Source organism: Labrys sp. HAY1-8F (genome assembly GCF_056754975.1).
This window is the reverse complement of record NZ_JBPGWZ010000002.1, coordinates 2831758-2944623: the sequence shown is the minus strand read 5'-3', so window position 1 is coordinate 2944623 and position 112866 is coordinate 2831758. Positions and strand designations below refer to the sequence as shown.

Annotated in this window: 106 protein-coding genes and 3 tRNA genes (1 of these 109 only partly in view); 63 read left to right on the top strand and 46 right to left on the bottom strand. The window is 63.3% G+C overall.

The window, feature by feature from the left end; genetic code table 11:
* The first annotated feature begins 116 nt into the window (after positions 1–116).
* The 3 genes from ACR9ZN_RS22695 (at position 117) to ACR9ZN_RS22685 (ending at position 1934) form a co-directional block, all read left to right on the top strand.
* Complete coding sequence (locus tag ACR9ZN_RS22695; RefSeq protein WP_434958691.1) at positions 117–929, top strand: HesA/MoeB/ThiF family protein; 813 nt, start codon at positions 117–119, stop codon at positions 927–929.
* 19 nt (positions 930–948) lie between these two features.
* Positions 949–1308: a dihydroneopterin aldolase gene (folB, locus tag ACR9ZN_RS22690; RefSeq protein ID WP_434958690.1), complete on the top strand. Its 360-nt coding sequence runs from the start codon at positions 949–951 to the stop codon at positions 1306–1308.
* 119 nt (positions 1309–1427) lie between these two features.
* On the top strand, positions 1428–1934 hold the full coding sequence (locus ACR9ZN_RS22685) for a TIGR00645 family protein (protein ID WP_441770906.1): 507 nt from the start codon (positions 1428–1430) through the stop codon (positions 1932–1934).
* Between the two features lie 20 nt (positions 1935–1954).
* On the opposite strand, the gene ACR9ZN_RS22680 is transcribed toward ACR9ZN_RS22685, so the two are convergent.
* Both ACR9ZN_RS22680 and mepA read right to left on the bottom strand, forming a co-directional pair.
* A complete protein-coding gene (locus tag ACR9ZN_RS22680; protein WP_481273233.1) occupies positions 1955–2761 on the bottom strand; it encodes an SDR family NAD(P)-dependent oxidoreductase in 807 nt (268 codons plus the stop codon).
* 127 nt (positions 2762–2888) lie between these two features.
* A complete protein-coding gene (gene mepA / locus ACR9ZN_RS22675; protein WP_454811280.1) occupies positions 2889–3833 on the bottom strand; it encodes a penicillin-insensitive murein endopeptidase in 945 nt (314 codons plus the stop codon).
* 238 nt (positions 3834–4071) lie between these two features.
* On the opposite strand from mepA, the gene ACR9ZN_RS22670 reads away from it, so the two are divergent.
* On the top strand, positions 4072–4521 hold the full coding sequence (locus ACR9ZN_RS22670) for a L,D-transpeptidase (RefSeq protein ID WP_454811278.1): 450 nt from the start codon (positions 4072–4074) through the stop codon (positions 4519–4521).
* Between the two features lie 244 nt (positions 4522–4765).
* On the top strand, positions 4766–5095 hold the full coding sequence (trxA, locus tag ACR9ZN_RS22665) for a thioredoxin (protein WP_434958685.1): 330 nt from the start codon (positions 4766–4768) through the stop codon (positions 5093–5095).
* A gap of 73 nt (positions 5096–5168) precedes the next feature.
* Here the strand turns inward: trxA and ACR9ZN_RS22660 are convergent, their stop codons facing one another.
* The gene (locus ACR9ZN_RS22660) at positions 5169–6005 is read right to left on the bottom strand and encodes a beta-keto acid cleavage family enzyme (protein WP_481273232.1); all 837 of its coding nucleotides are present in this window, start codon (positions 6003–6005) and stop codon (positions 5169–5171) included.
* A gap of 101 nt (positions 6006–6106) precedes the next feature.
* On the opposite strand from ACR9ZN_RS22660, the gene ACR9ZN_RS22655 reads away from it, so the two are divergent.
* The 3 genes from ACR9ZN_RS22655 (at position 6107) to ggt (ending at position 10372) form a co-directional block, all read left to right on the top strand.
* Entirely contained in the window at positions 6107–6973 is an 867-nt protein-coding gene (locus ACR9ZN_RS22655; RefSeq protein WP_441771184.1) for a MurR/RpiR family transcriptional regulator, read from the top strand.
* A 32-nt stretch (positions 6974–7005) separates the two neighbouring features.
* A complete protein-coding gene (locus ACR9ZN_RS22650) occupies positions 7006–8346 on the top strand; it encodes an aspartate aminotransferase family protein (protein ID WP_481273231.1) in 1341 nt (446 codons plus the stop codon).
* Positions 8347–8626: 280 nt separating this feature from the next.
* Positions 8627–10372: a gamma-glutamyltransferase gene (gene ggt / locus ACR9ZN_RS22645; protein WP_441770911.1), complete on the top strand. Its 1746-nt coding sequence runs from the start codon at positions 8627–8629 to the stop codon at positions 10370–10372.
* A gap of 144 nt (positions 10373–10516) precedes the next feature.
* On the opposite strand, the gene grpE is transcribed toward ggt, so the two are convergent.
* The 3 genes from grpE to ACR9ZN_RS22630 all read right to left on the bottom strand — a co-directional run bounded on the left by grpE (position 10517) and on the right by ACR9ZN_RS22630 (position 12717).
* Positions 10517–11167, bottom strand: coding sequence for a nucleotide exchange factor GrpE (grpE, locus tag ACR9ZN_RS22640; protein WP_454811272.1), 651 nt, complete (start codon positions 11165–11167; stop codon positions 10517–10519).
* 98 nt (positions 11168–11265) lie between these two features.
* A complete protein-coding gene (gene cmk, locus ACR9ZN_RS22635; RefSeq protein WP_454811270.1) occupies positions 11266–11889 on the bottom strand; it encodes a (d)CMP kinase in 624 nt (207 codons plus the stop codon).
* Positions 11890–11910: 21 nt separating this feature from the next.
* The gene (locus ACR9ZN_RS22630; RefSeq protein ID WP_454811268.1) at positions 11911–12717 is read right to left on the bottom strand and encodes a 3-phosphoshikimate 1-carboxyvinyltransferase; all 807 of its coding nucleotides are present in this window, start codon (positions 12715–12717) and stop codon (positions 11911–11913) included.
* A gap of 270 nt (positions 12718–12987) precedes the next feature.
* Here ACR9ZN_RS22630 and ACR9ZN_RS22625 point away from each other — a divergent pair, with 270 nt between their 5' ends.
* From ACR9ZN_RS22625 to ACR9ZN_RS22610, 4 genes are all read left to right on the top strand, one after another.
* Entirely contained in the window at positions 12988–13383 is a 396-nt protein-coding gene (locus ACR9ZN_RS22625; RefSeq protein WP_481273230.1) for a TIGR02300 family protein, read from the top strand.
* Positions 13384–13569: 186 nt separating this feature from the next.
* A tRNA-Ala gene (locus ACR9ZN_RS22620) sits at positions 13570–13645 on the top strand.
* A gap of 295 nt (positions 13646–13940) precedes the next feature.
* Complete coding sequence (locus ACR9ZN_RS22615; protein WP_434958677.1) at positions 13941–14234, top strand: hypothetical protein; 294 nt, start codon at positions 13941–13943, stop codon at positions 14232–14234.
* Positions 14235–14588: 354 nt separating this feature from the next.
* A complete protein-coding gene (locus ACR9ZN_RS22610) occupies positions 14589–14846 on the top strand; it encodes a GlsB/YeaQ/YmgE family stress response membrane protein (protein ID WP_481273229.1) in 258 nt (85 codons plus the stop codon).
* A gap of 176 nt (positions 14847–15022) precedes the next feature.
* Here ACR9ZN_RS22610 and ACR9ZN_RS22605 read toward each other — a convergent pair whose 3' ends face one another.
* The 4 genes from ACR9ZN_RS22605 to ACR9ZN_RS22590 form a co-directional block, all read right to left on the bottom strand.
* Entirely contained in the window at positions 15023–15970 is a 948-nt protein-coding gene (locus ACR9ZN_RS22605) for a tagatose kinase (RefSeq protein WP_454811265.1), read from the bottom strand.
* Between the two features lie 36 nt (positions 15971–16006).
* Positions 16007–17233, bottom strand: a complete 1227-nt coding sequence (locus tag ACR9ZN_RS22600) for an ROK family transcriptional regulator (RefSeq protein ID WP_481273228.1) — start codon at positions 17231–17233, stop codon at positions 16007–16009.
* A 302-nt stretch (positions 17234–17535) separates the two neighbouring features.
* On the bottom strand, positions 17536–18420 hold the full coding sequence (locus ACR9ZN_RS22595) for a sugar phosphate isomerase/epimerase family protein (protein WP_481273227.1): 885 nt from the start codon (positions 18418–18420) through the stop codon (positions 17536–17538).
* 139 nt (positions 18421–18559) lie between these two features.
* Positions 18560–19435: a LysR family transcriptional regulator gene (locus ACR9ZN_RS22590; RefSeq protein ID WP_481273226.1), complete on the bottom strand. Its 876-nt coding sequence runs from the start codon at positions 19433–19435 to the stop codon at positions 18560–18562.
* A gap of 176 nt (positions 19436–19611) precedes the next feature.
* Between ACR9ZN_RS22590 and metB the strand changes: the two genes are divergently transcribed.
* The 7 genes from metB (at position 19612) to ACR9ZN_RS22555 (ending at position 26614) form a co-directional block, all read left to right on the top strand.
* Positions 19612–20805 carry a cystathionine gamma-synthase gene (gene metB / locus ACR9ZN_RS22585; RefSeq protein WP_481273225.1) on the top strand — a complete coding sequence of 398 codons (1194 nt, stop codon included), beginning with the start codon at positions 19612–19614 and terminating at the stop codon, positions 20803–20805.
* A gap of 31 nt (positions 20806–20836) precedes the next feature.
* A complete protein-coding gene (locus tag ACR9ZN_RS22580; protein ID WP_454811255.1) occupies positions 20837–21535 on the top strand; it encodes a 5-formyltetrahydrofolate cyclo-ligase in 699 nt (232 codons plus the stop codon).
* A gap of 266 nt (positions 21536–21801) precedes the next feature.
* Positions 21802–22710, top strand: a complete 909-nt coding sequence (cysD, locus tag ACR9ZN_RS22575; RefSeq protein ID WP_434958669.1) for a sulfate adenylyltransferase subunit CysD — start codon at positions 21802–21804, stop codon at positions 22708–22710.
* Positions 22710–24629 (top strand): sulfate adenylyltransferase subunit CysN, encoded by a 1920-nt coding sequence (gene cysN / locus ACR9ZN_RS22570; protein WP_481273224.1) that lies wholly within the window; start codon positions 22710–22712, stop codon positions 24627–24629. The genes cysD and cysN overlap by 1 nt, the downstream gene beginning before the upstream one ends.
* 297 nt (positions 24630–24926) lie before the next feature.
* Positions 24927–25352: a DUF805 domain-containing protein gene (locus ACR9ZN_RS22565; RefSeq protein WP_481273223.1), complete on the top strand. Its 426-nt coding sequence runs from the start codon at positions 24927–24929 to the stop codon at positions 25350–25352.
* A gap of 136 nt (positions 25353–25488) precedes the next feature.
* Positions 25489–25929 carry a DUF805 domain-containing protein gene (locus ACR9ZN_RS22560; protein ID WP_481273222.1) on the top strand — a complete coding sequence of 147 codons (441 nt, stop codon included), beginning with the start codon at positions 25489–25491 and terminating at the stop codon, positions 25927–25929.
* A gap of 274 nt (positions 25930–26203) precedes the next feature.
* Positions 26204–26614 (top strand): DUF805 domain-containing protein, encoded by a 411-nt coding sequence (locus ACR9ZN_RS22555; RefSeq protein ID WP_434958665.1) that lies wholly within the window; start codon positions 26204–26206, stop codon positions 26612–26614.
* A gap of 76 nt (positions 26615–26690) precedes the next feature.
* On the opposite strand, the gene ubiB is transcribed toward ACR9ZN_RS22555, so the two are convergent.
* On the bottom strand, positions 26691–28226 hold the full coding sequence (ubiB, locus tag ACR9ZN_RS22550; protein ID WP_454811248.1) for a 2-polyprenylphenol 6-hydroxylase: 1536 nt from the start codon (positions 28224–28226) through the stop codon (positions 26691–26693).
* A 192-nt stretch (positions 28227–28418) separates the two neighbouring features.
* Between ubiB and ACR9ZN_RS22545 the strand changes: the two genes are divergently transcribed.
* The 8 genes from ACR9ZN_RS22545 to ACR9ZN_RS22510 all read left to right on the top strand — a co-directional run bounded on the left by ACR9ZN_RS22545 (position 28419) and on the right by ACR9ZN_RS22510 (position 35127).
* Positions 28419–29033: a ribonuclease D gene (locus ACR9ZN_RS22545; protein ID WP_454811246.1), complete on the top strand. Its 615-nt coding sequence runs from the start codon at positions 28419–28421 to the stop codon at positions 29031–29033.
* Positions 29034–29367: 334 nt separating this feature from the next.
* The gene (gene lptC, locus ACR9ZN_RS22540; protein WP_434958662.1) at positions 29368–30144 is read left to right on the top strand and encodes an LPS export ABC transporter periplasmic protein LptC; all 777 of its coding nucleotides are present in this window, start codon (positions 29368–29370) and stop codon (positions 30142–30144) included.
* Complete coding sequence (locus tag ACR9ZN_RS22535) at positions 30141–30884, top strand: LptA/OstA family protein (RefSeq protein WP_481273221.1); 744 nt, start codon at positions 30141–30143, stop codon at positions 30882–30884. The genes lptC and ACR9ZN_RS22535 overlap by 4 nt, the downstream gene beginning before the upstream one ends.
* Positions 30885–30899: 15 nt before the next feature.
* Positions 30900–31571, top strand: coding sequence for an LptA/OstA family protein (locus ACR9ZN_RS22530; RefSeq protein WP_454816605.1), 672 nt, complete (start codon positions 30900–30902; stop codon positions 31569–31571).
* Positions 31572–31853: 282 nt separating this feature from the next.
* Entirely contained in the window at positions 31854–32663 is an 810-nt protein-coding gene (gene lptB, locus ACR9ZN_RS22525; RefSeq protein ID WP_441770923.1) for an LPS export ABC transporter ATP-binding protein, read from the top strand.
* An 87-nt stretch (positions 32664–32750) separates the two neighbouring features.
* Entirely contained in the window at positions 32751–33824 is a 1074-nt protein-coding gene (locus ACR9ZN_RS22520) for a microcin C ABC transporter permease YejB (protein WP_434958658.1), read from the top strand.
* Position 33825: 1 nt separating this feature from the next.
* Positions 33826–34959, top strand: coding sequence for an ABC transporter permease (locus ACR9ZN_RS22515; protein WP_434958657.1), 1134 nt, complete (start codon positions 33826–33828; stop codon positions 34957–34959).
* A 91-nt stretch (positions 34960–35050) separates the two neighbouring features.
* Positions 35051–35127: transfer RNA gene (locus tag ACR9ZN_RS22510), tRNA-Arg, on the top strand.
* 106 nt (positions 35128–35233) lie between these two features.
* Here ACR9ZN_RS22510 and ACR9ZN_RS22505 read toward each other — a convergent pair.
* The 3 genes from ACR9ZN_RS22505 to ACR9ZN_RS22495 all read right to left on the bottom strand — a co-directional run bounded on the left by ACR9ZN_RS22505 (position 35234) and on the right by ACR9ZN_RS22495 (position 37213).
* Positions 35234–35989, bottom strand: a complete 756-nt coding sequence (locus ACR9ZN_RS22505; RefSeq protein WP_454811243.1) for an SDR family oxidoreductase — start codon at positions 35987–35989, stop codon at positions 35234–35236.
* Between the two features lie 347 nt (positions 35990–36336).
* Positions 36337–36699: a VOC family protein gene (locus tag ACR9ZN_RS22500; protein WP_481273220.1), complete on the bottom strand. Its 363-nt coding sequence runs from the start codon at positions 36697–36699 to the stop codon at positions 36337–36339.
* A gap of 19 nt (positions 36700–36718) precedes the next feature.
* Complete coding sequence (locus ACR9ZN_RS22495; protein WP_454811240.1) at positions 36719–37213, bottom strand: SRPBCC domain-containing protein; 495 nt, start codon at positions 37211–37213, stop codon at positions 36719–36721.
* Positions 37214–37262: 49 nt separating this feature from the next.
* On the opposite strand from ACR9ZN_RS22495, the gene ACR9ZN_RS22490 reads away from it, so the two are divergent.
* Positions 37263–37586 (top strand): ArsR/SmtB family transcription factor, encoded by a 324-nt coding sequence (locus tag ACR9ZN_RS22490; protein WP_441770927.1) that lies wholly within the window; start codon positions 37263–37265, stop codon positions 37584–37586.
* 77 nt (positions 37587–37663) lie between these two features.
* Here ACR9ZN_RS22490 and ACR9ZN_RS22485 read toward each other — a convergent pair whose 3' ends face one another.
* Positions 37664–39049, bottom strand: a complete 1386-nt coding sequence (locus ACR9ZN_RS22485; protein ID WP_481273219.1) for a sensor histidine kinase — start codon at positions 39047–39049, stop codon at positions 37664–37666.
* Complete coding sequence (locus ACR9ZN_RS22480) at positions 39046–39720, bottom strand: response regulator transcription factor (protein ID WP_481273218.1); 675 nt, start codon at positions 39718–39720, stop codon at positions 39046–39048. Before ACR9ZN_RS22480 ends, ACR9ZN_RS22485 begins: the two co-directional genes overlap by 4 nt.
* Positions 39721–40064: 344 nt before the next feature.
* Between ACR9ZN_RS22480 and ACR9ZN_RS22475 the strand changes: the two genes are divergently transcribed.
* The 3 genes from ACR9ZN_RS22475 to ACR9ZN_RS22465 all read left to right on the top strand — a co-directional run bounded on the left by ACR9ZN_RS22475 (position 40065) and on the right by ACR9ZN_RS22465 (position 42916).
* Positions 40065–40655 carry a class I SAM-dependent methyltransferase gene (locus ACR9ZN_RS22475; protein WP_454811234.1) on the top strand — a complete coding sequence of 197 codons (591 nt, stop codon included), beginning with the start codon at positions 40065–40067 and terminating at the stop codon, positions 40653–40655.
* Between the two features lie 7 nt (positions 40656–40662).
* Positions 40663–41340 carry a DedA family protein gene (locus ACR9ZN_RS22470; RefSeq protein WP_454811232.1) on the top strand — a complete coding sequence of 226 codons (678 nt, stop codon included), beginning with the start codon at positions 40663–40665 and terminating at the stop codon, positions 41338–41340.
* Between the two features lie 325 nt (positions 41341–41665).
* A complete protein-coding gene (locus tag ACR9ZN_RS22465) occupies positions 41666–42916 on the top strand; it encodes a patatin-like phospholipase family protein (RefSeq protein WP_481273217.1) in 1251 nt (416 codons plus the stop codon).
* Between the two features lie 6 nt (positions 42917–42922).
* Here the strand turns inward: ACR9ZN_RS22465 and ACR9ZN_RS22460 are convergent, their stop codons facing one another.
* On the bottom strand, positions 42923–44116 hold the full coding sequence (locus ACR9ZN_RS22460) for an MFS transporter (protein ID WP_481273216.1): 1194 nt from the start codon (positions 44114–44116) through the stop codon (positions 42923–42925).
* Positions 44116–44742 carry an NAD(P)H:quinone oxidoreductase gene (gene wrbA / locus ACR9ZN_RS22455; RefSeq protein WP_481273215.1) on the bottom strand — a complete coding sequence of 209 codons (627 nt, stop codon included), beginning with the start codon at positions 44740–44742 and terminating at the stop codon, positions 44116–44118. The genes ACR9ZN_RS22460 and wrbA overlap by 1 nt, the downstream gene beginning before the upstream one ends.
* A gap of 99 nt (positions 44743–44841) precedes the next feature.
* On the opposite strand from wrbA, the gene ACR9ZN_RS22450 reads away from it, so the two are divergent.
* Both ACR9ZN_RS22450 and ACR9ZN_RS22445 read left to right on the top strand, forming a co-directional pair.
* Positions 44842–45750, top strand: coding sequence for a LysR family transcriptional regulator (locus tag ACR9ZN_RS22450; protein WP_481273214.1), 909 nt, complete (start codon positions 44842–44844; stop codon positions 45748–45750).
* Positions 45751–45959: 209 nt separating this feature from the next.
* The gene (locus ACR9ZN_RS22445) at positions 45960–47222 is read left to right on the top strand and encodes a capsule biosynthesis protein (RefSeq protein ID WP_441770935.1); all 1263 of its coding nucleotides are present in this window, start codon (positions 45960–45962) and stop codon (positions 47220–47222) included.
* 278 nt (positions 47223–47500) lie between these two features.
* Here the strand turns inward: ACR9ZN_RS22445 and ACR9ZN_RS22440 are convergent, their stop codons facing one another.
* The 3 genes from ACR9ZN_RS22440 to ACR9ZN_RS22430 form a co-directional block, all read right to left on the bottom strand.
* Positions 47501–48190, bottom strand: a complete 690-nt coding sequence (locus ACR9ZN_RS22440) for an outer membrane protein (protein ID WP_454811223.1) — start codon at positions 48188–48190, stop codon at positions 47501–47503.
* Between the two features lie 260 nt (positions 48191–48450).
* On the bottom strand, positions 48451–49782 hold the full coding sequence (locus ACR9ZN_RS22435; protein ID WP_454811222.1) for a glycosyltransferase family 4 protein: 1332 nt from the start codon (positions 49780–49782) through the stop codon (positions 48451–48453).
* Positions 49766–51817 carry a capsular polysaccharide biosynthesis protein gene (locus ACR9ZN_RS22430; protein ID WP_481273213.1) on the bottom strand — a complete coding sequence of 684 codons (2052 nt, stop codon included), beginning with the start codon at positions 51815–51817 and terminating at the stop codon, positions 49766–49768. The genes ACR9ZN_RS22435 and ACR9ZN_RS22430 overlap by 17 nt, the downstream gene beginning before the upstream one ends.
* Positions 51818–52679: 862 nt before the next feature.
* Between ACR9ZN_RS22430 and ACR9ZN_RS22425 the strand changes: the two genes are divergently transcribed.
* The 7 genes from ACR9ZN_RS22425 to ACR9ZN_RS22395 all read left to right on the top strand — a co-directional run bounded on the left by ACR9ZN_RS22425 (position 52680) and on the right by ACR9ZN_RS22395 (position 61113).
* Positions 52680–53852, top strand: a complete 1173-nt coding sequence (locus tag ACR9ZN_RS22425) for a polysaccharide biosynthesis/export family protein (RefSeq protein ID WP_454811218.1) — start codon at positions 52680–52682, stop codon at positions 53850–53852.
* A 481-nt stretch (positions 53853–54333) separates the two neighbouring features.
* Positions 54334–55773, top strand: a complete 1440-nt coding sequence (locus ACR9ZN_RS22420; RefSeq protein WP_454816601.1) for a mannose-1-phosphate guanylyltransferase/mannose-6-phosphate isomerase — start codon at positions 54334–54336, stop codon at positions 55771–55773.
* A gap of 138 nt (positions 55774–55911) precedes the next feature.
* Positions 55912–57387, top strand: a complete 1476-nt coding sequence (locus ACR9ZN_RS22415) for a glycosyltransferase (RefSeq protein ID WP_481273212.1) — start codon at positions 55912–55914, stop codon at positions 57385–57387.
* A gap of 16 nt (positions 57388–57403) precedes the next feature.
* A complete protein-coding gene (locus ACR9ZN_RS22410) occupies positions 57404–57790 on the top strand; it encodes a hypothetical protein (protein WP_481273211.1) in 387 nt (128 codons plus the stop codon).
* Positions 57791–57854: 64 nt separating this feature from the next.
* The gene (locus ACR9ZN_RS22405; RefSeq protein WP_454811214.1) at positions 57855–58880 is read left to right on the top strand and encodes a class I SAM-dependent methyltransferase; all 1026 of its coding nucleotides are present in this window, start codon (positions 57855–57857) and stop codon (positions 58878–58880) included.
* Between the two features lie 263 nt (positions 58881–59143).
* Positions 59144–59962, top strand: a complete 819-nt coding sequence (locus ACR9ZN_RS22400) for an FkbM family methyltransferase (protein ID WP_481273210.1) — start codon at positions 59144–59146, stop codon at positions 59960–59962.
* An 83-nt stretch (positions 59963–60045) separates the two neighbouring features.
* Entirely contained in the window at positions 60046–61113 is a 1068-nt protein-coding gene (locus ACR9ZN_RS22395) for a hypothetical protein (protein WP_481273209.1), read from the top strand.
* Between the two features lie 22 nt (positions 61114–61135).
* On the opposite strand, the gene ACR9ZN_RS22390 is transcribed toward ACR9ZN_RS22395, so the two are convergent.
* From ACR9ZN_RS22390 to ACR9ZN_RS22355, 8 genes are all read right to left on the bottom strand, one after another.
* Positions 61136–61876, bottom strand: a complete 741-nt coding sequence (locus ACR9ZN_RS22390) for an ABC transporter ATP-binding protein (protein ID WP_454811208.1) — start codon at positions 61874–61876, stop codon at positions 61136–61138.
* Positions 61873–63108: a KpsE/RkpR family capsule polysaccharide export protein gene (locus ACR9ZN_RS22385; protein WP_481273208.1), complete on the bottom strand. Its 1236-nt coding sequence runs from the start codon at positions 63106–63108 to the stop codon at positions 61873–61875. Before ACR9ZN_RS22385 ends, ACR9ZN_RS22390 begins: the two co-directional genes overlap by 4 nt.
* Positions 63109–63160: 52 nt before the next feature.
* Entirely contained in the window at positions 63161–63889 is a 729-nt protein-coding gene (locus ACR9ZN_RS22380) for an ABC transporter permease (protein WP_454811206.1), read from the bottom strand.
* Positions 63890–63963: 74 nt separating this feature from the next.
* On the bottom strand, positions 63964–65124 hold the full coding sequence (locus tag ACR9ZN_RS22375) for a KpsE/RkpR family capsule polysaccharide export protein (RefSeq protein ID WP_481273207.1): 1161 nt from the start codon (positions 65122–65124) through the stop codon (positions 63964–63966).
* Between the two features lie 209 nt (positions 65125–65333).
* A complete protein-coding gene (locus tag ACR9ZN_RS22370) occupies positions 65334–66647 on the bottom strand; it encodes a glycosyltransferase family 4 protein (RefSeq protein WP_481273206.1) in 1314 nt (437 codons plus the stop codon).
* A gap of 722 nt (positions 66648–67369) precedes the next feature.
* A complete protein-coding gene (locus tag ACR9ZN_RS22365; RefSeq protein ID WP_481273205.1) occupies positions 67370–67978 on the bottom strand; it encodes an NAD(P)-dependent oxidoreductase in 609 nt (202 codons plus the stop codon).
* Between the two features lie 46 nt (positions 67979–68024).
* Entirely contained in the window at positions 68025–68921 is an 897-nt protein-coding gene (locus tag ACR9ZN_RS22360) for an MBL fold metallo-hydrolase (RefSeq protein ID WP_481273204.1), read from the bottom strand.
* A 26-nt stretch (positions 68922–68947) separates the two neighbouring features.
* On the bottom strand, positions 68948–69613 hold the full coding sequence (locus tag ACR9ZN_RS22355; protein ID WP_481273203.1) for a DsbA family protein: 666 nt from the start codon (positions 69611–69613) through the stop codon (positions 68948–68950).
* Positions 69614–69780: 167 nt separating this feature from the next.
* Between ACR9ZN_RS22355 and ACR9ZN_RS22350 the strand changes: the two genes are divergently transcribed.
* Positions 69781–70689, top strand: a complete 909-nt coding sequence (locus ACR9ZN_RS22350; RefSeq protein WP_454811196.1) for a LysR family transcriptional regulator — start codon at positions 69781–69783, stop codon at positions 70687–70689.
* Between the two features lie 249 nt (positions 70690–70938).
* Here the strand turns inward: ACR9ZN_RS22350 and ACR9ZN_RS22345 are convergent, their stop codons facing one another.
* The 3 genes from ACR9ZN_RS22345 to ACR9ZN_RS22335 form a co-directional block, all read right to left on the bottom strand.
* Entirely contained in the window at positions 70939–72345 is a 1407-nt protein-coding gene (locus ACR9ZN_RS22345) for a purine-cytosine permease family protein (RefSeq protein WP_454811194.1), read from the bottom strand.
* Between the two features lie 272 nt (positions 72346–72617).
* The gene (locus ACR9ZN_RS22340; protein WP_481273202.1) at positions 72618–73253 is read right to left on the bottom strand and encodes a class I SAM-dependent methyltransferase; all 636 of its coding nucleotides are present in this window, start codon (positions 73251–73253) and stop codon (positions 72618–72620) included.
* A 78-nt stretch (positions 73254–73331) separates the two neighbouring features.
* Complete coding sequence (locus ACR9ZN_RS22335; protein WP_481273201.1) at positions 73332–74036, bottom strand: helix-turn-helix transcriptional regulator; 705 nt, start codon at positions 74034–74036, stop codon at positions 73332–73334.
* A 99-nt stretch (positions 74037–74135) separates the two neighbouring features.
* On the opposite strand from ACR9ZN_RS22335, the gene ACR9ZN_RS22330 reads away from it, so the two are divergent.
* Positions 74136–74543, top strand: coding sequence for a VOC family protein (locus tag ACR9ZN_RS22330; RefSeq protein WP_441771186.1), 408 nt, complete (start codon positions 74136–74138; stop codon positions 74541–74543).
* Positions 74544–74912: 369 nt separating this feature from the next.
* Here ACR9ZN_RS22330 and ACR9ZN_RS22325 read toward each other — a convergent pair.
* A tRNA-Ser gene (locus tag ACR9ZN_RS22325) sits at positions 74913–75002 on the bottom strand.
* A 226-nt stretch (positions 75003–75228) separates the two neighbouring features.
* Here ACR9ZN_RS22325 and ACR9ZN_RS22320 point away from each other — a divergent pair.
* The 8 genes from ACR9ZN_RS22320 to ACR9ZN_RS22285 all read left to right on the top strand — a co-directional run bounded on the left by ACR9ZN_RS22320 (position 75229) and on the right by ACR9ZN_RS22285 (position 84785).
* Complete coding sequence (locus tag ACR9ZN_RS22320; RefSeq protein WP_434958625.1) at positions 75229–75549, top strand: PetM family of cytochrome b6f complex subunit 7; 321 nt, start codon at positions 75229–75231, stop codon at positions 75547–75549.
* A gap of 7 nt (positions 75550–75556) precedes the next feature.
* Entirely contained in the window at positions 75557–76153 is a 597-nt protein-coding gene (locus ACR9ZN_RS22315) for a hypothetical protein (protein WP_481273200.1), read from the top strand.
* 103 nt (positions 76154–76256) lie between these two features.
* Complete coding sequence (msrA, locus tag ACR9ZN_RS22310) at positions 76257–76910, top strand: peptide-methionine (S)-S-oxide reductase MsrA (protein ID WP_481273199.1); 654 nt, start codon at positions 76257–76259, stop codon at positions 76908–76910.
* Positions 76911–77155: 245 nt separating this feature from the next.
* Complete coding sequence (gene modA / locus ACR9ZN_RS22305) at positions 77156–77968, top strand: molybdate ABC transporter substrate-binding protein (protein ID WP_481273198.1); 813 nt, start codon at positions 77156–77158, stop codon at positions 77966–77968.
* A gap of 154 nt (positions 77969–78122) precedes the next feature.
* Positions 78123–78785, top strand: a complete 663-nt coding sequence (locus ACR9ZN_RS22300) for a TetR/AcrR family transcriptional regulator (protein WP_441770955.1) — start codon at positions 78123–78125, stop codon at positions 78783–78785.
* Positions 78782–80203 carry a DHA2 family efflux MFS transporter permease subunit gene (locus tag ACR9ZN_RS22295; RefSeq protein WP_454811187.1) on the top strand — a complete coding sequence of 474 codons (1422 nt, stop codon included), beginning with the start codon at positions 78782–78784 and terminating at the stop codon, positions 80201–80203. Before ACR9ZN_RS22300 ends, ACR9ZN_RS22295 begins: the two co-directional genes overlap by 4 nt.
* Before the next feature lie 185 nt (positions 80204–80388).
* Positions 80389–81603, top strand: a complete 1215-nt coding sequence (locus tag ACR9ZN_RS22290) for an efflux RND transporter periplasmic adaptor subunit (RefSeq protein ID WP_454811185.1) — start codon at positions 80389–80391, stop codon at positions 81601–81603.
* A gap of 2 nt (positions 81604–81605) precedes the next feature.
* A complete protein-coding gene (locus tag ACR9ZN_RS22285; RefSeq protein WP_481273197.1) occupies positions 81606–84785 on the top strand; it encodes an efflux RND transporter permease subunit in 3180 nt (1059 codons plus the stop codon).
* Between the two features lie 12 nt (positions 84786–84797).
* Here ACR9ZN_RS22285 and ACR9ZN_RS22280 read toward each other — a convergent pair whose 3' ends face one another.
* Positions 84798–85640, bottom strand: a complete 843-nt coding sequence (locus ACR9ZN_RS22280) for a class I SAM-dependent methyltransferase (protein WP_454811181.1) — start codon at positions 85638–85640, stop codon at positions 84798–84800.
* Between the two features lie 335 nt (positions 85641–85975).
* Here ACR9ZN_RS22280 and acs point away from each other — a divergent pair, with 335 nt between their 5' ends.
* From acs to ACR9ZN_RS22265, 3 genes are all read left to right on the top strand, one after another.
* Positions 85976–87922, top strand: coding sequence for an acetate--CoA ligase (acs, locus tag ACR9ZN_RS22275; RefSeq protein ID WP_434958616.1), 1947 nt, complete (start codon positions 85976–85978; stop codon positions 87920–87922).
* A gap of 2 nt (positions 87923–87924) precedes the next feature.
* The gene (locus ACR9ZN_RS22270) at positions 87925–88656 is read left to right on the top strand and encodes a DUF4241 domain-containing protein (RefSeq protein ID WP_481273196.1); all 732 of its coding nucleotides are present in this window, start codon (positions 87925–87927) and stop codon (positions 88654–88656) included.
* A gap of 126 nt (positions 88657–88782) precedes the next feature.
* Positions 88783–90579, top strand: coding sequence for a chloride channel protein (locus tag ACR9ZN_RS22265; RefSeq protein WP_434958613.1), 1797 nt, complete (start codon positions 88783–88785; stop codon positions 90577–90579).
* Positions 90580–90594: 15 nt separating this feature from the next.
* Here ACR9ZN_RS22265 and ACR9ZN_RS22260 read toward each other — a convergent pair whose 3' ends face one another.
* Complete coding sequence (locus ACR9ZN_RS22260; RefSeq protein ID WP_481273195.1) at positions 90595–91635, bottom strand: alpha/beta hydrolase family protein; 1041 nt, start codon at positions 91633–91635, stop codon at positions 90595–90597.
* Between the two features lie 191 nt (positions 91636–91826).
* Between ACR9ZN_RS22260 and ACR9ZN_RS22255 the strand changes: the two genes are divergently transcribed.
* The 4 genes from ACR9ZN_RS22255 (at position 91827) to kdgT (ending at position 95532) form a co-directional block, all read left to right on the top strand.
* Positions 91827–92588 carry a GntR family transcriptional regulator gene (locus tag ACR9ZN_RS22255; protein ID WP_454811175.1) on the top strand — a complete coding sequence of 254 codons (762 nt, stop codon included), beginning with the start codon at positions 91827–91829 and terminating at the stop codon, positions 92586–92588.
* A gap of 211 nt (positions 92589–92799) precedes the next feature.
* Positions 92800–93645 carry a 5-dehydro-4-deoxy-D-glucuronate isomerase gene (gene kduI, locus ACR9ZN_RS22250; protein WP_481273194.1) on the top strand — a complete coding sequence of 282 codons (846 nt, stop codon included), beginning with the start codon at positions 92800–92802 and terminating at the stop codon, positions 93643–93645.
* A gap of 11 nt (positions 93646–93656) precedes the next feature.
* Positions 93657–94427: a 2-dehydro-3-deoxy-D-gluconate 5-dehydrogenase KduD gene (gene kduD, locus ACR9ZN_RS22245; RefSeq protein ID WP_481273193.1), complete on the top strand. Its 771-nt coding sequence runs from the start codon at positions 93657–93659 to the stop codon at positions 94425–94427.
* A gap of 106 nt (positions 94428–94533) precedes the next feature.
* Positions 94534–95532, top strand: a complete 999-nt coding sequence (gene kdgT, locus ACR9ZN_RS22240; RefSeq protein WP_454811169.1) for a 2-keto-3-deoxygluconate transporter — start codon at positions 94534–94536, stop codon at positions 95530–95532.
* 17 nt (positions 95533–95549) lie between these two features.
* Here the strand turns inward: kdgT and ACR9ZN_RS22235 are convergent, their stop codons facing one another.
* The 6 genes from ACR9ZN_RS22235 to ACR9ZN_RS22210 all read right to left on the bottom strand — a co-directional run bounded on the left by ACR9ZN_RS22235 (position 95550) and on the right by ACR9ZN_RS22210 (position 104283).
* Positions 95550–97268, bottom strand: coding sequence for a VanW family protein (locus ACR9ZN_RS22235; RefSeq protein WP_481273192.1), 1719 nt, complete (start codon positions 97266–97268; stop codon positions 95550–95552).
* 453 nt (positions 97269–97721) lie between these two features.
* Positions 97722–99752, bottom strand: coding sequence for an aldo/keto reductase (locus ACR9ZN_RS22230; protein WP_481273191.1), 2031 nt, complete (start codon positions 99750–99752; stop codon positions 97722–97724).
* 53 nt (positions 99753–99805) lie between these two features.
* The gene (locus ACR9ZN_RS22225) at positions 99806–100894 is read right to left on the bottom strand and encodes an ABC transporter ATP-binding protein (protein ID WP_481273190.1); all 1089 of its coding nucleotides are present in this window, start codon (positions 100892–100894) and stop codon (positions 99806–99808) included.
* 217 nt (positions 100895–101111) lie between these two features.
* Positions 101112–101945: a carbohydrate ABC transporter permease gene (locus tag ACR9ZN_RS22220; RefSeq protein WP_454811162.1), complete on the bottom strand. Its 834-nt coding sequence runs from the start codon at positions 101943–101945 to the stop codon at positions 101112–101114.
* Entirely contained in the window at positions 101942–102802 is an 861-nt protein-coding gene (locus ACR9ZN_RS22215; protein ID WP_441770967.1) for a carbohydrate ABC transporter permease, read from the bottom strand. Before ACR9ZN_RS22215 ends, ACR9ZN_RS22220 begins: the two co-directional genes overlap by 4 nt.
* Positions 102803–102999: 197 nt before the next feature.
* Positions 103000–104283, bottom strand: coding sequence for an ABC transporter substrate-binding protein (locus tag ACR9ZN_RS22210; protein ID WP_481273189.1), 1284 nt, complete (start codon positions 104281–104283; stop codon positions 103000–103002).
* Positions 104284–104367: 84 nt separating this feature from the next.
* Here ACR9ZN_RS22210 and ACR9ZN_RS22205 point away from each other — a divergent pair, with 84 nt between their 5' ends.
* The 5 genes from ACR9ZN_RS22205 (at position 104368) to ACR9ZN_RS22185 (ending at position 108421) form a co-directional block, all read left to right on the top strand.
* Positions 104368–105309, top strand: a complete 942-nt coding sequence (locus tag ACR9ZN_RS22205) for a helix-turn-helix domain-containing protein (protein ID WP_454811158.1) — start codon at positions 104368–104370, stop codon at positions 105307–105309.
* Between the two features lie 173 nt (positions 105310–105482).
* Positions 105483–106769, top strand: coding sequence for a multidrug effflux MFS transporter (locus ACR9ZN_RS22200; RefSeq protein ID WP_481273188.1), 1287 nt, complete (start codon positions 105483–105485; stop codon positions 106767–106769).
* 53 nt (positions 106770–106822) lie between these two features.
* The gene (locus ACR9ZN_RS22195) at positions 106823–107779 is read left to right on the top strand and encodes a tyrosine recombinase XerC (protein WP_454811155.1); all 957 of its coding nucleotides are present in this window, start codon (positions 106823–106825) and stop codon (positions 107777–107779) included.
* 61 nt (positions 107780–107840) lie between these two features.
* A complete protein-coding gene (locus ACR9ZN_RS22190; RefSeq protein ID WP_434958598.1) occupies positions 107841–108107 on the top strand; it encodes a type II toxin-antitoxin system ParD family antitoxin in 267 nt (88 codons plus the stop codon).
* Between the two features lie 5 nt (positions 108108–108112).
* Positions 108113–108421: a type II toxin-antitoxin system RelE/ParE family toxin gene (locus ACR9ZN_RS22185; RefSeq protein WP_434958597.1), complete on the top strand. Its 309-nt coding sequence runs from the start codon at positions 108113–108115 to the stop codon at positions 108419–108421.
* A gap of 11 nt (positions 108422–108432) precedes the next feature.
* On the opposite strand, the gene ACR9ZN_RS22180 is transcribed toward ACR9ZN_RS22185, so the two are convergent.
* From ACR9ZN_RS22180 to ACR9ZN_RS22165, 4 genes are read right to left on the bottom strand one after another with little or no spacing between them, the layout of a single operon-like run.
* Positions 108433–108783, bottom strand: coding sequence for a RidA family protein (locus tag ACR9ZN_RS22180; RefSeq protein ID WP_434958596.1), 351 nt, complete (start codon positions 108781–108783; stop codon positions 108433–108435).
* 26 nt (positions 108784–108809) lie between these two features.
* Positions 108810–109805: an NAD(P)H-dependent glycerol-3-phosphate dehydrogenase gene (locus ACR9ZN_RS22175; protein ID WP_481273187.1), complete on the bottom strand. Its 996-nt coding sequence runs from the start codon at positions 109803–109805 to the stop codon at positions 108810–108812.
* On the bottom strand, positions 109802–110896 hold the full coding sequence (gene tsaD / locus ACR9ZN_RS22170) for a tRNA (adenosine(37)-N6)-threonylcarbamoyltransferase complex transferase subunit TsaD (RefSeq protein ID WP_434958594.1): 1095 nt from the start codon (positions 110894–110896) through the stop codon (positions 109802–109804). The genes ACR9ZN_RS22175 and tsaD overlap by 4 nt, the downstream gene beginning before the upstream one ends.
* A 36-nt stretch (positions 110897–110932) precedes the next feature.
* A complete protein-coding gene (locus tag ACR9ZN_RS22165) occupies positions 110933–111193 on the bottom strand; it encodes a hypothetical protein (RefSeq protein WP_481273186.1) in 261 nt (86 codons plus the stop codon).
* Positions 111194–111229: 36 nt separating this feature from the next.
* Here ACR9ZN_RS22165 and ACR9ZN_RS22160 point away from each other — a divergent pair, with 36 nt between their 5' ends.
* Positions 111230–112222 (top strand): 3'-5' exonuclease, encoded by a 993-nt coding sequence (locus tag ACR9ZN_RS22160; protein ID WP_481273185.1) that lies wholly within the window; start codon positions 111230–111232, stop codon positions 112220–112222.
* Positions 112223–112309: 87 nt separating this feature from the next.
* Here ACR9ZN_RS22160 and galE read toward each other — a convergent pair whose 3' ends face one another.
* Positions 112310–112866, bottom strand: partial view of a UDP-glucose 4-epimerase GalE gene (gene galE / locus ACR9ZN_RS22155; RefSeq protein ID WP_434958592.1) — the 3' portion only. It continues 424 nt past the right edge of the window; 557 of the gene's 981 nt are visible here — the last part of the coding sequence; its start codon lies off the right edge, out of view — the gene reads right to left on this strand; its stop codon occupies positions 112310–112312.

Sequence of the window (112866 nt, the reverse complement as noted above, 5' to 3'; positions counted from 1 at the left end):
GGCGAGCCTGGGAGCGTAGATCGGAGCGCGGACTTCTCAGCGACACGCCTGCATGTCGCTGAGAAGTCCGCGCTCCGATCATTGCGCCTTTTCGGGCAAGTATCTACATTCGCCCCATGGCATTTTCATCCGAAGAGCTGGAGCGTTACGCCCGGCATGTCGTCATGCACGAGGTCGGCGGCGCCGGGCAGCAGGCTTTGTCGCGGGCTCGCATCCTGGTCATCGGCGCGGGCGGGCTCGGCGCCCCGGTGCTGCTCTATCTCGCGGCGGCGGGCGTCGGCACGCTCGGCATCGTCGATGACGACATCGTGTCGCTCTCCAACCTGCAGCGCCAGATCATCCACGCCACGCCCGATATCGGCCGTCCCAAGGTCGAGACGGCCGGGGAGGCGATCGAAAGACTCAATCCGCATGTGACGGTGGTTCCGCATGCGATGCGCATCGATCCCACCAATGCGGCTGAACTGATCGCATCCTATGATCTGGTGATAGACGGCTCGGACAATTTCGACACCCGCTATGCCGTCTCCGATGCCTGCTTCCATGGCCGCAAGCCGCTGGTCATGGGGGCGCTCGGCGTGTTCGACGCGATGCTGACCACGCTGCGGCCCTTCGAGACCAATGCCGAAGGCGAGCCCAACCCGACCTGGCGCTGCCTCTTCCCGCAGAAACCGCCGCCGGGCACCATTCCAAGCTGTTCGGAGGCTGGCGTGCTCGGTGCGCTTGCCGGCGTGGCCGGCTCGATGATGGCGCTGGAAGCGATCCGCGAGATCGTCGGATTCGGCACCGGCCTCACTGGCCGCCTGATCCATCTCGATGCGCGCGACATGCGCTTCGGCGAGACCCTCTATGGCTGGGACCCCGACAACCCGCTGAATGGCGAAGCCGCGCAAGCAACGGGCGAAACGGCGATGGCGCTTCCCGGCTGAGTGTGGCATTGCTGCCTTCATGACCGAACCGCGATCCTATAGCCGCGTCTTTCTGCGCGCCCTCAATCTCGAAGCCCATATCGGCTATTACGAGCATGAGAAGGGCGTGACCCAGCCCCTGATCGTCGATGTCGAGCTGACTTTGGCTGAAGCACGTTTCGGCGACGACGATATCGAGGGCACGATCGACTATGACAAGATCGCTGCCATCGGGCGTGAACTCGCCGCCAGCCATGCCGATCTCCTCGAGACCTTCGCCGAGCGGCTGGCGCAGCGCTGCCTTGCCTTCGACCGCGCCGCCGCGGTGCGCGTGCATGTCGAAAAGCCTCGCGCCGTGCCGGGCGCCATGGCCGGGGTCGAGATCCTGCGCGTGAAGTGAGGCAGGAAGCGCCCGACACCCACTTCGGTGCCTGCATTACAATTTGGCAAGGCTGGGTTCCCTCGCCGGGCGCGTCCCTCTATTTTGCGCGCGATTGTTCAATCGGGTTGAGATTCCACATGGAAAAAATGATCGAGCGCTGCCTCGTCGCATCGCGCTGGGTGCTGGCGCCCTTCTATATCGGGCTGGTCATCGCCCTATTCGTCGTTCTGCTGAAATTCGGGCAGGAATTGCTCCACTATGTCGTTGGCGCCTATGGCTTCACGACCGAGGAGACGGTGATCGGCGTGCTGGAGCTGGTTGACCTAGCCCTGTTGGGCAGCCTGATCCTGATCGTGATCTTTTCGGGCTATGAGAATTTCGTCTCCAAGATCGACGGCACCGAACATCTGACCTGGCCGAACTGGATGACCAAGGTCGATTTCGCCGGCCTCAAGCTCAAGCTGCTGGCCTCGATCGTGCTGATCTCGGCGATCCAGTTGCTTAAAGGCTTTATGCAGATCGAGAAGCTGACCGACCGCGACCTCTATTGGCTGGTCGGCATCCATATGGTGTTCATGATATCGGGCGTGCTGCTGGCCTTCTCCGACCTGTTGCAGGCCAAGGCGGGCCATCCCGACGATTGAGGCCGCCGGTGTGGCGCCGCTCAACTGCTCATGCCGCCTTCGACCGGAATGCCGGCGCCGGTAATGAAGCTGGCGGCGTCGGAGGCGAGGAAGACGGCGACGTCGGCCACTTCGCGGATCTCGGCGAGCCGTCCCAGCGGCGTCTGGCCGACGACATGACCGACCGCCGCGCCGGTATCCGGAAACATCCCGGCTTCCACCACATCCTGCGTCAGTTTCCGGCCCATCTCGGTGGGAATCAGGCCGGGATGGATGCAGTTGACGCGCACGCCATAGCCGAGCTTGCCGGCTTCGGCAGCGCCGATGCGGGTGATGCGGTCGACGGCGGCCTTGCTGCCGGAATAGCCGGCTATGGTTGGGAATACGATGGTGGCTGCGACCGAGGCGATGTTGATGATCGCACCGCCCTTGCCGGCTGCTCCGCCCGGCCGCATCGCTCGGAAGGCGTGCTTCATGCCAAGCAGCGTGCCGACGACATTGACATCGAACATGTGCCGCAGGCTGTCGGGCTCGATCTCGGTTACCAAAGCGGTGACTTCCACGCCGGCGTTGTTCACCAGGATGTCATAGCCGCCGATCTGCTCGATCGTGGTCGCGACGGCGTTCTCCCACTGAGCCTCGTCGGTGACGTCGAGCGCTACGAAGCCGTAGGCGCCGCCATGGCGCGCCAGGCTGGAAGCGGCTTGCCGGCCGAGATCTTCGAGGATGTCGCCGATCATTACGTCGGCGCCGGCCTGGGCCAGGGCTTCGGCGATGCCTGCACCGATACCGCGCGCTCCGCCGGTTACCAGGGCCTTGCGGCCCGCCAGATCGAATCGATCGGCCATCCGACTCCCTCCCGATCATGCAAGGCAGCGGGATGGAGAATACCCGTCTCCCCGGCAAGCGGGAGAATGGCGTTTCGCTCGACCTCGGGCAAGGCCGGGAAACAGGCCGGTGGCGGTCAGGCCATTCCTACGGCGCTGCGATGACCTGGCTGCAGGCGGCGGGCAGATCGCTCAGGGTGAGCTGGCGCGGCGGGTGCGGCGGCTTGGGACGCGGTTTGGGATGCAGCACCGCATCCGAGAACCAGTAATCGAGTTCCTTGCCACAGCCTTCATCGCCTGTCGGCGGCTTTTGTGGCGTGCAGGTCGGGCTGCCGCGCGGGCAGGTGATGCGGACATGGAAATGATAGTCGTGCCCATACATCGGGCGCACCTTGCCGAGCCAGGAGCGATCTCCGGTGGCATCGCGGCACATCGCCTTCTTGATGGCTGCGTTGACGAAGATGCGCTCGACCGCCGGATCCTGGGCGGCGGCGCGCACGATGCCCATCTGGCCCGCCGTCCAGGAGCGCGAGACGTCGAGCCGGTCGGAACGCACCATCATCACGGCACTCTTGGTCTCGCGTTCGGCGACGCTCAGCCGGCGATCCGGCATCGGCGTCAGCCAGATGTCGGCGTCGAGTCCGATCTGATGCGAGGCATGGCCCGTCAGCATCGGGCCGCCGCGCGGCTGCGCCATGTCGCCGATCAGGATGCCGGGCCAGCCGGCCACGGTTGGGGCCTTGGCGGCGAGGTTCTTCACCACCCGGATCACGGCGGCATTGCCCCAGGCGCGATTGCGCGAAGGCCGCATGACCTGCCAGGTCGGACCATCAGCCGGCAATTCCACGCCGTTCGACAGGCAGCCCTTGGCATAGAAGCCGATCGAGCCGAGGCCGACATTGGCCGGCGTCGCGGCGCGGCCGAAGAGCTGCTTGGCGGGCGTGGCTGATGTCACCGCGCCGAGCGGCGGCAGCTTGTAGCCAGGCGGGGTGATGTCTTGCGACAGGGCCGGCGCATGGCTCGCCAGGGTCAGCAGCGCCGCCAGCGGCAGGGCGGCCTTGAACGGCGGGAAGATCCTGACGAAACGGCGCATGCATGCTCCCGCGAAGTGATTCGTGACGCCATCCTATCCTGTCTTTGCTGGAACGGCAGCATCGGGCGGCAATCCCTCGGGTTTCGCATCACGTCGGCCGGCGGGCGGAAACCGAAAATTAACCATGTTCGATTCATGCTTTGTTCGGTTTCGGGTGGATTTGCATCCTGTGCAAAAGCGCATGGCGAATGAAGGCCCGGGACGGCCAATGTCAGCGAACCGTATCGAGGAACCTGTCATGCCTGCCCTGCATCTGAGCGCGAGCTTCCGCTGGATCACCGTTGCCTTCACGCTTCTTGTCGCCGCGCTCTGCCCGCTCGCGCCGGCCTCCGCGGGCATCGTGGCCAAGGTCGACATTGCCAGGCAACGCATGACCGTGATCGTCGATGGCAATGTCGAAGCAATCTGGGCGGTGTCGACGGCAAGGCGCGGCTACTATACCCCGCGCGGGGTATACCGCCCCAAGCTGCTCAAGCGCATGCACTACTCGAAGAAATACGACAATTCCCCGATGCCCTATTCGGTGTTCTTCAAGGGCGGCTATGCCGTGCACGGCACCTATTCGGTCAAGCAGCTCGGCCGTGCTGCCTCCCATGGCTGCATCCGGCTAGCGCCGTCCCACGCCGCCGCGCTCTACCAACTCATCCGTCACCGAGGCATGTCGGATACGCGGGTGGTGATCGGATAAGCAGAATTTCACGGCGAGGCCCCATTCGTGGGCCTCACCAGGAAATTCTGCGAATGTTTGATAGTATGCAGGCTCCTCTATTTCACCAGTTTGGGCCGGTAATAGCTGCGAATCTGCATATCAGCCGTGCACATTCGCGCGAGAAGCCGTTCCGCTTCTTGACGCTGGGCCGGTGCATTCCTAGCTTGAGGGCAACGGATATTTGCATGGCGATTCCGCCATTCCCGCTGTGGAGATTCTCGAAATGGGTGCCAACACGATCAAGGTCACGGATGCCTCGTTCGCTAATGACGTGCTGAATTCGGCTGAGCCGGTTGTCGTCGATTTCTGGGCCGAGTGGTGCGGGCCCTGCCGCATGATCGCGCCCGCTCTCGACGAGATCGCCACCGAGATGGCCGGCAAGGTCAAGATCGCCAAGCTGAACGTCGACGAGAACCCCCAGATTGCTTCGCAGTTCCGGGTGATGTCGATTCCCATGCTGATCATATTCAAGGACGGCAAGCCCGTTGCCCAGAAGGTCGGCGCTGCTCCCAAGGGCGAACTGTCGCGCTGGGTTTCGGCCTCGGCCGCCTGAGGCCAGAATTATTTATTCGAGCGGACGTTCTAGCGTCTGTTTCGTGTTGAAGGCGGCCCCTCGGCCGCCTTTTTCATGTCGCCAGTGTCGCGGCACGCAGGGCGTCGGCATCACCGATCCTCAAGCCAGCGGCCTCGATCGCCTGGCGTGCCAGCACCACCAATTCGGCGTTGTCCCGGGCCAGCGTGCCATCGGGACGGTGGAGATTGTTCTCGAAGCCGACGCGGGCGTGCCCGCCCCGCCGCGCTGCCGCGGTGACGCAAGCCACTTCCTGCGGCCCGAAGGCGCAGAGGCTCCAGGGATCGAAACGGGGCATGCCCTCGGCGAGGAAGGGCAGGAGATCGTCGGGCTGTGAGGTCTGGTCCGCCGTATAGCGGCCGAGCACATAGAGTACGGGCAGTTTCTCGAAAGGAATGAGGCCCCGCCGTTGAAACTCGGCAAGGCGTCTGGCCTCGTCCGGCGTGTAGAGGATGATCTGCGGCATGGCGCCGATCAGCCTGAGAAACAGCAGCAATTCGGCAAAGGCGGCTTCCTCGGCGGTGTCAGGCACCAGTTCGCGCAGTGCGAGCGATACGGCCTCCGGCCGGGTGGCGCGGATGACGGCTCTCTGCTCGGCGGGCGAATAGAGGCCGAGCGCCTCGCTGGTGATCTGCACCACGAGATCCTTGCCTGTCACGGCGCCAATCGCGGTGATGACGGCGCGATAGGCCTCGGCATCGAGCAAATGGTCGCCATCGTTGCGCCGGACATGGACATGGATCATGGCCGCGCCGGCCTCGAGACAGGTCGTGGCTGTTTGCGCCAGGGCGGTAGGCGTCATCGGCAAGGCCGGATGGTCCGCCTTGGTACGCCGGCCGCCATTGGGGGCGACGGCAATGAAGCGCGGGGTACAATCCAGCGTAACCGACAAAATCCGTCTCCGAGCGAGGCTTCATTTGTATCAATACGATAGCATCTGATACGTTTGTTTCAATAATCCTTCCGACGGAGTGCATGGGCATGAACGGGCTTGTGGATCTCGACGGCTTGGCCGGCGAGATCGTCAGGGGCTTCGACGCAATGCCGGCGCAAATCAGGGCTGCCGCGCGCTATGTGCTGGAGAATCCGCGCGATGTCGCTCTGCTGTCGATGCGGGAACAGGCGCGACGTGCCGGCGTTCAGCCGGCGACCATGATGCGGCTTGCCCGCCAACTGGGCTTTGACGGTTACGAGGCCCTGCGGGAACTGCACGCCGATACGCTGCGGGAAGTGCCGACGGGCTTTGCAGGCAAGGCGGGCGACCATCTCGCCCGGCAGGGGCGCGTCGGTGACGAAGGACTGGCCACTGCCATGCTCGGCATGCTCAGCGCCCAGCTCGGCGGGCTTGTGGCAGGCAGGCCCCTTGCCGCATTCGCCGCTGCCGCGCAAACCCTTGCCTCGGCGCGCCGTATCCTTTGTCTCGGCCTGCGGGCGAGCCATCCCGTCGCCTGGCATCTGCATTATGCACTCACCCTGATCGGCAGGCCCAGCATGTTGCTCGATGGAATCGCCGGCATCGGGGCCGATGCTCTCGTCGATGCCGCCCCGGGTGACGTGATGGTGGCTGTCAGCCTGCAGCCCTATACGCGCCTCACCCTCGAACTCGCCGAGCATGCCGCTTCGCGTGGGCTGTCCGTCCTGGCCATCACCGACAGCGAAGTGGCGCCGCTCGCCAGGATCTCCCGCCATCACCTCATCATGCCGACCGCGAGCCCCTCCTTCCTCCATGCCGTGACGCCTGCCTTCGCTGCGGCCGAAGTGCTGGCCGCGCTGGTGGCCGGCCATGACGGCGAGGCGGCGCTCGCCGCCTTGCGCCGGACGGATGCGCATCTGGCCGCCCTCGGCACCCATCTGACCTGACGCCCAGCGCCGAAACTCCCGGGAGCCTCCCCATGAGCCATCTGCTCCACCGCGCCGCCAATGCCGTCATGCCGGTCGCCGTCGGGCAGGGCATCGAACTGATCGATGCCGCCGGCAAGCGCTATATCGATGCCTCTGGCGGGGCCGCCGTCTCCTGTCTCGGCCATGGCCACCCCGCCGTGCTGGAGGCCCTGCACCGCCAGCTCGACAGACTCGCCTATGCCCATACCTCCTTCTTCACCACCGAGATCGCCGAGAGGCTGGCGGACTGCCTGATCGCCCAGGCGCCCGTCGGGATCGAGCGGGTCTATCTCGTCAGTGGGGGCTCGGAGGCGATCGAAGTGGCCTTGAAGATGGCGCGGCAATATTTCGTCGAGAGGGGCCAGTCGGAGCGCCGGCATGTCATCGCCCGGCGCCAGAGTTTTCACGGCAACACCCTGGCGGCGCTCGCCGCCGGCGGCAATCAGTGGCGGCGCGCCCAGTTCCAGCCGCTGCTGCTCGAAACGCACCATATCGACCCCTGCTTCGCCTATCGCTTCCAGGCACCGGGCGAGAGCGAGGAGGATTATGCGGTCCGGAGCGCGCAGGCCCTCGAAGACAAGATCCTGGAGCTGGGGCCGGGCAAGGTCATGGCCTTCCTGGCGGAAACGGTGGTGGGTGCCACCGCTGGCGCCGTGCCGCCCGTCGCCGGTTATTTCACCCGCATCCGCGACATCTGCGACCGCCACGGCGTCCTCTTGATCCTGGACGAGGTCATGTGCGGCATGGGGCGCACGGGCACGCTACATGTCTGCGAGCAGGAAGGTGTGGTGCCCGATCTCATGACCATCGCCAAGGGCCTTGGTGGCGGCTACCAGCCGATCGGCGCCGTCCTGCTCAGCGCTGCCATCTTCGAGGCCTTCGCCGGAGGATCGGGTTTTTTCCAACACGGCCATACCTATGTGGGCCATCCCATGGCGGCGGCCGCCGCCTTGGCCGTGCAGGAAACAATCGTACGCGATAGTCTTCTCGCCAATGTCGAGGCCATGGGCGATCACCTGCAGGAACGGCTGGAACAGCGTTTTGCCAACCATGCCCATATCGGCGATGTTAGGGGTCGGGGCCTGTTCCGCGCCATCGAATTCGTCGCTGATCGCAGCAGCAAGCAGCCTCTCAATCCCGCCCTCAAGCTGCACGCCGCCGTCAAGGGCGAAGCGATGGCGCGAGGGCTGATGGTCTATCCGATGGGCGGTACCATCGACGGTGCGCAGGGGGACCATGTTCTGCTGGCGCCGCCCTTCATCATCGAACGCAAGGAGGTCGATGCCGCGGTCGAGCGCCTGGGGGACGCCGTCGATGCCGCCTTGGCCAGCATGCCGGCCGGAAGCACCTGAACCGCGCCCGATACTGCTGAATGCCAGGAAGATACGGTTCTATCGACGCAGGCCGAAATCCCGTTTAGCAATGAAGCCCTCGGAGCCGTGAGCTGCCGGCGGGTCGTTGAGACGGCTTTGGGGAGCGGCCGCGCCGAGAAGACCGGCATTCCCGGGTAAACCGGGACAGCCAGAGCCTGCTTCGCCCGACCTGGTTCGAATCAGGCCCTGAACTTCAAAGGAATGGGCGCGACATTCCGGCCTCGGGGGGCGGAAGCCGCGCCAGTCAGAGGAGGAGCCTATGCATCACGTCCGTCCGGCGATCGTCGCCGGCCTCGCCGTCTCGCTGACCTTTACGCCGCTTGCCGGAGCCTTTGCCGCTTCGCCGGCGCCAGTGGAGGCCGAGCACGGCATGGTCGTCACCACCCAGCGCCTGGCCACCCAGGCCGGCGTGGATGTCCTCAAGAAAGGTGGCAACGCCATCGATGCCGCTGTCGCGGTCGGCTACACGCTGGCGGTGGTCTGGCCTGAAGCCGGCAATATCGGTGGCGGGGGCTTCATGACCATCCGCACCAAGGACGGCAAGTCGACCTTCATCGATTTCCGTGAGCGGGCGCCGGCCGCGTCCACCAAGAACATGTATCTCGACGACAAGGGCAATCCGGTAAAGGGGGCCTCGACGGATGGCTATCTCGCCGTCGGCGTGCCCGGCTCGGTGGCCGGCTTCGAATATGCCCGCGAGAAATATGGCTCCCTGCCGCGCAAGGACCTGATGGCATCAGCCATCCGCTATGCCAAGGATGGCTATGTACTCGGCCAGGGCGACGTTGCCTCCGTCAAGGAGAATGCCGATTGGCTCAAGCGTGATTCAAACGCGGCCAAGATCTTCCTCCAGGCCGATGGCTCGCCCCATGCGGTTGGCGACACCTTCAAGCAACCCGATCTCGCCGCTTCGCTGGCGGCCATTTCCGAGAAGGGCCAAGATGCCTTCTACAAGGGCGCGATCGCCGATGCCATCGTCAAGGCTTCCGGTGCCAAGGGCGGCATCCTGAAGAAAGAGGATTTCGAGCAGTACAAGGTGCGCGAGCTCGAGCCCGTGAAGTGCAATTATCGCGGCTACGACATCATCTCCTCACCCCCGCCGAGTTCCGGCGGCGTGATCATCTGCGAGATCCTCAACGTGCTGGAGGGCTATCCGCTCTCCTATCTCGGCGCCGATTCGGCCAACACCGTACATCTGATGGTCGAGGCGATGCGCTATGCCTATGTCGACCGCAATTCCAGTCTCGGTGACCCCGATTTCGTCAAGAACCCCGTCCCGCATCTGCTGGACAAGAACTACGCCGCCGAGATCCGGGCCAAGATCAATCCCTACAAGGCTGGCGTCTCCAAGGATTTGATGCCCAAGGGCATGGGCGAGTCCAAGGAAACCACGCATTATTCGATCATCGACAATGACGGCAATGCCGTCGCCGTCACCTACACGCTGAACGGTTCCTATGGCGCCGGCGTGGTGGCAGAAGGCACCGGCATCCTGCTCAACAACGAGATGGACGATTTCACCGCCAAGCCCGGTGTGCCCAATCTCTACGGCCTGGTGCAGGGCGAGGCCAATGCCATCGAACCCAAGAAGACGCCGCTCTCCTCGATGAGCCCCACCGTCGTCACCAAGGACGGCAAGCCCTTCATGGTGATCGGCAGCCCCGGCGGCTCGCGCATCATCACCATCACATTGCAGGCCATCCTCAATGTGATCGACCATGGTCTCGACATCCAGGAAGCGGTCGACGCGCCGCGTATCCACCACCAATGGCTGCCCGACCAGATCTATACCGAGCCGCAGGCTCTCTCGCCCGACACTATCAAGCTGCTGGTCGAGATGGGCTACAAGGTGGACGAAGGCGATCCGGCATGGCCGGTCTGGGGCAAGGCAGCCGGCATCCTGGTCGGCGGCAAGGATCTCGCCACCATCAAGAAAGGTGATGGCGCCCGCTATAACGGCGCCATGGATAGCCGTGTCGAATCAGGGCTGGCGGCCGGATATTGAGGGCACGCCTGTACTTGAAAATACGCGACGTTTGTCATTGCCGGGCTTGACCCGGCAATCCCGGCTAGTTCTTCGGAGAGCCAAGCATCCGTATGCCCGGGTCAAGCCCGGGCATGACAAAGGTCGGCGTTTCCGTCGTTACGATCAGGCCTGCTTTTCGGCCTCGGCGGCCTGTTTCGGGCCGCCGCGGGCGACGCCGACCATGGCCGGGCGCAGCACGCGCGTGCCGATCGAATAGCCGACCTGCACCACCTGGGCCACGGTGCCGTTGGGCACGGAAGGATCGGGCACCTCGAACATGGCCTGGTGGAAATTGGGGTCGAAGCGCTCGCCCTTCGGGTCGAGCTTCTTGACGCCGTGCTTTTCCAGCGAGCGCAGCATTTCCTTTTCGGTGAGCTCGACGCCTTCCATCAAAGCCTTGACGGCCTCGTCGGTCTCGCGTGCCCCGGCGGGTACGCTGGCCAAAGCGCGCTCCATATTGTCAGCCACGCCAAGCATGTCGCCCGCGAACTTCGCGATGGCGTATTGGCGTGCATCGTTGAGCTCGCGCTCGCCGCGGCGGCGGACATTCTCGACCTCGGCCAAGGTGCGCAGCAGGCGATCCTTCAGCTCGGCATTTTCGGCCTGCAGCTTGGCAAGGACCTCGAATGCTTCGTCATTCACGGCGGTCTGGTCGGCGCCGGCCTGTTCGCCACCAACCTGGCCCGTGCTGTCCGCCGTCGGCGCCGCCGGGGCGGCCGACTCGGCCGCAGTGCGGGTCTCGGCTTTGGCTTCGGGTTTGGTCTTGTTGGTCATTTCACCTTTTCCAACTCATGTTCGGCCGGGATATCAGCGTCCTGGCCGATAAAATCAAGGGTTGATGCAGCGGACGGCCCCAAACCGCCCGTTTTGTTTCAGCGCCGGTGCCGCTCGACCAGCGCCAGAGCGGCGGCAAAGGCGCTCTCGACGTCGAGGGCGGTGGTGTCGAGCACATGGGCGTCGGGCGCCGGCTTCAGGGGGGCATCGGCACGTCCGGCGTCACGCGCGTCGCGCTTGCGGATATCGGCGAGGACGGCTTCGAAGGGGGGAGCATCGCCGCGTTTTTCCAGTTCGAGATGGCGGCGCTTCGCCCGGATCTCGGCATCGGCGGTCACGAAGATCTTCACCTCGGCGCCGGGGGCGACGACCGTGCCGATGTCGCGCCCATCGAGTACGGCGCCGCCGCGCTGATGGGCGAAGCGTCGCTGCAGGTCGAGCAGAGCCTTGCGTACTTTGGGATGGGCGGCGACCACGGAGGCCGCTTCGCCCATTTCGCGCCCGCGTAGCCGGCTCTCGTCGAAACTGGCGACGTCGAGCCCGTCCGCGATCTCGGCGGTGGCGTCTGCATCCTCGAGGTCGAGGCCCTCGTCGAGCGCCGCCCGCCCGACGGCGCGATAGAGCAGGCCGGTATCGAGATGAGGCAGGCCGAGATGCGCGGCCAGGCGCTTGGCCAGGGTTCCCTTTCCGGACGCGGCGGGACCATCAATGGCAATGATCATAATGGGGCACCAGATTACACATCAGGGGGAGGAAGGCGGAATTTTCGCCGGCAGGGTTACGACCGCGGGCCGGAGCGTGGGGCGGCCCTGCAGCACGATACGGCGTCCGGTGCCCTCGGGTGATATCGCGACATCGGCCCCGAACAGCCGGAGCAGATGCGCAGCATCGTCAGGCGATCTGAAGCTCGAGACAGCCTCGCTTGTCGCTTGCGGCGCGATGACGGCGGTCTCACCGGGCGCATTGAGGCCGGCCAGCAGCACCGCCGCACTCACCAGGTTCGGGGGCACCGGCGAGGAGGCGCCGCTATCGGGCACGTGCCAGAGGATCGGCACAGGATCGACCGCGCCGCGCAAGGTCAGGGGCAGGCGCACACCCTCGGCGGCGGCGACGATCTCGGCACCCATCCGCGTCAAAGGCGTCAATACAGGCATCATCGGGCAGGTCCGCAGCGTGGCGTCGCCATCGAGGGTAGCCGTGATGCCATGGCTGGCAATGACGCCCATCATCAGCACCGCACCTGCCAGCGACCCGCCGAAATCGAGGCTGCCCTCCGGCGAAAGCAGGCCGCCGACGCCGACACCACGGATACACCAGGCCGCATCGCCACCCCGTTCGATTGCGGCGCCGAGCCTGCGACAGGCCTCCGCCATCGCCACGACGTCACGACTTCCCACCAGGCCCTCGATGCGTGTCTCACCCACGCTGAGCAGCGCCAGAATCAGGGCGAGCAGGCCGATGCTCTCCTCGCCCTCGGCCTTGTTTCTGTCGGCCGCCCCGGAGGACCGGCGCGCGGAAGGCGAAGCGGTCTGGGAGGGCGATGTGAGCAAGAGGCGGCTCCGGAGCGATGGAAGGGGTCTACGGCAAGGACGAATGCCGATGGCGGGATTCTCACTCCTGCATGGCGCACCCGGCAGGTTCGGTCCGGCCACACGCCCTAGCATGGATGGCCCGAGGGGGCAAAGCCGGCGGTGCCAGGAAATCTTGATTCAAGCCCTTGCCAGATCGCGAAAAAACGCCATCTTTGCGATTCTCATTGACAGGGACGCTTCTAGTCTGTAGCGGCCTCGCACTTCGATTTCCGACATAAGGTATACGCCGTGGCCAGACCCGAACTTGGCACGAAACGCGTCTGTCCGACGACTGGGCGCAAATTCTACGATCTCAACAAGGATCCGATCATCTCGCCCTATACCGGCCAGGTGGTCGTCATCGCCGCAGCGCCGCTGCTGCGTGGTCGTCCCGAGGCGGTTGCGCCGCGAGTCGACCAGACTGAGGAAGACACCGATCTCGATCCCGCAGCGGACGCCGAACTGATCAGCCTCGAGGAGGCCGATGACGAGGCGAGCACCGCCAAGACGGTGGTCGGCGACGACGATATCGACGTCGAAGACGATCCGGTGGCCGACGATACCTTCCTCGAGGAAGATGAGGACGAGAACGACGATGTCACCGATCTGATCGGCGACGGCATCGAGGATGACGAGGAAAGCTGAGGCTCGCAGCGGGCCTCGCCGGAGACGCGGAGCCAGCATGGAGCCGCGTCTTTTTCCCAATCGGAAGATTTTCCAAATTTTCTTCGCAAGACGTCTTGCATCGGGCCGCGAAACGTGACAAACGAGCGGCCCGTCGGCGGTGACGCCGAGGGACACCGAAGCAGCTCCCAGGCTGCTTTGAAAAGTGGGGTCATAGCTCAGCTGGGAGAGCGCTACAATGGCATTGTAGAGGTCGGCGGTTCGATCCCGCCTGGCTCCACCACTTCCTCCCAAGCTTCAACGATGAGAAGCTTGGTTCCACCAAGCCCGCTGGCACGCAAGCGGGCTTTTTTATTGCCCGACGCAAGCCGATTCGAAGGATTGCATTGCCTCCATCCGGGCGAGCGCCTAGAGTTCGATGGCGTTCCGTTCGGTTATCTCGCATGCCGGTGGATCATCGCAGTTCGACTGCAGCTTGCCGAGCCCGCCTGGTCCTGTGTTTCGCAGGCGATAGTCTAGGTGGCCGGGATCGGCGAAGATGACCGAGGCAAGAGATGCCAAGCAAAGGGAGATAAAGCATGCGCTTTTCACTCAAGGCCTTGTTCGCTGTCGTCATGATGCTCGGCGGACTGGCTGTCACCTCGACGCCGTCTTCGGCCCTGCCGGTGGCACCGGTCGAGCGGGCGGCCCCCATGGCGAATGCACTGGAGGGCTCGGCCCAGGTTCAGCAGGCGCAGTATTACTACTACCGCCGCCACTATCGGCCGCGCTACTACCGGCCCTATCGGTATTATCGCCCCTATCGGCGCTATTATCGGCCGCGCTACTATTACAGGCCCTATTACCACCGCCGCTACTATTACGGCTACTGAGCCCGCTAGGCTTCATAGTCGGGAGGCCCGCTGGCCGGGCCTCCTGATTGGCTGCCGTGCGTCGGCATCCCCTAGCAGAGCTCTCCGGCAAGGCCCGCGGATGGGCCTCGTCGGAAAGCTCCGAAAATAGCCGGTATCTTGCGGATTCCTTTCGATCGTGCCTGTGGCTTGATCGAAAGGAATCCACTTCCGCTGGCATGGAACCATGGGCTGATCCACGCGTTCTCCACCCTGGGACCAGCAAGGGTTCCGTTTCGATGTCAAAGCGCCTTGCGATCCGGAGGACAGTCGCCCATCGCGGGCAATAGCCTTCCAAGGGCGTGTTTGGCGTCAGGCCTGACAGAGGGGTGCAGCATGGATAATCCGCAGGTGGGTTGGATCGGAGCCATCATTATCGGCGGGCTGGCGGGTTGGCTGGCCGAGATGTTCATGAAGAGCAATATGGGCCTCCTCATGAACATCATCCTCGGCATCATCGGCGCGGCTGTCGCCAATTTGGTGCTGGGCATGTTCGGCGTGGTGCTTGGCGGCTGGGTTAGCTACCTCATTGCCGGATTCATCGGCGCCTGTGTGCTGATTGCGCTCGGAAGAATGCTGAAACGATCCGCCTGACAAATCGACGGCCGGCGCTGTGCCGCCACGGGCTTGCCCGATGGGCGGGCACGGCCCGGCTAGAGAACGCTGCTGGAGAACCTAGCCGGGCCGCGGCAGGGCGAGAGAGGCTCCATGCAGGGCTAGGCTATCCCCGCCTTGCGACAGTTTTGTAACAAAGGTGGGACTTCCCTGCTTCAGACGTTGGCGGCCTGGGCGATGAAGCGGTCGAGTTCGGCGAAGTCCGCGCTCCCTTCCATCGGCCCTTGCACGGTCACGGTATGGGCGCCTGCGGCATTGGCATAGCGCAGCGCCTCCGTCACGGACTTGCCGAACCGGCGCGCCACCAGAAACGTCGCGCCAAAGCAGTCGCCGGCGCCTGTCGGATCGATCTCGGTCACCGCGAAGCCCGGCATGTCAGTGCGGCTGTCGCGATTGAAATGGCTGGCGCCGCCGGCGCCACGCTTCAGCACGATCTCCTTGACGCCCGCCGCCAGCAGGCCCGCGACCGCCTTGTCCTCGTCGGTCTCGCCGGAGAACAGTGACAATTCCTCGCCGGAGGGCAGGAAGAGATCGGTTGCGGCCAGCACGGTATGGAAAACAGCCTTACTGCCGTCGCGCAACGTCTCGCGCCGGATATTGGGGTCGAAGGAGACCGTACCGCCCCGCGCCTTGAGCCCCGGCAGGGTCTTCAGGATCATCTCGGCGACGGCTGGGACCGGCAGACCCGATCCCATGACGTGGAGATGCCCGGCCTCGGCGAGCACCGCTTCGGCTTCGGGCGTGGCGGCGATACGCCCGGCGGCGCTGTCGCGCATATTGTAGACGAAGGCACGGCCGCCGTCCGGCCGGTAGCGCACGAAGGCGCTGCCGGTTGCCGCTCCCGCATGCACGGCCACGGCGGAGACGTCGACACCATCGCGATCGAGGCGCTGGAGGTTCAGCGTACCGAAATCATCGTCGCCCACGGCCGAGACGATCGCGGCGGGGTGGCCGAGCTTGCCGACCTGATCGATGAAAATCGCCGGCGCGCCGCTCGGGAAGGGGCCGACCAATGGTTGCGGCTCCAGGAAGCCGTTGCCGGTGGTGGTGGCCATGATCTCTACCAGGATTTCGCCAATGGTGACGATCTTGCCTGCAAGCATGGATGATTCCTCGATATCGGAGAAAGGGGAACAGGATCAGCTCTGGAACAGCGTGATCGGTTGTTCGCTGGCATAGATCGCGCTCTCGTCAATGGAGAACATACGCTGATGCATCAGGAGGGCGCCGCCGAGGGCAGGGCCCTCGACGCCGAGGCCGGAAACCTCGATGCGCGGCATCGGAAAGCCCTCGAGCAGTTCGCGCTGCATGGCCTGGGCGACCTCGGCCGCGACATGGCTGAAGACCGGCGCGACAGAGCCGCCGAGAATGATCAGGCCAGGATTGAGCACGCTGGTAACCTGGATCAAACCGGCGGCGAGCCGCTCGCCCCACACCCGCGCGGTTGTGATCGCCGTACTTTCCCCGAGGGTGAGGCCTTGCAGCAGCCTGTCGAGATCGGCCTCGCCGCCCTGGGTGCGGTAGAAGCCGAGGATGGCGTCCTTGCCGATATAGCTTTCCAGATGGCCCGGCTTGGAGCGGCCGGCCTGGATGGTGTCGCCGCCGAGCACGATCTGGCCGAACTCGCCGGCAAAGCCGGCGGAGCCGCGCAGCAGCCTGCCGCCGATGACGATGCCGCCGCCGGCACCGTTCTCGATCAGCAGGAAGGCGACGGTCTCGGAGCGATGCGCAGTGTCGCGGTAGGTCTCGGCGATGGCAAAGGCATTGGCGTCGTTTTCGATCGAGATGACGGGATCGAGGGAGGGACAGCGCCGCTTCAGCCTGTCGGTGATCATCGTCTTCAGCTTCACGTCGCGCCAGCCGAGCATCAGCCCGTTGATCACCGTGCCATCCGAGGCGAGCAGGGCCGGCAGGGTCACGCACAGGCCACGCAGGCGCTCGGGGCGGTTGAGGCTCTCGACGGCCTCGGCGATCAGCGCCACCATGCGGTCGGTGCCGACCTCCGGGGTTTCCTGATAGGTCGGGAACGGCAGGGTGAGGCGCAGGATCTCCTGTGCCAGCATGTCGATGATGACGACGGTGAGCCGATCGACGCCGATCTCGGCGCCGAGAAAGCTGGCGCCGGCCGGGTCGATCTGCACCCGGATGCCGGGGCGGCCGGTCTTGCCGGCATTCTCGCCGCGCGGCTCGTCGCGGCGCTCGACAGCAAGGCCCTCCGTCATCAGGCCAGTGATGATGTTGCCGGTGGTCGAACGGTTGAGGCCGAGTGCCCGGGCGAGGTCGGCCCGGCTCATGCCCGCATCGCGGAACAGGGCATTAAGGGCCCTGATTTCATTGAGATGACGGACGGTTTGCGGCGTTGCCAAAATGGGGAGGTCCGCTAAGGCGTTTTGCGACGAGACGGAGTCGCCGAGAATCGCAAAGACGCATCCAAACAGGGAACTAGAGCAAACAGCGTTCAGCCGCGAACGCGGTTTGCTCCAGGATGGGAAAGGGAGACTACAGCGTCTTGCGGTCCGATGGAATCGGCAAACCGCGTAAAGGCGCGTCGAAACAAGGCGTTAGAATATCGTCACCCCGGTCTGTTCCATGAATGGACCGGAATGCAGTTCGCACCTCGGGCGGGCGTGCAAGCGGGCTGCGTTCCAGGTCGCATTCCAAGTCGCGTTCACGGCGTGCGCGCCGTCTCGGCCTTGCGCCGGGCTTCGGCATAGCGATCGTCGATGAAGGCCTTGGCGCAGCGGGCCAGCTCGACATTATCCGTCCAGGTATTGCGCCAGATCGCACAGATGATCGAGAGATCCTCGTCGACCACCTCGGAGGAAAAGCTCTCGAAGGTCACCCAATCCTGGTAGCCGCTGGCAACGAGGGCGTCGAAAATGGCGGGGAAATTGATCACGCCCGAGCCGAGATAGCCGCGATTGCTCTCGCCGATGTGGAAATAGCCGAGCTTGTCGCCGGCGAGCCGGATGGCCTGAGCGGGGTCTGCCTCCTCGATGTTCATGTGGAAGGTGTCGAGGTGCAGGAAGATGTTGTCCGAACCGGTATCCTTGATGAAGGCGAGGCCCTGTGCGGTGGTGTTGAGCAGGTTGGTCTCGAAGCGGTTCACGATTTCCAGGTTGAGGCTGACGCCGGCCTGCTTGGCCTTGTCGGCCAGGCGGGACAGCGTGGCCACGCTGTTGTCCCAGCCCTTGCGGGTTGGCAGGCTGCGATATTTGGTGTGCGCCGAGAAGATGATGCCGCCGAGCTTGTGCCCGCCGAGATCGCGCGTGATGGCGACCGCATCCGACAGGATCTCCTCGCCCCGGCGCACCACGGCGGCGTCCTCGCTGGAAATGTCGCCTTCCAGCGGCAAGCCCATGGTGACGGTGACGGCGAGATCATAGTCCCTGAGGCGCCGAGCCAGCCAGGACACATCGAATTTGCTGGGATCGAGGCGGGGAAATTCGATCAGCTTGTAGCCGAGGCGATGCGACTTCTCCATCGCGCCTTCGAGATCCTGCTGCGTGGTGCCGCCTGTCCACACGAAGGAATGGATACCGAGTCTGTCCATGGTGATTCCTGCCCTGTTGCGCCGGCTGGAACCCATCCGGGACAAGCCGGCCTGATCATGCTTCTTTTCTTTTATTTTGTTGTGAGTAGCAGCAAACTAAATCTCGTTCAAGCAGGACCGGTCGAGACGAGCGATGATTCTATCCATCGGCGATGACGCCGAGCCCCGGCCGCTCGGCGCGCGCGGCGACGAAACGCAACCCCTCCCGCGCGCGGTGGAGGGCCGGATTGTCGCGTCGGGCGGTAGAGAGGGCATAGATCGAGTGTGAGAAGGCTGGCGCCCCTTTCACCAAGTGCAGGCGTCCATCGGCCAGCAAGGGGGTGACGGCGCCGGCCCGGAAATAACCCGAACCGCCGACAGCGAGGATATGGGTCAGCGCCAGGGGGCCGAGCGAGACTGTAACGGGTGCAGCGGCGAGATCGGGAAAGGCGGCGCGGTGGTTGATCGCGAAGGCCGGTCCCCAATCGACCTGGACATAGCTGTCGCGATGCACCTGCGCGTCGGGGGAAGTCGTCACCAGAACCAGTTGCTCCTCCACCACCAGTTCGGCGACGACATCCTGATATTGCGGCGGATTGTAGAGCGTGACGAGGTCGAGCGATCCTTCCCTGACGCGCTCGATCAGCCGGGAGGGCGTATCGACTTCGACTCGCAGGGCGACGCGCGGGCATTCGCGATGCATCCAGCCCAGCCAGTCGGCGAGGAGGGGATGCCAGAGGCTGAGTTCGCCGCCCAGGCTGATGCCTTCTTCCCGCCCGGGCGGCAGCGCCACCTCCTGCCGGGCGCGTTCCCAGACCTGCACCAGGGCGGTGGCGGGCCCGACAAAGCGCTCTCCGGCTTGCGTGAGCCGCGCCCCGGCCTTGTTGCGGACGAACAGGCGGCGACCGATCTGCTGTTCGAGAGCCCGAATGCGCGCGCTGACGGCCGTCTGGGTCAGATTGAGACGCTCGGCGGCAGCGGCGAAGCTGCCATTATGCGCGATTTCCAGAAAGGTCCGTGCCAGCCCGATATCCATGAAAATCAGATTATTAATTTTGCATTGAACTGCAATAACAATGCGTTTGTCTGAGTTCAATGCCAATGCCACAACTCCAGGATGGCCCGATGACGGCGGCGCGAATCCGCCGCGCGGCGGGTCGCCGGCCTGGAGTCGCTGCCGGCCGACGATGCGGTGATATCGAGTGAAATGGCATGACGGACGACAGGTCTCCCGAAACGATTGCGGCAAACAACGGCATGGCGGCCGACAAGGCCTTCCGCGCGGTGGCTCCGCCGCTTTATCTCGCCAGTTCCTACGCCTTTGGCGGCTTCGAGCAGGCCGGGACCTATGAATATGGGCGTACGCGCAATCCGACGCGCGACCAGCTTGCCGACACGCTGGCGGCGCTGGAAGGCGGGGCCGCAGCGATCGTGGTCGCCAGCGGCATGGCGGCGGTCGATCTGGTGGCCTCGCGCCTCAATCCGGGCGAGACCGTCTTGGCGCCGCATGACTGCTATGGCGGCACGCAGCGGCTCCTCGCCATGCGGGCTGCCAAGGGCCAGTTCAATCTCACCCTGGTCGACCAGACCGATGAGAACGCGCTCGATGCCGCTTTGACCCGGCGCCCGGCCCTGGTGCTGGTGGAGAGCCCCAGCAATCCCTTGATGCGCGTCGTCGACATCGCCGCCATCGCCGGCAAGGCCCGCAAGGTGGGGGCAGCGCTTGCCGTCGACAACACCTTCCTGTCGCCGGCACTGCAGAAACCGATCGCGCTTGGCGCTGATTTCGTCATCCATTCCACCACCAAATATCTGAACGGCCATTCCGACGTGATCGGCGGCGCGGTGGTGGCCGCCAGGGCCGGGGATGTCACGGAGCTGGCTTCCTGGGCCAACCTCACCGGTGTCACCGGCTCGCCCTTCGACGCCTATCAGACGCTGCGCGGCATCCGCACCTTGTTCCCCCGTGTCGAACACCAGCAGCGATCGGCGGGCGCGATCGCTGCTTTCCTGGCCGGCCATGACGGTGTCGCCGCCGTGCATTATCCCGGCCTGCCCGATCATCCCGGCCACGAAATCGCACGGCGGCAGCAGGCCGGTTTCGGTGCCATGCTCAGCTTCGAGATCGCCGGTGGCCCCGCGGCCGTCAGGCGCTTCGTCGAGGCCGTTCGGGTCTTCACCCTCGCCGAGTCGCTCGGCGGCGTCGAAAGCCTGGTTGCCCACCCCGCTACCATGACCCATCTCGGCATGGGTGAGGCCGCGCGGGAGGCCGCGGGAATCAAAGACAGCCTCCTGCGGCTTTCGGTGGGGCTGGAGGGCGAGGCCGATCTGCTGGCCGACCTTGCGCAGGCGTTGGCGGCGGCGGATGATCGCGGCTCTGGCCAGTTGCGGGCCGTCGGCAGATGATTGCCGCCGTTTCGATCAGGGAGCCGATATCATGACAAATGCCGATGGCGACGATTCCGACGAGACCCCCAGGACTTTCGCCTCACCCGCGTGTTTTTCGCATGAAGCCGACAATGGTCAACTCGATGCCGGTGTGCAAATGCAGGCGGAGCGCCGGGCAGAGATCATGGCCTGGCGCAAAGGCGAGCGGGCTCGTCTGATCGCCGAACGGCTGGCCATGTCGGCCGATCTCAGGGCCGAAAAGACCCGGGCGATCGCCGAACGTCTCGATGGTGTCGTCGGCGATGTCGCCGGGCGAGTGGTGAGCTTCTACTGGCCCCTGCGGGGCGAGCCCAATCTACGCGACTGGGCCGAGGCGCTGGCCGCGCGGGGCGCAGTCACGGCTCTGCCGCTGGTGGTGGAAAGGAACGCGCCGCTGGTATTCCGGACGTGGCGACAGGGAGAGGAACTGGTCAAGGGCTTCTGGAACATCCCGGTGCCCGAGGGCGGGCGCAAGGTGGTGCCCGACATCTGTCTGGCTCCGGTGGTCGGCCACGACGCCAGGGGCTTCCGGCTCGGCTATGGCGGCGGCTATTTCGACCGCACGCTGGCAGGGCTGTCCTCTAGCGTGGTGGCTGTTGGCGTCGGCTATGCCGAAGCCGCTATCCGCACCATCCATCCCCTCGCCCACGATATTCCGCTCGACGCCATCGTCACGGATGACAGTGTCCGGCGCTATCCCAGCGATTGAGACAAAAGAGACCTCGTCGCTCGTCGAGGTCGAATGCGCTCTATGCCCCAATGATGGTGGCAAGTGCCGCTCCCTCTTTGCCGCTCAATTCTCCTGCAGATCCTGAACCGCCCGAACCAGGGCGTTGTGCAGAGCTGCCCGCGGTGACATGCTGGGCTGCCACCTATTCTCCGCGCAAGAAACGCACTTGCGCCGGCAGCCCTGACATTCTATGTAAAATGCCCTAATTACACATTTTCCAATGTGAAAAGGGCCCATAGGCGCCAATGTCCCGCACCCTGTCTCCTCATCTCAAGCGGCTCGAAGCCGAGTCGATCGGGATCATCCGCGAAGTCGCGGCCGAATTCGCCAATCCGGTGATGCTTTATTCCATCGGCAAGGATTCGGGGGTGATGCTGCATCTGGCCCTGAAGGCGTTCTATCCCTCGAAGCTGCCGTTCCCGCTGCTCCATGTCGACACGACCTGGAAGTTCAAGGACATGATCTCGTTCCGTGACGAGATCGCCAAGCGCTACGGGCTCGACCTGATCGTGCATGTCAACCAGGACGGCGTCGAGCGGGGCATCAACCCGATCACCTCGGGCTCCTCCCTGCACACGCAGGTGATGAAGACGGAGGGCCTGCGCCAGGCCCTCGACAAATACAAGTTCGACGCGGCCTTCGGCGGAGCGCGCCGCGACGAGGAAAAGAGCCGCGCCAAGGAGCGCATCTTTTCCTTCCGCACCGCCAACCACACCTGGGACCCGCGCAACCAGCGTCCGGAATTGTGGTCGCTCTACAACACCAAGATCCGGCAGGGCGAATCGATCCGCGTCTTCCCGCTGTCGAACTGGACCGAGCTCGACATCTGGCAATATATCCTGGAAGAGGACATTCCGATCGTGCCGCTCTACCTCGCCAAGGAGCGCCCGGTGGTGTTTCGGTCGGGCACCATGTTGATGGTCGATGACGAGCGCCTGCCGCTGGAGCCCGGCGAGGTCCCTCAGATGCGCCGCGTCCGCTTCCGCACGCTCGGCTGCTATCCCTTGTCCGGCGCCATCGATTCCGAGGCGACATCGGTCGCCGACATCGTGCGCGAGATGCTGACCGCCCGCACCTCCGAGCGCCAGGGCCGCCTGATCGACAATGACGAGTCGGCCTCGATGGAAAAGAAGAAGCGCGAGGGCTATTTCTGATGAACGCTGCCGCTCCCCAGGCTGAGCTTTCGCTCGCCGAAATGCTCAAGCCCCGCGAAAAGGGGCTGCTGCGCTTCCTCACCTGCGGCTCGGTCGATGACGGCAAGTCGACCCTGATTGGCCGGCTGCTCTATGATTCCAAGCTGATCTTCGAGGACCAGCTCGCCACGCTGGAGAAGGATTCCAAGCGCCACGGCACCACGGGCGAGGACATCGACTTCGCCCTCCTGGTCGACGGGCTGGAGGCCGAACGCGAGCAGGGCATCACCATCGACGTCGCCTATCGCTTCTTCTCGACCGCCAAGCGCTCCTTCATCGTGGCTGACACCCCCGGCCACGAGCAATATACCCGCAACATGGCGACCGGCGCCTCCACCGCTGACCTTGCCGTGCTGATGATCGATGCCCGCAAGGGCGTGCTAGTGCAGACCAAGCGCCATGCCACCATCTGCTCGCTGCTCGGCATCCGCCACATCGTGGTCGCGGTCAACAAGATCGACCTGGTGAATTATGATCGTATCGTCTTCGAGAAGATCGTTCACGATATCCTGGCCTTCACCGCCAATCTCGATTTCACCTCGGTAACCCTGATCCCGATCTCGGCGCGTTTCGGCGAAAACGTCTCGATGCGCTCGACCAATATGGACTGGTATCACGGCCCGATCCTGATCGAGCATCTGGAGACGATCGACGTCGCTTCCGATGCCGCCAAGAAGCCCTTCCGCTTCCCGGTGCAATGGGTGAACCGCCCCAATCTCGATTTCCGTGGCTTTTCCGGCACGGTTGCCTCCGGCTCCATCCGTCCAGGCGACAGTGTGACGGTCGCGGCGTCGGGCAAGACCTCGGTGGTGACGCGCATCGTCACCCAGGATGGCGATTACGAGGAAGCCGTTGCCGGCGATGCGGTCACCCTCACGCTCGCCGACGAGATCGATGCCGCGCGGGGCGACGTGTTCTCCCGTGCCACCGAACGGCCCGATGTCACCGACCAGTTCGCCGCCCATCTGATCTGGATGTCCGAGGACGCCCTGCTGCCGGGGCGCTCCTACATGCTGCGCCTGGGCACCAAATTCGTGCCGGCCACCGTCACCTCGATCAAGCACAAGATTGACGTCAACACCCAGGAGCACCTGGCCGCCCGTACGCTTCAGCTCAACGAGATCGGCGTCGTCAATGTGGCGACCGGCGTGCCGGTGGCTGTTGACGCCTATGTCGACAACCGCGAGACCGGCGCCTTCATCCTGATCGACCGCGCCACCAACCAGACCGCGGCGGCCGGCATGATCGATTTCGCCCTGCGCCGGGCCACTAATATCCATCGCCACTCGCTCACCATCGACAAGCTGGCTCGCTCGGCCCTCAAGCATCAGAAGGCGGCGATCGTCTGGTTCACCGGCCTGTCGGGCTCGGGCAAGTCGACCATCGCCAATCTGGTCGAGGCCGAGCTCGCCCATGCCGGCCATCACACCATGCTGCTCGACGGTGACAATGTCCGCCATGGCCTCAACCGTGATCTCGGTTTCACGGACGCGGACCGGGTTGAGAACATCCGCCGCGTCGGCGAGGTCGCCAAGCTGTTCGTCGAGAGCGGCACCATCGTACTGTGCTCCTTCATCTCGCCCTTCGAGGCGGAACGCGCCCTTGTCCGCTCGCTGGTCGAGGCCGGCGAGTTCGTCGAGGTCTTCGTCGACACCCCGATCGAGGATTGCATCAAGCGCGATCCGAAAGGGCTCTATGCCAAGGCCCTTGCCGGCGAGATCAAGCACTTCACCGGCGTCAGCAGCCCCTATGAACGGCCAGAGAATGCCGATATCGTGCTGCAGACCGTCGGCGAAACGCCCAAGGCCCTGGCCGAAGCCGTGGTGAAGGCCCTGCGCGAGCGCGGCCTGCTCGACCACCAGGACGATTGGGGGCTGTAGCGGCCCCATTGAGGGCGCCCAAGGCTCTGTAGCGCCCCGGCTTCAGTGTCGCGGGTTGGGTTCGCCCATTGCCGGCCGGAAGGGCTCGACGTAGGTTGAAGACAGGGCGCAGGGCCGATTTCAGCGCTCGGTCGCAATCTCCGCCGGCTTTCCATGACGTGGACTGGGGTTTTCATGCTCAGGATGGGCGCCGCAGTGGCGAAGCTGTTGGGGTGCCGCGTCGGCGACGCGAATGTCGGACCGCTGGAAAGTCCCGGCAGGCCCTTGCCGGGTGATTGGTGCTGAGGGCGGAGTGGGATGGGCAACCTATTTTCCTTCAAGGGCCGTATCGGTCGGCACGCCTACCTTCTCGCCACGGTGCCTCTCGCCTTCGTCTATCTGGTCTGGGTCGCCTGGTGGCTGTTCACGGCGGCGAATTTCCCCGACGAAGGTCCCGCTCGCGTTTTCCGCATGAGCGCGGTCGGCTGGTTCGTCTGCGCCTGGCCCTATCTCGCCGCCGGCTTCAAGCGCTGCCACGATCGCGGCAAATCGGGGCTGTGGTATGTCGGTTGGACGGTGGGCTGTCTCGCCTTCTGGGCTGCGGCGATCTTCGTGCAACCCTGGCTGGCCTGGCTGGGCAATCTCATCGCGTTGTGGACGCTGGTCGAGATGGGCTTCGTCAAGGGGACGCCAGCACCCAATCGCTTCGGTCCACCTGCTGAGGAATGGCCCCCGAAAACATAGATCGTCGCGATTTGACGGAATTGCCGTCGGGCAGCCGGGGCGCCGAAATTCACATCCACTTCGAGTTGCAGGCCGTTGGTTCTGTATTGATCCGCGTGTATCCTGGCGAGGGAATGCCAGCGGCGACGAATGCAACATGGCACAGGCCGGTTCAGATGATGGCGGCATGACCGTCGGGCGGATGTTGCTCAGCCCGAAAGGGCGTATTCCGCGCTTCGACGCCCTGTTCGCCTATGTCTGTCTGTGCGTGATGTTCGCGGCGACCGCCTTCGTCTGGGTAGGGTGGGTGTTTGCCTATTACCGTCATGATCCGGCGGCGGTGTTGCAGATGCTGCCCTGGATACCGCTCGGCGGTCTCGCTCTGTTGGTGGGCTGGATGGTCTTCTGCATCCTGGCCAAGCGCTGCCATGATCGCGACCATTCGGCCTGGTTCCTGCTGGTCGGGCTGATCCCGATTGCCAATCTCTGGCTGCTGGTCGATCTGTTTTTTTGGCGTGGCACCCGCGCCGCCAATCGCTTCGGTCCCGAGCCTGAGGGTATGGCCAGCCAATGGCGTGCAGCGAACGAGGACCTTTGAAAACACACCAACGATCAAAGGCTGAGAATGCTGGTGAGGTTTCCAGTCAATGATCTCGAATGCCAAGATGACATGAAGATCGTGATTGATATTGTGACAATTTCCTGACCAGTAAAATATCGCTCGTCCAAGAGACCAGCCTGCTGTTCTTCTGTCACGCTGGAAACACGCCTCTCCATTGATCGATATTGGTGCCTTGTTTTCAATCGCCTGCGCTGCTAGGCCGGCGAATATTGAAATCGCAAGAGCTGATGGTCAAAAGGGGTTGAGCGCGATGAATGAACCGACACTTGTGGAGAAATTGTTCAGTTTTCAGGGCCGGCTGCGCCGCAGCAGCTACTGGATCTATCATCTCCTGCAATGGGTTGCCCTGTGCGTCGTCGTGGGAGTTTTCTACGGTCTGGCGCTGGCCCTAACACCGGACAATCCGCTCATCTATGTGCTGATGGTGATCGGTATCCTGCTCTATATCGGCTTCGTATGGTCGGGGCTTTCCATCGGTGTCCGCCGCTGCCATGACCGCAACAGGAGTGGCTGGTTCCTGCTCGCCAGCCTCATTCCCCTTGTCGGCGCCATCTGGGTTTTCATCGAGCTCGGCTTCCTCGATGGTACCCAGGGCCCCAACCAATATGGCCCCTCGCCCAAGGGGATTGGCGGCAATGAAGTCGCCGGTGTCTTTTCCTGAACAGCAAAGGGGCCGAACCCGTTCGGCCCCTGGTTTGCGGCGCTGGTCGATGATGCTGTCGTCTGCGCTGCTTCGCTCAGGCCAATTTCCAGGCCAGATAGAGCGCCACGAGGGCGATCAGCCACAAAGCGGCATTGCCCCAGCGATTGCGGCGGGCTTCCGCCTTGCCGATCGCCTCGATGCTGTCGGGTAGCAGGGCAAAGCCCTTTTCCGCTGCCTCGTTGAGGCGCGCGGCCAGGGTCTCGGCCCGGTTGAGCAGGCTCGGCAACAGCGTGAGCGACTTGCCGGCCTCCAGCGTCTGCTGTCCGAGGTCGCCGATTTTGCCCAGCGGGCCGAGATTGCGCTCGATCCAGTCGCGCACCACCGGATCAGCCGTCGCCCACATGTCGAGCTTGGGATTGAGCCGTCGGGCGACGCCCTCCACCACCACCATGGTCTTCTGCAGCAGGATCAGCTCGGGCCGGGTCTTCATGTCGAAGAGTTCGGTGATTTCGAACAGCAGCGTCAGGAGCTTGGCCATCGAGATCTCGTCGGCCCGCTTCTGGTGGATCGGCTCGCCGATAGCGCGGATCGCCTGGGCGAAATCGTCGATCGAATGGCTGGCGGGCACATAGCCCGCTTCGAAATGAACTTCGGCCACCCGCCGATAGTTGCGGGTGATGAAGCCGTGCAGAATCTCGGCGAGGAAGCGGCGCTCCTTCAGGCCGGCCCGGCCCATGATGCCGAAATCCACCGCAACGAGCTGGCCGGAGGCATCGATCATTAAATTGCCCTGATGCATGTCGGCGTGGAAGAAGCCGTCGCGGATGGCGTGGCGCAGGAACGACTGGATGATGATGCGGGCGAGATCGACGAGATCGAAGCCGGCCGCCTTCAGCCTGTCGATGTCGGACAGGGGAATGCCCTCGATCCATTCCAGTGTCAGCACGGTGCGGGCCGTGCGGTTCCAGTCCGGCGCAGGAATGCGGAAATCGGGATCGTCGGCGATGTTCTCCGCCATTTCCGACAGGGCAGCCGCTTCCAGGCGCGAATCCATCTCGAAGGCGACGGTGCGCGCCAGCATGTCGACCGTCTCGACAGGCTTGAGGCGCTTGGAGCGCGGGTCGAGCCGCTCGATCGTACGCGCGGCGAAATAGAAGGTGGAGAGGTCGGAGCGGAAACGCCGATCGACGCCGGGACGCAGTACCTTCACCGCTACTTCGCGCTCGCCGTCGGCGTCGCGGATGATGCCCTTGTGCACCTGCGCCACCGAGGCTGCGGCCACCGGCTCGGAAAGCTCGTCGAAAAAGTGGCTCAGCGGCCCGCCGAGGGCCCTCTCGATCTCGGCGATGGCGATGGCGCGCCCGAAGGGCGGCATGCGGTCCTGCAGTTCCTCCAGGTCGCGCGCCACCGCAAAACCGACCACATCGGGCCGGGTCGCCAGGAACTGCCCGAGTTTCACCCAGCTCGGCCCGAGCTTCACCAAGGCGGCCGCCAGCCCCTTGCCGCCGCTGACATGGCGCTTTTCGATCAGCCGGCCGAGCCGGACGGCCAGCCGTGCCGGCGCCGGAAGGTCATGGATGTCGACGAGGCTAAGCGCGCCTTCGCGGGCCAGCGTCCAGCCCGCGCGCATGAGACGAAATGGATCGAGGAAAGAAGCCAAGGGTACCAGCCGAATGAATTCGCGGGGAGGTCGATAGCACGGGCGGGCGCATTGGCAAACCTTCTCCCGATATGGGGTTCAAGCCCTGCAGCCTCTTGCACATCGTCTTGCGAGAGTTCTATCTGCGAACTGATCCAATGAAATCGAGTTCAGGAAGCTTCCGTGACCATTCGCTACCACCGCGGGGATCTGCCCGACCTGTCCCGCTACACCACCAGCGCCGCCATCGATACCGAGACCATGGGTCTCAATCCCCATCGGGATAGACTCTGCGTGGTGCAGCTCTCGCCGGGCGACGGCACCGCCGATGTGGTGCAGATCGCCCAGGGCCAGAAGAGCGCCCCCAATCTCGAGCAATTGCTGGCCAATCCCTCGGTCACCAAGATCTTCCATTTCGCTCGCTTCGATATCGCCGCGCTGCAGAACGCCTTCGGCGTGGCGACGAAGCCGGTCTATTGCACCAAGATCGCCTCCAGGCTCACGCGCACCTACACCGACCGCCACGGCCTCAAGGACCTGGTGCGCGAACTGCTCGGCATCGACCTCTCCAAGCAGCAGCAATCCTCCGACTGGGGCGCCGATACGCTCACCGATGCCCAGCTCGCCTATGCCGCTTCGGACGTGCTCCATCTGCACGAGCTCAAGGCGAAACTCGACACCACCCTGGCGCGTGAGGGACGCTCGGAGGTGGCGCGCGCCTGTTTCGACTTTCTGCCGACGCGGGCGCTGCTCGACCTCAATGGCTGGCCGGAGACGGATATCTTCGCCCATAGCTGAGGATGAAGGCCAAAGCGTTTTGTGCCGGCGCTCTGGGGAACCGCCGCAAGAGGCGGGTGGGTATCGGCGTCCCGTTCTCGCCCACAGATTTGCGCATCGGAGGGACGGGGCCGGCGGTGACGGCGGCGTGACGCGTTCCCCTCGGCACATTCCCCCTGCGGCTGAAATCTGCTATGACGGCCGACCTGTTGCGATTTTCACCCAAAGTTGAGGAATTTCAGACAGGGATGGACGGCGCCTCCGGCGCCGGGTTGACGTCTCCACTTCGCATCGCAATATGATGGTCGGTGGTGATGGTTTCCCGCCGCTAGCAGCGTTTGGATAGGTATTCTGTTTGGCCGATATCATGGATGCGCGGGTCAAGATCCCCCAACCCGCCATGCCTTCACGTGAAAGCGCTTTCAAAGCTGCCCGCGCTCACAGCAGGCTGGTGCGTTTCCTGAAGTTTGCCGTGCCCGCCACCGCGGTTGCCGGAGCGGGCGTGTTTGTCTTTCTGGCGGTGGTCAATCCCTTCGCGCCGCCTCCGATCGAACTCCCCCCAGTCACGCCGGTCAGTGAGGGCATTCTGGCCGTCGAAAGACCGCATCTGACCGGTTCCAACAATCGCGGGCAGAAATACGACGTCACGGCGACCTCCGGCACGCAGAAAGTGTCCGTGCCCGGCGTTGTCAGCCTGACCGAGCTGAATGCGGTGATCACCGCGCCCGACCAGAGCGATGCCAAACTGACAGCCAAGGCCGGCACGTTCGATACGGTTGGCCAGCTTCTCGATCTCAAGGGCGATGTGCGCGTTCGGTCCACCAAGGGCTATGACGCGACCTTGAAGAGCGCCAGCATCGATCTCAAGGCCAGCACGGTCAACAGCACCGAACCGGTCACCGTCAATCTCTCCTCCGGCACAATTTCAGGCAATGGCTTGAGCATCGTGCAGGGCGGTTCGAAGATCCTGTTCAAGAACGGCGTCAGCGCCAGCTTCAAGGTGCCCTATAAACCGGATACGGAAGATGGGACTGACGGCGCCGAAGCGCCCGCCACGCCGCCCGATACTCCGGCTCCGAACGCCGCTCCACCGAATTCAGCCAACCCAGTGCAGGGAAATCCCACCCAATGACGATGAAAATCCGCCGCCTGGTGCCTCTTGCGGTGCTGCCGCTCGCCCTGGCCCTGACGGCTGCCGATGCCGGCGCCGCCCCGAAGAAAGCGGCCAGCCCCTTCCAGGGCTTCTCCTCCGACAGCGGCAAGCCCGTTGACGTCAAGTCAGACTCGCTCGAAGTGCATCAGGACGAGCAGAAGGCGATCTTCACCGGCAATGTGGTGGCGACGCAGGGAGAATCGGTCCTGCGTACCAACGAATTGACCGTGTTCTACGAGAATGCTGACAACAACGCCAAGGATGGCAAGGCCAAGGACGCCAAGCCTGCTGATGCCAAGCCTGCTGATGCCAAGCCTGCCGATCCGAAGGCCGCCGACGCCAAGCCGGTGGATGGCCAGCAAGCGGGCGATGCCAAGGTTGCTGACACCAAGCCCGCCGATACCAAACCCGCTGATACCAGCAAGGCGCCGACCTCCGGCTCCGGCACACCGGCTAGTTCCATCAAGAAGCTGGTTGCCCGCGGCAATGTCGTGGTGACCTCCAAGGATCAGAAGGCGACCGGCGCCAATGGCGTGATGGACATGGCGACCAATGTCGCCACGCTGACCGGCGGTGAGGTGGTGATGATTCAGGGGCCGAACGTGCTGAAGGGCACCAAGCTGACCGTCAACCTCAAGACGGGTATCGCCAGGGTCGAAGGTGGTGGCACCGGCGTATCCGGCGTCTTCACCCAGGGCGGCCAGAAGAAGAGCAATTGAGGGAGCAGGCCCGTGATGATGCGACCCAGCCCGACGTCTCGCCGCCTCGCTCCGGCGCTGTTGCTGCCTCTGGCGTTGCTCGTTTCGTCACTGGCCTTGCCGGCCGGTGCGCAGGAAAAGAAGCCGTCCACGCCTTTCCAGGGCTTCTCCTCCGATAATGACAAGCCGGTGAACATCAAGGCCGATCAGCTCGAAACCCATCAGGACGAGCAGAAGGCGATCTTCACTGGCAATGTAGTGGCCACCCAGGGCGAGTCGACGCTGACCTCCGAGGAACTGACGGTTTTCTACGAGGCCGCATCCGTGCCGGGTAAGCAGCCGGCCGATGCTGTCGGTACCAGCCCGGCCCAGCCGGCGGTTCCCTCGGCAGCGCTGCCGGCCGATGCTTCCTCGACCGCCGAAGCTGCCGGCGCCGATACGACGCCGGCGCCCGCCGACAACAAGGTCAAGAAGCTGGTGGCCAAGGGCAAGGTCGTTGTCACCGCCCCGGACCAGAAGGCGACCGGCGATGACGGCATCCTGGACATGGAGACCAACATCGCCACGCTCACCGGCGAGGAAGTGGTGATGACCCAGGGCTGCAACGTGCTGCGCGGCAAGAAGCTGGTGGTCAATACCCAGACAGGCCGCGCCACCGTTACCGGCGGCACCACCGGCCATTTCATCTCGGGCGACCAGAAGTGCTGATCCAGGGATCCGCCCTGGCCGGCCAACATCTTTTTGCCTGGTGAACGAGATATTCACCGGCGTGCGGCAAGGCTGTCACTGGATACCGGGATGCGGAACACATGCCGATTTTCGGCATGGGCGGCGTAACAATACCGAGCCTCGAAAATGCTGACGCATTCTCGGCTTGAACATCTGGCGATTTTCGATGCCAAATTAAAGGCTTGGCGAGAATCGTCGGACGGAACCAAGGCGCGTTGAAAATGCCTCTTGGTGTAACATGAAAACGCGGCATCGGGCCCGATGCTGCAGGAAGAGTGCGGGCCAGGCATGAACGAGATGGTGCAATATGCGGAGGCCGGCGACGAGACCGGGCCAGCCGTGAGTGTCGAGGGCACGCTCTCGGTGGTGTCGATTGCCAAGACCTATGGCAAGCGTACGGTCGTGAGCGACGTCAGCCTGGAGGTCCGGCGCGGTGAGGCCGTCGGCCTGCTCGGTCCGAACGGCGCCGGCAAGACCACGGTCTTCTACATGATCACCGGCCTGGTGCCGCCGGATCATGGCCGCATCGAGCTCGATGGCCATGACGTGACGGCGCTGCCGATGTATCGGCGCGCCCGGCTCGGCATCGGCTATCTGCCGCAGGAAGCCTCGATCTTCCGTGGCCTGAATGTCGAGGAGAACATCCGCGCCGTGCTCGAGATCGTCGAGCCGAACAAGGCCGAGCGCGACCGCCAGCTCGACGAGCTGCTCGAGGAGTTCAAGATCGGCCGCCTGCGCAAGACGGCCTCGATCGCACTCTCTGGCGGCGAACGCCGGCGCGTGGAAATCGCGCGCGCCTTGGCCGGCAAGCCGTCCTTCATGCTGCTGGATGAACCATTCGCCGGCATCGATCCGATCGCGGTAGGCGACATCCAGACCCTGGTGCGCCATTTGACCAATCGCGGCATCGGCGTGCTGATCACCGATCACAATGTACGCGAGACGCTGGCCCTGATCGACCGGGCCTACATCATCCATTCCGGCCATGTGCTGACCCAGGGCACGCCCCAGGAAATCATCGACAATCCCGAAGCCCGCCGGCTCTATCTGGGCAGCGAGTTCAGGATGTGACGGGCTGCGGATCTTCCCTCATCCCCGTCCCGATTCCCATCGACCTGATTCTCCTCTAGGCTCGACAGGCCAACCCGGAACGCCGATTTGCTCGCCTATGTCCTGCGTCGCCTCGCGCTGATCGTGCCGACCTTGTTCGGCATCATGCTGATCTCCTTTGCCATCATTCAGATCGTGCCCGGCGGTCCGGTGGAGCGCATGGTGTCGGTGCTGTCGGGCAATTCAGGGGGCGGTGGTGATCTCGGCGGCCCCACACCCAGCTTCAACGCCGGCGCCTCGCAATATCGCGGCTCCCAGGGGCTCGATCCGGCCTTCATTGCGAGCCTGCGCAAGCAATATGGTTTCGACAAGCCGGTCTATGAGCAGTTCTGGCTGATGATCAAGAACTACGCCACCTTCAGCTTCGGCCAGAGCTATTTTCGCGATACCCCCGTCACCACCCTGATCGCCGAGAAACTGCCGGTCTCGATCTCCATTGGCCTATGGGTGATGCTGCTCTCCTACACGATCTCGATTCCGCTGGGCATTCGCAAGGCGGTCAAGGATGGCTCCTTCTTCGATGGCTGGACCAGTGCGGTCGTCATCGTCGGCTATGCCATTCCCGGCTTCACCCTCGGCATCCTTCTGATCACCCTGTTCGCCGGCAGCGCCTTCTGGCAGATCTTTCCCAATGGCCGGCTGGTTTCCGACAATTGGAGCGACTTGTCGCTATGGGGCAAGATCGCCGACTATGCCTGGCACATGACGCTGCCGCTGATCGCCATGGGGGTCTCGGCCTTCGCCACACTAACCATGATGACCAAGAACGCCTTCCTGGACGAAATCCGCAAGCAATATGTGCTGACGGCGCGCATGAAGGGATTGTCGCCGCGACGGGTGCTCTACGGTCACGTCTTCCGCAATGCCATGCTGATCGTGATCGCGAGCTTTCCGGCCGCCTTCATCTCGGCGCTGTTCACGGGATCGCTCCTGATCGAGCAGACTTTCGAGCTCAACGGCTTGGGGCGCCTCACCTACGAATCGGTCATCAACCGCGACTATCCCGTGGTGCTGGCTTCCATCTACATCCTGGCGCTGGTGGCCCTCGTCATCAATCTCGTCACGGATCTCATCTACATGTTCGTCGATCCGCGCATCGACTTCGAAGCGCGTGAGGTTTGAGATGGAGGCTGCCACCCGAACCCCGCGGGGCTGGCTGAAGCTGTCACCCCTCAACCGGCGGCGCCTCAACAATTTCAAGGCCAATCGACGTGGCTACTGGTCGTTCTGGCTCTTTCTCACCCTCTTCATCCTGTCGCTGTTCGCCGAGTTCATCGCCAATGAGAAACCGCTGCTGATCGTCGACCACGGTCGGATCTTGACGCCGGTCTTCGTCGACTATGACGAGACCGATCTCGGCGGAGACCTGCCGGGACCGGCAAATTTCCGCGACCCCTATCTCACCAAGTTGCTGGCCGATCGCGGCGCCTACGTGCTCTGGGCGCCCATTCGCTATGGCCCGCAGACCATCAACAAGAACCCGCCGGCAGGTGGCGTGCCTTCGCCCCCCACCTGGGCCCTGAGCGACGATCAATGCCGCGAAGCCGCCCAGACCGTGGGCGGGGCCGGATGCCGCGACATCGAGTGGAACTGGCTCGGTACCGACGATACCGGGCGGGACGTGCTGGCCCGAATCATCTACGGCACCCGGATTTCCCTGCTCTTCGGCCTGATCCTCACCGTCTTTTCCTCCCTCATCGGTGTGGCGGCCGGCGCGGTGCAGGGCTATTTCGGCGGCTGGGTCGACCTGATTCTCCAGCGCGCCATCGAGATCTGGACCAGCATTCCCTCGCTCTATCTTCTCATCATCATCTCGGCGGTGTTGGCGCCGGGCTTTTGGATACTGCTCGGCATTCTGCTGCTGTTTTCGTGGATGGCGCTGGTGGCGGTCGTCAGGGCCGAGTTCCTGCGCGCCCGCAATCTCGAATATGTCCGCGCCGCCAAGGCGCTCGGTCTGTCCGACACCACCATCATGATCAAGCATCTCCTGCCGAATGCCACGGTGGCGACGCTGACCATGCTGCCCTTCATCCTGTCGGGCGCGATTTCCACCCTGACGGCGCTGGATTATCTCGGCCTCGGCCTGCCGCCCGGCACGGCCTCGCTCGGCGAATTGCTCAAGCAGGCCCAGGCCAGGCCCAATGCCTATTGGCTTACCATCAGTGGCTTCACGGTGACGGCGTTGCTGCTGTCGCTCCTGATCCTGGTGGGCGAAGCGGTGCGCGACGCGCTCGACCCGCGCAAGACCTTCGGCTGATCCCAAGAGAAAGTCGCATCGGGGAAATCGCCAGGGGAAACGCTTGGGGCGATTGCAGGATGCGGAACGATCGGCTAGAAGGACAAACGACGCACCCATAGCTCAGCTGGATAGAGTGTTGCCCTCCGAAGGCAAAGGTCGTACGTTCGAATCGTACTGGGTGCGCCATTTTTCCCTTTTCGATCAATGATGTGAAGCCGCTTGGGACATTCTGGGCGGCTAAAACGTTTTGCTCGAGGCCTGTCGGTTGCAGGAGATGCGATGGACCAGCGGTTCAGTCCGGGTTCATGGCGCTGAAGGTCGCATCGTAGCGACCGTCTCGCTCCGCCCATCGCCGAGCCCGGTCTCGTTCGACCAGCACCTCGCCTCGGGGATGATCGCACCGATCGAGCAGTTGCATCACCTCGGCGACATAGGCTTCGACGGGCATGGCACGCGGATCGGATGCCTGCTGGCTGCCTGTGAGCTCGGTCTGCACATAGGGCGGTGCCAGTTCGAGCACATCGACGGGGATCTTGCGGAGCTGGTGCCGCAGAGACTGGAGCCAGGAGTGCAGGAAGGCCTTGCTGGCGCAGTAGGTCGGGAAGTCGGCGCGCGGTACGAAAGCAAGATTGGAGCTGGTCGCCAGGATCGTCGCGCCAGCCTGCCCTTTCAGGATGGGCAGGAACGCCGCCGTCACGCGCAGTACGCCCAGGATGTTGGTCTCCACGATTGCCTGGGCGTCGTCGATGGCCCAGCCGTCGGCCGCCAGGTTTTCCGCTCGTGAGATGCCTGCATTGGCGATGAGCACGTTGAGCTCGGGAAAGCGCCTGTGAACCTCGCCTGCGAGGCGGGACGGGGAAGCGGGGTCGTCGAGGTCGAGCGGCATCCCTACCAGGCCGGGCCGGCTCGCCGTGATCTGATCAAGCAGGCTTTGCCGCCGCCCCGTCACGATGACGCGGTTGCCGTGCTGGTGGAAGGCCTCGGCGAGCGCACGGCCGATGCCGCTGGTGCCGCCGGTGACGAGGATGGTGTTGCCGGTCATCTTCATGGGTGCTCCGTCTCCGCTGAGCTGGGGGCACGGAAAAGCTGCCGCCGAGCCCGCGGGCCGCGCGCAATCCCCGGGGAGGCATCAAGCATCGAGGCGAGGCTGGGCCGCGCCGGGATGGATGCCCCGAACGGGTGCGGGAACGCGAAGCAGGAGAGGGATGGCATGACCGTGGCGCCCTGTTGAATCGAGATCTCCCTGCTGGGACCCTCTCGACAAAGGACGCGTTGGATGACGGTAACGCCTACGGCAGCGTCATGACTGTTGCTGCAAGCCTTCCCCTAATATGACGCGTCGCAGCGGTCAAGGCGCCTCAACGCGAGTCGCGAGCGAGGCCGTTGGCCCTGGGGTCACCAGGCGTTCGGCTCACGCACCATGTGGACGATATTGGCGGGGCTGGTAATCCAGCCCCCCTTGAATCCGTCCGGCAGGGGCTCGATAGCGTCGCAGCGGACCACGCCGGCGCGGGACAGATGGTCGGCCGCCGTGTCGAAATTGTCCGTGAACAGCTCCAGCCAGATCTCGGCCTGGCTCAGCATTGGCGCCTCGTCGAGCCACAATTTGTTGGGGCCGAGTTCGAAGCCGATGGCGGGTGCCTTGTCGGTGATCGGCTTCAGGCCGACCACATCGCGATAGAACGCCACCGTGGCCTGATATTGATGAGGTGGGACCTTCATGGCGATGTCGATGCCGCCATAGATGTTCGCAGCCATGCTTGCTTCCTTTATCTTGTCAGGGGGATGTGCAGCGCGGCTCGCTCGCCGGCACGCCGGCCAACTCGCTGCGATAATAGCCCTCGCGCAGATTGATGCCGTGTTCGAGGAACGCCTTCAGGCAGCACAGCATCTGCGACCATCCCTCGCAGTTGATATAGGAGGCGCGCTGGCCCTGGGCGTCCTCGCGCCAGCCCGTCTCGGCAATGGTGACCAGCGTGGCGTCGTTTTCCAGCGCCTGGAAATTCATCTCGATATGAGTCTTGTAGAGCACCACGCCATCGGCGGATTTGGGCCCATCCCAGCGCAATACGATGCGGCTGTCGGCCACCACTTCGTCCACTTCGACGGGAACCTCGCCCCACCACACCACCGTCGCGCCGGTCACCAGCGGCGCGCTGGCGCCGCCCACCGTGGTGAAATAGGCGCTGAGCTTGCCGGGGTTGATCACGGCGTCGAATACCTCGCGAACCGGCCTTGAGATCCGCCCGGAGACCCTGAATTCCGGCTTCATCGCGTTTCTCCCTGTTGCAGGAGGCTAGAATATGTTATAAGTTTATAACATGTCAAGCGAACTCAAAGAAGACCTGGTTTTCAAGGCATTGGCCCATCCGCGCCGGCGGGCCATGCTCGACCACCTCAAGGAGGAGGCGCGCACCACCGGCATGCTCTGCGAAGCCTTTGCGGATATGGATCGCTGCACCGTCATGCAGCATCTCAAAGTGCTGGAGGAGGCCGATCTGGTCATCGTCAGGCGGGAAGGGCGCGAGCGCTGGAACCACCTCAACGCGCTGCCGATCAAGCGCATCCACGACCGCTGGATCAGCGGCTATGCCACCCATGCCCTCACCATTCTCGACAAGCTCAAGGCCGATCTGGAGGGGTGAGCTTGTGGCCGCAGGTGCGCTCGCCGGCCTTGAACGTTATCCTCAAGGCGAGGGCGGGTCGACGAATGAGCGGTCGCTTAAGACGGCGCCCTTCTCTCAGCCTGTCGGGATGCCAGGGGCAGGTCGATTTCCAGGCAGGCGCCGCCCGTGCGGTTGTTGGATGCGGCGATATGGCCGCCATGCAGGCGCACGATCTCGCGCACGAGGTTGAGACCGAGCCCCGCGCCGCGACCGTCCTGGCGCAGGCGATGAAACGGCTCGAAAATCCGTTCGGTTTCCGCAACGGGAATGCCGTCGCCTTCGTCGCAGACCTCGATGCGGCCGCCGCGGTCGACGCGCACGCTGATGGTGCCACGGCGTCCGCCATGATCGATGGCGTTCTGGACGAGATTGGTCAACGCCCGCTCGAGCGAGGTCTGGTCGCCTGTGATCAGGATCGGCCCGTCGTCCGCCTTGAAGTCGATCTCATAGCCGGCGGCAAAGGCCAGAGGCGCGAGATCGACGATTACCCTTTGGGCGAGCGCGGCGAGATCGACCGCCGACGTCGGCCTGTCCTGCTGGTCCAGGCGCTGGAAATCGAGCAATTGCCCCGTCAGCACAGCCAGCCGATTGGCATCTTCCAGAAGCCGGCTTTTCTCCGCACCCGGCGGTAGCGAAGCGATGCGGGTGGTCAGGATGGCGATCGGCGTTCGCAGCTCATGTGCCGCGTCCGCGAGAAAGCGCTGATGCCGTTCATAGCCATTGTCGAGGCGAACCAATGCGTCATTGACGGCCTTGACCAGAGGCAGGATCTCGGCGGGCACGCCAGACAGAGGCAGGCGGACGCCGCGCTGGGCGATGTCGATGCGCTCGGCCTGCATTGCCGCCGCGCCGAGCCCCTTCAGCGCCCGTCGCACCACGATCGGTGTGACGATCAGGGTGACCAGCGCCATCAGCACGAAGAGCGGTCCGATCACGGTGGCCGAACTCAGCGATACGCCCCAGAACAGATGTTGCCAGGACATATGGCCTTGCGTGCCCGTGAGGATCTGCACGCGGCCGGCGGCGCTCTCGACCCATTTGAGCACGGCATCCGGCTTGTCGATGCCGGGCTGGTCCTCGCCGAGCCGCATCTGTTGGATAAGGCCGATGTCGGCCACGATCGCGGCGTAGTCGGCGGGAACTGTGCCTTCTTTCAGTTCCTGGCCCTGCTTGTCTCGGATGACGAACCACAGATCGGGGGCATCCTCCCGCAATCGTGCCAAATCGCCGGTTTTCGCTAGAGCGAGCCCACCATCCGCCTGGCGGACCACGGCATCGCGAAGCACATCAAGGGCACTGTCTTCATAGGCATCGACAATGCGTGCCGTACCCCAGACCGCAAAGACCAGGATCACCACGATGAGTGTGAGCATGACGGTCTGGAAGGCAACCAGCCGTTTGACCAGGCGCCAGCGCAAAGAGGGCGGGGCGGTGGCGATCATGGCGTCTCGCGCAGGAGATAGCCGACGCCGCGAATGCCGTTGATGGTGACGCTGGCGTCGGCGTCGGCAAGCTTGCGGCGCAAGCGTGAAACATGGGTATCGAGTGCGTTGGACTGGATTTCGTCATCCATGCCGAACACCGCTTCCATCAGGAAGGAGCGCAGCACCATGCGCCCCATGCGCCGCACCAAGGCTGCCAGCACCAGCAGTTCCCGCCGTGGCATTTCCAGCGGGATGCCGGCAACGCTGGCCTCCTGATGAGTGAAGTCGAAGCAGAGCCGCCCGACCCGCACGACGTGGGACTGCATATGGGCGGGGCGGCGCAGCAAGGCCCGCAGCCGTGCCAGCAATTCCTCGAATGCGAAGGGCTTACCAAGATAGTCATCGGCGCCATGTTCCAGCCCGGCGACACGATCGGGCAGGTCGCCCCGGGCGGTCAGCACCAGTACCGGCAGGGCATTGCCGCTGGCGCGCAACGTGGGAATCAGCGACAGGCCGTCGCCGTCCGGCAGCTGACGATCGAGCAGCATGGCATCGTGCACGCGATCGGAGAGCACGCCTTCGGCGGCGGCAATGCTCGAGACATGGTCGACGATCATGTCGTGGCGAACCAGGGCGGAGCGCAAGGCCGACACCATCTCCGGTTCGTCCTCTACCAGCAATACCCGCATTGTGCGTTCCGCCTTTTCTGTTCCGCTCACATCATTTCGTGCAGAAGCACATTACGCCGCCAGCATTGCATCAACCTTGCAGAGAAATCTCGCGCCCCGGCGGACAACGGACCGGAAGCGCCCTGGCGACAGGCTCCCGCAACCCAGGCATGGGACCAGTTGGTAATCGATTCGGTCGCCTGAGAACCCATCGGAACCCCCTCGGCCGGTCGATCGCCCGTTCATTGAGAACGGGAACAGCCCTCATACCGTGGATGACCCGAGAATGTTATCGAGATTGATCGACCGACCCGTCGCGCAGAGCTTCGATCCCGCTGAGCCTCTCCTGCCCAAGGGAGGTCATGATGCCGGTTTCTGACGCATTGCCATTCTTCCGGGCCTGGATCAGCAACCCGATTCGCGTGGCTGCCGTGGCTCCCTCCGGCAACGTCGTGGCCTCCCTGATGACGCAGGAGATCACGCCAAGGACCGGGCCGATTCTGGAGCTTGGCCCCGGCACGGGCCCCTTCACCCAGGCTCTGCTCGAGCGAGGTGTGCCGGAGCAGAACATCACCTTGGTGGAATATGACGCGACCTTCGCGCGCCTGCTCGGCCGCCGCTTTCCCCTGGCCCGGGTGTTCCACATGGATGCGGCGGAACTGGCAACAACAAGTCTTTATGTCGGCGCACCGGTTGGCGCTGTGATCAGCGGGCTCGGCATCCTGGCGATGCCTTCGGACAAGGCTTCGGCCATTCTCACCGGCGCTTTCGCCTGCATGGCTCTCGGCGGGGCCTTCTATCAGATCACCTACGGTCCGCGCTGCCCGGTTAGGCGGGAAATTCTCGACGGCCTGGGCCTCGAGGCCGAGCGTACCGGCTGGACCATACGCAATCTTCCACCAGCGTCTGTCTATCGGATCAGGCGGCGCCGGTCCCTATTGCCGTCCGGGCTGTGAACCGGCCATGGAGATGTCTCCCGCCATCGTCGCGATGCTCGGTTTCGGCCTCGCCGGCATTACCTGCCTGGCCATCGCGGAAAAATTCCTGCCGGTCATACCTTCCTACATATTGCTGATGTTTCTGGGCATGGCAGCGCGCGATGGCCCCGGGCTCGCGGCCACAGTGATCGCCACGACGGTCGGGTCGACGATCGGGTCCGTGTGCTGGTATGGATTGGGCCGAGCTCTCGGCCCGCACCGGGTCGAAACCCTGGTGGCCGCCTACGGACGTTTCGTTCTGCTGCCGCTGCCTTTGTATCTGCGTCTGGTCGAGCGCTATCGGCGCAATCAGTTTTGGGCAACCCTGGTCGGCCATACGATTCCGACCGTCCGCGTCTATCTCGGCCTGCCTGCTGGTGTTTTCCGACTTGAACTGCGTCGGTTCATCCTGGCGGCCCTGCTCGGCAGTCTGGCCTGGAATGTCCCATTCCTGAGTTTGGGCTTCATACTGAAGGGCAGCGACCGTGATCCCCTCAGTCTAGGCCTTCTGGTCGCAATCGTGCTTGTCGGCGGTGAGTTCGCCATCCTTTGGGGAGTACGCCAGGTGCGACGGATGGAGCGCGTCCGGCTCGAACGGCTCGATGAGATAAGGCGTAGGGCGGATCATGACCGGCCGGCCCCTGCCCGCGGCGGGCGCTCTTAAAAAAACGCAGCGCCGGCGATCATGCAAGGCTCCTGCAATTGAGGGCCCGGAAAGTCGGTGTCGCTCCCTGCCAGCCCCCGCGCTGCGGAGGGCTGTTGCAGCGTTCCCGAATGCGATGATGATTGCCCCTCCTTCACGACGCCCCGCCTCCCGCCGATCATCCCTGGTCACCGCACGCCGGTCACATCTGGTGGTGTTTCTGGCGCTAGCTTGCCTGCTTGCCGGGTGCGCAGCACCGGATACGCGGCCAACCAATGCACCGCTCGGACTCGTCACGGGCTCCATCCCGGCAAGCAGCCCAGCGCGGGGAGGCGATGTTGCAATCGTGCTCACCATTTCCGGTGGTGGCGCCCGTTCGGCCGCTTTCGGCTACGGCGTTCTCGCCAACCTCGCCCAAACGCCCTCGACCGTCGCCGGCCGTAGCCTGGCCGATGATGTCGCCGTGGCGGCGGGCGTGTCGGGGGGCGCCATGCTGGCTTCCTATTTCGCTCTGCATGGGCCGGCGGGATTGCCCGGCTTTCGGCGCGATTTCCTGGCGCGCAATGCCGAGGCCTCGCTGCGCACCAGCCTGAGCCCGACCAATCTGCTGCGCGGCTATCGCGGCGGCGTCAACGATCGCAACGGCCTGCCGCCATGGCTGGATGCCAATCTCTATCATGGCGCCACGCTGGGGATGCTGGATCGACCTGGCCGCCCCCGATTGGTGATCCATGCCACCGACCTCTACAACCGTGCGCCCTTCATCTTCGACCGAACATCCTTTGCCGCCATCTGCAGCAATTTCGACGATTACCCTCTTGCCTATGCGGTGGCGGCATCCGCGGCGGTACCCGTTGCCTTCGCGCCCATCACGCTGCGCAATTATCGTTCGAGCTGCCCGGCCGATGCCGAGGGTGTCCCGGCAGCCGGCGCAAAGGCGGACATCCGTGCCCAATCGTTGGTTGAGCAGCAATATCGGGAGGCGCTCGATCGCTATCGCAGTGCCGGGGATCTCAACTTCCTCAAGCTCTATGATGGCGGGCTCGTTGACGGCATCGGCACGTCGGCGCTCCTGCATCTCCTGAACCGGGGGGCACCTGAACCGCTGCCGGCGGAGACGGCGAGCCGGGTTCGGCACCTGCTCTTCATCGTCGTGGATGCCTCCACCCGTCTTGGTGGCAATCTTTCCGAGACGTCGGACAGCCCCTATGCCAAGGACGCGATCGTGGCGGCGACCGATGCCCTGATGAACATTCCCAATCTCCAGAGCTTCGACGAACTACGCCGCCGCCTGCCGTCCTGGCGGCGGGAACTGATGAGATGGCGTTGCCGTGGAACAACTCACCTCACCTGCCGTGACCTCGATGTCGCGATCATCCGGGTCGCCCTCGCGGATGTTCGGGAGCCTGCCATGGCGCGGCGAATCCTCGCCTTGCACAACACGCTCGCCCTCAAGCCCGAGGATACGGCCTTCCTGAGCGATCTTGGCAGCAGCCTTCTCACCCGGCAGCCCGGCTATCAGCGTTTCCTGGCACGTCTGCGCCGGCGGTCGAATTCGCTTGCTCTCGCAAGCACCGAGGCTGATTTGACGCCGTGACAACCTTCATGACCTCGTTGTCGCCCGGCTGAGGACCAGGGCGACGACGATGGCTGCGATGGCCGCCACAATGACGAGCAGGCCGGCCGATCGCCAGCCATAGGCATCGATGAGCCCACCCACGGCGACCGACCCCGCCACCTGGCCGAGGCTGCTGCCTTGCATGGCGAGGCCGACCACGATGGGAGCCAGGGATGTGGCGGGCGCCACGACAGGCGCGGAGGACAGCAATGTCGCCGGGATGATGCCGCCCACGGCCGAGAACAGCATGCACAGCAGCAGCGTCGGGCCGTCCGGAAAGATCTGCAGGAACACGCTGGGCGCGGTGATTCCCATCACCAGGCTGGCGCCCGCGATCAGGATGGCGCGGCCGGCACCACGCGAAAGGAGAAAGCCTGCCGCGAGATTGCCGATGATGTTCGATGCGCTTGCCAGGGCGCTCAGCATGCCGGCGGCACCGTAACTCAAGCCCATATGCTGCATCAGCAGCACTGGCAGGAAACTGAACAGGGCAAAGAACATCAGGCTGTAGAGAGCAAAGCACAAGGCAAGCAGTGGGGGCCCGCCGGCCGTCACCACGGCAAGGACATCCCGGCCGAGGTGCTGCGGCGGAGGCGCACTCGACTGCTGTTCGCCCGGCACGGTGAGCAAGGCCGCCAGGATGGCAAGGCATGCGATGATCGCACCGGACCACCAGATGGCACGCCAGTCGCTGAAAAGCGGCCCGGCGAGCATGGCGAGGGCCATGCCGGCCGGCATGAAACAACTCCACACGGCAAAAGCGAGATCGCGCCGCCCGACCGGGCAGATCCGGTTCAGGATGGCGGGACCTGCCACCGTGACCATCAGGAATCCGAGGCCTTCGACGATGCGTGAAGCGACCAGTGCACCATAGTGGGAGGCAAGGGCACCGAGGCCGCTACCGGCTGCGATGGCGCCCAGGCCTAGCAGGAGCACGCGGCGATCCCCGAAACCTGTGATGATCGCACCCGCCGGCACCCCGCAAACCAGGCTGAGCATGGCAAAGATCCCGGCCAGCCAGCCAATGGCGCCAAGGGTAAGGCCGAGATCGGCCTGCAGCATGGGCGTGGCGATCAGCGCCTTGCCGACCTGCAGCGAGGCTGCGATGCCGCAGGCGACCACCGCCACCATGGCCGGCCAGGCCGTGGTGGTGCTGGGCAGCGGGATGGTCGTGACCATCAGGCCGCCTCCTGGAGCCGCGCGGCAGCAAGGGCCCGGGCGAGATGGGCGACATGGCGCCCCTGGAAGCGCGCGCCGTCGAGTTCGTTGGCGCTGGGCTTGCGATTGCCGCCGCGACCGTCATCGGCCAGCGTCGAAGCGCCGTAGGGTGAACCGCCAGTGATCTCGTCCATGCGCGACTGGCCCTGGAAGGTATAAGGCAGGCCGGTAACGACCATGCCCAGATGCAGCAGCACGATATGGGTGGACAGGATCGTGGCCTCCTGCCCGCCATGCTGGCTGCCGGTGGAGGTGAAGACACTGCCGATGCGTCCGACCAGGGCATTGCGCGCCCATAGCCCGCCGGCTTGGTCGAGAAAGTTCTTCATCTGTGCGGCCATCGTGCCGAAGCGGGTCGGCGTGCCGAAGATGACGGCATCATAATCGGCCAGCTCGGCGATATCGGCAATCTCCGCGCGCTGATCCCGCTTGTAGCCGGCGCGGATGGCGACCGCATCCGGTACGATTTCCGGCACCCTTTTCACCACGGCTCGTGCGCCGGCCTCGCCTACGCCTTCCGCCACCGCCTGCGCCATGGCCTCGATATGGCCGTAGGAGGAATAATACAGAACCAGCACGGACGTCATCGTCAACTCCTCGTCATTCCTGAATGATGGGAGCATGGCATTTCCTGCCTATCGATCGGAGTGATATAAATGGCATCGAATTGATCGAAAGAATTGATCATGATTGATGCCCTTACCCTCGATCAACTACGAATCTTCGTGACGGTTGTCGGCAGCGGCAGCTTTCGATCGGGAGCTGCCAGGCTGTCGCGCGTGCAGTCGGCGGTAAGCCATGCCATCGCCAATCTGGAAGCCGAACTTGGGCTGGCCCTGTTTGATCGCTCCGGTCATCGCCCGGTGCTGACCGTGGAGGGCAAGGCGCTGCTCGCCAATGCACGCGACATCCTCCTGCGCGTGGACGCCATGCGTGCCCGCGCCCATGGGCTGGGGGAGGGGGTGGAGCTCGAACTTTCCCTGGTGGTGGACACACTGTTTCCGACTGCCTGGATCGGCGAGGCACTCGAAGCAATGCGGCAGGACTACCCGTCGGTCGCGATCAGATTGGCCGTCGAACCGCTCGGCGGCCCGCTTGCCGCCTTGTTGGCCGGGCGCAGTGTGCTGGCCGTGATCACCGGGGAGAGCTTTCGTGATCCGCGCGTGTCGCTACAGGCCCTGTCCTCCATCGAAATCGTGGCGGTCGCCGCTGCGGGGCACGCGCTGGCGACGCGCAGCGACGACCAGGCGATCGAGGTTGCCGAACTCGCGGATCATCTGCAGATCGTTCTGGTCGATCCGACCACCTTGTCGGAGGGGCGGGATTTCGGCGTGTTGTCACCACAGACCTGCCGGGTCGGCGGCCAGGATACCAAGCACGCCATGATCCTGGCCGGCCTCGGCTGGGGCAGGCTGCCCTATTGGCAGGTGGAACGGGATCTTCTCGAAGGCCGTCTTGTCCGGCTGCGCACGAAGGATCTGGGTCGCCATGCCCGGACCGGCACGGAGGCCTATCTCGCCCATCGCCTTGATCGACCGCTCGGGCCCGCCGCACGCGCCTTCGGCCGGGCGCTCGAACGCATTGCCGCAGAATAGAGCATCGTGCCGAAAAGTGGATGCCGGCTTTCGGCAAAAATGATGCTAGAGTGACAACCCACAACGTCGGACACGCGTCAGAAATGGGATCCGATGCTGCGGTGCCTACCGGAGAGGCACCCTGTCAAATCAGCCGTATGTACATATTTGCGACAAGAACTATCAGTATGTCCAGGCTGTTCCAGTTTGAATCAATTATCGGATTGCCGATGCCGCGTCCCAAGTTCATTGTGCTGCTCCAGGGACCGGTGGGGCCCTTTTTCTCCGAGCTTGCGCAATCGCTCCTGGCGCGTGGCGACAGAGTCCTCAAGATCAATTTCAATCTCGGAGACCGCATCTATTCCAGGCGGATTCCGTTCGTCATGTTTTCCGACAGCCTGTCGGCTTGGCGTGGCTGGTTCTCACAGTTCCTGCTTGGCCAGAAGCCGGACAAGGTAATCCTGTTCGGTGACCAGCGCCCCTATCACCAGGTGGCCGTGGCCCTGTGCCGGGAGCTTGGTGTCGATGTCTGGTGCCTCGAGGAAGGCTATATCCGGCCCGATTATGTGACCGCCGAGCGAGAGGGCAACAATGCGGCCTCACCCCTACCGCGGGTCCTGTCGGCCTATGACCGCACCAAGGTGACCTCCATCGAGGCGCCGGTGACGATCCCGGCGACGAGCTTCAAGCCCATGGCTTGGTGGGCCTTCAAGTATTACGTGGCGATGTCGGCCGGCAATGTGGTGTTCCGACAATACTCGCATCATCGCGAGCGTTCCTTGCTCGGAGAGGCGATGCTCTGGAGTCGCAATGCCATCCGCAAATACACCGATCGCTGGACCAATGCGAAGAAGATCATCGACCTCGTCGATCATTTCGACCGCAAATATTTTGTTGCGGCCCTTCAGGTCCACGATGATCTGCAATTGCGCGTCCATGGGGCGGGCTGGACCATGGAGCGCATGATCGAAGCCACGATCCGCTCCTTTGCCAAGCATGCACCGCCTGGCACCCGCCTTGCCTTCAAGGCCCATCCGCTCGACCGCGGACATCGGCCCTACCACCGTTTCGTGGCGCAGCTTGCCAAATTGGCGGGGGTGGCGGATCGGGTCTCCCTGATCGACGACGGGCCGACGGGACTGCTGATCCGGCACGCTCGTGGTATGATCACGGTCAACAGCACCACGGGAATACTGGCTCTGCAGCGCAATTGCCCGGTATTCGTGCTCGGGAATGCGCATTATGCCATTGATGGCCTCGTGGCCCAGGGCGGCGAAGACAAGTTGAAACAGTTCTGGAACGCTCCCTTCCTGCCCAACGCAGCGGCGAAAAACGCCTTCATCAGTCACCTGGTGGTCGAGACGCAGATCAACGGCTCCTATTATCTCAGCCGTTACTTCGATCTCACTATCAGCAACCTGATCAGTCGCATCGACGACAATGTGGTGGAACTGCCGAAAAGAAGCCCTGCGCGTGTGCCGAAATCGGCTTGAAATCGCGTTACGGAACTTCGCATTCTCGAATAGTATGGTGAAGCATCCTGATGGCCAGCAGGAACGCAGGGCCGTCCAAATGCGACCATATCCCGGTGCCGCAAAGGCCATGCAGCATTTTATTTAGCCGACTTAGAATGGATGAGAGCATACTCTGATGGTGCTGGCAACGCCCGTCCACTTCGTACGCGCCCGTGTCGTTCTCGTCATTCCAACAAACAAAAACGGGGGCAAAAATGCCCCCGTTTATGCGATGAATCAAATGCAGCAGCGCTAGATCAGAACTTGTAGTTCACACCGAGGCGCACGGCGTGGAAGTCCGGCGAGGCCTTGGAATTGAGGGTGCCGCCGCCGCGTACCGTGTAGCTGCCGAAATTCACATACTGATATTCGATACGGCCCGAGATGTTGTCGGTGAAGGCGTATTCGACACCGGCGCCTGCTGTCCAGCCAACCTTGGTGTTGCTGTCGCTGAAGGAAGCGCCGTTATAGCTCAGCTTGTAGTCGATGTTGCCGTAGGCCAGACCACCGGTTGCGTAGATCAGGAAGCGATCATAGGCATAGCCGATGCGCGGACGCAGCGTGCCGTACCACTTGATGTCCGAGCGAGCGCGACCGGGAGCGCCAGCGACGACGCCATGCACGGTGTCCTTGATCTGGGCACCCTGGAAGTCGGTTTCGATACCGACCACGATGTTGTCGAACTGGTAGTTATAACCGGCCTGCAAGCCACCAAGGAAACCCTTGCCCGTCAGCTTGCCGATGTCGCCGATGAAAGTCGGATTATGAATGCCAACCGTATCGCGGCCGCCAAAGGCATAACCGACGTTCGCACCAGCATAAAAGCCCGTCCAGGAAAACGGCAGGACAACCGGTGCCACAGGCTCAACGGGTGCAGGCGCAAGATCGGCAGCGATAGCGGCCGTCGACGTGAGCAGGAGAGCAATTGCTGCTGCAGAGATTCTCATATGCGTTACTCCTAAAGGTAAGGTCACCATGCCAGTTTTCGAAACACGAGTCTGTAGCATTGATGCAACAGGTAGCTCGGAAATAACATCTTCAGTTCTATGTGAGCTCGAAGGTGGAGGATCCACCCGACCAATGCAAGATATGATGATTTGGCTGTAACCACAAAGGAGTTTTACCAAGGCTGGTTTGATAAAGTAGAAAATTGTATCTCACATGGGAAAATTCCCTAAGGTAGATGGTAGCATGAAACAGTCCTCTCTCATGCTGGCCTCCGCCTGACGAAGTTGTTTTTCGAGGCCGAGTGCTGGAAATGATCGCGCATGACCTCGAGGGCCTGCTGTACGTGATCCTGCCATGTGGACACGGCGACACGGGTGCTGAGCTCGAAACGGTCCGAGGCCAGCGTCGTCACCGCGCCCATCCACTGCGGCAGGTCGATGGGGTCGACCAGGCTGATGCCGTGATGGCCGGCAAGGTCCGCCACTTCTCGGTGGGCGGGAATATCTGAGGCGATCACCGGCACGCCGAGGGCATTGGCTTCGAGGATCGGCAGCCCGAACCCCTCCACCAATGACGGCTGCACCATGCCGTGAGCGCCGGCAATCAAGGAGGCCACGGCTCGGTCGCTGAGGTCCGAAACTTCCACGACGTGGCGGGCCAGCGGTGCCGCATGGGTCAACAGATCCAGGACCTGATCGACCTTCCAGCCTCGCCGTCCCACCAGGACCAGGCGCGGACAGGCCGTACCGAGTTTCTCGGCGAGCCGGCGCCAAAGCAGCAGGAGCAGGGTGTGATTCTTGCGGGCCTCGATCGTGCCGAGACAGACGAAATAAGGTATTTGTGACGGGGGTGGCCGCAGCGCCTGGCGGGTCAGGAACTCGTTCTCGACGGCCAGAGGCACTACCACGATGGGTGGCGCAGGGGAGCGACGTTCGCCCCACGGGGTGATCGTCGCCAGCCATGCGATGAACCGATCGCGCGAATAAGCCGAATTGGCGATGATCAGATCCGCGTGCTGCAGCAAGGAAAGCATGCGTCGGTGATGCTTGTCCGCCTCCCCTTCGCGGCAAAACTCCGGAAAATCGATAGGAATGAGGTCGTGCAACATGGCGACGATGCGGGCGCCTCGCCGCTTCATCTCCTGAATTTTAAGTGTGTTTTCCAGGCCGGAGTGGGAGGTATTGAGATACACCGATCCGCGCAGGTCGGGAGGCAAGTCCCGGGTGCCGAAGACCTGCCGCATGCCGGCGAGCGCTACCCGGGCGGCGGAAGGCTCGGTACGGCCGGTTTCCGCCAGGCGGCGGCAGCCGCGTTCGGAGAGCCAGGCCGGTGCGGCCAGATAATCGGCCAAATCGGTGTAGATGCGATCCTCTTCGACGCCGGAGCCCTGCCAGGCCAGGTATTCCGTGGATGGCAGGAGCCTATCGACACGCCGCAGGCCGTTGAAGCCGGGCATCTTGGCCACGAAGGAGACGTCGCCGGCGAGATCGGGCAGCAGCCGGATATAGGCGGCATCAACCCGGTCTATGCCGGTGGGCGTGGTGCGAATGAGCCGGCGCAGGTGCCGCGATACGTCAAAAAGAAACTGCATTGCGTGGCCACCAGCGTATGATTCGGTGCAAGGGGTTGGTTCTGCCGGCAGGGGCCTGGCGCGCCGCGCTCAACCAGGCCACCGCGTCTTCGGCTTCCATTGGCAGCCGCCGGACGGGGTGAAGATAGGTCGGATAGAGGATGAGGGCGGCAGCCACCAATTCGTCGAGCGTGCGGCGTTGCGTGCGGCGCGGTATGGCGACGCGGTCGGTCGTCAGGCCCCAGCCGGCAAAGAAGGGCGCGCCGTGGCAGGTCACGGGCTTGTCTCGCAACAGGGCCTCGAATCCTGCCAGCGAGGTCCGCACATGCACTTCGTCGGCAAAGTCGATCCAGGCCGCCGCATCGCCCGACACCGCCAGATGATCGGCCAGGGCGCTGGCCTCGTTCCGATCGCTCAGGCCGGGCCGTTTGCCGGACACCAGATCGGGGTGCTCCTTGAAGATGACGAAGGCGTCGGGGCAGTCCCGGCGGACGGCCCGGAGAAATTCGAGATTGCTGGCCTGGCAGGGCAGGCCCAGCTTGAGGGATTGGTCATCCGGCACTTGTCCCGTCACCAGCACGCGCCGGCGGCCCCGCGCCTGCCGAGGAACCTCGTCAGGCACGTCGCTGCTCAGATTATATTTGGTCAGGCCGGCCTGCAGGATCGCTTGGCGCAGCCGGGCGGCGCGATCGGTAAGTTCGGCAGGAAACGTGCCGGTTTCGAGCAGGGTTTCGAGGTCGCTGATGGCGGTTGCATTGTAATAGATGCCGCTGGCATCGAAGCACAGCGAGATCGGCACGGTGCCGGGGAAGCCGAGCCCGACCGATCTGAGGAAACCGTCTTCGACCGTGATTGCTGGTGCCCTCGCAGCCCCGCCGGCGGCGGAAGGCGGCAGACCCCAACTCAGTTGCCGTGCCTTGCCGGAGGCCGCTGCGCTGAAGCGAAGGGTACCGCCGGGGGCGGCACAGTAGCGCCGCAATATCGGCCGCTTGTGCTGTTTGATGGCGACGGCCTCGGTCTCCCCGCGCCAGCGGCCGGCATGGGCTCGCCAGCCTTGTAGCCGTGCGATCGCCTGTTCAGGACTGGCGGCGCGGCGAGTGACCGGATCGGCATAGAGCGGGTAGCGGATCAGGGCGGCATCGACGAGATCGACGATGTCGAGCGGGGCGCCGGTCCGTGCCTGAAGGCGGCGGGCCAAGGCTTTGTGCGCGCTCGGCCGGACCGGCCGGTCCTCGGTCAAACTCCAGCCGGCGTAGAAGGGCACGCCATAGCACCGCACCGGCAGGTCGCGCAGTAGGGCGTCGAAGCCGAGTTGGCTTGAGACGGTCCAGACCTCGTCGACCTCGTCGAGCACGGCATGGGGGGAGACCGCATCATCGAGCCGGTGCAGATGGGCAGCGGCCGGGAGGCCGGCGAAGCTGCCTTGGGCTCGGCCCGCCATCACATCCGGATGGGAGCGGATGATGACCTGCGCGTCCTGCAGGGCGAGGGCATCGGCCAGCATGGCGGCAAAACTCGTCTCGTCGGCGCAGGCCCCGGCGATCGACAAATCGCCCGCGACCTGCTCCACCAGCAGGATCCGCCGGTTTCCGCGCGGCCCCAGCGACACGGGCGTGTCGGGAAGGTGATTATATTTGGTCAGCCGTCGTTGCACGATGTCTTCGCGCAGGGCGGCCGCGCGTGGCCGGGACGCGCGGAAATCCCCCCGCGCCAATTCGTGTTCGAGCCGCGACGGTGTGCGGGCGTCATAATAGACGCCGAGGTCGTCCATCACCACCGAAACGGCGGCCGCCCCCATCTTGCCGAGGCCGACCGAGCGCAGGAAGCCGTCCTCCAGCGTGAAGAAGGGGCGGGAAAGCCGGGCAGCCCTATGCCTGGCCCAGCGGGCCGGCAGCTTGCGGCCCCAGCCGGCGATGGCGTCAACCCGCGCTCCGGCCCGTTCCAGCGCCACCAGCCGGTAATCCGGCAGCAACTCGCCCAGATCGGGAAAGCGCAGCAGGGTGACCAAGGGCAGGCCGATAACGCTGCCAGGACGAGGCAACCAGGACTGATCCATCAGCATACCTCATGGGGCAGGGGAACGAGCCCGGCCGACAACGAGCCGGAGACACTGACAGAAGATCGCGGCTTCAGTGCCGCTTGCGTGCGCGGGCCGGTCAAAGACAGCCGTGAGTTGGATCGCGCTGCGAGTCTGAAAGACCTGGCCGGATGTCCTTCTAGGCGGAAACTGCTTACGCGTGCCGGTGGAAGTGACGATGCAAGGACGTGATGTTCTACTACTAAAGGAGTAGTGCCGATTTCGCAGACAGGCTTCTGGCGATTACAATTCGCGGTCGAGGCGTCCTCCAGGGGAATTCGAGCGGAATGCTGGCTATCGGAGGGTAGTATATTATAAGAATACCTAATTTTTTTCTTGATGAAAGTTGGAAAAACATGGTGTGCGATTAAAGATACGTTCCCAGAAGAGAATCTAATGTGTAGATTTCGTGACGGGATAGCTGCCGCAGCCGGCGCAATTTCTGTTGCATTATCACTGAAAGTTTGCAAATTGGCCCGGGCTGTCATGCAGCCTCCTTTGGTCGGCACTGCCAAAGCCCTCCGCCAATTTTCATGATTCCTACTTACCTTTCGGGAGACAGGAACGGAAGCGAAAATGTGGGACAAGGGAGCGGGGAGTTTGCGTTGGCCCGAGCGAAAGAGGTTTCCATGGCGAGATGGGTAGAGGCCGATTCGGCGTCTGAAGTCGTGGTGTCCATGTCGTCGGCGTCGATTGGGAAATGTTCAGAGGAAATGGCTGTTTCGGCAAATGTTACCTCTTTCGGAATTGAGATCTTTACCACAAAGAGCATCAAAGCTTGTTCCGATCTGTCAGTGATGGGAAAAAGAAATGGTGCCGTTGAAAAGCGAGTGATGTTGAAGTGCTGCGTATTCCAATCATTCTCCTGATCACCGCCGGCCTTTCGGCTTGCTCCAGCCTGCCGAATGCTGGCCCCACGGCCAAAACCATTCTGAACAATCAGCAGGGTGGCGGTGCGCAGGCGCGCGGAGTTGCGAGCCCCTATTCCATCTTCGACGTCAACGCTGCGACGGTCGCCGTGTTGTCGCGGCATCGGCCGACCGGCTTCCTTGGCAGCTTTGCTGCCGGAGGCCCGCCGTCGAGCGGCACGCTGGGCGTGGGCGACATGGTGTCGGTCTCCATTTTCGAGGCGAGTTCGGGCGGCCTGTTCGGCACCTCCGACGCCACCGGCAGCGCAGGCAGCAAGAGCGTGCAGTTGCCGCCCCAGCAGATCGATCGCGGCGGGCGCATCAACGTGCCTTATGCCGGCAGCGTCGTCGCAGCCGGGCGTACACCGGCTCAGGTGGGCCAGGCTGTTGTCAGCGCCCTGTCCTCCAAGGCGATTGAACCACAGGTGCTGGTCACGCTTACCCAGAATGCCGCCAATCTCGTCACGGTGTCCGGCGAAGTCGGCCAGGGCGGGCGCTTCCCCCTTGCCGTCAAGGGCACGCGCGTGCTGGATGCGATCGCTCTCGCTGGCGGCCCGCGGGCAGCCGCCCACGACCTCTTCGTTCGCCTGACCCGTGGATCGCGCACGGGCGTGGAAAGCCTGACTTCTCTGGTCTCCAATCCGCGCGAGAACATCTATATGCGCGCGGACGATCAGCTCTTCATCTATCGCGAGCCGCGCACCTTCACCGTGCTCGGCGCCACCGGGAAAAACGACACCATCGAGTTTACGAGCGACAGGGTCACTCTCGCGGAAGCCATCGGCAAGTCCGGCGGTCTCAACGACCAGCGTTCGGATGCCAGCGGCGTCTTCGTGTTCCGCTATGAAGATGCAGACGCCTATCGCGACCTCAGGGGCGGAGCGGCGCCGGCCGGTTATCGTTCGGGCAGCGTGCCTGTGGTCTATCGCCTCGACATGAAGAATCCAGGCTCCTTCCTGTGGTCGCAGCGTTTCCTGATGCGCAACAAGGACGTGCTCTACATCTCGAACGCGCCCTCGACCGACCTCGCCAAGTTCCTGCAGATGATCGGTGGAGGCGTGGGTATCGTCAGCGCCGGCGCCAATCTGTCGACGATCGGGCGCTAAAGTCCAAGCTATCGAGCGGTTTTGCTCCAGCGCGCCTCGCCCGAAAGGGCGGGGCGCGCTTGCTTTGAAAGCGTCGCTTCGTTCGCTCTGGTCGAGCGGGTGACGACGCCTTGGCGGCGCATTCGAAATGACCTTGAGTAATTGTAGTAATATAATACTATGTTTCAATAATTTTTTAGAATTGAAGCCGGCACATGTGTCGAATGAGAATGCCGGAAATTTACTTAAGTATCTGATTATAATGGAAATATTTCAAAAAAGCGACCGCGTTGATGTTCGGCTGGATTTGTCCATATTTGTGAATGTGGTGGTATTATCAGAAGAGGCGGCCTTATCTTCGCCTCGATCTTCTGGAATGTCACTTGATTGTCATAAGTATGTCGGTATTTATGCGAGAGAATCCTTGCGGCACTGACGTTGCGTGATCTGAGTTTGTCGCAAGGACTGAACCTGCCTGGAGGTGTTTGTGGCGTCCGAGATCATGGAATTCAAGCGCGAGCCATTCAATTCGATTCGCCCTCTGATCATGTGCGGTGGTTCCGGTACTCGGCTCTGGCCCGCCTCTCGCTCCAACCGCCCCAAGCAGTTCCTGCCTCTTTTCGGGGCGCTCTCGACCTTCCAGGAAACCCTGCGCCGGGTTGCCGACGCAGGTCTGTTCGGACGTCCCGTCATCGTCACCAACAAGGATCATCGTTTCCTGGTCTCTGATCAGCTGGAAGCGCTCGGCATCGAGGCCGATGTCCTGCTGGAACCCCAGGCGCGTGATTCGGGGCCGGCCATTCTCGCCGGCGCCCGCCATATCGCCGATCAGGATGGCGAGACGGCCCTGGTGCTTGCCTTGGCTGCGGATCACATGGTGCGGGATGTCGAGGGCTTCCATCAAGCGTGCAGGCATGCAGGCACCGCCGCCAGGGCCGGCCATATCGTGACCTTCGGCATCGAGCCGACCGGTCCGGCCATCGGGTATGGCTATATTGAGCCGGGCGAGGAGGTCGCCGTGGGCGGGCGGCGCGTGGCCCGCTTCGTCGAGAAGCCGGATGCGGCGACGGCGGAGCGCTATGTTGCCGAGGGCTTTTTGTGGAACTCGGGCAATTTCCTGTTCCAGGCGGGCGTGCTGCTCGGCGACTACGCGGCGCATGAGCCTGAGACGGTTGATGCAGTGACCGAGGCCGTTGCCAGGGCCCAGAACGATCTGGGCTTCCTGCGCCTTGATGCAGCCGCCTTCGCGCGTGCCGAAGCCCGCTCCATCGATTATGCGGTGATGGAGCGCACGGCGCGCGCGGCCGTAGTGGCTGCGGCCTTCGACTGGTCGGATGTCGGCTCCTGGAGCGCCGTGCGCGATCTCCACGCCCTGGACGAGGCCGGCAATGCGGCCCGCGGCGAGGCAACCTTCGTCAATGCCCGCGCCAATTTCGTCTCCACGGACGGACCACTGGTCGCCGTCGCCGGTCTTGATGACATTGCCGTCGTCGTCACGCCCGATGCCATCCTGGTGGCGCGCCGCGACGATGCAGCCGGTGTCAAGGCGCTGGTCGAGCAGCTCAAAGCCAGTCATCGCCCCCTGACGCAGGAACACCGGCAATCCTTCCGTCCCTGGGGCAGCTATCGCTCGCTGGATCTGAGCGAGCGGCACCAGGTCAAGTCCATCGTGGTCAAGCCAGGCGGACGTCTATCGTTGCAGAAGCATCATCACCGCTCCGAGCACTGGATCGTGGTGCGCGGCACCGCTCTCGTCACCGTCGGCAGCGAGGTCAAACCGGTGCATGAGAACGAATCCGTCTACATCCCGATCGGCGCGGTGCATCGCATGGAGAACCCCGGCAAGATCGATCTGGAGATCATCGAAGTGCAGACCGGCGGCTATTTCGGCGAGGACGACATCATCCGCCTGGAAGATATCTACAACCGTGAGGCGTCGTGACAGTCGACCTCATCAGTGCCGCTGGTCATTCCGCACGATGGATGCCATCGAAGCTGTGAAATGTTCACCGAAGCATCGGAATAAGTAATTTTTTAATTGAGACCTGATTGCTCATAAGACAAGGGTGCATTACCGGTCATGCAAAAAAACGTTCTTTTAATATCGGACAGTCTTGGAACGCCGATACATGCTCGAGGGATTTTTAATTTTACCTTTGGTGTCGTGCAGATCATCAAGAAATTAGGGCACAAGGTAACTTTGCTTGTCGAGCCCCCGCGGACGGGGCTCTTGTTTGCCAATCAGAGGGCTGGAAGACAGATCAATGATCTGGGCACGAGAAGAGCCTATTTCGCTGATGCGATGCGTCATTTCGAAGGAGATAGATTTGGCTTCGATTGGCACTATTCCGACCAGAGTGAACAACGTCTTGCGGATGAGCATCCTCAATTGATGGATTTTCGCCTGGCGATGAAAGATGCGGAAAATGCCCGAGAACAATTTTTGTTCTCAATCGAACAAGGCGAGTTATCCGAATATGCCTCTTCGCCCTATTCCGATCATTTGCGTATATTTGATGCTATTCTGACACATAGGGCCATTTATTCTGAATCATTTCGGCGAGGATACCAAAATTTACGGCCGGTTGCGATAGATGCGACCGGCTTTGACCGAGTTATCATTGATACGCCGCATTATATTCAGATTGAGGGAGTTGATTCCAAGGACATATCGTATGTCATTCATGATCTTATCCCATTTTATGAAATTTCAATGGGATTCGATTGGCGCAAATTGTTTGTCCATAAGATGGAATGTACGATGTCTGTTGGACGAAACGTCATTTATAATTCCGAGACAACGGGGAATTACTTTAGAAGGATCTATGGAAATAATGCCGTTGACCGAGAGATAACGATTTATCCTCCAATTCGCGAAGAAGTTAAGCAGGCCGCCTTGCTCGGGGGTAGAGGCGCGCCGTCTAATTATGTTCGAGCCATTCGCCGGAATAAAATGAAGGAGCAGAAGCAATGGTTGGTAGATATCTTCAAGCGTAAACCTTCTTCTCGAACAAAAAGAAAGCTCTTTCCGCTACCGGTATGGAATGGAGATCTACCTTTCTTTTGTAGCATTCTTTCGGACGAGCCGAGGAAGAATGTTGCAGCTCTCGTGGAGGCTTCCAAATCCTATGTCGGCAAGGCGAATTTCGTTGTCATGGGGCAGATTGATGGGAACCGTTACATGGACCATAGGCCCGGGAACTTCCCTAATCTCCACTTCACCGGTTACGTCTCGGATGCCCAGAAATTCGACCTGTTAAGATCCTGCGAAGCCTTCATTTTTCCGAGCTTGAACGAGGGATTCGGGATTCCGATCGTTGAGGCGGCGACTTTCGGCACACCTATCATTTGTACGGATCTGGAGGTCTTTCGTGAGATCACCTACGACCAGGCCTACTATTTTGATGGCAATAAGAAGGGGGATCTCGTGCAGGTCATCGAGCAATGCAGAGCAGACCCAGCCAGCGAGCAAAAGGGGTTGGCGCTTAAGGAACTCGTGAATCGAGCGTTCAATCAGGATGTAATGGCCGAGCGCCTGGCGACATTGTTGGCCTGAGGAGCGCGGGGTCACCATGACAAACGACAATGTAACTCGCTGCGAGCGGAATTTACTCCAGACCCTCGTTGATAATTTCCCGAATAAGATCGATCTGAATTACTTCGAACTCAGCAATATCGCCCAGGGGCGGGCGGTCTGGGGCGATGGCGAGGTCGCATCCGCCGAACATCTCATGGCGACGCTGAGTCTGATGAGGTCGCAAAACCTCCTGAGCGCCGATTTTTTCCTGGACGGTGAGCGACACTATCTCTGGAATGTGTGCCTGCAGGTAGGGGCCTATGAAGCCTTCAAGAAACGGCTTGAAGGCTTCATGTCCGACCCGTCCATCGCATTTCGGGATCTCTTGGGGAGCGTTCTCCGCGACATGAAGGCCGACGAACCGCGAAGCGGGCCTCGTTGACGATGCCGTTTGTCTGTGGCGCCACCTTATATGAGCACACATGCCCTCTTTGGGAGATACGTTAATGTTTTCGACGGAAATGGACAAAGCTGATCGTCAGAAGCTGATCGACGAAATACAGCTTCTAAAGCAGAAGATAGAGAATTTGGAGCGCGAAAAGGTGGATGGATGGCGCGTTGGCCATGACGCGCGCAATCTCGCAGAGGCGATTGCTTTCAAGGGGGATCAGGAGAATAATCTCTACAAGGCCTTTGTTGGCACCGAAATGCCGGAGTTCAGTCCACCGAGATCGATCGGGCTGACATCGGCATTGTGTCACCAGCGCCATTTTCTACTGGATCAATACCGTTTCTGGGTAAAGGCATTAAAGGATAAGCCGAGGTTTCTTCGCAAGCAGTGGGAACATGTCTATATTGCGCAGGTACTTTATGAACGTGGGATGCTTTCCCACGGGAAAAGGGGGCTTGGCTTTGGAGTTGGACAAGAGCCGCTGCCCGCTCTATTTGCGTCCTTTGGAGCCGAAGTTGTGGCGACTGATCAGTCGTTACAATCCGCTATAGATGCAGGTTGGGTTTCTACGCATCAACATATCGTGGATACATCGGCCTTGAACGAACGCGGACTCTGCACCGATAAGATGATGAGGGAGTTAGTCAGCTTTTCGGAAGTCGACATGAATGCTATCGATCCGAAGTTTCATGGAAAATTCGACTTTTGCTGGTCGTCATGCTCGCTGGAGCATTTGGGGTCGCTGCAGCATGGGCTCGATTTCATCGAAAATTCGTTGCTCACCCTCAAGCCTGGGGGCGTAGCCGTGCATACGACGGAGTTCAATTTGAGTTCAAATGAAGCAACGATCGAGAGCCCCAGTATCAGCATTTATCGAAAGCAGGATATTTCGGCGCTGGTGGAGCGATTGATCATGCGGGGGTTCAAGACGAAAGAGGTCGATTTTGATACCGAAAATGAAGGTTATGCCGAGCAGGTGGTAGATCTACCTCCCTATGGCCGGGGCGAACCGCATATTCGTTTGAGACTTGGTGAATTCGACGCGACTTCAATTTGTTTAGTTGTAGAAGTTCCCAAATAATAATTTCGATTTTGCGCCTCTGAGGGGCGAGTGCATATACTGATTGTGCTGCCATTACGCTAAAAATATATTTAATAATTTCTCCAAAATGACGATTTATATGGGAATGTCTAGGAATATTTTGCATATTCGCGGGAGTAATGAAAGATAATATACGTAAAAATACATCACGTGCTGTGATAAATGTCCGCCGCCACGTGAACTTATCAGGTCGGAGCGACCCTTTCGCAGTCAACGCGATGGGAATAAATATGAGGTAATAAATGCCGGTGTCGTTCGCGCAGGCTCTGGAAGATGTCCTGCTTTTTCGTGCACTGGGCACGATAGAATCGGGTTTTTACATTGATGTCGGAGCAAATGATCCCATCTCAGATTCGGTTACAAAGATGTTCTATGATCTTGGTTGGTCAGGGATCAATATTGAAGCCGCACCAGTTTGGCATGAGAAGTTGATTAAAGAAAGGCCTAGAGACATCAACTTGAATGTCGCTGCTTCGGATCGAACTGGTACGCTTACATTTCATGAGATTGAGGATAGCGGGCTGTCCACATCCAGCGCGGATTTTGCTGCTCGACATACGGCCAGTGGGTTTCGGCGACGCTCTTATGATGTCCAAGCCGATACTCTCAAGGCGATTTGCGAAGCCCATGTTACCGGCCCTATTCATTTTTTAAAAATCGATGTCGAAGGTGCCGAGGATGCCGTTATTCGAGGCGCTGACTTCAAACGGTTCCGGCCGTGGATCATACTGGTTGAAGCGACCGAACCGTTGTCTACCGTGCAGACGCATGGCTCCTGGGATCCCATTCTTACCGATGCGCAATATGATTTCGTGATTTTTGATGGACTCAATCGGTTCTATGTTGCTCAAGAGCATCCGGAATTAAAACCTTTTTTCTGCGCCAAAGCAGATGACTACGAGCGCATTACGGCTGTCTGGACCCGCGGGTATTGGGAAAATATTGCCAAAGAGCAGGGGATCGAATTGGCTCAGCTTGGCAAGGAATTGAGGGAGTTGAAAGAAAAATTCAAGGAAACCAGAGAATCCATACACCGTCTGATGAAGATAGAAGAGGACTAATTCCTCAGGATTTTTGTGGAATTGCATGGTTTCCTGTGCAGGGAGTCCTGTACCTGAGTGAATGACAGGGGTGGGAGTGTAGTTTGCTAATAACCGTCCTCGGCCTCCCATCGCCCCTAGCCCATCGCGCCGTGCACGCAATTCAGTTGATTGCTGGGGGAGCGCTTGGCGCCGTCGATTTCTTTCATTTTACCACGATCGAGCAATTGCAGGAGCAGTGGGCTCGGCGTGAAAGCGATCATGTAATCCTTCACACGGATAACCCTGACGCGCGTATAGCCGGTTTGCTCGCGGCGAATGCCAAGCAAATCATTCTGGTAAGTGAGGATCCGGTTTCGGCAGCGCTGCATATTCGAGATAGCTCGGACGTAGAGTTGGGATCTGCGGTTCGCGCGGTCTCTTCGATTTTCGCTTCGCTTCATGATGTCATCCTGCGGTGCCCGAATCTGCTGACTCTCTCCCCCGGCAACAGTGCGACACCGGCATCATTAGTCTCGCACGTACTGAGTTTCCTTGGTCTCGAGCTGACCGAATCGAAAACTACGGAAGTTCTGCGTATGCTTGCCGGTCCCGACGGAAATCGCTGGCTCTACGGGATTGATCGGAATGACGACGCCCGCACCGCGTTGAGCAAGAATGATCAGGCGCTTCTCCAGTCACTCATACCCTACAGATCGATACTTGGTATGAAGCCTGTCGAGCGGTTCAACTGGCCGAGGGAGCTGTTTTTTGGTACGGATCGTATTGGTACGCCTATCAATGCGCCCTTTGAGGAAGTGATTGAATTGGTTGGTCCCGCGCGAATATTGTGCTGCGGGCCATATTTTCACCTCCCGCCGGCAGATTGGGTTTTAACTTCCAGCATTGAAGTGAACGACAATCATTCCGGCAATGAACTTCTGATCGAGGTTTTGGCGGGGAGCGAGACTTTGGTTCACAGGCCGGCTTTGTTGCCGGACAAAGGGCATTACTTCTTTGAGGTCTCTTTTACGATAACCGAGCCGCGAAACCGAATCGAGTTTCGATTGTGGACCCGGCAGGGAGCCATTGAAGGTACCCTTGCCTTGAAGAAAATAGAGGTGTCGAGGAAGCCTGATCGGAAGAAACAGCCGCGATCAGGACCCGTATCGTCGAAAGCCGTCTCGCTCTGAATTTTGTCCGATCCATTCTGCTTCACAGACTAGAATAGATACTCAGAGCCAGTTCCAGATCATCAAAGACCCGGCCACGGCCACCCTTGAGAACGAGAGCACTTCGACAGAAATTGCGGATGATCTCGACATCGTGGCTGACGATGATCATGGCGCAGTGAGCCCGTTGTACAAACAGGGCATCGAAACATTTACGGTGGAAGCGCTGGTCACCGACAGAGAGCACTTCGTCGATCAGAATACATTCGAAGTCGATAGCCAGAGTCAAAGCGAAGGACAGCCGCATTCGCATGCCCGAAGAGTAGTTCATCACCGGAATGTAAAGCTGGCGCCCCAACTCGGCAAAATCATCCACGAAAGCGACCACGTCATCCAAAGGGCGTCGGTAGATACGTGCGATGAAACGGATGTTGTCCATGCCGGTCATATGACCCTCAAGTCCGCCGGAGAAGCCGAGCGGCCAGGACATGAACAGATTGCGTGCGATTGTACCGGTGGTGGGAGGCTCTACGCCGCCGATGATCTTCACCAGCGTCGACTTGCCCGCGCCATTGCGGCCCAGCACGGCGATCTTCTCTCCCGCGTGCACGTTAAAACTGATGCCGTCGAGCACGCGCCGGTGCCCGATCGATGTTTCGTAGACCTTGGTAATTGCGTCGAGATGGATGCCGCGTTTATGCGCTGATAAACGGGAAGGCACTGGCATGCCAATTTCAGGGCGTGCCAAAGCCGGGACTACTGGGCCTTTCAGCTCGAGTGTCATGGCCGATGCTCCCTGACAAGGGCGATCGCGAAGCGCAGGACCGCGTAGAATGCAAAGCACATTGTAGCAATCAAGGCGAGCCAGATCAGCCTGCGCGGATATTCGGCGGTACTGGCCAAATTGGGCTCGGAAATGCGCACCAGATAGACATGTGGCGTCTCTGCTTCCTGCCGAGCCTTGAGCAGATTGGTCGTCGCTGCTTCCAGCGTTCGCGCAGCCAGTGCCCGCTCCAAGGTCAGGCGTTCATAGCCGGCGATAGCGTCCGACATTGCCCCCGTTCCACCGACCACCTCCAGGCGGAGCTTCTCTATCTCCGCGCGATATGAGGAAATTTTCTGTCCCAGAGGAGCTATGCTGGGACTGTTGGGAGAAAGTGATTTTTGCTGCTCGAGCGACGCCTGGAGTTGTGTAATAGCCGTGGTCATCTTGGCGATCGATTCGAGCGCCGCGGACGATTCAGTGTTCGGATCGACCAGCCTAGCTTCATTGCGGTATCGTGTCAGCTTGGCCTCGACCGCGGCCACGCCATCCTGCGCCCTGCCAACGATCTGCTCGGCATAATCCACGCGATCGGCATAAGCTCTCTTGTTCAGCTTATTGACGAATTCTTCGGCGTGCTCGATGACGGCCAAAGCGACATTACGTGCATCTTCGGCCCTGTAGGCATAGGCGCGCACCGAAATGATCCCCGTGCTTTCGTCGATCGTGGTGGAAACCCAATCCCGGAAATGCTTGTAGAAGCCTTCGAAATTGTCGTTCTGCATGACGTTGGGAAAACGGCTGAGGAAATCGCTTTCCGGCCGGGTATACACATCCTTCAAGCCGTCTCGCGTGGCGAGTAATTGGGCCATGTCGCGTGAACGCATGAAGGCATAGACGGCCTGCGTTTCTTCGTTTGAACGAGAGAATCCTTGTGTACTCAGGACGGTGCTGAGGTTGTTTTCAGCAGGGGTGCGCACCATCACTTCCGTCTCGGAGGCAAATTGATCGGTGGCAAAGACGAAGAAATAGAGTCCAGCAAGCAAAGTGGGGAATACGAAAGCGATCCAGAACAGCGAGCGGTTGGGAGCGCCGTCTTTCGTTATCTCTCCGGATGTCCCGTGGACGATTAGATCTCCCGTCGGCGCCAAAGGGATCAATTCGATCGGCGCCAAGTCTTGTGGCGCCGGGTCTTGTGGCGCCAGCTCTTGTGGCGCCAGCTCTTGGAGCCTATCCGCATGTTTCTGCTGCAAGTTCCAATGCTTTCTATGTCGTCTTGGGGAGAAGCACATCCATCGGAATGAATCAGTTATGAGTCACAAATTTCTGAGCGTAGACCACCAGGGGAACGCCGATGGCTGTCAGCATGGCACAGACGACGGTCAGAAAATAAGGGTCGTAATACGTCACGATATCCTCTGGAAAAGCGCCAGCTCGAAACATTTCGACGGATGTTGCGATAGGGGAGTAGACGAGGACAGCTTGAGCTTTCTGGGGCAACCAATCGATCATCGCGAAAACGCCCGTCAGCGGTATGGTGACATAGAGGAGAGGGCCGATGAATTTCTCGACGGGCTCGTACATTTCCGTGAGGGCGGCAATGATCAAGCCAACACTGATGGAAAACCAGGCAAGGAACAGCCACCCGCCTATCATCAGGAGCGTGTCACGCGGTGGTAGGATCACGCCGAAGATCACGAGAGGGATATAGGCGCAGATAAAGGCTGCGAAGATGCCTATTGTCTCAAGGAAGAAGACCGCGATCAGGACGTCGAAAGGCTTGATGTTGGCATGAAACAGCAGCGCTGACCGTTGCCGTATCACGCGAGCCGATCGTCCCGCGATATGCCGCCAGAGGGTCAAGGGGCAATAGCCGGTCAGCACGAACAAGACCAAGCCGATGGCCTCGGTGTGGGAATGGTTGGTCGCATACCACATCAGCGCGACCATGGCCGCCAGCGACAGCGGCTCGATCATGATCCAGAAGAAGCCGAGATTCTCATGGCCGTATTTCGCGTTGCCCTCGCGGATCATCAGGGCGGCGATGATGCGTGATTGCAGCCGAAAGGAACGCCAGAGCGATGGTGCAGGAGCCGATCCGATACCGCTCATTGTGCCTTCTCCTTGGCGCCGACGCTCAGGATCCAGATGACGGCATAACTCATGAGCGCTGTCATGAGCACGGTGATGATCAAGCGCAGCCGGCGGGGTTCCGTCGGCTCGTCGGGGAGATTGGGCTGTGCGATCTTCTCGATATAGATCTGTTGCCGGCGAGCTTCCGAACGCACGCTCTCGAGCGACAAGGTCGCAGCAGCGAGGCTTTTGTCGGCGAGATCGCGAGTGAGTGTAAGGGTCTCATAGGCCGATACCTTGGCAGCCAGGGACCCGTCATTGCCGGCAAGCTTGCCGCGTTCGTTTTCTATGCGACTCTTCAGGGCTTCGACACGCGCCCGCAAAACCGAAATCTGCGGCGTCGACGGCGAGGTCTGCTGGAGTTGTTGAATCTGGGCCTGAGCCTGCACGAGGTCCCCGGTCAAGGTCGTGATGGTGTCGAGGGCGGAGGTTGACGACTTGGAGGGGTCGACCAGGGTTGCCGCGTTTCGGAACTGGGTGAGCTGCATCTGCGCGTTCAGAACGCGCTGTTCCGCACGCCGAACTTCGTCCTCTGCGCTCCGGGTTGCGTCCGCCTGGGCTCGTTCGTTGAGGCGGTTGACGAGGCGCTCAGCCAAGGTCAGCACCTGTGAGGTGATGCGTTGCGCATCCTCGGCCCGGAACGCTTCCGCGTGGACGGTGCTGATGCCGCGTGTCGTGTCCTGAATGACTTTCACGCGCCAGGCATAATGGGCGTAGAGGCCCTCGAAGCTGTCACTTTCCCAAAACCGCGGAAACCTCGAGAAGATGTCGGCCTGGGGATCGGAGAATATCGCCTTGATGTCGATATCGGATTGCAGTTGCTTCACCGCATCCCGGGACAAGATGTAGCTTTGGACGATGTTCGTATCGTCGACGGTTCTGGCAATGCCAAATGTCTTGAACAGGGCGTCGAGGCCGGTAAGCCGGCTCGATGAGAGGCCTCTGACCACGAACTCGGCTTCCGATACATAACGGGGTGTAACCCAGAGACCGTAATAGGTGACAGCGGCCAGGGTCGGCGCGATCACGACCGCCAGCCAGAGCAGGTGCTTGCGCACATAATCGCGAACGAGGCCATGCGAGGGCTTGGCTCTTTGTCGTGCGCCGGGAGGAGGAAGGGCGGCCGTATGAGACAAGGTCGTATCTTGCTTTGCTTACGAGAGGACAAGACGCCTGAATGAGCACAGGCAATGCAGAAAGCCTATATCGGCAAATCTTGAAGACCGATGGATCCGGCGGCGAAAATCACTCACCGCATTGAATGCATTCATTGTGACGGGTGTGTGTTCGTCCTGCCGCAATGGACTGCGTCGATTTTCTGAAAGGCACGCAGGGCGCCCGTCGATCATAGCAATGCTCCATACACTTCTGCGACGCGCTTGCTGTAATTCTCCATCGAAAAGTGCTGAACGCGTTCCTTTCCCTTGCTGATAAGATCCGATCGAAGATCCCGATCATTATCCAGTGCTGCAATGGCGCTCGCCATTTCCTCAAGGTCGTAGGGATTGACCAACAGAGCCGCGTTCCCCGCGACCTCGGGCAGGGACGATATATTGGATGTCATGACGGGCGCGCCGAGCATCATCGCTTCCAGAACCGGGAGGCCAAATCCCTCGTAGAGCGACGGAAACAGTACTGCCTTTGCGCCCTGGATCAGGGCCGTGAGGTGGCTGAGCGGCAGATGCCCGAACCGCCGCACTTTCCGTTCGTGAATGATCTGGTTCTGGGTGATCCGCCAGCTTGAGAAGCTTTCATTGTTGATCTGCCTCAGTTCCGTCCTGTAGTTCCAGCCAAGCCCGCCGGCTATGACCAGCGGAGCGGATACGCCGGAGGCAACATAGGCGTCTATCAGCCGCGAGACATTTTTCTTGGGCTCAAGCGCGCCAAAAAACAAAAAATACTCCCCACGTTCCAGTGAAAAAGAATTTTGAAGAAGTTTGTCAATATTTTCTTGCGATTTATTAAGTAAATTATCGGGTATTTCGATGGATTGATAGGTTACGCTTATTTTTGATTCGGGCGTTCCAATAATTGATATGATATCTTTCTTGGATGTTTCCGATATAGTAACGATATGATCGGCCTTTTGGCATATTTCTTTCATTAAATTGAAATAATATTTTTTATTGTCAAGCGTTGCGTTCGGTAATTTGAGCGGAACCAGATCATGTATCGTATAGATATTTGCGGCGCCGGGAACTCTGACTGGAACCGGATGCGTGGCGTGGAAGAGGTGCGGCGCCGATGCCAATTTCAGGGTCGCGAGCGTGCCATAGCGTGTAAAATGGCGCCGGGCGGCCAGGGTGAATTGATGGGCCGCGAACACGCGCGCAAACGGTTCCAGCATGGGATCCTGTCTCAGGATCAGGCCTGATTGAGGCACCGCGTCCGCCCGAATGCCAAATGGCTTTCCAAAAAGGGTCTCGAAGGGCGTGCGGACATATTTCTCCTTCCAGCCTCGCCTCTTCTTGCCCTCGTGAAAGGATATCTCGGTGAGGATCGGATCGCCCTGCTGAAGGCGAGTGAGCGATTGGAAAAGCGCCTCCGTCTCATAGCCGAGTGTATTCGCGATTCGTGCGAGGTTCGATGCATAGGTCTTTATGCCCGTTCCGCTCGTTAGTGCCAGATTGAAGCACTCAATTAGGATTCGCTGGGGCAAAGGGCATCCGATCTGTCACTGGTTCCAGAATTTCGAACCGCTTACGCTAGGTTTCTCTTTCCTGAAAGAGCCGTGAAGTTCACAAGAATCCTTTCTATCAGATTCATGGCAGAATGATGCCGTTCATTTATCTGAATGATATTTCATTAATTACTAATATACCTCAACGGAAGTAACAAATTACCACTTCGCTCGCGGAGAGGTATCTGACGGCGGTTGGCCCGTATGATGAGCGGTTTGGTGCTGGAGCAAAGGCGTTCGGGATAAATGTCGGGCGTTTCAGATCGCAGCGACAATTCCTTTAGATTATGTCCCTGATCGCATCTCGATCGCCCCTTCGATGCCGATGATAGAGGGCGCCAGCGGCAGGTCTATTGGCATACGGCAGGTGGGCAGGATACCGTCTTTTTGTCTCGAAGGCGCTGCTGCACGATCCGCAGGGCTGTATGCCTGCCCAGCTTCGGTCGACTCTATGGCTGCCTAGCGCGCCGAAAGTATCGGTGTCGGCAAGCCGCACCGTATGCGCACGCCGCTCATGCGGGAGGGAGCCGACGAAGTCATAGTGATCTGAGCAGCTGTCTCACACCGGCGGGCCGGCAGTCGGCGAGGCTGCTGGATGTGCCCGAGTAATCTCGGCAATGACCCCGCCGCCGCCAGGATCCTTCGGGCCCTGGCGCCACCTATGACCGACTGCTCGCCACTCTGGGGGAGCCCCTGGCCCGTCAGTAGCCGACGGTGAAGCGCCCCCGGCTGTGGGCGGGCTTTTCGATCTCGTCGGCCAGGGCGACGGCATAGTCCTCGAAGGAGATGCTGCTGCCCTTGTCGTTGGTCAGGAGTTGGTCGCCACCCAGACGGAACTTGCCGGTGCGCTCGCCCGGCACGAACAGGGCCGAAGGAGAGAGGAAGGTCCAGTCGAGATCCTTCTCGCCGCGCAGGATGGCGAGGAACTCGGCGCCCTTGGTCGCCTCTTCCTTGTAGATGGCCGGGAATTCGGGCGTCGACACCAGGGTGACGCCGGGGGCGACTTCCAGGCTGCCGGCGCCGCCCACCACGAGATAGCGCTTCACGCCCGAGGCGCGCACGGCTTCGATCAAAGCGTGGGGATCGCTGGCGGTGAAATGCACGCTCGAAACCACCGCGTCGTGGCCCGCGAGCAGAGCGGCAAGGCCGGTCTTGTCATGCACGTCGCCCTTGCGCGCCGTGACCTTCGGATTGGCCGGCACCTTTTCGGGATGGCGGACGATGGCGGTGACCTCATGGCCGCGGCTGACGAGTTCGGCGAGGATGCGCGAGCCGGCATTGCCGGTGGCGCCGATCAGGGCGATCTTCATCTGGCTTTCCTTTCGGTTGGGAAAATTTTGGCGGGAAGGGAGGCTATCAGCCCCATTTCATCTCGCCCTTGACGACCTTGGCGCTTAGATCGAGCGAATCGAGGCCGCCGAGCTTGGGGTAGAGCGCCTTCATCGCCTCGATCAAGGCCGCGCTGTCCTTGGCCTTCTCGGCCTCGCGGTTGAAGGCGGCGATATAGTCGCGGCTGAATTTGACGGCAGCGAGGCCTTCTGGAGCGCCTTCGGCGTGGTGGGCCGGCACCACGATCTGGGGCTTGCGGACAGCAATGGCATCGAGCGCCCCGATCCAGGCCTGCCGGGACGCGGCGTTGGCGTTGTCGGCCAGCCAGACATGGCCGCCGGAGCTGACCAGCACGCCGCCGAACACGGCCTTGATGTCGGGCACCCACAGATAGCGCCGGTCATGCATGTCGGGCACCTCGACGATCTCGATGCGATGGCCCTCGAGGTCGAGCGCCGTGAGGTCCGATGGCGTGGGGATCACCACCTCGGCCAGGCTGCGCGGGCCGTTGTCGCCGAGTTTGGGTCCCCAGACCTCGAGCTTGCCCTGGACGCTCGCCTTGATCGAGGCGACCGTCACCGGCTTGGCGATCACCTTGGCGGCAGGGAAGGCCTCCACCACCGGACGCAGCGAGAAATAATAATCGGGGTCCGGGCAGCTCACATAGATGGTCGTCAGCATCTTGCCGCTCGCCTTGATGGCCTGCGCCAGCTTGCGGCCATCCGAGAGGGTAAAGCCGCCGTCGAGCAGGATAGCTTCCTTGCGGCCCGTCAGCAGCACCGGCATGCGGGAAAAGCCGGTTTCGTCGGCCTGGAAGGCACGCCAGGCGAGCTTGCCGCCGGCGGCGTCGGCCGGGGAGAGCGGCAAGAGGGTGCTGGCGCCGAAGGCGGCGGTGAGCTTGATTGTGTCGCGTCTGCTGATCACGGGTCTGGTCTTTCCGATCGATGCCGTCAGGCGTTGAGGTGGGAAACGAGATTGTCGAAACTACCGAACAGCGCGTTCGAGGCGATGAGCCGCTGCTGCCCGTCCTGCTGCAGGGCGAGGGCCGGCACGCCCTGGGCGCCGAGGCGGGCCATCAGGCTGCACCCCTCGGTGATGCGGGTACGATTGGCCGCGAGCAGGGCCTCGTCCGGTGCGGCGAGGCGGCCGGCGGCGGCCGTGAAGCCCGCGCTGCGCAGGATCGCGGTGAGGCAAGCGAGGGAGGTCGTGTCGCGGCCCTCGACATAGCGTCCGGCCTGGATCGCCGCGAGGGCGTCGAGTTCACGTGCGGGCTCGGTCAGGGCCGCGGTAGTCAGTGCCAGCGTGGCCGGCCCCGAATCGAACAGGCCGCCTTCGGCTTCCAGCACCTGCTTGCGATAGGCTTTGGTGAAACGTTGGCCGGTGAGGCGCTCGATGCGCTGGTCGTTGGACCAGGCATAGGCGGCAAAGCCCGTATCCATCGGCCGGGCGCCCGGCCCCGTGAACAGGCCGGTCGGCAGCGGCCTGATGGCGACGCCGGTCTCACGCAGGCGCTGCAGCATCGGCGAAGCGCCATAGCACCAGCCACAGAGCGGATCGAACAGATAGGTCACGACCTGCCCGCTGGCGGCCTGGCGTGGGGAAAGCGAGGTGGACATCGAAATCTCCTTGCCCTCCAACATGGCTCGTCGGCTGGCCAAGAAAAATCCCGAACAATTTGACAGAGTGTCTGATCAAATCAGACAATAAGCGCAATCGAGGCTGTTCTCCCCTATAGCCGCCTTCAGCAAGGTTGGGGTGGCAGGCACCCTGGCGCAGCAAGCTCATGTCCGAACTTCTCAATCTCAACCGGCTCGCCTTCTTCACCGCGGTGATCGAGACCGGCTCCTTCACGGCGGCGGGGGAGCGGCTCGGCGTCGCCAAGGCGGTGGTCAGCCATCAGGTCGGCAGGTTGGAGGAGGAACTCGGCGTCACCCTGATCCTGCGCACCACCCGCCGCCTGCAGGCGACGGAGGCGGGGCGGGCCTTCTATGATCGTGCCGCCTTGATCCTGCGCGAGGCCGAATCCGCCTTCGGGGAGATCTCCAAGGACGCGGCGGAGCCGACCGGCGTCCTCACTCTGGCGGCACAGATCGACTATGGCGGGGCAGTTGTCGCCCCCGCCGTCGCCGCCTTTCGCCAGCGCTATCCCCATATGCGGGTGGAAGTCGCCTTCGACGATACCGTGGTGGATCTGGTGGATGGGCAGGTCGATGTCGCCGTGCGCGTCGGCTGGCTCACTGATTCCTCAAACCAGGCCCAGCGGCTCGGCACGTTCCAGCAGCATCTGGTCTGCTCGGCCGCGCTTGCCGCAGGCCTTCCTGGCGATCTCGACCCCAAGGGGCTGGCAGCGCTGCCCTTCGTGGCGAACCATGCCTTGCGCACGCCGGGACGCTGGCTGTTCTCGCGGGGGGAATGGGAACGGGAGACGGTGGAGGTCAGCGCCGTCGTCGACGCGGACAAGACGCCCACCGCCTATGCCATGGTGCTGGCGGGGGCCGGCCTGTCGGTTTTTCCGGATTTCCTGGTCGCCGGCGACATCGCCGCGGGCCGGCTCGTCCGATTGCTGGCGGACTGGACGCTGCCCGCGGGCGGCATCCATGTGGTCTACCCGGCCGCGCGTTTCCGCCCGGCCAAGGTGCGATTGTTCGTGGAGATCCTCAAGGGCCTCGAGCGGGCACGGAGCAAGCCTTAGGAAAGCGAAACGACCACAAATGGTGTCGGTTCGTGCTGCCCCTCACCCTTACCCTCTCCCCGCAAGAGCGGGGCGAGGGAGGCACAGGCGTCGCGATTTATCCTCAGATCTCTCATCTCGACCGACGGTTGGGCGAGATGAAGCCGTTCCAGCACAAGCGCACCACCAAAGTCCCCCTCGCCCTACTCTTGCGGGGAGAGGGTAAGGGTGAGGGGCAGCGTGGAGCTATTGACGTGAGGACTGCGCCCCTCACGCCCGCGCGGTCTTTTCCTCGGGCAGGATCATCTCGTTGGGGACGTTGGCGCTGCCCCGGGCCAGAGCATAGTAGACCACCGAGGTCGCCACCAGGCTGACGATCCAGGAGATGTCGGCGTCGTCGAGCATCTTGGCGACCGGCCCCTCATAGAGCGCCTGGTTCAGGAAGGGGATCTGGACCAGCACGCCGAAGAGGTAGCAGCCCAGCGCCGTCCAGTTGTAGGCGCCGTAACGGCCCGAAACGTCGTAGAGGGCGGGAACGTCCACCTTCTCCTTGGAGATCAGGTAGTAGTCGACGAGGTTGACCGCGCTCCAGGGCACGAAGACCGCCAGCAGCAGCAGCATGAAGTTCTTGAAGGCCGAGAGGAAGTGGGCGCTGGCGAACAGGGCGATCACCACGGAGCCGGCCACGAAGAGCAGGATATAGGCCACGCGTGCTATTTGTGACACGCTGCGCTGGCCGGCATAGGCGCTTACCGTGGTGAGCAGGGTCATCGAGCCGCCATAGGCGTTGAGGCAGTTCACCGTCAGCTTGTTGGTGACGATGACGATATAGACCAGCACGGCCACGCTTGGCCCGGCGAGCTCGCCGAGGAAGCCGACCTGGTTGGCCAGGAATTTGCCGCCCAGGGCCGCCACCACGGCGCCGAAGGTCATGGAGATCTGCGCGCCCACGGCCGAGCCGAGCAGGGTGGACCAGAAGGTCACCGAGGCCGGGGTGGAGGAGGGCAGATAGCGCGAATAATCGGCGACATAGGGGGCGAAGGTCAGCTGCCAGCCGGCAGCGAGCGCGATGGCGAGCAGGAAGGTCGCCATGGTGAAGGGCTTTTGGCCGAAAGCGTCGGCAACGTTGTATTGCCCGAACAGCCGGAAAGCGAGATAGGCAAAGCCCAGGATGCCGACCACGGTGGCGATGCGTCCGATGATGTGAATGAGTTTGTAACCCACCACCGCGACGATCACGGTGATCAAGCCGAAGGCGATCATGCCGAAAGCGGGTGTTTCCACGCCAAACATCAGGTTGATCGCCTGGCCCGAGAGCACGGTGCCGGTGGCTGCAAAGCCCAGATACATCACCACGGTGAGGAGGAGGGGCAAAGTGGCGCCCTTCACGCCGAACTGGGCGCGCGAGGAGATCATCTGCGGCAGGCCGAGACGTGGCCCCTGCGCCGAATGCAGGGCCATCACGGCGCCGCCGAGGAGGTTGCCGATGGCCAAGCCGATGATGGCCGTAAGCGCCTCGGCACCGAACACGATCGAAAGCGCGCCGTCGACCACGGCGGTGATCTGCAAATTCGCGCCGAACCACAAGGTGAACTGGTTGAAGGAGGAGCCATGCCGCTCGCCCTCCGGAATCCGGTCGATCGTCCGTTTCTCGATCGCGCCCGTCTCTGCTGCCATGCCGCTCCTCCCAAGAGCTGATGTGCAAATGTTTTATGATGTAATATGTATATACAAGTTAACTCAATGCGCGTGGGAAAAGGGAGAGTCAAGGGGATTGTGCGGCAGAGCCCATGCCTGTCGAGCCGCTGATCTGCCTATGACGGCTCTTGCGCCTAAGCAGGTTTCTCTTGATCGAGCCAGGGGCACGATCAAGAGAAACCTGCAGGATATCAAATACTTGCAGAATTTCCGAGCGAGACCCATCCGCGGGCCTCACCGGGAAATTCTACCTAGGTCTTGCGCGCCACGATGTAGGGGCGATTATCGTCGCCCTTTGTCGCGTGGTTCTCGACGGCGAGTATCTCGAAGCCGGCGGCAGATATCTGCCGGCTGAGCGCCGAGACCCGAAATATGCCGGCATGAGGCGCCAGGCCGAGTGCGCGCATGACGGGCAAGGCAAGCCGGATGAGGGGATTCATCTCCCCCACGCAGGGGGTTTTGGAGATGAGCAGGCCCTCCGCCGCCAGCAAGGCATGGACGCGGCGCAGCGTGCCGGGCAGGTCGCGAACCAGATGCAGATAGTTGAAGCCTAGAACCGCATTGAACTTGGCGGCGTCGGGAAGGAGCGCTTCCGCGGTGGCGATGCGAAAGGCCAGGCTCGGGGCGGGAGCTGCAGCGTGTTTCTCCTCGGCGATCGCGATCATGCCGGCCGAGATATCGGTCGCGAGATAGGACTGGACCCCGCTTGCGAGTACGAGTGCCGTCGTTCCCGTGCCGCATCCCAGTTCCAGCATCCGGTCGCCGGGTCCCAGCAAGGCCCGGGTTCGCTGCAGCGTACGCTCATAGCCGGCCTGGTCTGCAATCGCTCCCCTGGCATATTTGCGCGAACTCCGATCCCAGAAACGCGCGTCGCTCGCCAAGCTCATGGTGCGATGTCCTTACCAAGGCAACTGTCTTGCCGAGCAGCCTTCCTACGAAATATGGCCAATCTCGTCGACAGCCGATCACGTCGGTCTATGTGTTGCGAGCCATGTCTCACGATGATGCTGCCAGCGGCGGCGCAATTCTCCCTTCGGCAGGCCATTGGTTTCCTGCAATACCTCGGCTTCGATCATCCGGTCGGTGCGAAAATGACGGAACGCCTGCCTTGTCTCACACCAACCAATGAGGAGGCGGCTTGCTTCGGCATAACCGAGGATGACCGGCCAGACGGTGCGTTCGGCTTCCTCGCCCGTCTCGGCGCGATAGCGCAGGCGCAGTTTGCGGCTTTCGCGGATCGCGCGCCGCAGTTCGGTGGTGTCCACGGCATCTTCGGCGACGATGGTGCTCGGCTTGGGGCCAATGCTCGGTTCGGCGATAAACGGCCTCAGGCGCACCGGTACAACGGCTGCAATCTTGGCGATGACATCGCGGGCGGCTCCCGACAGCACCTTGTCGCCACGCCCTTCGACCCATTGCGCGCCAAGCACCACCGCCTCGATTTCGTCCGGCGTCAACATCAAGGGCGGCATGTCGTAATCGGCATCGAGCAGAAAGCCAAAGCCGGGTGCTCCGACGATCGGAACCCGTTGGCCGACCAGGTCGGCGATGTCCCGGTAGATGGTTCGCTTGGAAACTTCGATTTCGTCCGCCAGTGCGGCTGCCGTCACCGGGCGGCTCGACCGGCGTAAAATCTGGATGATCTGGAACAACCGGTCGGCGCGGCGCATGAAATAATGACTCCTGTTGCCATCATGGTGGCAACAGCGCTGTGCGACAAGTCCTTCCGCCGTGTCCACGCCCTGGACACCCTGCGAAAGGTTCAAATCATGAAACTTGCTTCGACCCGCCTGATAGCCGCCGACGTCAAAGCAATGGTTGGCTTCTACGAACTGGTGACGGGCTGCCCTGCTACCTGGCTCGCTCCGGTCTTTGCCGAAATTGTAACGCCGGGTGCCACACTTGCCATTGGAAGCGCGGAGACCGTCGCCCTGTTCCGGGAAGGTAGTGCCGAACCGCGCGCCAACCGGACGGCCATCCTCGAGTTCATGGTCGATGACGTCGATGCGGAATTCGAGCGCCTGAGGCAGGAGGTCGAAGTTGTGCACGAGCCGAAGCTGATGCCTTGGGGCAACCGCTCGGTGCAGTTCCGTGATCCCGAAGGAACGGCCGTTTCGCTGTTCATGCCATTCACCGAGGCCGCGAAAAAACGCTTTGGGGTGCTGGGCGGGGAATAGAGGCATGAAGCAGATCTGGGGCGCCCTCCGGAAAAGCGGTGTCCGGTGAGGTGGTGCAGCCGGCAGAGTGTTCGGTACTACGCCGCGAGCGAGGCTTGCCGATGGGTTTGATCGCATCGGCCAAGGCCCACTTGATGAGCCGCTTCCGTGGAACTGGCCAAACTTAACGCGGCGGATCCCGTCTGCCGATCTGTGCCTGATCCTGAAAATGCCCTGCCGAGCGCTTTCAAGTGTAATGTCCCAACGACGTGGTCCACCGCGATATCCTGCTGCAGAGGCCTGAACGGATAATCCGGAGAGCTATTACTTAAACATAGGGGTTTTGAAGGGAAAGCGGCGGAAAATCGCTCGCTGGCACTTTCTGCAAGGTGGCGGAAGGGGCGGGATTCGAACCCGCGATACGGTTTCCCGTATACACACTTTCCAGGCGTGCGCCTTCAACCACTCGGCCACCCTTCCGTCGAGCGGTGCTTATGGCGATGTCGGCGCAATTTGTAAACGGGAGATTGCAGTTTTTTGAAGGGGAATATGCTTTCAATTCGGTGGCTCGGAACGGAGCGCCTGCCCGTCTCTTCGGGGCCGTTCACCTTCGAGCTCGAATTTCCTACGCGCAAAGGGGCCCCCTGCGCTAAACTGGCATGAGCCCTGCCATCGTCGGCGGGAGCGCGCGGTGGTGGAGTGCGTGATGCGTTTTCTGGCTCGTTCGCTCGGCTTGTTCCTGGCTGCCGGCGCCTTCGTGGCCGCGGTGGTCGACGGTACGCGCTCGATCGCCGACAATCATCTCGTCTTCCTGCCGGTGCGCGCGGTCTGGCTCTGGCTCGGCCCTGCGAGTTTCGACCGGATGCGCGCCTGGGTGGAGGCCTCGCTTTCGGTCTTCTTGTGGAACAACCTGGTCTCGCCTTTGCTCGGCCTGCCCTTTGCTCTGGTGCTGGTGCTGGTTTCGGGCCTGCTCTTCTGGCTGGGGCGTCCGCCGGCAAGCCGGATCGGCTATGTCTCGCATCTGTGAGCGAAGCATGAGCGGGGCCGCATCTCGCCGACTGATCTTCGAGTATGTCATGGCGCCTTTCATGGCGGCCTGCATCACCGCCTTGTTTTATGGGAGCGCAGGGCCGGCGCGGGGCCAGGAGTTCAAACCGGTGAGCAAGCCGATCCTCGGCCGGTGGGCCGAACAAGCCACTTCCGAGCGATCGAAGAGCCAATGGCGCATCGGCCAACTGGATATCGTTGCTTGCGAGGGAGGCTATTGCGGTATTCAGGTCGGTGAGGGCGATCGATGCGGAAACCTCATCTTGCGCATGGGCAAGGAGGTCGCCTGGACGGATTATCAGACTGTACTTGGGGACAACCCGCATGGCGGCAGCGGGCCGGTCGCGAGTTTCGGGTCACGTCGTCCGCCGGGGAGATATGAGGATTTCTACTATTTCTTCGGCAAGCTGGCTTCGGGTGGCGAAAAAACCGCTGAGGCCACCTTTTCGCAGAGAAAGAATGACGAAATAAAGCTCGTGACCAGGAAGGACAAGAGTTGCACCCCTCCCTGCAAGGAGATTCCAGTCCTTCTCTATGAAGGCGTTTTTTCACGGCAAGGTGAAGCGCGCTGTACTTCAGGCTGAGCCAAGGACGGGCTCTGACATATCCGTGATCGGCGCCGCCCCTGACAACGGCATCCGGCGCCCCCATATTGGCCAAGTCACCCAAAATCAGGAAGGAAGAACCATGTTCGGCTTTCGCAAGAAGACGGCGTTGCCCTCCGCCGACGAAGCCCTGCCGGGGCGTGGCGAGGCCATCGAGACGGCGGGCACGCATTTCGTCAACGGCGCGGCCCTGAAGGGGCCTAACCCCGAAGGCAGTGAGACGGCCTATTTCGGCCTCGGCTGCTTCTGGGGCGCCGAGCGTAAATTCTGGCAGACCCCTGGCGTGCTTGTTACCGCGGTGGGCTATGCCGGTGGCTCTACCCCCAACGCCACCTATGAGGAGGTCTGCTCCGGCCTCACGGGCCACAATGAGGTGGTGAAGGTGGTGTTCGACCCCAAGACCATCTCCTATGATCAGCTCCTGAAGGTGTTCTTCGAAGCACATGATCCCACCCAGGGCATGCGCCAGGGCAACGACATCGGCACGCAATATCGCTCGGGCATCTATGTCACCAGCGAGAAGCAGCGCCAGGCAGCAGAGGCAGCCAAGGCGCGCTACAACGAGGCACTCGCCGCCAAGGGCTTTGGCGCTGTCACCTCCGAGATCCTGGAGGCACCGCCTTTCTACTATGCGGAAGCCTATCACCAGCAATATCTCGCCAAGAACCCGGCCGGCTATTGCGGCCTGGGCGGCACCGGCGTCTCCTGCCCGATCGGCGTGGGCGTCGCCGCGTAGAAGCGGTGCCGTAGTGGACAGCCATGCGTGTACACCTCGATCGTCGGGTATGTGCTTGGGTAAAATGAAGCGCGACACGCCTCCCCCACCGGGTTGGGGAGGGCGTGTCCCGTTCCATTCGTGCTGGCTAGGCCAGGCCTGCCCGTCATGGCGCGACATTCGCGCCTGTCGGCCCGCCTTGCGCTCCCTTCCGCGCCGCTATATCCCTGGGTATACAACCACTATGGCTGTCAGGGGATTTCACCATGCTGCGCTTTGCCCGCCGGGCTTTTCTCGCTCTCTCCGTCAGCCTCGTCTTTGCGCCCGCCATGGCGCAGGCCGAGGATGCTTCCGCCGCCAAGGCCGCGCAGGCCCAGGCCGGTGACCTCACCGTCTTTGCGGCGGCCAGCCTCAAGGGCTCGCTCGACGAAGCGGCCAAGGCCTGGACGGCAAGCTCGGGCAAGAAGGTGGTGATCTCCTATGCCGCCTCTTCGGCGCTGATGAAGCAGATCGAGCAGGGCGCGCCCGCCGATGTCTTCGCCTCGGCCGATCTCGACTGGATGAAATACGGCGTCGACAAGAAGCTGATCAAGCAGGACAGCGTGGTGAAGCTGCTCGGCAACGCCCTGGTGCTGATCGCGCCGGCCGATGCTGCCACGACGGTGGATCTCAAGCCCGGCGTCGATCTTGCCGGCGCCATCGGTGACGGCAAGATCGCCGTGGGCGAGGTGAAGACGGTGCCGGCCGGCAAATATGCGCGGGCCGCCTTCGAAAAGCTCGGCATTCTCAAGGCGGTCGAGCCGAAATTCGCGCAGACCGACAATGTCCGTGCCGCCCTCGCGCTGGTCGCACGCGGAGAGGCCAAGTTCGGCGTGGTCTATGCCACCGATGCGGCTGCCGATCCGAAGGTGAAGGTCGTCGCCACCTTCCCCGCCGATTCGCATGAGCCGATCGTCTATCCTTTCGGTGTGACGGCAGCTTCGCAGAGCACGGACGCCGCTGGCTTCCTGAGCTATCTCAAGACCTCCGAAGGCCAGAAGCCCTTCGCCAAGGCCGGCTTCACCTTGTTGAAGGACTAGGGCTGAGAGGACCTTGCTTCATCGGGCCGCAACAATCCTCACTCGATTGTGTCCGATCGCCTGCTTCACCCTCTCCCAATTCTGCCGGAATTCGGGCAGGAAATGAGACTCGCTGGTTTTATCCGTAACCGGCGGGTTTTGATTCGGGGCCATCATGGAGCAGCGTACGGACGACAAGTCATCCGGCGAGGAGCACTGGCGCGACGTTCGGCGCAACAATTTGCTGGACGCGGCCGGTCGCATCTTCGCGCGCCAGGGCTACGACTCGGCCTCGGTCGATGACATCGCTTTCGAGGCCGGTATCGGCAAGGCCACCGTCTATCGCTATTTCTCCAGCAAGGAAGCCCTGTTCGAGGCGGTGTTTGCCCAAACGCTCGACGATCTCGAGGTCCGGCTCGACAGCGCCCTGCTGCGCGAGGGCAATTTCCGCGAGCGCCTGACCTATCTCGTCGCCGAGATCGTGCCCACGGTGCGCACCCATCTCAGCACCATCCGCGACCTCAACGAGGGCGAAAATTCCAAGCGGCGCATCTTCCGTCGCCGCCGCGGCGCCATCGCCCAGCGTCTGATCACGGTGATCGAGGAAGCCCAGCGCCGCGGCGAGGCCCGGATCTACGATGCCGACATGGCGGCACGGCTGCTGATCGGCATGGCCTGGATCGGGGTGGGCGCCGACTATCTTTCCGACATCGAGGTGACGCGCGACGTGGTCGACATGGCGCTCAACGGCATTGCCCAGGGGCGTCCGGTGCCGGAGGGGCTGGTCACCCGGCTCGAACCGGGCAGGCGCGGCCGCAAGGGGAGAGCACCCTCGTGAGCGAGGGGCTGAAATCGCAGGGCCGATTGCTGCCGCTGATCATCGCCACCGGCCTGTTCATGGAAAATCTGGACTCGACGGTGCTGTCGACGGCGCTGCCCACCATTGCACGCGATTTCGGCACGAGCCCGATCTATCTCAAGCTCACCCTCACCTCCTATCTGCTCTCGCTCGCCATCTTCATTCCGACCTCCGGCTGGATGGCCGACCGCTTCGGCGCCCGCACCGTGTTCCGCGCCGCCATCGTGGTGTTCGGCCTCGGCTCGATCGCCTGTGGCCTGTCCTCCAACCTGACCGAGCTGGTGGCGGCCCGCATCGTACAGGGCATGGGCGGAGCGATGATGACGCCGGTTGGCCGGCTGATCATTCTCAAGACCACGCCCAAGCACGACCTCGTCAACGCCATGATGTGGCTGACCCTGCCAGCCCTGCTCGGCCCGCTCAGCGGGCCGCCGCTCGGCGGCTTCATCACCACCTATTTCCACTGGCGACTGATCTTCTGGATCAACATTCCGATCGCCGTGCTCGGCATCGTCCTGGCCAGTCTCTATGTGCCCAATGTGCGCGAGGACGAGCGACGGCCCTTCGACCTCATCGGCTTCCTCATCCTGGCGCCGGGCCTGGTGGCGCTGATGGGCGGGGCAACGCTGTCGGGCCTCGATCTGGTGCCGGTGAGCGTCAATATCGGCCTCGCCATAGCGGGTCTGGCCCTGATCGGCCTCTATGTCCACCACGCCGGGCGGGTCGCCAACCCGCTGATCGAATTGAGGCTGCTGCGCTTTCCCACTTTCCGGGCGGCGATTGGCGGCGGCTTCCTGTTCCGTATCGGAGTCGGCGCCACGCCCTTCCTGCTTGCGCTCTATTTCCAGCTCGGCTTCGATTTCAGCCCGTTCCAGTCAGGTCTGCTGACGCTTGCTACCGGCGCCGGCGCCATGGCCATGAAGGCCCTGGCCGGCCCGATCCTGCGTCGGCTCGGCTTCCGGCGGGTGCTGACCTGGAACGCCGTGCTGTCCTCCGTGCTGGTGGCGGCCCCGGCCCTGTTCCATGCCGGCATGCCGGTGCTGCTGATCTCGCTCACCTTGCTCGCCGCCGGTTTCACCCGCTCGCTGCAATTCACCTCGATCAACATTGCCGGTGTCTCGGACATTCCGCCCGAGCTGATGGGCCGGGTCACCTCGATGACCTCGGTGCTGCAGGAGCTGGCAGGTTCGGTCGGCGTCTCCGTCGCCGCGCTGGCGCTGGAGACGTCGATGCATCTGCATGGCGCCAGCCATCTCACCGCGCCGGTCTTCCCGCCGGTGTTCCTGATGATCGGGGTGATCGCCATGACCTCGGGCCTGATCTTCCTCACCTTGCCGCGCAATGTCGGCAATGAGCTGCTCGCGCCGGCGCCCCGAACGCCTGCCGCGGCAGAGTGAATCGACGGCCGTGATCCCATCACACGCTATCACGATGGGGTGATCCGGGGCCTTTGGACACCAATCGAAGTCGGACAGAAACATCCCTTAACACTGGCCCACACTTCCGTCGTCATCGCCGTCACAAATCGGATTCGAAACCTTGCACCTGCCCTTGGGCGGGACCATTGCGACGGATCGGACTCATGAATATCGAACGTAAACCCAGACGGCGCCGCTGGCCCGCCGGGCTGGCAATCTTGATGGTCGGACTGGGAAGCTACGCGGCCTGGCGCCATCTCGCACAGGCGGCGCCGGCGCCCCAGGCGCAGGCCGCGCCCGCCAAGGTGCCGGTCACCTTCGCGCAGGCAGTGAAGGCCGACTATCCCGTCGAGGTCGACGGTTTGGGCACGGTTTCCCCCTTCAAGACGGTGACGGTGAGGAGCCGGGTCGACGGCGAGATCACCAGGATGTTCTTCAAGCAGGGCCAGATGGTCAAGCAGGGCGATCCGCTGGTGGAGATCGACAGACGCCCCTATCAGGCAGCGCTGGACCAGGCGATCGCCAAGAAGGCTCAGGACGAGGCCAGCCTCAGGAACGACCAGCTCAACCTGCAGCGCTTCCAGAACCTTGCCCAGAAGAGCTTCGAATCACAGCAGGCCGTGGACACCCAGCAGGCCCTGGTCGACCAGGTCAAGGCACAGATCCAGGGCGACGAGGCGGCCATCGACAATGCTCGCACCAATCTCGACTACACCACGATCAAGGCGCCCTTCACCGGCCGCACCGGCTTCCGCCAGATCGACCCAGGCAACATCGTGCATGCCGCCGATCAGAATGGCATCGTCACCATCGCCCAGCTCCAGCCTATCGCGGTGCAGTTCACCGAACCCCAGGACCTGCTGCCGGCCATTGCCAAGGCTTTCGATCGCGGGCCGGCGCCGGTCGAGGCCCTGAGCTCCGATGGCCAGACCGTTCTTTCGCGCGGCACGCTGGCGGTGATCGACAACACCGTCAACCAGGCGACAGGCACGATCAGCCTGAAGGCGCGTTTCGACAACGCCGACAATGCACTCTGGCCGGGCCTGTCGGTCGATACCCGCTTGCTCGTCGACACGCTCAAGCAAGTCCTCGTGGTGCCCGAGGATGCCGTCCAGCATGGGCCGTCAGGCCTTTTCGCCTATGTGATCGGCGATGACGGCAAGGCCGTGGCGACACCGATCCAGGTGGGCATGAGCGGCAATGGCCGCGCCGTGGTCAACCAGGGTCTGACGGTCGGTCAGAAGGTCGTGGTATCAGGCCAGGCACGCCTGCAGAACGGCGCGGAAGTCGAGGCGCGGCCGCTGCCGTCCCCGGATGGAAAGATTGCCGAACAGACCGGCCTGCAGGCGGGCGGCAATCCTATCGGGAAGGCGGACTGACCATGCCCGGTATCTCCACCCCTTTCATCCGCCACCCGGTTGCCACTACGCTCTTGATGGTGGGCATCCTGTTCGTCGGCATCATCGCCTATCCGCAATTGCCGGTGGCGCCGCTGCCCGAAGTCGACTTCCCGACCATCCAGGTTTCCGCCAGCCTGCCCGGCGCCGATCCGGCCACCATGGCCTCGTCCGTGGCCCAGCCGCTGGAAACGCAGTTCTCGCTGATCCCGGGCATTTCGGAGATGACCTCGTCGAGCCAGACGAGTTCGACCCAGATCACCTTGCAGTTCGACCTGTCCCGCAATATCGACGGTGCGGGCGCGGATGTGCTGGCGGCCATCAATGCCGCCAACGGGCAATTGCCCAAGAACATGCCGAGCCCGCCGACCTATCGAAAGGTCAATCCGGCCGATTCCCCCATCCTGCTGCTCGGCGCCACCTCCGACACGCTGCCCTTGACCGAGGTTTCCGACCAGGCGCTCACCAAGCTGGCCCAGGCCATCAGCCAGATCGGCGGCGTCGGCCAGGTCAATGTCGGCGGCCAGCAGACCCCGTCCATCCGCGTCCAGGTCGACCCCGCCAAGCTGGTGGCCAAGGGATTGTCGCTGGAGGACGTGCGCACCCCGCTGGCCGTCACCACGGTCAACAATCCAAAGGGCACCTTCAACGGCGCCACCCGCTCCTACACCATCTATGCCAACGACCAGCTCACCGACGCCAAGGACTGGAACGACGTCATCATCGCCTATCGCAATGGCAGTCCGGTACGCGCGCGCGACATCGGGCAGGCGGTGAGCGCGCCCCAGGACGATACCCAGGCGGGCTGGGCGGATGGCAAGCGTGGCGTCTTCCTGGTGATCTTCAAGCAGCCCGGCGCCAACGTCATCGACACCGTCGACAATGTCATGAAGGTGCTGCCGCGCCTGGAAGCGGGTATTTCACCCGCTATCAAGATCTCCGTGCTGTCGGATCGTACCCAGACCATCCGCGCCGCCGTGAAGGACGTGCAGTTCACGCTGCTGCTCACCATCGGGCTCGTCGTCATGGTGATCTTCGTCTTCCTGCGCAGCGTGTGGGCCACGGTGATCCCCTCCATCACCGTGCCCTTGGCCTTGCTGGGCGCTTGCGCCCTGATGTGGCTGGCCGGCTACAGCCTCGATAATCTCTCGCTGATGGCGCTGACCATTGCGGTGGGCTTCGTGGTCGACGACGCCATCGTCATGCTGGAGAACATCACCCGGCATATCGAGGAGGGTGAGAGACCGATGGCCGCCGCCCTCAAGGGAGCCGGTGAGATCGGCTTCACCATTCTGTCGATCAGCATCTCGCTGATCGCCGTGCTGATTCCGCTCCTGTTGATGAGCGGCATCATTGGCCGGCTGTTCCGGGAGTTTGCGATCACGCTCGCCATGACCATCGTGGTCTCGGCCTTCGTGTCGCTGACCCTGACGCCGATGATGGCTTCGCGCTTCCTCAAGCCGATTCACGAGGAGCATCATGGCAAGTTCTACAAGCTCAGCGAATCTTTCTTCGAGGCCATGGTGAATGCCTATGAACGCGGCCTCGACCTCGTGCTGCGCTTCCGCTTCATCACCCTGCTGACCTTCTTCGCCACGGTGGCCCTGTCGGCTTACCTGTTCGTGATCATTCCCAAGGGCTTCTTCCCGCAGCAGGACACCGGCCTGATCACCGGCGTCGTCGAAGCGGCGCAGGATACGTCCGTGGCCGACATGGCGCGCCATATGGAGGAATTGGGCGCCATCGTGCTCAAGGATCCGGCCATCGACCATATGGCCATGCGCATGGGCGGCAACGGCAACACCCTCAATGACGGCACCATGTATATCACGCTGAAGCCGCGCGACCGGCGCAGCGCTTCGGCTGACCAGGTGATCCGCCGCCTGCAGCTCCAGACCGCCAAGGTCGAGGGGGCGCGGCTTTACCTGCAATCGGCGCAGGACGTGCGCCTCGGCGGCCGGCCCTCCCGCACGCAGTACCAGTTCACCCTGCAGGGCACCGACATCGACCAGCTCAACCAATGGGCGCCGAAGCTGCTGGACGCCATGAAGACCATGCCGGAACTGCGCGACGTCGCTTCGGACCAGCAGGCATCCGGCACCACTCTGACCCTGTCGATCGATCGCGACCAGGCTGCCCGCTACGGGCTGACGCCCGACATCATCGACGCCACGCTCTATGATGCCTTCGGTCAGCGCCAGATCGCGCAATTCTCGACCCAGCTCTCGACCTATTACGTCATCCTGGAGGTGCTGCCCTCGCTGCAGAAGAGCACGGCGACGCTGCAGCAGATCTATCTGCGCTCGCCGGCCACCGGCGGCGAGGTGCCGCTCTCGGCCTTTGCGAAATGGAGCACAGATCCTGTCCGCCCGCTCGCCATTAACCATCAGGGCCAGTTCCCGGCGGTGACGATCTCCTTCAACCTGGCGCCCGGCGTGGCGCTCGGGCAGGCGACGGCCGCCATCGAGGCTCTGGAAAAGCGGATGGAGCTGCCGGCCACCATCGGCTCGACCTTCCAGGGCACGGCGCAGGCCTTCCAGGATTCGCTCTCCTCGGTGCCGATGCTGATCGTCGCGGCCCTGGTGGTGGTCTATCTGATCCTCGGCATCCTCTATGAGAGCTTCATCCACCCCCTCACCATCCTCTCGACCCTGCCTTCCGCGGGCGTGGGGGCTCTGGCGACGTTGCTGCTGTTCCATTTCGACTTCAGCCTGATCGCCCTGATCGGGGTCATTCTCCTGATCGGCATCGTCAAGAAGAACGGCATCATGCTGGTCGATTTCGCCATCGTCGCCGAGCGCGATCACCGCATGAGCGCCGTCGAGGCGATCCGCCGGGCCTGCCTCCTGCGTTTCCGGCCGATCCTGATGACCACCATGGCCGCCTTGCTCGGCGGTGTCCCGCTGATGCTCGGTTCCGGCACCGGCTCGGAGATCCGCCAGCCTCTCGGCTATGCCATGGTCGGCGGCCTCATCGTCAGCCAGGTCCTGACTCTCTTCACCACGCCGGTGATCTATCTCTATCTCGACGGCTTTTCGAAATGGCTGAGAAGCGGTCGCGATTCCGGCGAACCGAGCGAGCCGCCGGAAGCCGTTCTGGCGGGAGAGCCCAGGGAGGACCAGGATCTGGTCATGCCCGAACCGCGTGCCGTCGCGATGCGGTGAGTGCGAGTTTTCTCACGCTGCCCGCGCGATCATCTCGATGGGCGCGATCAGCCCATCGGCCAGGGCCGACATCACATTGCCGATGCGAAGGGGAGCGTTCGCGCCCATCAGGACCTGGGGCCCGAGGGGAGACGGGCCGTCGCGGGCGACCTTCTCCCTCATCTCGCGGCCGAGCCGGAGAGCAAGGTCGCGATGGCTGCGCTCGAGTTCCAGGCTGAAACCGGCCTGGGCAAGGGCCTGGCGGTAGCGGCTCGGCGGCTCCACGAAGCTGGTGGCCGAACTCATCGCCCAGGGCATCGGGAAGGGCAGTTCACCCAAGCCATTGTGTGTCTGGCCTTGGTGCATGATGTCGTAGACGCCGAAGCGCGCACCCGGCTTGAGTACCCGGCGTATTTCGCGAAAGAGGGTATCCTTGTCGGCGATGTTCATGCCGACATGGAACAGGGTGGCGCCGTCGAAGCTCGCGGCCTCGAAGGGCAAGGCGAGGGCGCTGCCCTGCACGAAGGAGACCCGCCCCGACAGGTGGCAGCGCCGGGTCACCGCCTCCGCCACGGCGACGAATTCGGCGGTAAGATCGATGCCGGTGACGCTGCAGCCGAGCGCCTCCGCCAGGTGCCGCGCCGGTCCCCCGATGCCCGAGCCGACATCGAGCACATGCATGGCATGGGTGAAGCCGAGATCCTCGGCCAGCTCTTCGGTGGCGGCGGCCCAGCCGAGGTGAAACTCGTCGATGCCGGCGAGATCGCCGGTGACGAGCCGGTCCGGATCCTTGCCGGCGGCCTCCAGTGCCGAAAACAGTGTTCGCTCAAGCGAACCTTGCGTGTAATGGCTGGCGACGGCGCCTTCGATGTCCATGGCCACATCCTTTCTTGGCGGGCTGGTACTAAGCGGTAGCATCGCAAGTTCAGCCGCCACTATACCGCGCCGCGTCAAGCAAAGACAGACGCACCTCAGTATCCGCCGGAGCACGCGAGGGACTTGCCCTGCGCCCGCGCTTTGTCATAAGCGTTCTATCAAAGCGTTTTGCGATTTTTGCGGAATCGTCAGGAATCGCAAAGACGCGCCGAAGCAAGGAGTTGGAGCACACGAGCGTTCAGCCATGAACGCGCTTCGCTCCAGAGGAAATGCCGGTTTCGAAGCCGGCGCGCGTTGCAAGGCCGTGGCACGACCCCGGCCGATGGGAGGAAGGCATGTCTGAGGCCAAGATCTACGACGTTCCGCGCGAATGGGCCGAGGAAGCGTATGTCGACAATGCGCGTTACCAGGCGATGTACGAAGCCTCCGTCAGCGATCCCGAGGCGTTCTGGGGCGAACACGGCAAGCGAATTGGCTGGTTCGAGCCCTATACCAGGGTCAAGAATACCCGTTTCGAACCGGATGTCTCGATCCGCTGGTATGAGGACGGCACCACCAACGTCTCCTGGAACTGCGTCGACCGCCACGTCGCCGAACACGGCGATCGTACCGCTATCATCTGGGAGGGTGACGATCCCTCCGAGAGTCGCCACATCTCCTATCGCGAGTTGGCCAGCCAAGTGCAGCGCTTCGCCAACGTGCTCAAGGGCGAGGGCGTCAAGAAGGGCGACCGGGTCACCATCTATCTGCCAATGATTCCCGAAGCGGCCTTCGCCATGCTCGCCTGCGCCCGCGTCGGCGCCGTGCATTCCATCGTCTTCGGGGGCTTCTCGCCTGATTCCCTCGCCGGCCGCATCACCGATTGCGGTTCGACCGTGGTCATTACCGCCGACGAAGGCTTGCGCGGTGGCAAGCGCGTGCCGCTCAAGGCCAATGTCGACGCGGCGCTGGCCAAGGAAGGGGGCGTCTCCTCGGTGATCGTGATCAAGCGCACCGGTGCCCCGGTGCCGATGGTCACCGGACGCGATCATTTCTACGCCGATCTCGCCGCCAATGTCTCCGACGAGTGCCCTTGCGAGGAGATGGCGGCGGAGGACCCGCTGTTCATCCTCTACACCTCCGGTTCCACCGGCAAGCCGAAGGGCGTGCTGCACACCACCGCAGGCTATCTCGTCTATGCTGCGATGACGCACCAATATGTCTTCGATTACCGCGAGGGCGACATCTATTGGTGCACTGCCGATGTCGGCTGGGTCACCGGTCATTCCTACATCGTCTACGGCCCGCTGTGTAACGGTGCCACCACGCTGATGTTCGAGGGCGTGCCGAACTACCCGTCGGTGTCGCGCTTCTGGGAAGTGATCGACAAGCACCAGGTCAACATCTTCTACACTGCGCCGACCGCGATCCGCGCTTTGATGGGGGCCGGCGAGGAGCCGGTGAGGAAGACCTCGCGCGCCTCGCTCCGCCTGCTCGGCTCCGTGGGCGAGCCGATCAATCCCGAGGCCTGGGAATGGTATCACCGCGTGGTGGGCGACCATCGCTGCCCGATCGTCGACACCTGGTGGCAGACCGAGACCGGCGGCATCCTGATCTCGCCGCTGCCCGGCGCCACCAAGCTCAAGCCGGGATCGGCCACACGGCCCTTCTTCGGCGTGCGTCCCGAGATCGTCGACGCCGAGGGCAAGGTGCTGGAGGGCCCCTGCGAGGGCAATCTCGTCATTGCCGATTCCTGGCCGGGCCAGATGCGCACCGTCTATGGCGACCACCAGCGCTTCTTCGACACCTATTTCGCCGCCTATAAGGGCAAATATTTCACCGGTGACGGCTGCCGCCGCGACGAGGACGGCTATTACTGGATCACCGGCCGCGTCGACGACGTCATCAACGTCTCCGGACACCGCATGGGCACGGCCGAGGTCGAGAGCGCGCTGGTGGCGCATGAACTGGTGTCGGAAGCCGCCGTCGTCGGCTACCCCCACGATCTCAAGGGCCAGGGCATCTATGCCTATGTCACCTTGATGGCGGGCAGCAGCGGCGACGAGATCCTGCGCAAGGAATTGGTGGGCTGGGTGCGCCGCGAAATCGGCCCGATCGCTTCGCCCGACCTCATCCAGTTCGCGCCCGGCCTGCCCAAGACGCGCTCCGGCAAGATCATGCGCCGCATCCTGCGCAAGATCGCCGAGGATGATTTCGGCTCGCTCGGCGATATCTCCACTCTGGCCGACCCGACGGTGGTGGAAGACCTGATCGCCAACCGCCAGAACAAGCCCAAGGGCTGAGAGTGCGGCGGGCGCTTTTCGTCGCGCTTGCCCTCTGCTTCGGCATGATCGCGCCGTCGCGGGCAGAAGAAGGGCCGTTGCGCCCGGATGCGACCCGGTTCGAGACCGCCTTCGCGCCCGGCGCGACGGCGACGGTCGAGGGCACCTCCGTGCCGCTCGACAGCCGCGTTCTGGGGGAGGTCACGGTGTCCTCCGGGCAGATCGTGGCCTGCGATCCCTTCGTCTTCATCGAGGCCAAGCCCTTCACTCGCGCCGTGCCGAATGGGCGATTTCCCGTGCGCGTCGCAGTGATGCGTTCGAAGCGTTTCGGCGATCGCGTCGCCTTTGCGCGCGTCGAATTCTTGCAAGCGCCGGTCGTGAGCTGGGAACGAGCCTTGGTGCCGGGCCAGGACCCTGCCAAGCTCGGCAAGCACGAATATTACGGCTTTCCGGTCGATGCGGGCACCGGTGCCTTCCTTGATCCTGCCGTAGGCAAGGATATCGCAGTCCTGTCGACCGATCAGGTGCAGGCCGTCTATGACGATTGGATCCGTCAGGGCGAAAGCTACGGCAAGGCGCATGGGCTGCCCTATGCGCTGCCCGTCAACCGTGGTGCGCATGCCCTGGTGCTGTTCTCGAGCGGCTGGGGCGATGGAGCCTATCCATCCTGGTTCGGCCTGGGGGCTGATGGCAGCGTGGCGATGCTGCTGACCGATCTGCGCGTGGCGGATGACGGGCCGGCCCGGCGAGAATAGGCGCCCCGTTCCCGATCGCGCCAATTTTCGTCGTTTGCGGACTTTTGCCTTTCACGGCGAGCGTCTAAACAGGATGGACCGGCTTACCTCTTATTCCTGCCTCCAACCGAGGCGGGCCAGCTTGTCATGTCCCATCAGCGTTTTTCCCGCCAGACTCTCAACCTCGTCTTCGACCGGGCCATCCCTGGCTGGATGCGCCTTCTGGTGCGACGCAGCGAAAGCGGCATGGTGGCGCTCGCCGCCGTGGTGGGGGCATTGGCCGGGGTGGCTGTCTATGGTGTCGCCGCCACCGCTCAGCTTGCCCATGAACTCTTCTTCGGTCTACAGGCGGAGGAGAGGCTGAGCGGCACCCTCGGCCTGCCGGTGATCCTGGCCGTGTCAATGCCGGTTATCGGCGGCCTGCTGCTCGGCCTGTTCAACTTGGTCCTGGCGCGTACCCGTTCGCCGCGCCCGGTCGACCCGATCGAAGCCAACGCCCTGCATGGCGGGCGCCTGTCGCTTGCCGGCAGCATCATCGTGGTCGTACAGACCTGGATCTCCAATGCCTTCGGCGCCTCCGTCGGGCTCGAGGCCGCCTATTCACAGATCGGCTCGGGCATCGCTTCGCGGATTGGGCTCGGTTTCCATCTGCGCCGTGCGGATTTGCGCCTGCTGGTGGGCTGCGGTTCGGCCGGTGCCATTGCCGGCGCCTTCAGCGCGCCCCTGACCGGCGCCTTCTACGCCTTCGAGATCATCATCGGCACCTATGCCGTCTCGCATCTGGCGCCCGTCGCTGCCGCGGCCATCGCCGGCACCATCGTCACCCATCTGCTCGGGATCGATTCCTACGCCTTCGTCATCAATGTCGGCTTCCGGCCGCAGGCTTCATCCTTCGCCGCTTTGGTCGGTCTCGGCCTGTTCAGCGCCGCCGTCGCCATCCTGGTGATGCTCGGGGTCGCCATGACGGAGAAGGGATTTCGCCGCCTGCCCCTGCCGATCTGGCTGATGCCGGCGCTCGGCGGGGTGATGGTCGGCGGTCTCGCTCTGATCACGCCGCAGGTGCTGTCATCCGGGCATGGCGCGCTGGTGAAGATGCTGGCCGGCAGCGAATTGCCGCTCCTGGTGCTGGGCGGGCTGATCGTCTTGAAGGCGATGGCTTCCTGCATCTCGCTCGGCTCGGGCTTTCGCGGCGGCCTGTTCTTCGCCTCGCTCTTCCTCGGCGCGCTGGTGGGCCAGTTCTATCTCGGCGGCATCCAATTCTTCTCGATCACGACCGGATTGACGCCCCACGCTGCCGCGCTCGCCGGCATGGCGGCATTGGCGGCGTCCGTGATGGGCGGGCCGCTGACCATGAGCTTCCTGGTGCTGGAGATGACCGGGGATTTCCAGCTCACCGTGGCCGTATTGCTGGCGGTGATCATCGCCAGCATCACCGTGCGTGAGACGTTCGGCTATTCCTTCGCCACCTGGCGCTTTCATCTGCGCGGCGAGGCGATCCGCAGCGCCCACGACATCGGCTGGGCGCGCGACCTCACCGTCGGCCGGGTGATGCGCAAGCCGGCGCCGACGGTGGACAAGGACGCCTCGCTCGTGGTCTTCCGCAATGCCCACCCGCTCGGCACCACCCATTACATCGTGGCCGTCGATACCCTGACCAATCGCTATGCCGGGCTGATCCGGGTCGCTGATGCCTATCAGGTCAGCCCGGAAATCCAGGATGGTGCCAGTCCCGTCAGCGGCCTGGCTCTCTATCGCGATGAGGTGCTGACGGCGGGCATGACGCTGAAGGAGGCGACCGAGCGCATGGAAGGCTGCGAGGCCGAGGCGCTGGCGGTGGTGGACGAGGCCGGCCATGTCATCGGCCTGCTGTCGGAAGCCCACGCCTTGCGCCGCTACGCCGAAGCCGCCGACCGCGCCCGTCGCGACCTGGCGGGCGCGGTCTAGGCGCTGCGGTTCCTCCTATCGCGAGGGCAGGGCCCGAGCCAGGAAGGCGAGGATCTCATCGGCGATCTGGCGGTGCAGGGCCGTTCGCTCGCGCGTGCCGCCGTCCCGGCAGACGAAGCTTTCTCCCGGGGCGATCTTCTCGATCGCGGCGGGCGCCTCCGGCAGGCATAGCTGCATGAAGCTGAAATGGGTGGCATCGGGGATGGGCAGGTAGCGCGTGCTCGCTGGCGGCAGGGCGTTGACCAGATAATCGGAGTCCTGCTTCAGGGCCGCGATGCCGGGGACCGGCGTTCCCGCCGCGAGCACCAGCACGGGTATCCGGACAGCGGCCAGGCTTTGCGGCGTGAAGCCGAGCGCCGGTCCGAGATCGAGGGAGACGACGGCGCCGATCCTGGCATCGCGGAGATCGGCTCCCAGCCTGGCGCGATCGGTCCCGCCACCGCGCAGCCCGAGAGCCGTGAGAGCTTCGCAAAGAGGCGCGGGCGAGCAAATCGCGGGAAGGCGGCTCGCGTCATAGCGCCCGCCGGCCATCGCCATCACCGTCCAGCCGCCGAGGGAATGGCCGATAGCGGCGATGCGGCTCGCCTCGATGGGGCCGGCAAGGCCGGGGTTGGTGCTGACGGCATCGAGGACCCGGCTGAGATCGCGGGGCCGTTCCCATAGACGGACAGCCTGTTCCGGCCGCTTGTCGAAGGTGGTGGTGCCGGGATGATCCGGCGCTGCCACGACATAGCCTTGCCTGGCAAGTTCGCCCGCCAGCCAGTTCAGGTTCCGCCAGTTGCCGCCGAAGCCGTGCGAGAACAGGACGAGCGCATGGCTGCCGGCGACGGGAGGAGCATTCTCCACCACCTCGACGCCCGGGAAGCTGCCATCCCGCCCGCCGATCGAGGTCAAGGGCCCGGCGGTGCTGGCCGGATACCAGAGGCGGGCCTGCAGCGGCCGCTCACCCGCCGGGTCGGGGATGCTGATCTGCCGGGACCCGATCGGTTCGCTGGCGAAGGCAGCAGGTCCCGCCAGGATGGCGGTGAGGGCGAGAAGGAAAGCGAAACGGCGCATGGAACTCTCCAGGAAAACAGCTGACACCGCCTTCCTGCCGCACCCAGGCCAGCCCTTGCGACCTGGAACATGATTGAGGTCGTGCCGGAAGGCGATGGGCTACCTGACGGTGTCAGGCCAGCCATCCAACGGCATTGACGCAGGTATTGGGAGAGGTTAGGATATCTAATATATCAGATATGGTGGATGCGATGAGTGCCTTTGCCACTTTCCAGGATCGTACCGGTGGGCGGCCGCTTGCGGCGCAGCCCGGCATGACGACGTCGGCGCTCGTGCATCGGGCGCTGCGCGACGAGATCGTCTCCATGATCAGACTGCCTGGCGAGAAGATCGCCGAAGCGGAGGTCGCCGCGGCGCATGCGGTCAGCCGCACGCCGGTCCGCGAGGCGCTGCTGCGCCTAGCCGATGAGGGGTTGGTCGAAATCGCGGCCCGGTCCGCCACCCGCGTCGCCCGCATTCCTGCCGCCATCCTGCCCGATGCGATCTTCGTGCGCTCGGCCGTCGAGCACGCCACGGCGCGGGCGGCGGCCCATCAGGCGCGAGGCAGCAGCGTCACCCTGCTGCGCGGCCTGATCGAGCGCCAGAGCGAGAGCCTCGCGTTCGGCGACACCAATGCCTTTCATGAAGCCGACGAAGCCTTCCATGCCGCTCTCGCCATGGCGGCGGGCCGGCCGGGCGCCTGGGACATGGTGCAGCAGGTCAAGACCCAGCTCGACCGCTACCGCCGGCTGACGCTGCCGGAGGCCGGGCGCATGCAACGTGTCGTGGAGGAGCACGGCGCCATCGTCGATGCCATCGAGGCCCATGACGCCGAGAAGGCCGGCCTCGCCATGAACAACCACCTCGACGGCCTGCGCCGGAGCCTGGCTTCCATCCGCGATCACAACCCGGACTATTTCTCGGGGGATGCCGCCGGCATCTCCGCCGCCTTCGAGACGCTGCTGTTCCGGTGAGGAGCCGCTTGCCCATAAACACTCTGTCATCCCCGCCACGGCCAAGGGCCGTGGAAGGGGATCCAGGAGCCATAAGCTGCATCCAATAGCTCCTGGATCCCCTTCCCGGGGTCTTCGACCCCGCCGGGGGTGACAATTCCTTCAAGTCACCTATTCGAGTGCGGTTCTTGAGCGGCTCATCCCAGCGATCCCGACAATCCAGAAAGTTCCTATGTCCCATCAATCCCTCGAAATTCGCCACGCCAGCCACCCCGAGGCCGTCAAAGGCCTGGATACGCAGGGCCTGCGCCGCGAATTCCTGATTCCCGACCTGTTCGCTGCCGGCCGCATCAAGCTGGTCTACTCCCATGTCGAGCGCATGATCATCGGTGGGGCCTGCCCGGTCGATGCGCCCCTCGTGCTGCTGACGCCAAAGGAGGTCGGGCAGTCGAGCTTCCTGGCGCGGCGCGAACTGGGCATCATCAATATCGGCGCGCCAGGGATCGTTCGTGTCGACGGTGAGGCTCACGACATCGGCACGCGCGAAGCCCTCTATGTCGGCATGGGCGCCAGCGAGGTGGTGTTCGAGGCCAGGAACGGTGCCGTGCCGCCGCGCTTCTACCTGTTGTCGGCGCCCGCCCATCGCAGCTATCCGACGCGCCGGATCGACGCCTCGATCGGGCGCATCCTGGAACTCGGCGACAAGAGCACGGCGAACGAGCGCAGCATTCACCAGATGCTGATCCCGGGCGCGGTCGAATCCTGCCAGCTCGTCTTCGGCATGACCACGCTGGCGCCGGGCTCGGTGTGGAACACCATGCCCTGCCACACCCATGACCGGCGCAACGAGGTCTATCTCTATTTCGACCTCGCACCCGAGGCGCGCATCTTCCATTTCATGGGCGAGCCCCAGGAGACGCGCCATCTGGTGATGGGCGAGGGCGAGGCGGTGATCTCGCCGCCCTGGTCTGTTCATTCCGGCGTCGGCACCGGGGCCTATACCTTCATCTGGGCCATGGCCGGCGACAACCAGGACTATGCCGACATGGACATGGTTGCGACGGCGGACCTGCGATGAGCGGCGCGGCCATGAACCGGATTGCCTCCAGTCCTTTCGATCTCACCGGCAAGGTCGCGATGGTGACGGGATCGCGCACGGGGCTCGGGCAGGCCATCGCCATCGCCTTGTCGCAGGCCGGCGCCAGCATCGTCGGTGTCGATCGCGGCCCCGCCGAGGAGACCCGCGCGGCGATCGAGGCGCGGGGTGGCGCCTTCCTGCCTGTGATGGCCGATCTCTCCACCACGGCCCGCCTGCCCGCGATCGTCCAGTCCGCGCTCGACCGTTTCGGCGCGCTCGACATCCTGGTCAACAATGCCGGCATCATCCGCCGCGCCGATGCCCTCGACTTCACCGAGGAGGATTGGGACGCGGTGGTGGACGTCAATCTCAAATCGGCCTTCTTCCTGGCTCAGGCGGCGGCCCGCGCCATGCTTGCGGGCGGGCGTGGCGGCAAGATCATCAACATCGCCTCGATGCTGTCCTTCCAGGGCGGCATCCGCGTCGCCTCCTACACCTCGGCCAAGAGCGGGCTGATGGGACTCACCAAGCTGCTCGCCTGCGAATGGGCCGCCAAGGGCATCAACGTCAATGCGATCGCTCCCGGCTACATGGTGACCAACAACACCGCCGCGTTGCGTGCCGACACCGAGCGCAATGCTCAGATCCTGGCGCGCATTCCGGCCGAACGCTGGGGCGTGCCCGCCGATCTCGGTGGCGCGGCCGTGTTCCTGGCCTCGGAGGCCGCAGCCTATGTCCATGGCACCACCATTCCGGTGGATGGCGGCTGGCTGGCGCGCTGAGGCGCATCGTCCGGCCCTGGGGGCCGGCTCTTAAAGAACAAAGGCGGCCTTCCGGCACCTCTCTGGGCCCGAAGGCACAGCCACAATGAACATTGGGAGGCAGTCCATGAAGATATTGAAAGTCATCGACAAGATTCCCGGCGGCCTGATGCTGGTGCCGCTGCTGCTCGGCGCTCTGTGCAAGACTTTCTCACCGGGCGCCGGCAGCTATCTGGGGTCGTTCAGCAACGGCCTGATCACCGGCACCGTGCCGATCCTCGCCGTCTGGTTCTTCTGCATGGGCGCCACCATCGATCTGAGGGCGACCGGCGTGGTGCTGCGGAAATCGGGCACGCTCCTGGTCACCAAGATCATCGTGGCCTGGGTCGCCACCATGATCGCAGCACGGTTCATCCCCGACGGCGGCATCACCTCCGGCCTGTTCGCGGGCCTGTCGGTGCTGGCGATCACCGCCTCGATGGATATGACCAATGGCGGCCTCTACGCCGCGGTGATGCAGCAATATGGCACCAAGGAGGAGGCCGGCGCCTTCGTGCTGATGTCGGTCGAATCCGGGCCGCTGGTCAGCATGCTCATCCTCGGCGCGTCCGGCGTGGCCGTGTTCGAGCCGCGCCTGTTCGTCGGCGCCGTGCTGCCCTTCCTGATCGGCTTTGCCCTCGGCAATCTCGACCGGGACCTGCGCGAGCTGTTCGGGCGCTGCGTCCATCCGCTGATCCCGTTCTTCGGCTTCGCCCTCGGCAATGGCATCGATCTCAAGGTCATCGCGCAGAGCGGCCTTGCCGGTGTTCTGCTCGGCCTCGGGGTGATCGTGGTCACCGGCATTCCCCTGATGCTCGCCGACAGGTTCATCGGCGGCGGCAACGGCACGGCCGGGCTGGCGGCCTCCAGCACGGCCGGGGCGGCGATCGCCAATCCGACACTGATCGGCGAGATGATCCCGAGCTTCAAGCCGGTGGTGCCGGCGGCCACGGCCCTGGTGGCCACGGCCTGCCTGGTGACGGCGATCCTGGTGCCGATCCTGACGGCTGTGTGGGCAAAGCGGATGGGCAGGGTGCCGGCCCCGCAGGCGGACGCCGTGCCCCGGCACGGCGTCGAGCCGATCTAGCTCGGCTGCCGTTCGCCTCAGCCGAGCAGAGCCTCGATGGCCCGGCGTAGCGCCGCCGGATCGTCCTCCGGCACCAGGGTCAGGCCTGGTCGCGTGGAGAGGCCGCAGGCCGGCGTGGCGATCACGGGCAGGCCGGCAGCAAGGGCAGCGAGGAGGAGGCGGGGCTGATGCTCGACCAGTGCCGGCAGCACCACGCCGGCGAGCGTGGCGGGCGTCTCGCCCGGCGCCAGCAGGCGGACAGGCATGTTGCCCCAGAAGCCGAGGCTCTCGCGCGCATGCCCCTTCACGGCAAGCTCGACGGGCAGGCCGTAGAGCGCCTCGCGCAAGGCATAGGCGCCCTTGCGGCCGAGGGCCGAGGCGGGAAACAGCAGGGTGCGGCCGCTCTTTGCGGCCGGAAGCGGCCTGGCGGGGGACCAGTCGAGCAGATGGGTTCTGCCAGGGGCGAGGTTGGCGATCTCCGCATGCGGGCTCAGCAGCCGGTCGGCGGCAGCTAGGGCGGCGCTTTCGGCCGCGACGATCGCCTCCGGCGCGCGGAAATCCGCCAGAGTGGAGCTTTCGGGATGGCGCGCGGCAGCAGCATCGAGCTTTGCCTGCAGCACGGCGAGCGGCAGGCGCTCCATCAGCACTTCGAAGCTGCGGCCCTGCAGGGCGCCCGATAGCCACAGATGCGGCAGCAGGTTCTGTGACACCATGAGATGCGTATGCCGGTGCGACAGTTTCGCGGCATAGGCGGCGGCGAGCCGGGCATCGCCCTGCAGAGCCTTTGCCTGCAGGCTGCCGCCCGTGGCGCCTCGCATCGCCAGCGAGCGGCGCAGCGCGGCGATGGTTGCCGTGGTCTCGCCGCCGGCAGCGCCGGCCGGCCAGCCATAGCGCACGGCGCCGAGATGGCGGGAGGGCAGGAAAAGGACATCCTCGCTGCCAGCCCTCTGCTTCAACAGGGCCGCAAATTCCGGCCAGCAGGCATCAACAAGCCAGGCTGTCGGCACGCCGGCGGGTAGTGGGCGTTCGGGATCGTTGCGATGGCAGTCCTCGCGGCCGCATTGGGTGCAATCGTGTACCGCCGGTCCTGCAGCAGGTGTTTCCACGGGGAACTCGGCGGCATTGACGCGGCCATGGCCGCGCAGGACGATCTCCAGCCTGTCCCGGCTCATCGAAGCTTCGATGCGGAAGGCGTGGGGGCTGCGGATACGAAAGTCGACATAGTTCCAGAACACGGTGGCGTCGCGGCCGAGCTGGGCACGCGAACCGGGCACCACGCGGCTATGGGCGTGGCGTTCGACGATCTCCAACCCGGCTGCGAGGGCCGCCTCGTAGAGGGCGTTGGAAAGCTGGCAGAGGCCGCCGCCGACGCTGGCGATCAGGCAGCCTTCGCGCAGCTCGCGGCCGGGGACGTAACCGCGCGCCCGGCTGGCGCGGCCGACCTGCTTCCAGAAGCTGAGCACGGCGTCGGCAGGCACCTCGACGCCGTCGAGCCCTTTCAGGGCCATGCGCAAATTCTGCACCTTGCCGGCGGTGAGTTCGCGATCCCTGGCTCCGGCGACATTGGTCCACAGGGGCGAACCGGCCCGGCCAAGCACGGGTGCGGCGGCCAGCCGGGTCGAGCGGCGATGGCGACGAAGGGGCTCGGCCGCAACCGCCTCGCGCAAAGAGCGCAGGCCCCGCAAGGCCATCGCCTTGACCTCGAAGGCAAGGCTGTCGGCATAGGTGGGTACGGTGCGTTGCTGGAGGGCGACCATGGCGGGATCCTGGCTCGGCTGAAACTTGCCGAGACCTTAACGGGATCCAGCTAGACCCGCCGTGCGCGCTTGCACGTGGAGTGTCGACCTCCAGGTCGACATCTTCGGGTCGACATAGGGCCTCGTGGAGAGCGCATCGCTTTGGAACATGTCGATCTCGCTCAATCACTTGATGGAGTTGCGGAGATCGACACTCCTTGCCTCCGATCCCCGGTCGAATTCACACATCTCAGCGATTTCGGCGTGGAGCGCGGATATCCTTCCCCGACTTCGGGGAAGGTGTCGCCGCGTAGCGGCGACGGAAGGGGGAGAGCGGCACCAGGAGGCCAGAAAATGGCGAGATCGCGCCACCCTACCCACCCGATCCGGCTTTGCCGGCCCACCCTCCCCGAAGTCGGGGAGGGATTCCCGCGCTTTACTTGTCTCTGTCGCGATATGGGAATGCGGCAGCTCCTACCCCCGGTCGAGCCAGGCGACCTCTTCCGGCGTCAGGGCGATGTCGAAGGCTTCCAGGCTGTCGTCGAGCTCGCCCAATGTGCGCGGCCCGATCAGCGGTATAGACGGGAAGGGCTGCGACAGCACGAAGGCGAGGGCGACATGGATCGGCCGTTTGCCGAGCCGCCGCGCCAGTTCGACCGCCCGGTCCCGGCGTGCGAAATTGCGCTCGGAATACCAGACCCGGATGAGCTCCTTGTCCTCGTGCCTGTCCCGCCCGGCCCTGTCGGTGAAGAAACCGCGGCCCTGGCTCGACCAGGCGAAATTGGGGATCTGTCGCGCGGCGAGCCAGGCCTTCCAATCATCGTCCGAGGCCGAGACACAGCCGGCCCAGATCACATCCTGCATTTCGGCAAGCGCGAAATTATTGGAGAGTGCTCCCGGCTTTTGCTTGCCTGTCCGCTCCGCATAGGCGACCGCCTCGTCGAAGCGCTCGCGCGTCCAGTTCGAGCCGCCGAAGGGGCCGCGGATGCGGCCGGCCCTGACCTCGGCGTCCATGGCATCGACGAACTCGCCGACCGGCACGTCGGGATTGTCGCGATGCATGAAATAGACGTCGACATGGTCGGTCTTCAGCCGCTCGAGTGACTGGGTGAGCTGCTGGCCGATGAATTCGGGGCGGCAGAGCGGGGTATGCGCTCCCTTGCCGATCACCACGCTGTCGTTGCGCACGCCCCTGGAAGCTTGCCATTCGCCGAACAGTTTTTCGGTAATGCCGGCGCCATAGACGAAGGCGGTGTCGAACAGATTACCGCCCTTTTCGAAGAAAGCGTCGAGCAGGATGGCGGCGCTGGAGAAGCTCCTGAAATCCTCGAAGCCGAGCGCCACGGCGGAAGTGGCCTGTGACAGGCCGGGGATGGCGCGCCGGGGAATCGGCCCGCTGTCCGACTTGAGCGGCCCGTCGCTTCGTTTGAGCGGCATGCCCTTGAGGGTCTCCTTGCGCCGCTCCGGCTTCTCGATGTCATATTCGAGCCCAATCGCCTGGCGCCATTTGTCGAGCACGCGCAGCGAGCCCAGGCTGTCCGCCCAGCTCATGCCCGGCCAGGCGAATTCCTGGCGGCCTTCGCGAATGGCCGTGCCGGCGGCGTCGGCCTCGAAGGAATAGAGATGCCGCGCCGCCTCGACCGTCACCGTCTCGCTCGTGCCATCCGGCCTGACGATGCGGATCTCGCCGGTGCCGCCCTTGAGGCCGCCGCCGAACCAGAAGTCCGGCACCTCGATCCAGCCCGAGGTACCGAAGACGCGCAGCACATTGTCCTGTTTCAGCGAGATCGAGCAGGAGAGATCGGCCAGGATGCCGCCCGGGAATTGCAGCAGGGCCGAGGCCCATTCGTCGACGCCCGATCGTCCGAGATGGCCGGTGCCGGAAACCTTGTCTGGTTCCAGGAAATCCTTGCCTGTGGCGGCGCCGGCAAGGAGCCGCGCCATCGAGACGGGATAGCAGCCGACGTCGAGGATGCCGCCGCCCGCCATGTCGTTGGCATAGAGCCGGTGCTCGGGCTTGAAGTCCGGCATGGCGAAACCGAAGCTCGAACGGATCAGCCGGATCTCCCCGATCGTGCCTGATCGCACCAGCTCCACCAGCTTTAGGGTGAGGGGATGCTGGCGGTACATGAAGCCTTCGCCCAGGAAGGTTCCGGCCTTGCTGGCGGCATGCATCATGGCATCGGCCTCGAAGGCCGTCAGGGCCAGCGGTTTTTCCACCAGCGCGTGCTTGCCCGCCTCGGCCGCCTTGATCGCCCATTGCGCGTGGCCGGGATGAGGCAGCGCGATATAGACGGCATCGATCTGAGGATCGGCCAGAAGGGCCTCATAGCCGCGATGGATGCGGGCACCGGGGAAGGCTTCGGCGAGGCCCGGCCTGTCCGGGTCGCGGGTGCCGATCGCGGCGAGCACGCCGCTGTCGGAATCGGCGAGGCCGGCGACGAAGGCCTTGGCGATGGCGCCGGGCCCGATGATACCCCAGCGGATCTTGTCTTTCTCGGTCATTTCAGTCTTTCCGAAGGCTTGAAAAGAAGGTGGTTGGAAGGAAGGGGGTGCGCTCAGCGCAGGCGTTGGCCGTCCTTGGCGAACAGCAGAGCGCGATGGCGGGGGATGGCGACGGTGAGCTCACGTTCCTCGGCCCATTGGCGGGAATCGTCGCGCTGGATGATGAGCGGCTCGGCGGAGCCGGTGCCGGCATAGACATAGGAGGTTGCGCCCAGATGCTCGGCCATGTCGACCTCGATGGCGAGATCGGCGTCGCCACTGCCCGCCGGCTCGAAATGCTCGGGGCGGATGCCGATGGCGACCTCGTCGCCCGATGCCGGCGCCGAACCGGAGAGCGGCACCGCGAGGCGGGCGCCTTTCTGGTTGACCAGCTCGACCGTCACGCTTCCTGTCTCGGCCGCGACGACGCGGCCCGCCAGGAAATTCATCTTGGGGCTGCCCATGAAGCCGGCGACGAAACGGTTGGCGGGATCCTCGTAGAGCTCGAGCGGACGCCCGACCTGCTCGACATTGCCGCCCCGCAGCACCACGATCTTGTCGGCCAGGGTCATCGCTTCGGTCTGGTCGTGGGTGACGTAGATCATGGTCACGCCGAGTTCGCGGTGCAGCCTTGCGATCTCCACCCGCATCTGCACCCGCAATTCGGCATCGAGATTCGACAGGGGTTCGTCGAACAGGAAGACCTTGGGATCGCGCACGATCGCCCGGCCGATCGCCACGCGCTGGCGCTGGCCGCCCGAGAGCTGCTTGGGCCGGCGCTGCATGAGATCGGTGATGCGCAGGATTTCGGCGGCCCGCGTTACCCGCCGGTCGGTATCGGCCTTGGGATTGCCGTTCATCCTGAGGCCGAAGGAGAGATTTCGCTCCACCGTCATATGCGGATAGAGGGCGTAGGACTGGAACACCATGGCGATGCCGCGATCGGCGGGCTCGACCTCGTTGACAACCTGGCCGGCGATGGTGATCTCGCCGCCGGAAATGTCCTCGAGCCCAGCGATCATGCGCAGCAGGGTGGACTTGCCGCAGCCGGAAGGGCCGACGAAGACCACGAACTCGCCATCGGCGATGTCGAGGTCGACGCCGTGGATGATCTCGAAAGTGCCGAAGCGTTTGATGACGGAACGGAGCGTAAGGCCTGCCATATCGGTCGCTCCTATTTTGCTTGCTTGGTGAGAGTGGGAAATGAGGCTTTCCTGTCATCCCCGGCACGACCGAAGGTCGTGGTATCCTCACAAGCTTGCTTGGGAGCGGGATCCAGGGGCCAAGGTCTCGATGGGAACCCTGGATTCCCTTCCCGCCGCCTGTGGCGGCGCCGGGAATGACAGTTACAAAGCGATCTAAGCATTCTTCCTCTTTTCCTCACTTGACGGCGCCGGCGGCGATGCCGGCGATGAAGTGGCGTTGCAGGATGAGGAAGACGGCCAGCATGGGCGCGGTCAGCAGCACGGCCCCGGCCATGATGCCGCCCCAGCTCACATTGGAGATGCCGATGAGACTGCCGAGGGCCACCGGCGCGGTGAACATCGCCTTGTCGCCGGCGATCAGCAGCGGCCACAGATAGTTGTTCCAGCTCGTTAGGAAGAGGATGATGCAGAGCGCCGCCAGGGTCGGGCGCGCCAGCGGCAGCGCTACGAACAGGAAGATGCGCCATTCCCTGACGCCTTCCACCCGTGCGGCGTCGAAGAGTTCAGCCGGCATCATGGTGAAGGCCTGGCGCATGAACAGCACGCCCAGCGAATTGAACAGGGGCGGCACGATCAGGCCGAACCAGCTATTGGCCATGCCGAGATCACGGGCCACTAGGATGAATTGCGGGATGATCACCACGAAGAAGGGCAGGGAGATGGTGCCGAGGATGATGGCGAGCACTGCGCCGCGGCCGAAGAAGCGGTAGCGCGCGAGAGCCCAGCCGGCCATGGCCGTCAGACCGGCCGAGAGCACGGTATAGGCGAGCCCGACGATGACCGAGACGATCATGGCATGCAGGAAATTGGTCGTGCGCTGCAGGTTGGCGAGGTTGTCGAGGAAATTCGAGCCGAACCAGAACGACAGGCCCGGCGCGTAGATGCCGTAGTCGGGCATGGTGGCGAACACGCCCATCATCCAGAGCGGGAAGAGCCAGACGAGAGCCATCGGTGCGATGAGGGCGTGCAGGATGACGGCGTTGAGCCTTTGGCGATTGGACCGGGTCATTTCGGCTCCCTCGACAGGCGCAGCTGGACGAGGGAGATGATCACCGCCAGGCCTGCGATGGTGTAGGCGATGGCGGACGCGTAGCCGACATTGCCGGAGAGGAAGGCCTGGCGGTAGAGCAGCAGGCCGAGGGTTTCCGTCGCCCCGCCCGGCCCGCCATGATTGGTGATCAGGAAGGGCTCGGTGAAGAGCTGCATGGTGCCGGAGACGGACAGGATGACGCAGAAAGTGATCACCGGCTTCAGGAGCGGCAGGGTGATGTGGATGAACTGGCGCAGCTTGGAGACGCGGTCGAGTGTCGCCGCCTCATAGACGTCGCCCGGTATCGACTGCAGGCCGGCGAGAATGATGATGGCGTTGTAGCCGGTCCAGCGCCATGTCAGGGCGATCATCACCAGGGCCAGCGCGGCGGTCGGATTGGAGAGCCAGTCGATCGCGGGCAGGCCAACGGAGGCAAGCAACTTGTTCACCACGCCGAAATCCTGGGCGAAGATCAAGCGAAATACCGCCGAATAGGCGACCTCACCCACCACGACCGGGGCAAAGAAGGCGAAGCGGAACAGGCCCTTGGCCTTGAGCAAAGGCGAGTTGAGAAAAACGGCGATCACGGTGGCCAGGCCGATCATCACCGGTACCTGGATGATGAGGATGATCAGTGTGTTCTTCAAGGCGTTGAAGAAGGCGGGATCGGAGATCAGGCGCCCCCAATTCGCCGCCGGCTTGAACACCCAGGGCGATACCCGCGTCTGATGCAGGGATATGACGAAGGAGGAGATGATCGGCCAGATCCAGAAGGCGAGGAAGATCGCCAGATAGGGCGCGAGGAAGCCATAGGCCGCGCGATTGTGCCGCTGCATCGGATGGTCTCCGCTGGGAGAGGGGGCAGTCTTACCCTCCCCTAGAGGGGGAGGGTCGACGCGAAGCGTCGGGGTGGGGTGACTTCTTCGCTGGAAGTGAAAGGCCACCTTTGTCGGGGTTGGCGGTTCTTCACGCCACCCCGGCCTTTCAGGCCGACCCTCCCCCTCCAGGGGAGGGTAGCCCCTGTGCCCTTCCCCTATTGCCCCACCGGCAGCCCCGAGGCGGACGAGATCTGGCTGGCGGCATCGTCCAGCGCGGCCTTGGCATCGGGGTAGCCGCCACCCAGGAACTTGGTCTGCACGGTCTTGAGGGCTGCCTCGGCATCGTTGAGGAAGGCGGTGCCATGGGTGGACTTGATCTTGGGCAGGGTGGCGAGAATGTCGGTCCAGATCGCCTGGTTGGCCCAATAGGGCTGGCCCTGCTTCACATAGGGATCCTCCAGCGCCGAATTCAGCGAGGGCACCAGGCCATAGGCCTTGAGCATGGTGACCTGGCCCTCATCGGTGGAGAGGGCGTATTTGATGAAGGCGAAGGCTGCTTCCCTGTTCTTCGAGCCGGCGGGGATCGCCAGCGACGAGCCGCCGATATTGGCGGCGCGCGGGCCATCCGCTGTCAGGCTCGGCATGCGGTAGACCCCCCATTTGCCGGCGAGCTCGGGGGCGTTGGTGCGGATCGTGCCCTCATACCAGCCGCCGAACATGATGGTGGCCACCTTGCCGGCCTTCAGGGACTGGATCTTGTCGGACCAGCCGGCCGAGACGATGGTACCGGCCTCCTTCAACTGCTTGAGCTTGTCGTAGACGGCGACGCAGGCCGGCGCGTTGACCGTGACGGCGCTGCCGTCCGAGGCGAAATAGTTGCAGCCCTGCTCGTTGCCGACCATGCGGAACCATTCGGTGGTGCCGTCGCCGTCGAGATCGGTGGCGCTCATGGTCACGCCGGGATTGGCGGCGGTGACCTTCTTGCCGGCGGCGATAAAATCATCCCAGGTCTTGATGCTGGCCGGGTCGACGCCGGCCTTCTCGTAGAGGTCGCGCCGGTAGAACATCACCACGGGGCCGGAATCCCAGGGCATGGCATAGGCGGCCTCGCCCTTCTCCAGCTCCGCCCGCTTGAAATCGGCGAACTTGCCGGCGACCTCCGGCGTGTAGCCCAGCGGCTTGAGGTCGGCGAAGCAGTCGGGGAACTGGTTCCAGTAGCTCTCCGCCTTGTAGTTTTCGATCGAGACGACGTCGGGCAGGCCTGCTCCGCCGGCGGCGCAGCCGGCTTGGGTCTTGGAGAAGACCTGGGCGTTGCCGAGATCCTCCACCGTGACCTTCACATTGGGGTATTGCTTGTTGAAGCCTTCGATGTTGGCCTTGAGCGAGGCAGCGGCGATATCCCAGCTCCAGACCCGGATTTCCCCCGATTGGGCCAAGGCCGTCGACGCATGAAGGCCCGCGGCAACTGCCAGCGCGGCGCAGCCGATCGTCTTGCGCATGTCATTCCTCCCCTTTTCATTTGCTCTTGTGTGGCGGGAAGCTACTTTAGGCAGGTAGCACTGCCTGTCTGCGATAAAGGGAAGATGGACTTGCCTGAAAGTAAGATGCAGGAGCGCTCCTATTATCAGCCGACGGCCAACAGCGTCGAAAACCTGCCGACCGTGCTGCAGACCTTCCACAATACGCCGCGCGTCATGCTCTCGCCTCACTGGCACGCCCAGGTCGAGGTCAATTTCATCGTCCAGGGCTGGGTGCATTATCGCATGGCCGGCTATGAGCTCAGGCTGGAGGCGGGCAATATGGTGCTGTTCTGGGGCGGCCTGCCGCACCAGATGGACGATGCCTCCGATGACGCCATCTATGCCGGCGCGCATCTGCCGCTGGTGCACTTCTTTCGGCTGCGCCTGCCCGAGGAGGTACCCGCTCGCCTGATGGCCGGGGCAACTCTGCTCATCCACGAGACCGACTCTTCGGATAGTGCCAATTTCGCGCGCTGGAACGGCTATACCCGCTCCGGCGACATGGTGCGCGCCCAGCATGCGGTGAGCGAGTTGCTACTTCGGCTGGAACGGGTGCGTTTCGAGCCTTATGCCTTGGTGCCCAGCCTCGACAGCCGTGTCGGCCAGGCCAGCGCCGGAGATCCGCAGGCCCTGCGCCATGTGCGCAGCCTGTGCGATTTCATCGCCGACAATTTCCTCGACGATATCGACAGCACCGACATCGCGGCGGCCGCCGACCTCCATCCCAAATATGCCATGAGCCTGTTCAAGAAATGCACGGGCATGACGCTGAACGATTACGTCAGCCTGCTGCGCCTGTCCTATGCGCAGGCGCGCCTGATCAGCGGCGACGGCAACATCCTGCGCGTGGCGATGGAGTCCGGCTTCGGCTCCCTCTCGGGTTTCAACAAGAGCTTCCGCAAGATCGCCGGCATGTCGCCCTCCGATTTTCGACGCAGCGGACAGTGTGAGCGTCCCGCGCTTTCGCCTCTCGAAGCGCCGGTCGAGCCGGGGACGGTATCTTAGGGGCTGGCGGGCACGGGCTGTCATCTGCCCAAATTTTATCAATTCACTTGAAATATTTGCCCTCTGTGGCGAAAAAATCACCTTTTCGTCACGATTGGTATGCTACAGATCTGTCATCTGAGCGCCGCTTCATTGCCCCGCCGGTTATAGATTTTCACATTTCCGAGTTTTCCATGCCCCGTCCCGTTGCCGGCGCGGCGCTGGAGCCTGCCGTGCGGCGGGAGCCCCAGCCGTCCTTTGCCGAATTTGTTCTCGTGATTGCCCTGATGATGGGGCTCAGTTCCCTCTCCATCGACAATCTCCTGCCAGCCTTCTCCGCCGTGCGGTCGGAATTCGGCATTGCCGATGCCAACCGCATGCAGTTGATCATCACCGCCTATATGGCGGGTTTTGCCATCATGCAGCTCGCCTGGGGGCCGATCTCCGATTCGATCGGCCGCCGCAAGGTGCTGATGATCGGCTTGGGCATCTATACCGCCGGCACCCTGCTGGCGATCTTCTCGCCCAGCTATGAGGTGCTGCTGGTCGCCCGGGCCATCCAGGGCCTCGGCGCCGGATCGGCGCGCGTGCTCTCCATCGCCATCGTGCGCGACCGCTATGAGGGCCGCGAGATGGCGCGGGTGATGTCGCTTACCTTGATGATCTTCATCATCGTGCCGGTGATCGCGCCGGCCACCGGCAGCGCCTTCCTGATGCTCGGCGACTGGCGCACCATCTTCATGAGCATGCTGGCGCTGGTGCTGGTGGTGGTGGCCTGGTTCGGCCTGCGCATGCCCGAGACGCTGCATCCCGAATATCGTCGGCCGCTGTCGCTGCCCGCGGTCGCGAGCGGCATGCGCCGGGTGGTTGTTACGCGTGCCTCCTTCGCCAACATGCTGGCGATGGGCCTGGCCATGGGCTGCCTGATGACCTATCTCGGCTCGTCCCAGCAGATCTTCGAGACCGACATCTACAAGCTCGGCCCGCTCTTCCCGTTGGCTTTCGCGCTGATCGCGATCTGCATGGGGCTGGCCTCCTTCGCCAATTCGCGGCTGGTGAGGCGCCTGGGCATGCACCGGCTGTCGCGCTTCGGCATGATCGGCTTCTGGCTGACGGCGATGCTGCTGCTGGGTCTCGCCGTGCTGTTCCAGGGACGGCCGCCGCTGATCTATTTCGGCATCGTCATGGGTGTGGCGCATTTCCTGCTCAGCCTCACCATGCCGAATTTCAACGCCCTGGCGATGGAGCCGGTAGGCGATATCGCCGGCACCGCCTCCTCCTTCATCGGCTGCGTCACCACGCTGATGGGCGCCGTGATCGGCGCGCTGATCGGCGAGGCCTATGACGGCACCATCTTCCCGCTCGCCTGCGGCTATCTCGGCCTCTCCAGCCTGTGCATGCTGGTGCTGGTGTGGTCGAGCGAACGCGAGGTGGCGGTTCCAACTCCGATCGCGACCCCGGTGATCGTGGCGGGGGAGTGAAGAAAGTGGGAGGCTCTAACCTCCCGCTCACCTTTTTCAGCCACACTGGCGGCATGAACGCTTCGCCTCCTGTCCTCATCGCCGCGCCGGACCTTGCCGCCGCCAAGGTGCAATGGCTTGCCTATCTTGCCGTCGAGCGGCGCATGAGCCCCAAGACGGTCGAGGCCTATGACCGCGACGTCACCACCTTCCTGCGCTTCCTGACCGGCCATTTCGGCGAGCCGCCGGGGCTGGACGAGATCGCATCCCTCGCACCCCGCGACGTCAGGGCTTTCCTCGCCGCGCGCCGGGCCGATGGCCTGAAGCCCCGTTCGCTGATGCGGGCGTTGGCGGCGACACGGGCTTTCGCCCGCTTCCTTGAACGCCAGGGTCATGGCGCCAGCGCGGCACTATCGGCCGTACGCGGGCCCAAGCTGCCACAGAGCCTGCCCAAGCCGCTGTCGCCCGAGGCCGCCCGCAAGGTCGCCTCGGCCGATGCCCGCATGGGCGAGGCACGCGAACCCTGGATCCTGGCCCGCGATGCCGCCGTGCTGGCGCTGTGCTATGGCGCCGGCCTGCGCATTTCCGAAGCACTTGGCCTGACGCGCAAGGATGCACCGGTGAGCGGGCGCGACAGTCTGACCGTAACCGGCAAGGGCAACAAGATGCGCTCGGTGCCGGTGATCGCCCCGGTGGCGCGGGCGGTGGAGGAATATCTGAAAATCCTGCCCTTCGCGGGCGGGCCGGATGAGCCGCTCTTCGTCGGGGCTCGTGGAGGGCCCTTGTCGCCGCGCATCATCCAATATGCCATGCAGCATCTTCGGGGCGCGCTCGGCCTGCCGGACAGCGCTACGCCTCATGCGTTGCGCCATTCCTTCGCCACCCACCTGCTCGGGCGTGGCGGTGATCTGCGCTCGATCCAGGAACTGCTCGGCCATGCCAGCCTGTCGACCACGCAGATCTACACCAAGGTCGACGCCACCGAATTGATGCGGGTCTACCAGTCGGCCCATCCCAGGGCGCGAGCATGACGGCTGCTCAGTAGGATTAAATCGTGCGCTATGTTAAGGTCTGATAACGGAGGTCCTGATCATGCGTTCGACCCAATCCCTCAGCATCACACTGCCTCATGACATGGCGCAGATGGTCAAACAAAAAGTCGCTTCCGGTGAGTACGCAACCGAAAGTGAGGTCATCCGAGATGGCCTGCGCAGTTTGCAGGCCCGCGACGCGGCTCTGGAAAAATGGCTGAGAGACGAGGTCGTGAAAAGCTATGACGAGTACAAGGCCGATCCAACCACTGCCATTGATGGTGCGGAACTGAAACGCCGAATGGCTCTCCATTTGCGGGCGTCCTGACCTGCATGCCCCATGAGGTCAAGTTTACGCCGCGCGCGGAACGGCATCTCCGGGACCTGCAGCAATACATCGCGGTGGAGGCCGGACCTCAGACGGCCGGCAGATATATCGAGCGAGTGATCGATTATTGCCTTGGGCTGGAGACCTTTCCCCTTCGAGGCACCCAGCGCAACGATCTTCGCCCTGGACTGCGGGTCTTGGGCTTCGAACGCCGGGTGGCAATCGCCTTCACAGTCGATGATGCCGCGGTCGTCGTCCACGGCATCTTTTATGGCGGCCAGGATTTCGAAAGGCTTTGGCGCGACAAATCCTGAATGGCCTGCGCTTACAGCGCGGCTTCGACCATGATCTCGACGTCGAGGCCGGGGCCGGCGAGCTTGGCTTCCACCGTGGCGCGGGCCGGAGCCTGGCCGGCAACCACCCAGGCATCCCAGGCCTCGTTCATCTCGGCCCAAGTGCCGATATCGGTAAGCCAGATATTGGCCTTGATCACCTTGGTCTTGTCGGTGCCGGCCTCGCGCAGCGTCTCGTCGATCTGGGCGAGGATGTCGGCGGTCTGTTCCTTTACCGACTTACCGACCGTGGTCTCGGCGACATAGCCGGACAGGTGAATCTTGTCGCCATGGATGACGGCGTCGCTCATGCGGTTGCCGGCGCCGATACGCTTCAGGGTCATGTCAGTCTCCAGTTTTGTTGAACGAGTTACTCCGCGCGCGGTGGGCGCGACAGCAATTGCTTGATGGCCTGGTCGATGCTGGCCTTGCCGGCCACCAGGTCGGCGACGGCGGTGGCAACAGGCATGTCGACATGCCTTTCCCTCGCCATGCGCGCCAGGATGGGGGCGGTCCAGACGCCCTCGGCCAGACCGACATCGGCGATCGCCGTTTCCAGGCCGATTCCCTTGCCGAGTTCCTCGCCGAAGCGCCGGTTGCGCGAGCGCGAGGAGGTGCCGGTGAGGATGAGATCGCCGAGGCCCGACAGGCCCGCCAACGTCTCCGGGCGCGCGCCGAAGGCGAGGCCGAACCGCGTGAGTTCGGCAAAGCTGCGCGCGAGCAGGGCCGCCACCGTGCTCTCGCCGAAGCCGCGCCCGGCGGCGATGCCGGCCGCGATGGCGAGGACGTTCTTGGCCGCCCCGCCGATCTCCACGCCGCGCAAATCGTCGGTGTTGTAGAGCCGGAAAGTCGGGGAACCGATGGCCCGGACGAGGCGCTCGCCGAGGGCGCCGTCGGCGCAGGCCAGCGTCAGGGCGGTCGGATAGGCCTTGGCGATGTCGGCGGCAAAGCCTGGTCCGGAGAGCACGGCGGGGATGCAGCCCGGCAGGATCTCGGTGGCGATCTGCGAGACGAATTCGCCGCTCGAGCGCTCGATGCCCTTGGCGGCCAGGATGAGCGGCGTATTCGGCGCCACCGTGGCGGCCAGGCGCCCGCAGACGTCGCGCAGGGCCTGGGTGGGAACGGCCAGGATCAAGATGTCGGCGTGGGCGGCCTCGGCGAGATCGGCGGTCGGCTTGATGGCTTCGGGCAGAGCGAGGCCATCGAGCCTCGAGAGCCGGCGCGTATCCACCAATTCGACCATGGTGGCGGCATCGCGGCCCCACAGGCTGACATGACGGCCGGCGCGTGCGGCGGCGCAGGCCAGCGCAGCGCCGAAGGCGCCGGCGCCGATCACCCCGATGCTTTTCGAGCCGGAGCCGCTCAAGCCTTCGCTCCCTTGCCGACGCCGGCCTTGCCGAGGCCCTGCTTCCCCGCGCCGGGTGCGTTGGGGTCGAGCGGCCAGCGGGCCCGCGGGCTCACGTCGAGCCCATCCGTGAGGCCGGCGGCCAGACGCTCGGCCCCAGCCCAGGCGATCATGGCGCCGTTATCGGTGCACAGGGCAGCCGGCGGCATCACGATGCGCAGGCCCGTCTCCGCGCCGAGGCGCTGCAGGCCGCGCCGGATGGCGAGATTGGCAGCGACGCCGCCCGCGATCACCAGGGCGCTGGGGGATTGGCCGGCGGTTTCGCGGAAGCGCCTGAGGCCGACGCGCGTGCGGTCGACCACCATGTCAACCACCGCCGCCTGGAAGGAGGCGCAGAGGTCGCGAATATCCTTGGCGGCAAGCGGCGCCAGCCTTTCGGCTTCGAGCCTCACTGCCGTCTTCAGTCCCGACAGCGAGAAATTCGGATCTGGCCGTCCCTGCAGCGGCCGGGGAAAGGCGAAGCGGGCGGCATCGCCGCTCATCGCCTGGGCCTCGACGGCGGGGCCGCCGGGATAGCCCAGGCCTAGCATCTTGGCTGTTTTGTCGAAGGCCTCGCCAATGGCATCGTCGATGGTGGTTCCAAGCCTGACATAGTCGCCGAGGCCGCGCACGGCCAGAAGCTGGGTGTGCCCGCCGGAGGCCAGCAGCAGCAGATAAGGGAAAGTGACCTGGTCGGTGAGGCGCGGGGTCAGCGCATGCGCCTCCAGATGGTTGACGGCGATCAGCGGCTTGCCGAGCGAGAGCGCCAGGGCCTTGGCGGTGGTGAGGCCGACGATGACGCCGCCGATCAGGCCGGGGCCCGCCGCGGCGGCGATGCCGTCGAGCCTGTCGAAGCGGATGTCCGCTTCTTCCAGGGCCTGCTCGATGATGTGGTCGAGCACCTCGACATGGGCGCGAGCGGCGATTTCGGGCACCACTCCGCCATAGGCGGCATGCTCGGCGATCTGCGACAGCACGACATTGGACAGAATCTCGCCTTCGCCGTCCTGATTTCGCATGACGACAGAGGCGGCGGTTTCGTCGCAAGTGGTTTCGATGCCGAGAACGAGCATGGGGCGGGCAGGTACCTGAGGAGTTGATGGCTCTCCCTATAGCACGATCCGCTCGCGGGGATAGGGGGAGTGGCCATGCCGGCCGAGCGCAGGAGGCTCCCGTTTCAGCAATGCGAGCGCGCGCGGCGGATCGTCGGGCGGAAATTGCCGCGTTCGAAATGGGAGGGACTTGTCGGTGATCGCGCCCATCTCGACGTCCGGTGCAGGCGCTCCACGCTGGAGATCGGCCTTGGCGGGGGAAAACGGCCCGCTGGGGTTTGCTTGCCCGTCCCCGAAAACGCTAAAGCGTTTAACCATTGCCGGGATCATTGAGTCGGTGAGAAAGGGGGAAGCATGGGCGAACAATTCGACATGTTTCGGACCGAGGCGCTTCCGGAAAGGCGTGCGCCGTCTATTCGAGCCAAGCGGGCGCCTCCCGCACCCGTGCCGGCCCGCCAGCACGAGGCTCTCGACGAGGCCACGCTGGTCAGCATGCTGGAAGCAACCGGCCGCTACCGCATCCAGCGCAAGCTGGAGCCGCGCTCCGTCGTCTCGTGGGACAAGAGCAGATTTCCGCGCCTGGCGGTGATCGTCGATACCGAGACCACGGGCCTCGACCATGAGAAGAACGAGATCATCGAACTGGGCATGGTGGCGGTCACCTATGATCCTTCCGGGCAGGTCGGCGACGTCGTCGGCATCTTCAATGCCCTGCGCCAGCCTCAGGAGCCGATCCCGCCCGAGATCACCAGGCTGACCGGTATCACCGACGCCATGGTGGCCGGCAAGGCGATCTCGCCGGCGGAGGTCGAGGCCTTCATCGAGCCGGCGGACCTGATCATCGCTCATAATGCGCGGTTCGACCGTCCCTTCTGCGAGCGCTTCGCGCCGGGATTCGCACCCAAGCCCTGGGCATGCTCGAATGTCGACATCGCCTGGTCCGACCGCGGCTTCGAAGGCACCAAGCTCGGCTATCTCCTGGGACAATCGGGCTATTTCCACAACGGGCATCGAGCCGTTGACGATTGCCATGCGCTGCTGGAGGTTCTGGCCCGGCCAAGCGGGGAGAGCAGGACGGTGCCCTTTGCCGAGCTGTTGAAGGCATCGGAACGCGCGCGCATCAGGATCTCGGCGATCAACAGCCCCTTCGACATGAAGGAGCGGCTCAAGGCTCGGGGTTATCGCTGGAACGACGGCAGCAATGGCCAGCCCAAGAGCTGGTGGACCGAAGTCGGCGAAGAGGAGGCGGAGGCGGAGCTGAAATTCCTGCGCGCCGAGATCTACCAATGGCCGGAGGCCAGGCCCCTGACGCAGCGCCTGGCAGCCACGGACCGGTTCAAGGCCTGATCGGCTGGCGGGTCTTCGACGTGTTTTTGGGCTCTTCGGCGAGGTTGCCCGACCTCATCGAATGAGCCCGCAACGATCGCGAAAAGATCAGGCCGCCAGATTGTGCCGGAACCAGGTGACGGCGCTGCCCACGATGGTGTCGATCTCGCGATGCTGGGGGTGCCAGCCCAGCAGTTCGGCCGCCTTGGTGGCCGCGGCATAGAGGCTGGCGGGATCGCCGGGCCGCCGCGGCTGGAAACGGATGTCGAGCTTGCGGCCTGTGCAGCGCTGTACCGCCTCGAGGATCTCGATCACCGAAGTGCCGATCCCGGTGCCGAGATTGAAGGCTGCGCTTTCGCCGCCTGCCTTGAGATAGTCGATGGCGCGCACATGGGCGTCGGCGATGTCGGCGACATGCACATAGTCACGGACCGCCGAACCGTCGGGCGTAGGATAGTCCCGGCCCAGCACATTGAAGACGGCGCGGTGGCTGAGCGCAGCCTGGATGGCGAGCGGGATGACATGGGTTTCCGGCTCGTGCCTTTCGCCCAGCTCGCCGTCGAGGTCGGCGCCGGCGGCGTTGAAATAGCGCATCGCCGCCCATTTCAAGCCATAGGCGGTGCCGAAATCGGCCAGAGCATGCTCAACCGCCAGCTTGGTCGCGC

What these genes read in the sequence shown, in the direction of transcription:
- ACR9ZN_RS22390 (WP_454811208.1), bottom strand. Translation starts at nt 61,876, where the DNA reads ATGACACTCGAGCTGAAAGGCCCAGTAGTCCCGGCTTTGGCACGCCCT.
- ACR9ZN_RS22355 (WP_481273203.1), bottom strand. Translation starts at nt 69,613, where the DNA reads ATGTCCACCTCGCTTTCCCCACGCCAGGCCGCCAGCGGGCAGGTCGTG.
- ACR9ZN_RS22380 (WP_454811206.1), bottom strand. Translation starts at nt 63,889, where the DNA reads ATGATCCGCGAGGGCAACGCGAAATACGGCCATGAGAATCTCGGCTTC.
- ACR9ZN_RS22560 (WP_481273222.1), top strand. Translation starts at nt 25,489, where the DNA reads ATGGCACAGGCCGGTTCAGATGATGGCGGCATGACCGTCGGGCGGATG.
- ACR9ZN_RS22260 (WP_481273195.1), bottom strand. Translation starts at nt 91,635, where the DNA reads ATGCGCCGTTTCGCTTTCCTTCTCGCCCTCACCGCCATCCTGGCGGGA.
- cmk (WP_454811270.1), bottom strand. Translation starts at nt 11,889, where the DNA reads ATGATCATTGCCATTGATGGTCCCGCCGCGTCCGGAAAGGGAACCCTG.
- ACR9ZN_RS22190 (WP_434958598.1), top strand. Translation starts at nt 107,841, where the DNA reads ATGCGTTCGACCCAATCCCTCAGCATCACACTGCCTCATGACATGGCG.
- ACR9ZN_RS22480 (WP_481273218.1), bottom strand. Translation starts at nt 39,720, where the DNA reads ATGCGGGTATTGCTGGTAGAGGACGAACCGGAGATGGTGTCGGCCTTG.
- ACR9ZN_RS22420 (WP_454816601.1), top strand. Translation starts at nt 54,334, where the DNA reads ATGGAATTCAAGCGCGAGCCATTCAATTCGATTCGCCCTCTGATCATG.
- ACR9ZN_RS22435 (WP_454811222.1), bottom strand. Translation starts at nt 49,782, where the DNA reads ATGCAGTTTCTTTTTGACGTATCGCGGCACCTGCGCCGGCTCATTCGC.
- ACR9ZN_RS22565 (WP_481273223.1), top strand. Translation starts at nt 24,927, where the DNA reads ATGGGCAACCTATTTTCCTTCAAGGGCCGTATCGGTCGGCACGCCTAC.
- ACR9ZN_RS22450 (WP_481273214.1), top strand. Translation starts at nt 44,842, where the DNA reads ATGATTGATGCCCTTACCCTCGATCAACTACGAATCTTCGTGACGGTT.
- ACR9ZN_RS22400 (WP_481273210.1), top strand. Translation starts at nt 59,144, where the DNA reads ATGCCGGTGTCGTTCGCGCAGGCTCTGGAAGATGTCCTGCTTTTTCGT.
- lptB (WP_441770923.1), top strand. Translation starts at nt 31,854, where the DNA reads ATGCTGCAGGAAGAGTGCGGGCCAGGCATGAACGAGATGGTGCAATAT.
- ACR9ZN_RS22195 (WP_454811155.1), top strand. Translation starts at nt 106,823, where the DNA reads ATGAACGCTTCGCCTCCTGTCCTCATCGCCGCGCCGGACCTTGCCGCC.
- ACR9ZN_RS22555 (WP_434958665.1), top strand. Translation starts at nt 26,204, where the DNA reads ATGAATGAACCGACACTTGTGGAGAAATTGTTCAGTTTTCAGGGCCGG.
- ACR9ZN_RS22490 (WP_441770927.1), top strand. Translation starts at nt 37,263, where the DNA reads ATGTCAAGCGAACTCAAAGAAGACCTGGTTTTCAAGGCATTGGCCCAT.
- ACR9ZN_RS22530 (WP_454816605.1), top strand. Translation starts at nt 30,900, where the DNA reads ATGATGCGACCCAGCCCGACGTCTCGCCGCCTCGCTCCGGCGCTGTTG.
- ACR9ZN_RS22580 (WP_454811255.1), top strand. Translation starts at nt 20,837, where the DNA reads ATGACAAATGCCGATGGCGACGATTCCGACGAGACCCCCAGGACTTTC.
- ACR9ZN_RS22505 (WP_454811243.1), bottom strand. Translation starts at nt 35,989, where the DNA reads ATGAAGATGACCGGCAACACCATCCTCGTCACCGGCGGCACCAGCGGC.
- metB (WP_481273225.1), top strand. Translation starts at nt 19,612, where the DNA reads ATGACGGACGACAGGTCTCCCGAAACGATTGCGGCAAACAACGGCATG.
- ACR9ZN_RS22365 (WP_481273205.1), bottom strand. Translation starts at nt 67,978, where the DNA reads ATGAAGATCGCCCTGATCGGCGCCACCGGCAATGCCGGCTCGCGCATC.
- ACR9ZN_RS22650 (WP_481273231.1), top strand. Translation starts at nt 7,006, where the DNA reads ATGAGCCATCTGCTCCACCGCGCCGCCAATGCCGTCATGCCGGTCGCC.
- ACR9ZN_RS22350 (WP_454811196.1), top strand. Translation starts at nt 69,781, where the DNA reads ATGTCCGAACTTCTCAATCTCAACCGGCTCGCCTTCTTCACCGCGGTG.
- acs (WP_434958616.1), top strand. Translation starts at nt 85,976, where the DNA reads ATGTCTGAGGCCAAGATCTACGACGTTCCGCGCGAATGGGCCGAGGAA.
- grpE (WP_454811272.1), bottom strand. Translation starts at nt 11,167, where the DNA reads ATGACCAACAAGACCAAACCCGAAGCCAAAGCCGAGACCCGCACTGCG.
- ACR9ZN_RS22340 (WP_481273202.1), bottom strand. Translation starts at nt 73,253, where the DNA reads ATGAGCTTGGCGAGCGACGCGCGTTTCTGGGATCGGAGTTCGCGCAAA.
- ACR9ZN_RS22430 (WP_481273213.1), bottom strand. Translation starts at nt 51,817, where the DNA reads ATGGATCAGTCCTGGTTGCCTCGTCCTGGCAGCGTTATCGGCCTGCCC.
- ACR9ZN_RS22345 (WP_454811194.1), bottom strand. Translation starts at nt 72,345, where the DNA reads ATGGCAGCAGAGACGGGCGCGATCGAGAAACGGACGATCGACCGGATT.
- ACR9ZN_RS22165 (WP_481273186.1), bottom strand. Translation starts at nt 111,193, where the DNA reads ATGGTTAAACGCTTTAGCGTTTTCGGGGACGGGCAAGCAAACCCCAGC.
- ACR9ZN_RS22445 (WP_441770935.1), top strand. Translation starts at nt 45,960, where the DNA reads ATGCCGCGTCCCAAGTTCATTGTGCTGCTCCAGGGACCGGTGGGGCCC.
- tsaD (WP_434958594.1), bottom strand. Translation starts at nt 110,896, where the DNA reads ATGCTCGTTCTCGGCATCGAAACCACTTGCGACGAAACCGCCGCCTCT.
- ACR9ZN_RS22220 (WP_454811162.1), bottom strand. Translation starts at nt 101,945, where the DNA reads ATGACCCGGTCCAATCGCCAAAGGCTCAACGCCGTCATCCTGCACGCC.
- cysD (WP_434958669.1), top strand. Translation starts at nt 21,802, where the DNA reads ATGTCCCGCACCCTGTCTCCTCATCTCAAGCGGCTCGAAGCCGAGTCG.
- ACR9ZN_RS22680 (WP_481273233.1), bottom strand. Translation starts at nt 2,761, where the DNA reads ATGGCCGATCGATTCGATCTGGCGGGCCGCAAGGCCCTGGTAACCGGC.
- ACR9ZN_RS22485 (WP_481273219.1), bottom strand. Translation starts at nt 39,049, where the DNA reads ATGATCGCCACCGCCCCGCCCTCTTTGCGCTGGCGCCTGGTCAAACGG.
- ACR9ZN_RS22205 (WP_454811158.1), top strand. Translation starts at nt 104,368, where the DNA reads ATGGACTTGCCTGAAAGTAAGATGCAGGAGCGCTCCTATTATCAGCCG.
- ACR9ZN_RS22670 (WP_454811278.1), top strand. Translation starts at nt 4,072, where the DNA reads ATGCCTGCCCTGCATCTGAGCGCGAGCTTCCGCTGGATCACCGTTGCC.
- trxA (WP_434958685.1), top strand. Translation starts at nt 4,766, where the DNA reads ATGGGTGCCAACACGATCAAGGTCACGGATGCCTCGTTCGCTAATGAC.
- ACR9ZN_RS22185 (WP_434958597.1), top strand. Translation starts at nt 108,113, where the DNA reads ATGCCCCATGAGGTCAAGTTTACGCCGCGCGCGGAACGGCATCTCCGG.
- ACR9ZN_RS22265 (WP_434958613.1), top strand. Translation starts at nt 88,783, where the DNA reads ATGTCCCATCAGCGTTTTTCCCGCCAGACTCTCAACCTCGTCTTCGAC.
- ACR9ZN_RS22410 (WP_481273211.1), top strand. Translation starts at nt 57,404, where the DNA reads ATGACAAACGACAATGTAACTCGCTGCGAGCGGAATTTACTCCAGACC.
- ACR9ZN_RS22605 (WP_454811265.1), bottom strand. Translation starts at nt 15,970, where the DNA reads ATGCTTGCAGGCAAGATCGTCACCATTGGCGAAATCCTGGTAGAGATC.
- ACR9ZN_RS22255 (WP_454811175.1), top strand. Translation starts at nt 91,827, where the DNA reads ATGAGTGCCTTTGCCACTTTCCAGGATCGTACCGGTGGGCGGCCGCTT.
- ACR9ZN_RS22210 (WP_481273189.1), bottom strand. Translation starts at nt 104,283, where the DNA reads ATGCGCAAGACGATCGGCTGCGCCGCGCTGGCAGTTGCCGCGGGCCTT.
- ACR9ZN_RS22225 (WP_481273190.1), bottom strand. Translation starts at nt 100,894, where the DNA reads ATGGCAGGCCTTACGCTCCGTTCCGTCATCAAACGCTTCGGCACTTTC.
- ACR9ZN_RS22515 (WP_434958657.1), top strand. Translation starts at nt 33,826, where the DNA reads ATGGAGGCTGCCACCCGAACCCCGCGGGGCTGGCTGAAGCTGTCACCC.
- ACR9ZN_RS22215 (WP_441770967.1), bottom strand. Translation starts at nt 102,802, where the DNA reads ATGCAGCGGCACAATCGCGCGGCCTATGGCTTCCTCGCGCCCTATCTG.
- ACR9ZN_RS22460 (WP_481273216.1), bottom strand. Translation starts at nt 44,116, where the DNA reads ATGGTCACGACCATCCCGCTGCCCAGCACCACCACGGCCTGGCCGGCC.
- ubiB (WP_454811248.1), bottom strand. Translation starts at nt 28,226, where the DNA reads ATGCGCGCGGGCTGGACGCTGGCCCGCGAAGGCGCGCTTAGCCTCGTC.
- kduI (WP_481273194.1), top strand. Translation starts at nt 92,800, where the DNA reads ATGTCCCATCAATCCCTCGAAATTCGCCACGCCAGCCACCCCGAGGCC.
- ACR9ZN_RS22180 (WP_434958596.1), bottom strand. Translation starts at nt 108,783, where the DNA reads ATGACCCTGAAGCGTATCGGCGCCGGCAACCGCATGAGCGACGCCGTC.
- ACR9ZN_RS22200 (WP_481273188.1), top strand. Translation starts at nt 105,483, where the DNA reads ATGCCCCGTCCCGTTGCCGGCGCGGCGCTGGAGCCTGCCGTGCGGCGG.
- ACR9ZN_RS22475 (WP_454811234.1), top strand. Translation starts at nt 40,065, where the DNA reads ATGCCGGTTTCTGACGCATTGCCATTCTTCCGGGCCTGGATCAGCAAC.
- ACR9ZN_RS22285 (WP_481273197.1), top strand. Translation starts at nt 81,606, where the DNA reads ATGCCCGGTATCTCCACCCCTTTCATCCGCCACCCGGTTGCCACTACG.
- ACR9ZN_RS22615 (WP_434958677.1), top strand. Translation starts at nt 13,941, where the DNA reads ATGCGCTTTTCACTCAAGGCCTTGTTCGCTGTCGTCATGATGCTCGGC.
- cysN (WP_481273224.1), top strand. Translation starts at nt 22,710, where the DNA reads ATGAACGCTGCCGCTCCCCAGGCTGAGCTTTCGCTCGCCGAAATGCTC.
- kduD (WP_481273193.1), top strand. Translation starts at nt 93,657, where the DNA reads ATGAACCGGATTGCCTCCAGTCCTTTCGATCTCACCGGCAAGGTCGCG.
- ACR9ZN_RS22160 (WP_481273185.1), top strand. Translation starts at nt 111,230, where the DNA reads ATGGGCGAACAATTCGACATGTTTCGGACCGAGGCGCTTCCGGAAAGG.
- ACR9ZN_RS22495 (WP_454811240.1), bottom strand. Translation starts at nt 37,213, where the DNA reads ATGAAGCCGGAATTCAGGGTCTCCGGGCGGATCTCAAGGCCGGTTCGC.
- ACR9ZN_RS22610 (WP_481273229.1), top strand. Translation starts at nt 14,589, where the DNA reads ATGGATAATCCGCAGGTGGGTTGGATCGGAGCCATCATTATCGGCGGG.
- ACR9ZN_RS22315 (WP_481273200.1), top strand. Translation starts at nt 75,557, where the DNA reads ATGAGCGGGGCCGCATCTCGCCGACTGATCTTCGAGTATGTCATGGCG.
- ACR9ZN_RS22685 (WP_441770906.1), top strand. Translation starts at nt 1,428, where the DNA reads ATGGAAAAAATGATCGAGCGCTGCCTCGTCGCATCGCGCTGGGTGCTG.
- wrbA (WP_481273215.1), bottom strand. Translation starts at nt 44,742, where the DNA reads ATGACGTCCGTGCTGGTTCTGTATTATTCCTCCTACGGCCATATCGAG.
- ACR9ZN_RS22320 (WP_434958625.1), top strand. Translation starts at nt 75,229, where the DNA reads ATGCGTTTTCTGGCTCGTTCGCTCGGCTTGTTCCTGGCTGCCGGCGCC.
- ACR9ZN_RS22290 (WP_454811185.1), top strand. Translation starts at nt 80,389, where the DNA reads ATGAATATCGAACGTAAACCCAGACGGCGCCGCTGGCCCGCCGGGCTG.
- ACR9ZN_RS22280 (WP_454811181.1), bottom strand. Translation starts at nt 85,640, where the DNA reads ATGGACATCGAAGGCGCCGTCGCCAGCCATTACACGCAAGGTTCGCTT.
- ggt (WP_441770911.1), top strand. Translation starts at nt 8,627, where the DNA reads ATGCATCACGTCCGTCCGGCGATCGTCGCCGGCCTCGCCGTCTCGCTG.
- ACR9ZN_RS22235 (WP_481273192.1), bottom strand. Translation starts at nt 97,268, where the DNA reads ATGGTCGCCCTCCAGCAACGCACCGTACCCACCTATGCCGACAGCCTT.
- folB (WP_434958690.1), top strand. Translation starts at nt 949, where the DNA reads ATGACCGAACCGCGATCCTATAGCCGCGTCTTTCTGCGCGCCCTCAAT.
- ACR9ZN_RS22330 (WP_441771186.1), top strand. Translation starts at nt 74,136, where the DNA reads ATGAAACTTGCTTCGACCCGCCTGATAGCCGCCGACGTCAAAGCAATG.
- msrA (WP_481273199.1), top strand. Translation starts at nt 76,257, where the DNA reads ATGTTCGGCTTTCGCAAGAAGACGGCGTTGCCCTCCGCCGACGAAGCC.
- modA (WP_481273198.1), top strand. Translation starts at nt 77,156, where the DNA reads ATGCTGCGCTTTGCCCGCCGGGCTTTTCTCGCTCTCTCCGTCAGCCTC.
- ACR9ZN_RS22595 (WP_481273227.1), bottom strand. Translation starts at nt 18,420, where the DNA reads ATGGACAGACTCGGTATCCATTCCTTCGTGTGGACAGGCGGCACCACG.
- ACR9ZN_RS22535 (WP_481273221.1), top strand. Translation starts at nt 30,141, where the DNA reads ATGACGATGAAAATCCGCCGCCTGGTGCCTCTTGCGGTGCTGCCGCTC.
- ACR9ZN_RS22230 (WP_481273191.1), bottom strand. Translation starts at nt 99,752, where the DNA reads ATGACCGAGAAAGACAAGATCCGCTGGGGTATCATCGGGCCCGGCGCC.
- ACR9ZN_RS22590 (WP_481273226.1), bottom strand. Translation starts at nt 19,435, where the DNA reads ATGGATATCGGGCTGGCACGGACCTTTCTGGAAATCGCGCATAATGGC.
- ACR9ZN_RS22470 (WP_454811232.1), top strand. Translation starts at nt 40,663, where the DNA reads ATGGAGATGTCTCCCGCCATCGTCGCGATGCTCGGTTTCGGCCTCGCC.
- ACR9ZN_RS22415 (WP_481273212.1), top strand. Translation starts at nt 55,912, where the DNA reads ATGCAAAAAAACGTTCTTTTAATATCGGACAGTCTTGGAACGCCGATA.
- ACR9ZN_RS22440 (WP_454811223.1), bottom strand. Translation starts at nt 48,190, where the DNA reads ATGAGAATCTCTGCAGCAGCAATTGCTCTCCTGCTCACGTCGACGGCC.
- ACR9ZN_RS22335 (WP_481273201.1), bottom strand. Translation starts at nt 74,036, where the DNA reads ATGCGCCGCGCCGACCGGTTGTTCCAGATCATCCAGATTTTACGCCGG.
- ACR9ZN_RS22405 (WP_454811214.1), top strand. Translation starts at nt 57,855, where the DNA reads ATGTTTTCGACGGAAATGGACAAAGCTGATCGTCAGAAGCTGATCGAC.
- mepA (WP_454811280.1), bottom strand. Translation starts at nt 3,833, where the DNA reads ATGCGCCGTTTCGTCAGGATCTTCCCGCCGTTCAAGGCCGCCCTGCCG.
- ACR9ZN_RS22695 (WP_434958691.1), top strand. Translation starts at nt 117, where the DNA reads ATGGCATTTTCATCCGAAGAGCTGGAGCGTTACGCCCGGCATGTCGTC.
- ACR9ZN_RS22300 (WP_441770955.1), top strand. Translation starts at nt 78,123, where the DNA reads ATGGAGCAGCGTACGGACGACAAGTCATCCGGCGAGGAGCACTGGCGC.
- ACR9ZN_RS22500 (WP_481273220.1), bottom strand. Translation starts at nt 36,699, where the DNA reads ATGGCTGCGAACATCTATGGCGGCATCGACATCGCCATGAAGGTCCCA.
- kdgT (WP_454811169.1), top strand. Translation starts at nt 94,534, where the DNA reads ATGAAGATATTGAAAGTCATCGACAAGATTCCCGGCGGCCTGATGCTG.